Raw genomic sequence first — 115,343 nt, forward strand, 5'->3', positions numbered from 1 at the left:
CCGATGAAGGACAGCACGAAGGAAATTTTAAAGATCGGGATGATCATGGGTAACGTTATATAACGATCGGCCTTGAAGCCATCTGCGCCGTCGATCTTGGCAGCTTCGTAGATATCGGCCGGAATGTTCTGTACGCCAGTGAACTGGATGAGAATATGGTAGCCCAGGTACTGCCACAGGCCTACGACGATAATCGCAAAGATCGCGATCTTCGGCTCGGTCAGCCAGGAGTGGGTCCAGCTCTCCAGCCCGATTGTTTCGAGAATTTGGTTGATCATCCCCCCCATGGAGCCGGGGTTATAGATCGTTTTCCATAGTTGGCCAATAACGACCACGGACAGAATAACAGGCAGAAAATAACTGGAAACCAAAAAATTCGGTTTGCGCACGTAACGGCTAATTAAGATCGACACAAACAGGGCAAGCGGCAATTGAATAAGCATCGAAAATCCCGCAAGCAGGAAGGTGCGTCCGACCGCCGGCCAGAACACCGTGTCGCTCGTCAGCATGTACTTGAAATTATCCAGCCCGACGAACGTCGAGGCTCCGATTCCATTCCAATCCAGCATGGCGCTGTATACGGACACGAGGATCGGTACAAAAACCAAACCGACATATAACAAAACGCAAGGCAGCACGAACGCCGCGATGGTCCACTTGGACACTTTCAATACGTTCAAGGCATCCATCTCCTTCTCACAAAACCTTCGCTAGCCGACACGGGCGGAGGGAGCGGCTATCAAGCTGCCCCTCCATTCCCACATCAACGGCTATGATTACATAAAGCGATTACTTGTTGTTTTCTTCGAAAGCTTTTTGATGTTCTTTGGCGACATCCGCCGCGTCTTTCTTGGATACGAACAGGTTCTGGATGCTTGTCAAGTGAACTTGGGACGTGCCAGGGTTCATCGTGTTGTCAAAGGAGATGTCTCCGCCTTTAACATCCTTAAACAAATCAAGTACTTGAATCGCCATGTTGGAATAACCTGCAGCCGCGAAGTCCTCTTCGATCGTCTGGGCGACGCCTACCGCGCCTTTGACCTTAAACGCTTCGATCGGGTAATTCTGCATGAAGTAGTTCAGGAAGTCCAACGTCACGTCCAGATGTTTGCTGTTCTTGGATACCGCGAATGCGGAGCCCGGAGCCAGCATGAATTCGTCAGGGTTGCCTTTGCCGTTAACCGTAGGGAACTTGAAGACGCCGATGTTGTCGTCCTTGTTCACTTCGGATGTCTCGATGCCGCCCGTAGCCCAGCTGCCCATATAGTACATGGCCGCTTTGCCCGTTTTGAACAGGTTCTCGCCCGCATTATAGTCGAAGGAAGTTGCGCCTTCCTGGAAGGCACCGACTTGAACCAGCGATTGGAACGCGTCTACGGCTTCGGCGAAAGCCGGGTCATTGAACGTTTTATTGCCGTCGGCTACGTCCTGCAGGAAGCCAGGGCCGTTCGTGCGGAGCAGGACGTTCATAAATAGGAACGAACCCGTCCAGGAATCCTTTTCCCCAATTGCAATCGGAGTAATACCGGCTGCTTTTAACGTTTTTGCCGCTTCTACCATTCCCTCAAAAGTCGTCGGCACTTCGACGCCGGCTTGCTTGAACAACGCTTTGTTGTAATAAACAAGGCCGATGTTGTTGCCGTCAGGCAGCGCGTACAGGTTGCCATCGAAAGTGTAGTAGTCCAGAATGCCTTCCTGGAACGTATCCTTGAGGCCGTTTTTCTCCACCATTTCGTTGAGCGGAGCGAACAGGTCCGCTTCCACGAACGGCTGCATCTGGGCGGCCGGGTTCACGATCGTAATGTCCGGCACTTCTTTGGAAGCCGCTTGCGTTTTGAGCTTCAGCTTCTGTTGGTCCGTATTCAAGGAATCCAGCTCGATCTTCACGTTAGGGTGATCCTTCTCGTAATTGGCTACGATCGTACGGATCATCTGGTATTTCGGATCGGATGAGTCAGGGTAGATGTTCTGGAACGTGATCGTCGCTTTTTCTCCGCCTTTATCCCCGCCGTTGCCGCCAGAGGCGCCTTCGTTTGTTCCCGTATTGCCTCCGTTATTGCCTCCGCAAGCGGTAAGACCGACCGCCAGGGCGCCAGCCATTAATACGCTTAATGTTTTGGTTGTTTTGTTAGCCATTTGTGTTTCCCCCTTAATGGTTATGACGTAATTATGCGCCAGGCTGACGGGTCTAACAATAAAGTTAATTAGGAGTTCATGTTTGTTTTTTTAAGGTGGGGGAACATATGGCGACGACGTTACCAGTTACGATGTGGGGTAGCGCGTGATGAGGAGGCACGGGATGGACCGGCTCTTTGGAACAAGTCTGCGGTTTCAATGCCTACGGTGGGCACCGAATAACGCAACTTTCGGAGTATATCCGCTGTTTTTGAAGCCTTCTTTGTCAACTACCATGTTCGAAAGCTTGAAGCTTGAAGCTTGAAGCTTGGAGCATGGAGCTTGGAGTTCGGAGCTCGCATACCGGCGGTACCCAGCTCCTTATCGATTCATCGCCCCTCGTTCACTAATTTAGCGGGAAAACGTCCCACTAAATTTATCGAATGTCACTTCAACAGGACTATAAAGGGAAAAACTCCCGCTAATTTTCAACACATCGCCTATAATGAGGCAAATACATCAAATTAGATGGCACATTTCCCTGTAATTACAAAATCAGTGGTTACTTTTGTGAATTAGAGGGCAGATTTCCTTTTATTGTTCTCCACACACCAACATCCATCCGTCGCAAATGTAACAAAAACAGCCCGGAGCTTATTGCGCTCCGGGCTGCCTTTGTTTGTTACAAGGTATTTAATGAGCCTTACATTCGATGTTCAAGATGTTTGGCCTGTATATAATAGCCACATTCCTCACTTGATTGATATATCCCCACGTCATATTGGGTTGGATCAACAAGATCACAAAAAACTGCCGGCGGCTGGAATCCCCATTTTATTTTGTCGAGCTCTAACGGGAATTTATTACCACCGAATTTGAAACAACTTCGTCGCCAACCGAACTCGCTCCTCGTCCTCCAGCTCCCACGATTCGAGCTCCGACCTCAGTTGTCCCATATTCAGATAACCTTTGGCAATGCCGTTCAGCCTGGCCGCGATCGTCGTGCCCGTCCAGGCTTCCGTGTTCTCCGACGGATATAAAGACTCCAGCTCGCTTACCGCGCTCGGGAACCGCTTCACGTAATACTTCTGATGCCTGTCTTCCGCAAGGTGGAATCCCGCGTACGGCGCAACCTCAGTATCAGGTCTGCCAAGCCCGGCCTTCTCCCTCTGTTCCAGCTCCGCGTCGATCGACGCTTTTTGGCCAACGTCGTGATAGAAGAGCAGCGACTGATATTGCCTCCCCTTATAGCCGTTAATATTTAACGGCGTATGGTTACTCCAAAACGTCCGGATAATATCTTCGAAAGTTATCATCGCCTCGTCAAATAGAAGCTCCACGGTCTCCGTATGATCGCCAAGCGCTCTGTAGGTCGGGTCGAGACGGCTTCCTCCCGCATAACCGACGCGGGTGCGAACGACGCCCGGCAACGCGCCGAACAAAGCTTCCGGACTCCAAAAGCAGCCCATGCCGAAGGTAGCGGTACGCAGCCTCCCGCCATCTCCATGACTCTGCACAGGCAACGTCAACGGCTTGTTGTCCGGCAAGTTATTCTCCATACCTCCCACCTCGCTTGATCCATAAACGATTTTCACACATATCCCATCCAACTCCTCAGCTCCGGCAACAGCCGCTTGGCATCCTCGTAGCCTTGCTCGTACAACGCCCCAAGCTTGGCCGGATCCCGCTCCATGCGGCCGACCGTCAACGTCTCGGATGGACGAATGACGAATGCGACGCCGGAACGCTCTTGCTCAGCGATGTAGGCCAGTGTCTCATTATAGACATCATGCCTGCGCAGCATCGTTTCCACCAGCTCGGGATACTTGCCGTACGCGCGGCGCGCCAGCCAGCCCATACGGTTCGGCGATTTGCGATATGACTCGTTGCGAGTCAATATAAGCACGTTGCGGCTATTGCCGTCCCCCTCGGACTTCCGAAGCGGAATGGGATCCGATAATCCTCCATCCAGCAGCTTCTTGCCGCCGAACTCCACGATTCTGGCGATAAAAGGAAGCGAGCTTGACGCTCGCAGCAACGGCAGCATATCGAAGCCGGGCTCGCCCTTTTCATAATAGACGCTCTCCCCAGTCTCGCAGTCCGTCGTTCCAATGACGTATCGCTCGGCGCTGTTCCGGAAGGCCTCATAATCAAAGGGCACCAGCCGGTTCGGAATCTCGTCGAAAATAAAGTCCATTCCAAACATCTCTCGCTTCTTCAGCAGATTGCCCCAAGAGATATAGCGCGGATCGCTGACGTAATCTACGTTGACCACACGGTTGCGCCCGGCCTGCCTGGACAAGTAGCTCGCGCCCATGCAGGCGTCAGCCGACACTCCGATATTATAAGGAAAGTACACATCATGCTCCATCAAACATTCCAGCACGCCAGCCGTATACACCGCCCGCATACCGCCACCCTCCAGCACGAGTCCGATTGTTTCCGACATAGGAAAACCTCCTCCGGTGATACCAATCTGACCCTAGTATACACCTGCGGAGGCGCAACGGCGAAATAAAGCCTCCGAGTCCGTCTAGCATCACGCGTCTAAGCACACGATAATTGAAGCGAAGAAAGCACCGGCCGGGTTAATAAAGAGAACCCGCTTCACGGATCCCCTCTTTAAGTTCCTCTCATTTAACGATCTGAGCGAGGACACTGCAATGCTATTCCATACCTCTTTCCACGATGATCTCTTTGATCGTTTACGCCAGCATGACAACGATGACAAACTTCATGACAGGGCGTAACTATCTGCTTCCGGGAAATTGATCTACGATAGGGGAGTCACGGCATTGTGACGCATTATTCTTTCGATCGGGAGGAATTTAATCATGGAGTTAAAACAAGTCATCAAGGTGCTTGCTATTGTGGCCATACTGGGGGGCATTGCGCGGATCGGCATGGCGCCGAGCTCCTATATATGGGGGCTCGACAGCATGCCGGAGCTGGTGTTTGGTTTTATCGCATGTATATTTATGGGGATCGGCATCATCGGCGTGTACCTTCACTCCTTGCCGCGGACAGGAATAATAGCACTCCTCTCCGTTCTGATGATCGCGATCGGCAGCATGCTGACCGTTGCCCTTGTCTGGTCGAACATGCTGGGCATTCAGACGGAGGATGACCCCATCATCGCGCCGGTGCTGAGCGCAAATTCCATCATGACTCTTCTGGGACAGATCGTCCTTGGCATCATCATGATTCGTGCGCGAATTTATCCGTTATGGGTAATGGTTTTGTTTATGATCTACCCTTTTATCTACTTCATCCCCGCCGTCTCCAATATGGGATCGGTCGCATGGGGACTCTGCTACATCGTTTTCGGATGGTATATGCTAAACGATCGCAGAGTCAGAGCGTAAGACGCTCAGCCCCCGTTCTTTGTTCCCGTGCGCATCGTCAGCAACGTCTTGAGCTCAAGGCGGTGCGCATAAGCCAGCAGCAGCGTGTTGACCATTCCGAACACGGCGAGATGAAGCTCGGCGAATCCGCTCCGAAGGAGCATCCAGGCCGTCAGCAGCAGCATCCCAAACACGATCTGGGTTCCGTCCGACACGCTGGAAGACGGCTTCCCCCTACGGAGCAGCTTGCCGCCGAGCAAAAGAACAGCCAATAGGACCGCATATGCAAGTGCGGCCGCACCCCCCGTAAGAGCGCTCCACACCCCAAACGTGACGGCAACGGCCTTGCCGCCCCTCCCCCGCAGAAACGGCGAGAACATATGGCCCAGTACGGCAGCCGCGGAGGGAAGCACTAAAGAGTAGCCGTTCACTCCTCCTGCGTGAATGAGCAGCCATATCGGAAAAAAACCTTTGAGAAAGTCGAGCGCAATGCCCCAGATACCAAAGACGGCGCCCGCTGATTTCCACAGGTTAGCGGCCCCGGGATTGCCGTCCCCGACTCTCTTTACGTTATGACCCGCCAGCAAGCCAAGCCAATAGGAGAACATAAAGGACCCGCATAAAAAGCAGAGTATCGTCCAGCAAACGTATGGAAGCACCATCATGACGGCCTCCCCCCCGTCCTATCTCTGGCCGCCTCGGTCTCCCCAGTACCCTTAGTCTCGATGTCCCCGCCATCTCCTCTACTCTTGCCACCTGCCCCATCCCCCCGCTTCCCGCCTACTTGCACCTCCCTGCCTTTCCAGGCGACTCGGCCAAAAAAGGCGACTTGAATGACGGAATAGAGCATAACGAACAGGAAGAACAGCGTGCTGATGCCGTGAATCGCCGGAAGCCATCGCCCGAACATGCCCGTATAACGAACAAAATAATAGATCTGCGCCGTATACAGCACGTACGCGATGCCCAGCGGAATCCCCCATTGCGTCCCTAAGAAAAATGGCGCGGACTCCGACGCCGCCAAACCGATCAGCCATATGGCGACGAGCAGCGTCGTCCAAGGGCTCAGCTTGCTTGTGCTGAGCACGGCGCCCTTGCTAAAGCCTTCCACCTCGCTGCGTATGCCGCCGGGATACATGCGGAAGGAGACCAGACCGTGACCGATATAGTTGTGAATGGCAATGCCAGCTTCCCTGAATCGTGCGCCTAGTCCCAGATCGTCGAGCAGCTCCCCTTTCACGCCTTCATGACCGCCCGCCCTCTCGTAGTCCTCCCTCGTCGCCACGATGCAAGCCCCGTATAAACCTTGGGCGGGATTGCGCCGTTCCATGGGCGAGGTGAAAGCGAACAGCCCCAGCAGATTGGGAATGAGCGAGAGCCGCTCGTAGAAACGTTCTGTCTGATGATATGGCACGACGGATAATACGCCGCCCCTCCTCTCTCTTGCAGCCAGCAAGGAGAATAGCGAATTCGTAGCAAGGCGGACATCGGCATCCAGGAAGATGAGGATGTCGCCTTTTGCAGCTTTGAAGCCGGTCGTCACCGCCCAATTCTTGCCCGTCCAGCCAGAGGGAAGCGGCGGGCTTGCAATGACGTTGACGCCGAAGCTCTCCGCGATGGCCCGCGTACGGTCCTCGGAATGGTCGTCGACGACAATAAGGTCCAGCCCCTCCATGGACTGGACCTGAAGCGAACCGAGCAGGTACGGCAGATTGCTCTCCTCGTTCCTGGCCGGAATAATAACGGACGGCTGTCCATTCATGCGGAACACGCCCCCGTTCTCCCGGGGAACCGTATTCCTGCGGAACAGCAGAAACCCCGCCGCGCAGGACGCGGCAAGGAGACAGACGAGAAAAATCCCTGCCATGCCTTCGCCTCCCTCAGAAGGGTGTAGAGCTATACTCTACATTATATGGCGGTCCTCTCCTCCGATATGAGCATCGCATTAAAATCATTCCAGCGCGCCCGAGCTTGCCACTTCAGCCCGAGCGTGCCGGATTTTACGCCGAAGCCTCTCAGGCTCCCCGCATGATCTTGGAATCTCTCGGCAGCAGCAAGGCCAGCAAACCAAGGAGCGGCAAATAGGAGCAAGCCTTGATAACCTGCTCGACGCCATGAGAATCGATCATGGAGCCCATGACGACTGAGCCGAGTCCCGCCAGTCCGAAGGATACGCCGAAAAATAGACCGGCAATCGTTCCTACATGGCCGGGCAGCATTTCCTGCGCGTATACGATAATGACGGAGAAACCCGACATCAGAATAAGCCCGATTGCAATGCATAGCAGCACGGCGGCCGTTGGCCCCGCGTAAGGCAGCAAGAGCGAAAACGGCGCGGTTCCCAAAATGGAGAACCAAATCACTTTCTGCCGGCCGAACCGGTCGGCCAGAGGTCCGCCGAAGAACGTGCCCGCCATCCCTGCGAATTGAAGAGCGAACAGGCAGATTTGCGCGTTTTTCAGGGAGAGTCCATATTTGTCCATATAGTAGAAGGAATAGTACCCGGTCATGCCGGCGAGATAGACGAATTTCGCGAACAGCATCAGGACGAGCACAGACATGACGTAGATGATAAACGGTTTGCTGAACGTTGCTTTGCCTGCCGTATCTGTTTTTTTCTTCGCGACTGGACGTTCTTGCACATGCTCCCGATACCACTTGCTTACGCGCGTTTGTATGACAATCCCGACAAGAGCAAGCAAGACGAACCAGAGGAAACCGTATTGCCCTTGCGGGCTGATCACATAGGCGACCATAAGCGGCGCGAGCGCCTGACCGGTATTGCCTCCCACCTGGAAGATCGACTGCGCGAAGCCTTTGCTCCTGCCGGCGGCCAAATGCGCGACTCGAGAAGATTCCGGATGCAAAATGGAGGAGCCCACTCCGATAAGGACGGACGCAAGCAACAGATAGAGCAGCGATGGAGCGACGGCGAATCCGATCATGCCCAGCAACGTGAATAACATTCCCAGCGGCAAAAGACTTGGCATCGGCCTCCGATCGGTGTAAGATCCGATTAACGGTTGCAAAATCGACGCCGAGATATTAAGCGCAAAAGCGACCCATCCTATTTCCGCAAAGCTGAGTTGAAGCTTTTGCTGGAATAGGGGGAAAACGGCGGGAACGACGGACTGCATGACATCGTTTAACAGATGCGCGGCGCTTACGCTAAGAAGAATGGTGAAAGCCGTGTTCGTACCGGCTTGGGCGGCTGCCCCTCTTGGTGTCATCGTATATAGACATCCTTTCTGCCAATGATGTTCTAATGCTACAACCAAGCATGTCATGGCGTCGCTCGCGATTATTGCTCCCTTCGAGCACGAATTGCTATAGCCTGACAATGCGTGTTCAAAAAGTACGGTTTTCAGCACCGAGAAGATTGAATGAAAGTAGAAACTGAGGAGCGGAGCGTAGTGGAAGCTACGTGAGCACCGGAAGTTTCGCTTGAATTCAAGATTCGATGTCGAGTAGGCTTCATGGCATACTTCGTGATCAAAAGCGGACTTTTTGAACAACCTCTAACGGGGAGACTGGAGAAAACATGCAAATTCAATTATCGCTGCCGGATATAGAAGTTGTTCAAATCGCGAATGCGTTCGAGAACGTTCCGCATACGCATGACGGACATTATCAACTGACGATTCCCACGCACGGCACCTGTTACTTCACGCATGAGAATAAGCAAATGACGCTCGTGCCGGGAGAAGCGCTTCTTCTCCATGCCGATGACAGACATTGCTTCCATATCGGCGACGACGCCGGAGTCATTGTTGCCATTACGGAAGGCGGACGATTCGACGCCTCTCTTACAGAGGTACGAGGACGCGAAGAGGCTGCATTGCGCCTAAAGGTAGAGCCCGGCCTCGTTAAAGCCCGCTTCCGCAGGTGGCTGGATCTGTCCATGCCCTCCGGGGAGCTGCTGGCCGAACAGCAGTCGGAGACGCTGATCCTGAACGAGTTGCGCGAGCTCATGCAGGGAGGCGCGGAGAAGGGGCTCCTGCCCGATAAGGAGCAGTCCCTTCATTCGTCGGACAAACATATGATGCAGGCTGTGGAATATATGCGGGCTCATTACACGGAGGCGATCAGAATCGACGATGCGGCGGCCATTGCGCTCCAGAGCCGGTTCCACTTCATCCGTTCCTTCAAAGCCGCCACCGGCTATGCGCCTTATCAATTTGTTCTCCATCTTCGCATGGAGGAAGCGCGGCGACTATTGAAGGGGACAGCTCATTCCGTGATGGAAATCAGCTTTATGCTGGGCTTCTCGACGCCAAGCCAGTTTTACCGGGTTTTCGAGAAGTCTACGGGGGCGACCCCGGAGCAGTATCGTCTGCGTCAATAGGTGTGCGCGGGTAGGCAGGCGCTAATGTGCGAGTTCGTCGCGGAGGAAGCTTCAATACGCGAGTTTCGTCGCGTGGAGGCAGGGGCAAATGTGCGAGTTCGCCGCGTAACGGACAGGAAAGACGTTATTGTTCGATTTTTTTACGTTTTTAAAATCTAACGGACATCCATGACCTTATTTGCCCCATCTGTTCAGTATTTTGCTATAACCCAACCTAATAAAGTCTCCTCTGTCCGTTACAATGAGAAGAGCTCACAAAACGTGCAAATAGTGTCGCTGATGTCTGTTAGCATCGTAAGTTATTATCCGAGTTAAATGGTTCGGTTCATAACCATCCATAACACAAAAAGAACCACGGCCCGGGATGGCGTCGTGGTTCATATTATCTCATCTTATCTACACATCTCGGCTACATACTGCCTCCTCATGTTTGCTCCGCATACGCCTTCAGTCCGTCAACGATGGCCCGGGCCATCCGATTCTGCCCTTCTTCGCTCAGGATAGCGGTTTCCTCCGCCACATTGGACAGGTAGCCGGTCTCGATGAGCAGCGAGGGAACCTTGCTCAGCGTGAGTACCTTCAGCTCGTTCAGCCGAATCCCCCGATCCCTGAATCCCATTGCGTCTACGAGTTCTTCATGAATCGCCTCCGCCAGAAGCAGACCATTATCGTAACGATAAAATGTCTCCGAACCAGAGACGCTGCTGTCTTCGTAGGCATTGCCATGAATAGAGACGAAAGCGTCAGCCGGCCAGTCATTGGCCATACCGGCACGGTCCTCAAGCTCCACGAACGTATCGTCCGTACGGGTCATCCGGACTTCGAAGCGCGAATCCTCCAACAGCAGATCATACACACGCTTCGCGATTGCCAGATTGCTGACCTTTTCAAATATTCCGCTGGCTCCCGTGGAACCCGGATCCTTGCCTCCGTGTCCAGCGTCAATCACTATTTTAAACGTATCCTTCGCCGATTCGGAATCGGAATCAATGCCTCCCGAGCTGATTTGCTCGGTCTTATTTTCTTTTCCTCCGAGCGTTCTCGGCATCTCTCCGCCATCTTTCGCAAATTGGGTCATATAGAGAAAGATACCTGCAATAGCAACGAGCAGCATTAGCGAAAGCGTCTTGAATCTGGCCGTTCTTGAATGTCTAGTCGTTCTTTCCATTAAGATGACGCCCTCCCGAATGTAATAGATGATGCCTCTACTACGTTATATCATCCAGAAATCATGGGATCGTCTACAACTTGCAACAAAATTGTCTCTAAAATAAATTCTAACACGAAAAAAGATAGAGCAGATCAATTCGCCAGATTAAATTTTAAAGCGCTTACTGCTGAAGCTTGTTGACGGGGATTCCGTCAGAACGCATCCACCGATCCGACATCATAAACTTGATAAATGCCCAAGCTTCTTGTTTGACCGCGGATGCGGCGTTCATCCCGACCGTCGAATCGACATCTTCGGCGAAGCCCCGCTGGAAGAAGAACAACGGCATACCGTATAAACCGCCTCCGACCTTGGCATTATCCAGCATGTTGGTGAAATATTGCTCACGATTAAAAGTCGCATCCCGCTCGATCAGTGTCTCCAGGTTGACAAGCAAACCCTGCTGCACGTAATGCTCGATCGGCAATAGATCCATTTCCAAAATATCCGGCCCTTTGCCCGCCAGCATCGCCGCATTCGTGGTTTTTACGAATCTCTCCAGATCCTTCTCGAATCTGGAGTCGTTTGTTTGGATATAGTGCAGCTCGATCTCGATATCGGGATGCAGCGCTTCGAACCTGGTTTTCGCTTCCGCGAAGCGGACATCCGGCCAGAAGGACGCGAACACAACCTTCCTCTTTCCTTTGCCGCCCGATGCCTTGCCTTGGCCGCTACCATGAAACGGGCCTCCGTTCCATGCGGCGCCTTCGCCGCCGGCGTAAATTCCGCCTTTCGACGAACCGCTTGCGCCTCCCATGGAATGGCCCGGCGAGCTGCCGCCGCCCGCTCCCCTTCCACTGCAAGCAGCCAATAGGATCACGAGCAACCAGATCAGCGCCACGGCCATGATTCCGATTGTCCCTCTTAAGGTTATCATTGTCGAACACACCCTCTCATTCTGATGTCGTCCGGCTTACGCTTGCACCTCTTAACTGTAGGACAATCTTGTCACCAAAGCTTGCCCGAGATGTCTACAAGTTGTCATGTCGCACTCGGCGGGCAGCAAAAAGAACCACATCATCCCGACTTTCAGAGCGGCGCTCTCGCTCTCGCTCTTATCTCTTAGGTTCGATAAGATGTGGTTGTATGTTTCCTATGGCTGAAGTCGATCACGATTGCACCAATGTTTGATTGTCATGAACGAAAGTCGATCACGATCTGCTGGAAGCTGTTGTCATCCACAGCCTCGGTTTCTTTCGCCGCCGGCTGCAAGGCAGCCGCATCGTCGTAGGGTTTCCGGCCTTGGATGAGCAGGGAGCCCCCATCCGGACTCCATGTCAGCCCATCCGCGACAATGCCTCGGTAAACCGTTGTTTTGTGCAACAGATTGTTCCCTTGCAGCTTCGCTACCTCGACGGTTGCATCAGGGGTTGAGTAGGCAATGAAGGATCGATCCTGCGACAAGGCAAAATTCCCGACCTGGTCCAGCAGCACGGCATAACCGTCATTGCGGAGATCATGGGCGAACAAGGTGCCGTCCGAGCCGGTAAACGCGATCCGGTCCCGATCGATCCAATCTACCGAGCCGTTCTGGTGCATCGTATGCTCATATTGCGGGATAAACGCACCTTCCTCCAGCTTGCCCAGCACAAAGAACTGTGGCTTTCCCTTCTCTTCTTTAATAACGATTGCGCTTTTTCCATCCTCCGACAACCTGACGGAATAATAAAACGCAATCTCGCTTGGCTCCGGCATCCTGTACGTTTTCATGGATCCGCTCTCCATATGGTAAGCTCCGATGCCAAGCTCCCCCTGCTCGGTAAAGGTAAAAAACGAAAAGTATGCGCTGTCGCCAGACCATGTAATGCTTCTCGAGCCCATCCTCAGAACGGAGCGGAGCGAGCTCACCTCCTTCTCCTCCCCGCTTTCGAGAGATACAAGCGTCAACGCGGACTCCTGTCCGGCGTCCTCGCTGTAGGAGTACCCGATGAGGTAACGCCCGTCCGTAGACATGTTTCCGATATCGAGGAGATAACCGTCCAATTCGCGAACGCGCTCAGCCTTCTCGAACGGGGTTTTATACTTGTCGACAATGATGTCGCCCTTGAAGCCCCACGTCACGCGGATCAATTCGTCGTTCCCGATCCATTGGAACAAGCCGGCGTACTTGACATCCCCGTTCGGGAGCCGGTACAGAGCGTCGATCTCGAACGCGTCGCCGCCTATCGCCGCAGGCGTTTCTTCCGTTGCATCCGGTATGATGATCGTTTCTGTTTTAAGCGCTCCCGCGCAGGCGGAAAGCGCAAGCGGCAGCAGGACGGCAAGGAGACATGCCGCTCCAGTTATTCTCCAATTACGTTTCCGCTTCATACAGTCCTCCCCGCTTTCGCGCCGCGCAGCTCCATGGTTACTTTGTTCATTCCATCTTCGCTCATCATCGTAATCGTGCCGCCAAGTTCGTCCATAATCGACTTGGCAATAGCTAGACCGAGACCGACGCTGCCTTGTTCTCTGGCTGCTCTGCCTTCGGCCCCGAAGGGCTGGAACAAGCTTGCCAGCTTCTCCTGCGGGATCGGCTGGCCCGAATTGGCGATCACGATTCTGACGTTTTCTGCCGCTGCCGAGCTTGCCGTTGCTAAGATCTCCGCCCCGGGATCGCTATACTTGATCGCGTTGTCGAGGATGTTGATAAACAGCTGGCGGAGCTTGTCCGGTTGAGCCTCGACGAGCAGCTCATTACCAGTCTCGCAACGGATGGCCTTCTTGTAACGCTGCGCCTTGAAAGACATGGCGTCGCATACATCCCTTAGGAGCGATCCGGCTTCGATCCGCCCGCTGTCCTCCCAGCCTCCCTGCTCCTTCGACGTTTCCAGCAGGGATACGACCATGCCGTGCAGCCGCTGGCTTTCGCCCACGATATGATCCATACCCTTGCGGAAAAACGCGGGATCGCTCTCCCCGTTCTCCCGGATAAGCTCCGCATAGCCCAGAATGGACGTAAGCGGCGTCTTGAGCTCATGGGTGACGTTATCGAAGAAATGTTTGCCCTGCAGATGCAGCTTCTCCAGCCGATCCCGATCCCGTTCGATCTTCCCGATCTGGCTCTTGAGCTGACCGATCATGTCGTTGAAGTTGTCCGCCAGCCGGCCAATCTCGTCGCGCCTGTTTACCTCAAGCCGGACGTCCAGGTTTCCCTGCATGACTTCGGTCGAGGCGCCTTCCAGCTTGGACAGGGGCACCGAAATATGCCGCGACAGCAAATACGAAAACAGGAACGCGGCGCCAAAGATCGCCAGCGCGATGTAATAGACGGCATTTAATATCCGGTCGGATTGCTCATAGAGCAGGTCGAACGGCTTCGAATAACGAAGAATGCCCACTTTTACGCCGTCGATAACGACGGGATAGGAATAATAAACCGCTGCCGTCCCGCCCTCATAGGAAATCGTATAAGCCGTCGCTCCCCGCGTTGCCTGCTTAAGGTCGTCTTCCCCCGCGCCCGAAAACGCGGACTCGTCGGATGCATGGATGAGCTCGCCGTCCACCGTGTAGGCGCTGACCTCGCTCGACATGGCGTACCTCAGATCGCTGATCATTTCCTCCGCGATTTGTCCGAAGTAGATATCGTCATTGCCGAAGTGATTGATCATAAACGCTTGACGCACATAATTGTTGCTTGTTTTTTTGAGCCCGATCAGATCGTCGGTTATAATCTTCTGATTGCTGGTCTGGATGATATTCGTAACCGTCCAGCTGAGGAGCAGAAACGACACCGCGAAGATGAGGAAAAATCCGACGATGAATTTGGTCCTGATGGACCGGAATCCCCCGCGCATGGCTTAATCCGCATCCTTCTCGAATTTGTAGCCAATCCCGAATACCGTCGTAATCAGTTCGCCGACATCAAGCTTCTTGCGCAGCCGCTGGATATGGTTGTCGACGGTTCTCGTTTCTCCAACGTAATCGTAGCCCCAGACCAGCTCCAGCAGCTCTTCCCTCGTAAAGATTCTGCCGCGGTTGCCGCACAGCTTAAGAAGCAGATCGAACTCCTTCGGCGTTAAGTCCACCGTCTCGCCATGCCTCTTTACCAATCGTTCGCCGCGGATAATCTCGATATGATTAAAGCGCAGCGTTTCTCCGCCGGCTTCCTCCTGCGAGGCCTGGCTCGCTTGAGCGAATCGCCGCAAAATGGTGCGGATCCTCGCGATAACCTCGCGAAGGTCGAACGGCTTCGTGATGTAGTCGTCGGCTCCGAACTCCAGACCGAGTATTTTGTCGGTGATGTCGGACTTGGCTGTCACCATCAGGATCGGAATGTTGTGGCTCGCCGTCACCTTCTTGCAGATGTCCAGCCCGCTGCCATCCGGCAGCATCCAGTCGAGAATGAGCAGATCGGGGCGGAATCGCTCTACTTCCCGCATCCCTTCGGCGCTGTTCCCGGCGGTCTGCGCCTCATAGCCCTCTCTCGTCAATCCGTATGCCAGCAGCTCCGCGATTGCCGCTTCGTCTTCAATGATCAGAATCTTTGTTTTCTCCATTGGTCGGCGTTCTCCCGTATGCCCTGCTGCAGCAGGGCGAAAGTTTGCCTCCATCATAGCACGAAGTTGTCATCAAGATGTAACGGGCTTCAATACATCGAAATCCTATAATCAACAAAAAGAAGTGGCTCCCCGTTAATGGTGAGCCACTGACACAGGATGCCGGTTGGCCGCCGCACCCATATTGCCAAGGCCGGGCATGAACATCCTCCCCGTATCCGATTTCGAAGGAAGTATTCTTCAACACGGAGGCTTGCGGATCAGCCGTAATGGCGATGTCCGGGCGTTCATTTTCTGTCGCTACGCCGGCAATAATCGCCTGTACTGTGAATTCATACGCAGCAGGCGGAGTGGCGGAGTGGCGTCTTCCGCCTGCTCTGGCAAATTAAATACGCGATGGATGAGCGTTGCGAACTCTGCTCGTGATATCGCATCGTTCGGGCGCATAATTTCCTGCGCCGTCTCCGGTTAACAGTCCGTGATTCGATACATGGTTGCTTCCGTAATCCCGTTAGTCGTCTTGAATACGGAAGGAACGAAGGAAACGTTATAGGAAACCTGATCAATCACAACTGCCGTGCTGCGGGATGCGTCAACTTTGCCTGCCAAATAGAGACTCCTTGCTACGTATGCGCTGCCAAATTCGGAGAGCGTATAGCTGTTATCGCCGGTCTCCACATAAAGCGAACCGCAGGTGCGGTGCGAGCGCACTGCCGGAGAAGATTGAGACGCTGCAATCAAGTGAGCTGTTCCTGAGCAGAAGAAGCTGTATGCGGCTTATCTCTCCAAGATGCGCGAGGATTCGCTCCCATGCTTCTAAAGTGACTCGAAATTATATACTTTCCTAAGTGCAAAATAAATGAGCGTCAGGGTAAAGTCATGAAGCGCAATTGCTTTTACAATACAAGTATGAATCCCTCATTCCCATTAACGACTAAAAAGGAGACCGGCAAATATGTCGAAAATCAGACTTGGCATTGTAGGCTGCGGCGGTATGGCGGGAAGCCATGCGAAAGGATATTTGGAACTGAGCGACCGCTTGATCATTACGGTAACTTGCGATTTGATCACGGAACGCGCTCAGGCTGCGGCGGATGCGCTTGGAACGGCTCAGGTATTCAAGTGTTATCAGGATTTGGTCGATCATGTCGATGCTGTTCTTATTGCGCTGCCGCATGATCTTCACTTTGAGGTTGGGATGTTTTTCCTGCATGCCGACAAGCACGTACTGATGGAGAAGCCAATGTGCAACACGGAGGAAGAATGTCTGAAACTTACACAAACGGCTGATGAGCTTGGCAAAATACTGATGGTCGCTTATCCGGTACGATTCTGGCCCGTCGTGCTGAAAGTGAAGGAGTTGATCGACTCGAAGGCATACGGCGACTGTTTCCAACTATCCGTATGGACCGAGCAATATACACGTTATGAGGAAGGGCACTGGGCTTTGTCCGCTGACCGCTTGGGCGGCGGGCAGTTTTTCAGCCATGGCTGCCACTATGTAGATCTTCTGTTATGGTTTCTCGGCAATCCGGTGCGAGGCACGCATCTGGGAACCAATTACGGAACTCCTTGGATGGAAAAAGAAGGAACCAGCAGCGTAAGCATCGCCTTTGAAAGCGGCGCCATGGGCTATCACTTCGGCACTTGGGGAGCACGCGGCACACGCCTTGGCTGGAGCCTGCACGCCCATTGCACAGAAGGCATGCTGGAAATCAATTTGCGGGAAGGCAAGCTGTATGCCCATACCGGTCTGAATCCAGAAAAAGCGGATTTGAACAACGATTCGCAAACAAAAGTGTTAATGGAATTTGAATCCGGCAAATTCACACAATTTGAGACAATGCATTTCCTGGATTGCATCGAGACCGGTCAGAAGCCGATCACCGACGGCCTCTCCAGTCTGCAAGGGCTACGCGTCATCTGGAAGCTGTATGAGGCGGAGCACAATGATATCGTTGCCGATTTAAGAGGCCTTGGCCTCGAAGCCATTACTCAATAAAACGATTCCCATATATATGGCGAAACGGAGCAGCAATATGCTGCTCCGCTTCATTATGCTTGCTACGCTTCGTCATGCTTACTCGCCTCGTCACGTTGCCCGATTCGTCATACCACTCCGCTTCGCGGCGCCTGTTGCTCGTCTCGCTGCCGGGCGGCAACCGCTATTCAATCCGCCGAACCTTGGATTGGATAGTTCTGGCGTATTCGGTCGGCGTCATATTCGTCTCGCGTTTGAAGCGCCGGGAGAAATAATGGATGCTGGTGTAGCCGAGTCGTTCCGAAATTTCCGTATACGTATACGACTCCTCGCGTATCATCGTTTTGGCAAGCTCAATCTTCAGGTTTCTGCTATAGGCCTGCACGCTTGCGCCGGTCATTCGACGAAACGCCGTATTCAAATACGTTTTGCTAATCGTAAACCGATGGCATAGCTGATCGATGGATGGATTGTCGGATACATGGCGCCCCAAATAGGCAATAATCGCATTTACAATCGCCCTATCCCTGTTTTCCTTGACCATGGTAATCGGCTTGGCCTGCTGGAGCCGGCTGAGTTTATTATGCCTGCGAATCAGATGGATCAGGAAGCTTTCCAAATACAGGCGAATGAGCTGTTCACAACCGAATTCAGCGTTGGCCCGGCGCTGCAGCAGGCTGCCCTGCCTCGTCCTTCCGACAGGCTCGAAAGCTTCTTGGCACTCTTTGACCAATAGCGAAAGCAGCTCCCGTTCCTTCTCATCCGGCCAAAATATTCGCTGCTCCATAAATGTTTCCATCGCGGGAGAATCGCATTCAAACGACAAGATCATAATATTGGGGGCCGTCCGCCTTGCGGCTCCGCCAACATGATATTCATCGGGGCGATAAAAAACAAGCTCCCCTTGCTCAAGCAGAAAAACCTCCCCATCGATCGCCACCTCCAGCTTGCCTTTGTCGACAAACACCAATTCCCAAAAATGATGTTTTTCGCCGTTGCTGCGGAAATGAGCCGACATCTCCAGATAAAAAAAGGAAATCAGCTTGCGCACCGTCAGTTGATCTTGCAGCTCAAGCTTTTCATAATGCACAACGAACACCTCCCTCCCTAGCAGCCCGGGGCAAGAAGCGGGGTATACGGGACGGCCGCTCCCTGGTGGGTGGAAGCATAGATGCAATCGAGCAGCTCGCGAACAACATACGCCTGCTCAAGCGTAGTGGCGGGCGGCCTACCCGTCAGGACCGCTTGCACAAAATCATCAATCAAACCTTCTTGCGCCATCGGGAACGTTTCGCTGCCTTCCCAGACGGTTTCTTCGATCACTTGATCGGCATGATAACGCTCGAGCACAATGCGTTGCGTGGACGGCAAGATTTGAAACGATAATGTTCCGGTTGTGCCAATCATTTTCCAGATCGAGTCGGCTTGCTTGGCGATAAAGCTTTCTCCCTGCTCGAGCAGCAGCGCCGGCCCGCTGCGGAAAGTAATCATCGCGGAGGTCAGCGATTCCCCATCGCTGTCCTCCGGCACATGATCGACAAGAATATCCGGAATCCCCCAGGTACGCGCAAATACTAGCTCCGGCTCCAACTGCCAATCCAGCACGCCAAGCAAATAATCCAATATATAAGAGCCCAGATTAGCCATATTGCCGCCGCCATTCTCCGCGGATGAAAGCCGCCACTTTGGCGGAAGCTTCTCCGGCCGCGGCCGTACAGGAAACTGCCAGCAGCTGCGAATGATCCGCAGTTCGCCTATCGCTCCGCTTGCCAATACTCCGGCAACGGCCCGGGCTGACCGCTGCAGCCGCAATCTCGATGAGCAGCAGGCTGCAATCAGCGAGCCGCGAGCCCGAATCAGCGTCTGGACATCTGCGGCATTCAAGGCTACCGGTTTTTCCAGCAGCACATGTTTGCCTGCCTGTAACGCACGAAGCGCCAGATTCGTTCTGACCCGTGTCGGGATCGCCAAAATAACGGCATGAACCCGCGCATCCGCAAATAACTGTTCGGCATCGCTGTAGACGGTATCGACTCCATAACGGCTTGCCAATGTCGTAGCCTGCGCTTCATCAGAATCGGCAACCGCAATACACTCAGCGGATGGCAACGAGGACGCTGCCTTCAAATAAACATCGCCCATCACGCCACAACCGACAATCCCTAAACGCAAAGTTTTCATAGATTTGTTCCACCACCTCATTTGATCAGCAAAATCATCATCTTTAATCAGTTCAAATAAATGCCCAAGCTATCCGCTTGAAACCGTCCGCCTGGTTCGGTCGGGTCATCGTGGGTAACAGTCACAAGCAAACGATGATCAAATGCCGCCGGCGTCGTAAAGGTTGCCAAATCGGTGACCCAACTTGCACTCGTGAAGGTCAGCTCCGCAAGCACCGCCGCATTGCTCATATCGGTTATTGTAATTTTGCCTCCCGCCGGGGCCCCGGCAGTTTTGCCTGTTGCCGTTAAAGTGTAGGATGCGCCCGGCTCATAGCCGTTCCATACAAAATTGAGTTGCTGCGGACTGCCGTCTGCGGCGGTTTCCAAAGTCAAATATTGCAAACCGGTGTCCGGCGCCGTATTTTCCAAATAAACCGTTTCTGCGCTGCTGTCGTCGCCTCTCTTCCAATACTTGGGAAGTATATCATCCCAAAGATCCGTTGTTTCGAATCCGCCGTTAGGCAGCTGCGAACGATACAGCTCCGGCAGTCCGCGCACATCGTCCACATTAGCTGTGCCCACCGTATACACCCGAATACGAATGTCATGACCGGCGGCGGCGGGCATGTTGGCAAGCAGCGAATAAGAGGTCCAATCGACGCCGCTTACGGTGCCGGCGCCCAACATCACTGCGGCAGTAGCATCGTACACCTCTACCACAACTGGCTCAATGGCCGAAGCTTTGGCCTTCAAGCTGAATTGGTATGGAGTATTGGGTTCATAATCCGCAAGCTGCTGTTGCAAGCCAATGGCGGTGCTGCCGTCTCCCGTTATGGATATCGACCATTTCCCGCTGGCTGCATCGGATTGCACACGTTTCACACTTCCGGATGTTACCATGCCGTATGGCTCCCAGAACATCGCCTGGTCGGAATGCTGCGTGTCAATCGTTTCAAAACCGGTGTTAAGCAGCTTGTTGCGGCTCCATTGCGCAAGAATGGAGTTCAAATAAACAGAGCATGTATTCTGCTCGCACACCTGACGGGTAATATCTGCAATGGCCGGATCAAACTGGGCATAGTTCGCCCATAAATGATAATGGGTTGTCAGCGTATAATCCTGGGGAGCCGTCGGCAAACGGAAATTATAACCGGAAATAATCGGATCCGTCATGCTTTGGTTCCACATAATGTCGGTAAACGTTCTTGCAAACTTTTTCATATCCTCCATACTGAATACTTGACCGGTCAAATACGCCTGAAGCGGGCCGCTCAAGGTTAATGCGGCATGGGAAATATCTTCGCCGGGGTTGGTGTAGTAATGATAGTTATCCCACGCCCCCATATTATCCCAATATCTCCACAGGTAAGCATCCGTTGACTGCTCCGTATTTAACGGATGAGGCTCCAGCATCGACTTGAACGCTCTGGACATATCGTTGGCGCGGCTTAAATAAAAATCGCGTTCCGCTGCATAAAGCGGCATATTTTCGGTTGCATCGTAGAGCAAATACAACATGCGGGCAAACGCCAAATATTGATTATGAGCCAAAGTGCGGCCCGGGAACCATTCGGTACTAAGCCCGTTCGGAATAATATAGATGCCGACTCCATTGTTTTGCCCGTCAACACCGGATATTTGCCGCCAGTACGGGTCCCATTTGTGAACGATTTGTTCGGCGACATAGGCAATATAATCTTCAGCGTAAGTCAAATAATCGGCATGCAGCGACGGGTCGCGCTTCACCATATCGGCGAAACGAAGCATTGGATTTACAATATTGGCTTCCTGCACCATCTGATCCCATTGCTGTCCGCCCTCCACCTGGCTAATGTAGATTTGGTCGCCCAGGGAACTGCCTGCAGCCGGGGCAAGCTCAAGCCGAATGACATGACCGCCGGATGGCGTCTCGAATACAAGAGGCGTCATCGCGTAACCGTTGCTGTTCGAAAAAGTCGTTTCAGCAAGCACAGTGCTTGATGTATCGTCCACTACGCGAATAACCCCGGTTGCTCCCGGAGAGGCCTTGGCCGTAACCAAAAAGGCGTAGGACTCCTCCGGCGCGTAGTTATAGATGGTTTGCGACACGCTTGCACGCGAAACCCCATCATCGCTCAGCGCATAAATCCAGGCTTGCGCAGAACCGCCGATTGCACCGTTGATGCGATTGGCGCGTTCGACAGGCGTGTCTATCCGCTCCCAGCCTGCCGCTTCGGATGGCGCCACAAGCCTGAGCAGCAAAGTATCGAAATAGGCGATAAAATCAGCCGGCTGAGCATCGTCTACAATCAAGCGCACCTGCAGCTCATGGCCCCATTCATCTGGCGAAATAAAGGACAGATTGCGTTTGGTCCATGAGATATCGCGCAGTGGCATGGAAGCCAGTTCAACCTGATCGGTCAAGTCGTATACCGAAATCCGCCCTTCTCCCAATGTCGAGGCGACCCGGTTATTGACACTGAGTTCATACAAGGTGGACGGAAAATAAGCGACATTTTGCACCAGCATTTTGTCGGCGCTATGATCCCCCTTCACGGCCGCCCCACGCGATCCGGTATGGCGTGTTGACATGGACAGCGGAGCGCCTGTCAAATAGGCATTCGTTGCCGTCGTCCCAACGCCCCGCTTCCAATTGGCCGGGAGCGTCACATCCGCCGGGTCCACCGACTCCATATTTTGATTTTTAAGCAATTGTTCGACGGGAGCGGCAATCCGGATCGCAATATGATCAAACCAGGACGTAAAACCCGTATACGAGCTATTGGTTTGGAAAAGACGAATCCGTACATCCTGCCCCGGCAGCGCAGGGGCAATAAAGGTAAATTTGCGGCTAAGCCAGTCCGTGCTTGTAAACGTAATATCGCCCAGCAGCTCATTGGTCGTCATATTGACGACACGCGCCCGGCCGCCGGCAACGGCGCTTGATACTTTGCCATAAAAGGACATTTCATATTGCACATTGGGTTCGTAATCGATCGACTTCTCCGCTATTTCCCATGAAGACCCGTCGGTTGTAATCGCCAAAGAATAATCGCCTTTGTAGACATGGGCCGGGTTATCCTCCAAATACACATTGGAAGAGTTCGATTGCGCCCAGCGCGTCCAGCCTTCAGGCATTGTGGCGTCCAGCGCTTGAATCCGCTCAAAATCGCCATTGCCGGCCAATTGCTCGCTGCTTGCTTCCATCTCAATGGCATCATAATAGGTTTTGAAGCCGGGCAAGGTATAAGCCGACTGATAAAGCCGAAGACGAACGGTTTCACCCGATGCGGCAGGCGCTGTAAACGTGAGTGAATAATAAGTCCAGTCGGTATCGTTAAAAACATGCGAAGCGATTATTGCGTTCTGCGTTGCATTGTATACGGCCAATCTGCCATATATCGTTCCGGTTCCTCCGGCAATACGCCCTCTCCAGGTTACGGTATAGGTTTCGCCCGGTTCATAAGCGATGTCCTGTTCGGCAACCTCCCAGGAGGAGCCGTCTGTTTCCACAACAAGCGCTTTCTCCCCTTCATAAGCTTCCGATGGCGAAGACGTCAAGTAGATATTGGCGGCTGTCGATGTATGCCAGCGGCTCCAGTGTGCCGGCATTGTGGCGTCATAGCTGTCCACCGTCTCGAATTCGCCGTTGGCTACAAGCGGTTGCCGGGGCAAAGCGGAGGCTTTGACGCTAACCCGGTCAAAATAAGCTTTCCCGCCCGCAGCGCCCTTATTTTCAAAACCAAGCCTGATTTGAATGACGCCGCTTGCCGGAGCTTTGAACTCAAAGACATATTGCTCCATTCCGATATGATGAATGCGTTCAAAGGCGATGACTTGCCCGGTGGTCACATTGTAGGCCTCAATTCGAGCCTGGAATTGTTCATCTGTCAGTCCGGCCAATGCTTCTACGGCATAAGTTGTTCCCGGCGTATAGCCAAGCTCCTGTACAATCCGGTTGTCCGAGCTGCCATCGGTTTCTACGGCTGCAACCGCCGTTCCATCAATGGCAATGTCCGGAACGACGGAGCGATAGCTGCGGGAAGGATCGCCTTCCTGCAGCCAACCATCCGGAACGAGATCGCTGTTGACATCCTGTTCGAAGGAACCGTTTTGCAGCATATTTTCAGCTGATGCATGTCCGCCGACAACGTTAAAATTGCTGTTTTTAATTTGAGAATGGGCGTATGCCGCATTGGGCCAGCCCAACAGGCCGTCATGATCCTGATCCTGGGCAAGCGCAAAAATACGCCCCGATTGATCCACCATTTTATCCAGCCAATCCGTATTTCCGGTAGCCTCATATAAGTTCATATAACCTTCGGACACCTGATATTGTCCCCAGCCAAGCGAGAATGGGCGATCGCTTGCGCCCCTTCCATTATTGTACGATTGATCCGATACAAGAAACGCGTCCAGACTGCTGTCCGTTGCCCCGGCTTTGATAGGTATCAGACAGACGATAAGACAGATTGCCAGCAGCATACCAAGTTGCTTTCTCACAACAACGCCTCCGCTTCAACAAGTCATAAACTCATCTTAGGACTAGCCTTTTACCGCGCCAATCAACATGCCTTTTACAAAATATTTTTGCAAAAACGGATAAACCATAAAAATAGGAAGGGTCGTCACCACAACCGCGGCCATTTTCAGCGTTTCCGGAGGAAGCTGCGACAGCGCAGTCGGATCCAGCGTCCCGAGCTCCTGGCTCACGCTGGGCGTCTGAATCATATTCCGCAGCACAAACTGCACCGGTTGAAGCCTGGTATCGGAAATATACATAAGCCCTTTGAAATAATCGTTCCAGAATGCTACGCCATAGAATAGTCCAAGGGTGGCCAGAATCGGCAGCGATAACGGCAGCACAATTTGCAGCAACGTTCGAATTTCCCCGCAGCCGTCAACACGCGCCGCTTCCTCCAGCTCTGCGGGCAAGTTTTCGAAATAGGTTTTCATCACCAATAAATTGAAGGTGGACAACATCCCGGGCAAAATAAGCGCCCACAGCGTATTGTACAGCTGCAAATGATAGATGACGAGATAGGTAGGAATAAGTCCGCCATTAAACAACATAGTAAATACAATCGCCATCAGAAAAAAATTGCGTCCCAGCACAAAAGCCTTCGAAAGCGGATAAGCAAGCAAGGCGGATACCGCCAGGCTAAGCGCAGTTCCGACAACCGTCACGGTAACGCTGACCAGCAGCGCATTCGGGATGCGCGGGCTGGCGAACAACTCGCGGTAAGCAACAAACGTTACTTCCCGGGGCAGCAAAACAAAGCCGCCGCTGCGCAATACTTCCGTGATCGGCGTCATCGACATAATGACCACATAATATAGCGGAAACAATGCCGCTAACGCACAAAGGGACAATAGGATTATAATGCAAATATCTGCCGCTTTATCCGCGCGGGTGCGTATAGTCGACCCCATCGATAGATTCCCGCTCCTCTCACAGTTGCTCCAACTCCATCACCAAATACCCGAGCCATTGGTCCGTTTCGCTATATAATTGGCGCCCAGCACAAGCGTAAGGCCAATCGCCGATTTAAAGAAGCCGACGGCTGCGGCCACGCTGAAATCAAGTTGTTCTATCCCGCGTCTGTACACCCATGTATCAATGATGTCGCCGGTTTCGTATACACGCGCGTTCAGGAAGATATACACTTGCTCAAATCCGGCGTCCATAATATGGCCAATGCGCAAAATAAGCAAAAGAATAATGACGTTTCGAATACCCGGCAGCGTAATATGCCAGAGTTGGCGCCATCGCCCGGCCCCATCAGCCACCGCCGCCTCATACAATTCGGGGTTGATCGAAGCGATTGCCGCCAAATAAATAATCGACCCGTACCCGGTGCTTTTCCAAACATCCGTTATGATCAAAATGGGACGAAACCAGTCCTTGTCCGTCATCAAATTCAGCGTTCCCCAGCCCATATCACGATACCATGAGCTGATCAACCCCGCTTCCGGAGCGAGGAAAGCAAACACCAATCCATAAATAATGACCCAGGACAAGAAAAAAGGTCCGTACGTAATCGATTGAACCATTTGTTTGAACCAGCGAATACGCACCTCGTTTAATAATAAAGCCAATATAATATCTGGCGTCATCGTAAATAAAATCCGGTATAGGCTGATCACAAGCGTATTGCGCAAAATCACCCAAAAATCCGGAGATTCAAACAAAACAATAAAATTATTAAATCCGACCCAAGCGCTGCCCCATATTCCTTCCATCAAATTATAATCCTGGAAAGCGATCAGCAAGCCGCCCATCGGCAAATAATGAAACAGCAAATAATACAGCAAGCCCGGCACCATCATAAGATAGTACCAGCGGCTGATATACAGCCGCCGGTTCAATCTGCTTCCGGTAATACCGCGTCGGCTTAAGAAGGCCGGCACTTCGCGATTCATTGCATAACCGCCTTTAATGTTTCCGAATATTTGTCGAACAGTTGCTGTCCCTTGTAGGTCGTCAACAGCTCTTCATAGTAGGCCGGCCAATTGTTGCCGGACTTGTCCTCCAGCACCGCTTTGGATTGCAGCTCGCGCTGACGCTTGCGGAATGCTGCAAGATCAAACCCTTCAGGAGCAATATAAGAAACGCCTTCGTTTTCAATTAGCTTGATCGTCTGGAAATAATCTTTAATTTCGCGGTCGCGGTCCGTCATGCGCGGATCAATCACCGTCAATCCAAACTGTTCAGGCGCCTCCACCGGCGTGGAAAACTGCCAAATCGACAGGAAGTTTCCTTTTTGAATAATACCTTTGGTATAAGCGTCGATATCCAGCGTAATTTCATTGCCGGCACGGTTATAATGAACGCCTTCCTGACCGTAATGCGTCAGCACATAACCCTCTTCGCCTGCCAGCCAGTCCAGAATCGCCACCGTCCGTTCAACCTGCTCCGGGTGGCGGTCGGCCGCTTTTTTGGAAAACAGGAATGGATTTCCGGGATTTGGTTTAACCGCTTGATTCATATCCGGGAATAAATTCATCGGCACCCATTCGGCATCTGGAAATAATTGCTTGGTTCTCGCTTGTATGCCGTCCGGGTTGCTGTCATAAGCAAAATTAAGCGTTGTTCCCATGACTACGCCTGCCCGACCCTGAATCGCTTTCTCGATATGCTGAGGCGCTTTGTTCAAATACCAGTCCGGATCGATCAAATCCTCCTCGATTAATTGAACAATATCATCAATTACAAATTGAATTTCCGGATTAACCTGCATATCCTTAAAGACGTTGTTTTCAATATTGCGCGGGAACGGCAAGCCATTGTTCAAATATTCCGGCCACTCCAGCCCAAGCGCCTCGCCGTTTCCAGCAGTCGTAAATCCATAGGTATCCTTTTTGCTGTTTTGATCCGGATCATTATTGCGGAATTGGCGAAGCGCTTCTACGTATTCGTCATAATTCGCAGGCACGCCCAAGCCCAAATTGTCAAGCCAGTCCTTGCGAATGTACAAGGTTCGATAAATATTGCGGTCATAAGGAATCGGGGCGCGCGCAAATTGATCCTGAACCTGATACCGCTCCAACTCCAGCTCCGTAATCCAATATTTAAAGTAGTTTGGCATTTTCTCCGGAGTGACATAAGGAGTCATATCCGCGATCAAGCCGTCAAGAATATATTTATTCCCTCCGTCTCCATTGGCATCGCGAAACATGATCGGTGGATTGGATGCAAGTAGCGTGTTCGTTTTGTTCACATAGTCATTGCCGGTTGCCATATACGTCAGATTCAGATCCACATTAAAGCGGCTTTCAATTTCCTGGATGACAAAATCTTCGGCTTTTGAAGGCAAATTGGCATTGGCAGGCGCTGTTACAAACCAATCGAGGGTTAGCTTCGGAAGCTCTTCTTTGGGTGGTTCGCTTGCAGCGGAAGTTGGCGCCGGGCTCCCGTTTGCCGGACTTTGGCCCGTGTTTCCCTTCTGATCTCCGCCTGAGGAACAAGCTGAAAGCATCATGGAGCACACAAGAATAAATGAGGATAATGACTTCCAGTTCAATGTTTTGCGGTTTCTGACCAATTGGACCCCTCCTGAATAAATGCGTATCGCGGAATATCGCGCTTGCTGCATGCGCTTACATTCCTGTTTCATTTGGCATCTAATGTTTATCCAGCGCTGGTATTGCATCGATGTGTCCCATTATGTCATCCGCAAAATTAATGCACAATTATCATTTGTTGCAACGGCTTATTTCATATGAGTGGAGCGATATTTGCCCGGCGGCATCCCGACAATTTGTTTGAATACCCGCGTGAAGTTTTGTACGGAAGTATATCTCAGCTGTTCTGAAATATCCTTGATATGCATATCCGTATGGGCCAGCCAGTCCTTAGCTTTATCCATGCGAAAATGAAGCAAATAGTCCTTGTAGTTGATGCCAACCACTTCTTTAAACGATCGGCTTAATACAAAGGACGAAATCTTGTAATGATCAGCCAAATGCTGCAACGACAAATCGGTCTGGTAGTTCTGTTCGATATAGGCAAGCACCTGCGGAATAACCGTTTGTGCATGAGACAAACTGTGGCTTTCAATATGCGATCTTACGGTGGCAAATACAGTTGTGGTCATCCAGTTGTAAACATCGTCCAGCGAATGCAACTCGAACAAATAATCAAACACATCATATTCGAACAAATCATTTAATTCATAACCGACACTTTGCAAATACAGATCGATTTCTTCCAGCATAAATGTAAATAGTCCGAGCAAAGCGTCGGCATTTCTTAACGTTTTGGGCATGGTGTCGAGCATGAGTACAAGCTTGTCGCATGCCTCATCATATAAGCCCCTTTTCAAACAATCCACAACTTCATTTTTCCAGTTGATCAGCGTTTGGCTGGAATGTTGGAGTGAAGGCTGCAGATCGGCCGGATCAAGAATCAGCCGCGGTCCTTTAATCCAGCGGTATTGCAGCAACTCAGAGGTCTCGCGGTAAGAATCGAATAACCGCGCGTAGCCGGGACGCGGCGAGCTGATCGCAACAGATACGGTGAAATCAAACATTCTGGTTATTTGATCGCATACAGGCTGTATGTATTTCCGCATCTGTTCAATCGCGCCATCGCTACTGTCCAGACCCACTATCGCGACGATTTGTCCATAACCGGGTGAAGCCAGCTCATTAGCGCCAAATGCGCTGACAGCATCGGCAACCATATTGCGCAAGGCATATTGTTCCAGTCTGCGGTTATACTCCTGCTCTGCTTGCGCCTGGCGAGACAAAGAATCAATGGAGACCGCACAAACCATATAATAAGATCCCTTCAGCTTCAATTGATGCGTATCGACATAGGTCGCCGCCTCTTCCTCGGATACTTCGCCTTGCAGCATCCGTTGCAGCATCCGCTCGTTCAAGTCAAGCTGCTGGTCGGCAAGTCTGGATTGCAGCGCCTGGATCGGGCGATACATTCTCCCGGAGGCAAGGAAGGCAATAATGAGCCAAATTAAAGCAAGGATCCCGGCTATGCCAAACGTAAGCCAGCGAATCGCGCTGACCTGGCGCGCCAATTCTTCCGATGATGTAAGCGCAATGTAATACCATTGATGCAGCGGCGAACGCATAACGGTAACATGATAGGAATGTTCATTCATTTGAATGACGCCCCGTTTGCCCGGGTCCTGCAAGCTGGCCAATAAAGACGAGTGATCCTTTTGCCCGTTCTCCATCATGATTTGCGGAGGAGCAGCCAAAATATCGCCTTGATCGCTTATAATCAGCAGTTGGCGAATGCCCGAGGGGTCGAGCTGATCGGCAAGCCGCTGCAAGCTGTTCATTTTCACATGCAATACCAGGTAACCAAGCGGCGCGCGGCTATTAAGCGGTACCGTCCGTACAAACAGCGATTCAGAAGGGTCGGGCGACTGGCCGGGAGGAATAAAGCTTGCTTGGTCATAATGCTGAAGGGCAAGGTCCAGAACATCGTTTAAAGCATCGGATGGTTCACGTACAATACCGGAACGCGTCGAATACAGGACATCGTATTTATTGTAATACAAGCTCGCTTCCAATTGGATTTGCGAGGCATTTATCGTTTTTTGCAAAACATCCATCATATTTAATGAAGGCTGCAATTGATCGACGGACACCCCGACTTGCAGCGATTTCAGAATATGCGGATCATCGGCGAGCCGCAGGGACGCAGCATCAATGCTTAACATATAACGATTGATTTCCGACTCCAGCTGGCTCAGAACAATTTCCTGATTATGATTAACTTCGCGCTGAATGCCGTTTGTCGTAATGACCGTAAATAAAAAGCCCATAACCAGAACCGGGCATAGGCTAAGTACAATGGAATAAAGGAGAATTTTGCGACGAAATGTCATTTGGCGAATCTGCAGCAGCAGCTTGTTCATGTTGTTCCTCCTACACAACCTATTCCTAGAGCAGTTTAAGGATCAGAATAAAATTCCGGATAATATGAAACGGATCTTTGACCGGCAGTGCCACTACCTTGTTTAATGGCTCTCCGGTTCTGCTGCGGATTTGAATCCATTCCCGAATCTGCGGGTCAGGATTGGGGAACGTGGCAAAAGAATAAGACTCCAGCAATTGATACCACTCCATAAATTTCGCTTCGCCGGTCATCTCATGGAACAGCAGCGAGCTGTAAAGAGCTTCGGAATGCGGCCACCATAACTTGACATCCCATGTATCCACAATGAGTTGTTCATAAGGATCATCCCGCTTCTCCCCACGCGGTTCGCCGCCCTCCCGATCAACAAATCTCAGAAGACCTCCGAATTGATGATCCCAACCCAGCTCCAGCGTCCGCAGGGCGGTCGTGGACAATTTGCGAATAACCCGCTCCTTGTCCCGCTCCTCCCAATGCTCCAGACTGTGCAGTTGAAACCACAATGATTCAAGGCTATGTCCCGGATTGATATGCCGTCCCAGCAATGTTTGCGCTTGTTCGTCCGAATCGGATGTTGTTAATTCGCTGATTGTGCCGTCTTCGCTTGTAAATCCATCCAGAATGGCGCTCAGCAGAGCTTTGACGTCGCCCCCGGCTATGGCGGCATAGTCGGGATCCCACTGCTTGGCTGTTGCCTCAAGCTCCTGCACGGTATTAAGCCGTATCATCTCCAAGCCATGGGCGGCCCAGCTTGCCGGTACAGGGTAAGGCTCCGTCTTGAAATCGCCTGACGCCAGCCTTTGTTTGATCGTCTCATATACCTTTTTGGCCAGTTCAAAGGCTTCCCGGTTTCCAAATATTTCGGCATATTTATTAATGCCCAACACAAGAAAATAATCGGCGTAAATACTGAGATCCTCTTGCCCTTCAAGCGGTTTCCCGTCCCTGGTCAGCGCAAATATGGCATGAAGATTATCCGCAAGCGCCCGGTTTTTTAAATACTGCCAGGTTTGATCGGCGATTTCCCGCAGCCTTTGTGCATCCAGCCTGATAATCCCGGCTTTGGTCAATCCATACAGCTCGCAGACGATCCACAAAAAACGGCCTTGAGACCAGGTATATTTGTTGGTGCTGATCCGCTCCGAAGCATCGTTATTATAACAAGTATAAACGCCGCCAAACTCATCATCAACCGCTTTCTCCCAGAACGGCCAGAAGTTTGTCTCCAATTCATTGACATAAAAAGCGATTAATTTGTTTTTATTCATTCCCAACACTCCCCCATTTAATTGCCTGAATGGACTTTGTACACCCAATTATAAAACCCTGGTTTCAAAATATCAAAACAAAAGTTTTTGGCCTGGCGCGGCTCCGTTATGACGCAAAAAAAGCGCCAACCCTCTCCGGCAGGAGACAGCCTGGCGCTTGAGATGATAATCCCGAAATCCCAATATTCTTACATAAATACAAAAGATATTGGATGGACGCTCCAATCCAATGTCCTCTATATTTTTAATATACAAAGTAATCGAATCTGCCATTTTGCTTTTACCTTTTAGTTAAATTAAAGCGGTTACATTTGTCTGCTGGACGAACGATGTCAATCGCAACCTGAACATTTGGCGAGCAACAACCGCCACACTGCGGGTAGCGTTTACATACAACATGCAAGCAACTATACGAAAGGTGGAAAATAACAATGAAGTTTAGCGCATGGACATCACTGCTTCTGGTTCTATTTCTTTTTGCAGGAAGCATGGCTGTTCCGCCCCCAGTCAAGGCAGAGAGCATCCAAGACAAGCTGTACGTTTTTGACTTGCAAGCATTTATCGATAGTAAAAAAAGCGTCAGTTCGAAGCTTGCCTACGATTATTTAAAGCTGGCCAGCGCGTTGCAGGGGCTCGCGAATCGCGACAAGCCGCAGCTCTATTTTCACTTCGAGTCCAACGGAATTGCACAACAATCCAATTTGGACATCGACAATTTCTGGCTGGAGCAATTAAGCGGACAGGACAAGCTGTTATCTGACTACGACCAAGTCGAGGTAGACGATTTCTTTGACCTGCTTGATCTGTTGCATGATGCCGCAGAAGGTGTTGTGTTGTGGGATGAGGACGTTCCCGCAACCGCCAACGTCGCTTCGACGATCGCCGGCGTCGAAAACTTGCTGCCGATACGTTACGATGACAATCCGGGCAGTGTATACGATGAAGTGGTGACCCAGCGTGACTTGTGGCCGGTAAGCAAGGACCTCGTCGGGATGTTTACCGGTTCGGGCACGATACCAGGCACCGACGGAGCACCATCGACCGGGAGCGCCAAAAACGATGCGTACATCTGGGCGAAAATCAATTACTTGGACGCAGGCCTGACGAATCCGGCGCTGATGGTAAACGCCTTGGACGGCGCTTCGTGGGGCGTGATCGCCAGCAAATTGAGCGCAAAAGTTGTGTCGGCTTACATTCCGAAAACATTGACACCCGGCCAATCGGCCGATATTTCGATTACGATCGAGAACACAGGCTCCTCGCCATGGACGTTGGCGGCCAATGACCGACTGGCATCGACCAGCACCAACCAGTTCGTCTGGAGCAATCTAAATGGCGGCTTCTCCGACAGTATCAACAATCAGCGGGTATTCCTGAGTACGGATGATGAGATCAAACCCGGTGAAACCAAACAGTTCCGGTTCACAATCAAGGCACCGGATACCGCAGGCACTTATACATTCAGCGCCACGATGGTACGTGATGGCGAAGCCATGATGGTCGGCACAGGATTGTCCCGAGACATCGCAGTCGTAGCGAACGAGGCAAGGTCCATCCCTTCTTCGTCCGATGGCGGCCTACTCCCTATCGCCTATAAGCACAGCGAAACGATAACGACTGTACAATCCATTAATCCGATGGCAATCTCACCGGAACCGTACGCCGCCCGGTTGGAGATCGCGGCATTGCCTGTCGCGATGCAACCGGGAACTATGGCCCAGGTAACGGTCGCCTATCGGAATACAGGGAGCGCCGCTTGGACGAAAGCGGCGAACGTCAGGCTGGGCGCTTGGGTGGCTCCCGATCTCAGCGCCACTGTAAATGAATTCGTCTGGAGCAGCCCGAATGGCGAACACGATCCTGCTAACCCGATGGGTCAACGCGTATATTTGGACGACAACGAGCAGGTCGCTCCTGACGAAGTCAAAACATTTACCTTCCATATCATCGCCCCTACACAGTCCGGTACTTACGAGTTCAGCGCCGCGCTGCTCCAAGAAGGCGTGCAATGGATCGGACCGAACAAAGCGACGCGGACGATCTATGTCACAGCCGATGGGCAACTGCCGGCTGGGCCGGCTGAGGAACAGTTAAACTTGCCGCCTGCCGCGACAAACCAGGGCATGAATGCCGACATCGTGTCCGCTTCGCTGCCGGATGCGATCATAGCCGGAGAGACGGCAGAAGTAAGTATTACAGTAATGAACACAGGCGATGAGCCATGGAGCATGAGCGCGCTAGACAAACTCGCATCGCTGTCGACTAATTCGCTGGTATGGAAGCGGTTAAATGGCGGATTTGCGGAGAGCGTGGACAATCAGCGCGTGCTGCTCGATCCGCAGGAGTTGGTTGCGCCGGGGCAATCGAAGATGTTCCGTTTCGCAATCCAAGCACCCGATCAGCCAGGCGTGTACCGCTTTGCTGCACAAATGATCAGGGACGGCGTAACTTGGAGCGGCAACCAGTTGGAACGAACGATTGTCGTCGAACAGCAACTTGCCACCCCTGAACCGACTAACGTGCCGATGGCTGCCACAATCGTGTCCGCCTACGTCCCGCAGGCAATGAAGCTGGGCGAAGAAACGGAGCTGTCTCTCACTTTCGCCAATACAGGCACGAGCAGTTGGACGAAAGCCGACCTGTACCGGTTGGCTGCAGCCACCTCGAATCAGCTGCGCTGGACGAATTACAAAGACGGATTCACGAATGCACCAAACGATCAGCGCATTTATCTCGAGGAAGGGGAAACGGTCGCCCCTGGTCAAACCCGCACATTCCGTTTCTCGTTAAGCTCGCCGCAGACAGCGGGCACCTACGAATTCGCGGCGCGGATGATTCGTGACGGCGACGCGTGGTTCGGCAACTCGTGGATCAGCATGATCACCGTATCGGCAGATGGCACCGTACCGCAGCTTCCGGACGAAGAAGCGATTCCTAGTGAACCGGTTTTCTATTCCGACCTGTTTAATTCGTCGCTGCCGAATGCGGACTATTATATCGCCCGCAAAGCCTTTTTCTTCGATTTGAGCCCGGACGAAACCAGCGTTCCGAACGATGATCCCACTCAGCCGCTCGGAAGCGACTACAGGACGTTTATCGAGCTGCTTCGTTCGCAGAACAGTCGGGCCGGCGCGCAAATTATAACGATCGGCGGCTTCGTGCCTTGGTTTATTAAATATACGACCTATGCAGATCCTAATGCGGCGCTTGATCCCGTTCCGGCCGAATGGGGTTATGCCGACATCATCTCCAAGTATAACGGGCAGATGGATGCCGATGCTTACGGAATGATCGGTCTGACAAACGCTTCTATATTCCGCCAAGTTCCGCTTAACGCCAACCTGAAGCAGAACAACGATAAGGGCGATAACGGTAAAATATACGATAAAAATAAGAAGTACATTATGTTCTACATGAGCGACTTTGATGCTTCGGCCTGGACTTCCGGCGCGCTTCCGGCTTTATGGAACGATCCGAAGCGCGGTGAAATCCCGCTCGCCTGGTCGTTCGTGCCGAACGCGGCCGATCGCGTGCCGCAAGTGTTCAACTATATCTACGAGACGATGAAGCCCAATGATTATTTCGTTGCTAGCGATAACGGTGCAGGCTACTTGAACCCGATGATGCTGGAAGCCCACAATCGCCCGGACGGTTTACCGGATTTCCTCGACGTTTGGGAAGATTATAATGCGAGACTGTTCGATCGTTTCGATCTTGATATTACCGGCTTCCTGATTAGCGGCAATTCTGGCGCCGCCTCGCTGCGCGTCCAGCAATCGTACAGCACGTTCTCGCCGCTGGGCGTGGGCAATAATTCCGGCTTCGATCAGCCGATCGTAAACGGTACGCCTTTTGGCAAAGTAACCGATCTCGGTGTGCAATTTACGGATACGCAAAAAATGGGCGACACGATGGCAAAAATGTTGCAGCGCAACTCGAACTTTTTCAGCTTTCGAACGATTTTGACCAAACCAAGCGTCATCTTCGACGCCGTAGAATACGTGAGGCAGCAATATCCCGACTTGAACTTCGAAGTCGTCGACCCGTATACGTACTACCGGTTCCTGGGCGAGAACGGCGGGGATATGTCCGACACGATTCGCACTTACAATTCGGTAAAAACATCGCAGTCTATCACAATCGACGGCGTCGCCGATCCGGCCGAATGGGCCGATGCGGAAGAAATTACGGTGAGCAAGGAATCTCCCGATGTGAAAGCGTATGGCACCGTCGTACGCGATCCGCGGTCGGTTAGCAAATACCGCATGCGTTGGGACAACGATAATCTATACTTGCTCGAGGAGCGGACCGACGACTCGTTGCACTTTCCCGAGATCGGCAATCGGATGTACGAGTCCGACGCCACGCTGCTGTTCTTTGATCTCAAGCGGGACAAAAACGGATCGGCTTTCCGCGACGGCGATTACGGCATCTTTATGACGGCAAGCGGGCCGGAGCCACATCCGACTCCTCATATGTTCATCCGTGAAGGGCATAACAACGGGGCTGTAGAGAAGCCGTTTACGGACGGCCAGATCGCCTCGCAGCTGCGCAGCGACGGTTATACGATGGAGGCGGCAATTCCGTGGAGTTCGTTGCAAGTAACGCCATTCGCACCCGGCGAGAACCTCAGAGTCGGCATGACGCTGGCGGCGACCGACAATCATGGCTCATTCGCCGACGAAAAATGGGGACAAATCATGTGGGTCGGCGAAGGCGATGGCCAAGAGTATTGGGGCGACATGAAATTCGTCACATCACCCGTATCTATCTTGCAGTCGACAGTCATTAAACTGCCGGCTTCGCTGCAGGCAGGTTCTACGGCTACAGCGGCTGTAGACGGAACTTACAGCGACGCCACGGTAAAACCGGTCACGCAAGGTCTCGTTTTCAGCAGCAGCAAGCCGAACGTAGCCTCTATTGATAGCGTGACAGGTCTGGTTCGCGCCATTGCGCCGGGACAAACGACGATCAAGGCAATAACGGCAGCTTCCGGCGGCATTGAAGCACAGTTTACGCTTCTTGTATACGCTGCACCCGCCGGCAACGGTCCAGGCAATCCGCCGACAACGACACCTGGCGAGGAGAACGGGCCTTCAGCAAATCTATTGCAGCAAATTAGCAGCTCCGAGCTGAGCAAACTAGCCGGAGACGGCGGGAGCATCATGATTCAGTTGGCGGCTCAAGAAAGTGGCGTGCAGTTGCCAATTGATGCGGCAGAATTGCTCAAGGGACAAAGCTTGCAGGTCAAATCCGGTACATCGACAATCACTTTAACCGGCGGTACGCTTCGCGCTCTTGCCTCGTCAATATCGCCGAACGCGTCGGGCGGATCCATGGCGTTGACGTTCGCTCCGCTGACTGACGCGGCATCGCAAGATCGGCTGGAACAGAGCGCCGAACTTACGTCGGCGCAGTTGCGGCAGCGTTCTGCACTGATGGAACTGGGAGCGTCGACCATCGCTGACGATGGCACCGTTACAGCGTCGACCCGATTTGCCGAACCGGTTGTTCTTAAGATCGAACGCACCACTGCTGCTGCAGTCAGCGATAAGCCGGTTTATTTATATAAGATCGACGTCGATGGCAAGCTCACCTATGTGCCGAGCAAGCAGAAGGACGGCTTTTACACAGCAGAAGTCACGGAGCCTGGCTCCTATGCGCTGCTCGAATATAACAAAACATACACGGACGTAACAGACAACCACTGGGCGCATAATGTCATTCGCGACCTGAGCGCCAAACAAATTGTGGAGGGAATCCATGCTGCGCGATTTGATCCGCAAGCAACCGTCACCCGGGGCGAGTTCGCTGCGATGCTCGTTCGAGCGTTGGGGCTCAGTCAGACTCCGGTAGAGGACGAGGGCAGCATTTTCACCGATGTCGCCGCCGACAGCTGGTATGCCCGTTATGTAGCTGCAGCCTTCTCCTTCGGGCTCATCAACGGTACGTCGGCAACCTCTTTCGCTCCTGATGCGGCCATAACCCGTGAACAGATGGTCACGATGTTGATGCGTGCCGTTGAACTGCAGAAGGGCAACTCACTCCCTGTTAGTCCGACTGCTTCGACGTTCAGCGATGCTGCTTCCATCCAGGCATGGGCCATCCAGTCGGTAAATGCAGCAGTTGAACTAGGCATCGTCAAAGGCAGACCTTCGAATCGATTCGAAGCAAACGATTCGGCCACCCGTGCCGAGAGTGCGCAACTCATCTATAACGGGTTATCTTATCTCGATAACAATTGACGGGGTTAAAGAGGTTGTTCAAAAAGTCCGCTTCCCATCACGGAAGTATTCCTAGAAGCTTACTCGACATCGAATCTTGAATGCAGGCGAAACAAAGCGAATGCTTACGAAGTATGTTTCCTCCGGAAACATTGCAGGTGCTCACGTAGTTTCCACTACGCTCCGCTCCTCAGTTTCTACCTGCCTTCAATCTTCTCGGTGCTGAAAACCGAACTTTTTGAACACGCACTTAAATGTAGGACGGAGCATTTATTCGATGCTTTCGAGGTAACTGACGACTATTCTGTAGACGCACCACTTCCATGTGGTGCGTCTTTTCGTATTATCAGGTTAGCCAGTTATTACTGGTTGGCCTTTTTTTATGGTCGGTATACGATGGCGGTAGCCGGGAGAACGTGCGTCTTTTAGGGGTCAGACCCCGTCACAAAAACTGTTCTCCCACTACCCCCAATGACCATGTTTGAGCTGGTAGAGGCAACGACCTCGCATCACAAGCGAAGCTATGGGTTTGGAACCATCGTGGGAGTGCCGGCAATTTTATTAGGGAGGTTGTTATGCAGCCAGTCGTAGGTGTGGATGTAGCGAAAGGATCTAGCGTAGTACAAGCTTTTACAAGGAGGAACGAACCGTACGGGAAGTTGGAGAGCATCTCTCACGGGGATAGCGGATTCGAGCGGCTAGGGGAGCTCTTAGCGGAGTTACAGGCGAGGATGGCAATTGCCCCTGTAGTTATTCTTGAAGCGACAGGACATTATCATCGGGGGCTTGTAGCTTATCTCGAACGTAGTGGATGGACGCATTTCATCGTTAATCCGTTACAGTCTAAGCGTGCGAAAGGAACTCAACTTAGGAAGGTAAAAACAGATGCTGCGGATGCTTGGCATCTAGCCGATATGTACTACCGCGGGGACGTTTTACCGCATCGTACATGGGACGAAACGTTTACAGAGCTGCAGCATGTGACCAGGCAGCATGAGTTTGTGACGGGAATGTTCGTCCAAGCGAAGTTAAACGCGAGAGCATTGCTCGAACAGGTCTTTCCGGCTTATGAGGAGATCTTTTATGCCCTGTTCTCTGTCACGTCGCTAAGCGTGTTGGAGCGTTGTTTAGAGGGCGATGATGGGGATCTTGTTGAAACTATTCAGGCATGCGCTGGAAAATCCCGTTCGAGACGTTGGGTTGATGAGAAAGCAAGACGACTTCGAGAGATCTTGTTAGATTGGAGAGCACAGCCTAGAAGCCAATCTCAGACCGTAGCCTTAAGTGGTATGGTTTCCTTGTTGCTTTCGTTCACGGAGCAATTAAGTGATCTTGAGAAACAGATGAATGAACTCGCATTTGATTTACCTGAGGTAGAACTGGTGAAAAGCATACCTGGGATCGGGGATAAATTAGCTGCAGCAATTGTTGCGGAGGTTGGAGATGTAGGACAATTTGAAGGCGCTAAACAGCTTGTGGCGTATGCGGGATTAGACCCTGGAATCTTTAGTTCCGGGAAATTTACCGCCACAAGTTCACGAATTACTAAGCGGGGTTCAAAGAGACTTCGCCGATCGTTGTATTTAGCTGTGCAATGCGGGATCCGGGGAAGCACCAACAAGAGGATTAGAGAATATTACGACAAGAAAAGAAAAGAGGGCAAGCCATACAAGGTGGTCGTGATCGCTTGCGCCAACAAGCTTCTCCATCACGTGTACGCCATCCTTAGTAAAGAGCAGCCCTACAGAAACTAAAAACCAAATTTACCCATAACCTTCACGCCAATGAAGGTTATTTGTCGTGCCTAGAAATCAGTATACCAATTAAACTGCCCCACTCCAATACTAAATGCTTGACAAGTATTAGCTGGTTTTTGTGCACCTGAAAAGGGCAACCAATAAGAAAAACGCCTGACGGCGTCCTTTTGCGTAGAGCAATCCAATCGGCTTCCTCCATACAGCCACATGAACTGTAAAAGGTACAGTTATTCTCCTAACTGCGCTATGCTGCCGTTTATTTGCCTGCATAAGGTACAGTTAATTTTGCCTCATTTCCCGGTCAAGTGACTGAATCGTGTAAATTAGCTGTATGTTTTACATTAAAAATGCTACTTTCAATGAAATTGGTTTAAATTAGCTGTATGTTTTACATTTTGTCTGGCCTGCGGGGGAGCCGCAATGGATTCAGACTGCGGCTGGCAGTATTCAGCTGTGACACAAAACTTATAAATTCTATATTAATAAAAAGAAGGGCGCCCCGTTTTAACCTGGGGGCACCCCTTCTGATCACGACTCACTCAGTGCATTGGCAACAGCCGAATCGTTCTATACCCGCCGCTAAAACCGGCTTTCGTAACATATTGATATGCCCCCCGTCCGAAGGCGTCCCGATGCGCAAAATGGATATGACCACAGAATAGGCCGACCAGATTGGCATATGGATTATCCATTAACATACGGTAAAAGTCGATTGTCGCAGCACGGGGTTCCTCTATCATCCACTCCGCCATAAGCTTCGCGTCCCAACCCTCGGCCGCCATCATGATCGGCGAACGCCACTCGCGCATGACATCCTCTAGCAAACTAGGGATATAAATGGGTATGTGCATAAACAATAAAGTGGGTAATCCTCTTGCAAGCTGCCTTTCCATGAAGGCTAATTGATCGTCCGTAATCTGGTAGGTGCTGTTGTCGATCGCAACAAGATTGATCCCGTTAACTTCGGCGGACTGATAGGACGGATTGGCGTTGGTAAAACGATCAAATTTGGCATATTGGGAGCTGCGCGCAGCTTCGCTCCAAGGCTCAAACGGGTACTCCCAGTCATGATTGCCGGGCGTATATAGATAAGGCGAACGCAGCGTATGCAATCGCTTGTCCAAGTAATCCAGATTATTGAGCGTCGCCCCGTTTACGATATCACCGGTCAGAACGACCTGATCGACGGCCAGCTCATTCGCGTAATCCAGCGACCTATTAAAGTGGGTGCGGGTCTCAAGCGCATCGAAGCTGTACTGACGAACAGACTCAGCCCATATTTCAATACCTTCCCGATCATCCGTTTCATGCATATGACTATCGGTAATATGAAACAGGACTGTAGGCTTGGCAAGTCGCTCCACTCGAATGAGCGTCTGTTTCTCATTGGCAGTCAGTACGTGCTCGAACTTCATTTAATCGCCTCCTAATCGTTTGATATAATACCTACGAGCGCCAGTCGGCAATTCGTCCCCTTGCATTCGGGCGTATCGCCGTGCACGACTTCCATTTCGAATTCATGGGACCCGTTGATCAAATCCTCTGCGACCGTAAACATCCGATACCAACCGTCGCTCCCGCACCAGACGGGACGATCGCGTTCCGAGATTTTCCATGGACCGTTGTCCAGTCGATATCGCAGCTCGGAAGAAGTGGAGCCAAAGTCAAAACCTAATGTAAGACCGGTACCTGTAAAGGTGAATTTGAGCTTTGCGCCAATCGCCGCTGTTTCCAGCACTTGATCCATCCACTCCAAATGCGGCCAACGTCGAATGACCCATGGTCCTTCCGTTTCTATTCCGTCTAGCGGCAATATAGACGCATTCTCCCAATTGTTCGGATTAAGCGGCGAAGGCAACTGCAACGATTGTTCTGTCCGCTTAACGGGATTGTCCACTCCCGATAGCTCCTTCTCCAGAAATGCGATTACGCTGCGCGCGTAACTCAAGCTGCCCCTCTCCGTCGGATGCAAGCCGTCGGGCAGCCACTCCTCCCAACGCATTCTTCCAAGCCGCACCTCTTCGAGCGCATGAAGCCCCATCCCTACGGACCCTATGCCATAATGCTCCGCCAACGCTTCGAATTCGGCGATGGACGCAGGCGTATCGCCAACGCTCATCTCGCGGTAGAACGATTGGCGGAAGGTATGAACGAGCACGACATCTCTGGAGCGGTCGGAAAGCAGCTTGCGGAATAGCCCTTCTCTTGTGCGCATCCTCTTCTCGCTTGCTTCGTCTTCGTCATTGACCGAATAATCCACGAATACCAGATCGCAATTCCGCTTGATCAAATCCCGCTCGGCGCGGAATACGGCGAGCTCGCTGCCCGTCGCGCCGATTGCCGCATTCTCGACGAACAGCCGAACATGCGGATAATGCTCCTTAAACCACGCAATCACAGGTTCGGGCCAGTTATGGCGAGCCCTTGCATCCGTAATCGAGCCGCCGATGAATCCCAGTCTCAGCGTACCGGATTCAATCGCTTGCCATGTATTTAGAAGCGGCGCTCTATGTTTCCAGATTTGCTGATTCATCACCCGCACCTCTTTCTCCCCACATCAGATTAGTTGAATCTCAAACAAATGGCCGCAGCCGAATAAGGCTGAACATCGAATGCGACAACATGATCCGTAATTTGGATAGATCCGTAATCCGGCAGCCTATGTTCGTTCGTGTCTACGAAATACGCCTCGGCCGCCTGATGGAACAATTCAAACCTGACTGCCGCAAGCTCCCCTTCCGTTTCGTAAACACGGATAATCCACTGTTTTTCATCTTGCTCCTCGGGCATTTTTACCGCAGAAATCGCAACTGTGCCAGACATTAGCTTCAAAAAGCTGGAATCAAGCGGGCGAGTGCCTGCATGTACGGAACCCGGCAACACAGAAAGCGGATGGTTGAAACGATACGACCTTTCAATCCGCTCATAGGCCCGGGCTGCATCCTGCACTGCGACTGCGAAAGAAAATTTGTGATGATTGCCAAGCTCGGGATACGGATCCGGGTAAAAGGAGCTGCGGATTAAGGATAGGGACAACGCATGGTCCACGCCCCGAAAACCGTATTTATTGTTCGTCACCAGCATCACCGACGACTGCTTTTCGTTCTGCGGAACGCCCACCGCAAAGCTGTTTGCCGGTACATCGAATGAAAGCGGCTCGCGCTCAATCACTCCGAACGGCACGTCATATTGATACGATTTCGTATCATAAGCGAGAGGCCAATGAAAATTTAATTGGGGAATGCTTTGATCCGACTTGCCGATCTCTTGCCAATCGCATTCCACCTCATAGTCAAGCTCGGTACAATTGCGGTCAAGCGATACCGTCACCTTGAGCAGCGAACGGCCAAAGGAAAACTCATATTGCAGCGATTGGCGAACATCGCCCCAGGCCCCTCTTTTGATTTTCACTTGCTTATGAATGTTTGTCACGCTCATATAACGCCCTGTCCACCATGCGCTCATCCCTTTATCAGGATCCTCCTGGATGAGTCTAAACACGCCGGTTGGACGCGCCCCGTCTACCAATTGTTCGCCTGTCGATTTGCGAATCATCGAGCGAACCGTTGCATCGACGGGATCAAGGGTTACTTTCAGCCATTCATTTTCAAGCACGTACCCGTCTTCTTCATCTATACGAGGATCGTCCGGCAGGAACGGCTTTAGCCTGTCATCGCCTTCCGACACGGTATAGGTGGCATACCCGCAAGCAGGCACTTTAACGTAGGCAAGCAGGCGCATATAATCATGATTCCAATACCAGTGCAAGCCATTATCCAGTATTTGATGGGGAACTGCCTGGCCGTTGCCGTCTTGCACGACTAACGAACGAATGGGCGTTTTCCAATCCCATAACGTGATTTCCACCACTTCTTCCCGCTCGTATGCGGAGGAGTTGAAAAGATGAACAATCCTTTTGTTGCCGCGACCGCGCTCGACCTGCGAAACTTTGAAGCCCACGGCACCGTATCCGACCCCTGCGCCCTCCGAAACCGAAAATTTATTTTCCGTTCCAACAAGGCTGGATGTATCGATCGTTGCGGCAATCTTCTCCAATGCCAGCTTGCGATTTGTATTGGCAATGGCCATCGTGTTCTGAAATAATCCAAGCGCATGCTCCCGTGTTTCCAGCACCCCTGAGCCTGGCAGAATATCATGGAACTGGTTAAACAACACGTTCCTCCATGCCTTCTCAAAGCTATCTCCCGGATAGCGAGCTTCTTCGGCCACCGCCGCTGCCGCATTAAACAATTCCGCTTCATTAAGCGTCGCCTCGCCAATTCGGTTCGCTGTCTTAATTCGGCTTTGCGAGGTATAGCAGCCGGTAAAAACAAAGTTCTGCTCTCCCTTGAGGACCGGGAGCTGCTCGGCAATCGCCTCCGCTGCGGCAAAATATTCGCGATACGTTCCAAATCGGAGCTTGGGATACACCGGCCAGCTTTGCATGTCCAGCAGTCGTTCCAGGTCGCGTCTCGTCGGGCCGCCGCCGTGGTCGCCAACGCCATAAACGTTTAAATACATTTTTAATCCCGTTTGCAGACAAATTTTCGGCACATACGAACCAAGCAAGGCTTGTATATTGTCATTGTACCAGGTCGGTTCCCGATAGACGATGACGGATTTGCCGGAAGGCGCTTCCCAGCGATACAAGGCAGGCGCTTCATTGCCGCGGCAATGATAGTAGTATTTGACGCCTCCGTTCGCCAAGATTTCCGGAACGTTGACGCTGTGCCCAAATGTATCGGGTTCAAAATCGAGATTGAGACTGTCCGGATCAAGGTCCAATAATTCGGACAAATAACGTTTTGTATAGAGCAGATGACGAGACAGGCTTTCGCCGCTCGGCATGTTTTTGTCCGCTTCCACCCAATGCGACGCCGTGACTTCCCAGCGTCCTTCTTGAACCCGTTTCCGTATTTCCTGCAGCATCTCGGGTGCATATTGTTCGACGATACGATAAATGGAAGCCTGCGATTGCGAGAAGGTAAACTCGGGATATTCGTCCAATAACGTCAGCATCGTCCGAAACGTATCCAGCGTAACCGCCACCGTCTCATCCCAGGACCACATCCAGTTCATATCGATATGCGCGTGGGAGACGCATAAAATATCGTAGCTCTTGGCTTCGGTCGCAAGCGTCTCGAGAAGCTTCTCGGCATGGAGCGCCGTTTGTTTGCCAATAACGCCTTCGTCTGCCAGGTTGTTCTCTACGAAAGCTAATGCCGCATCAATCTGTTCGTCGAATTCTCCTTTGTTGACCTTCGACATTTCATAAGCAAAATACAATTGCGAAACGATCCGTTCGCCCCAATATCCGAGCCGGGTTGTAATTTTTTCTTCCCAATACGTCTTCGGCTCAGTTCCAAGCAACATCCGAAGCCGATTATCGATCGATGACAGCATGATACCAACTCCCCACCCTTTTATTAACTATTCAACGCTTTTACAACCCATTGCCGCTCCTCAGGCATGATACCCTCGAAGTAATGAACAACCGTCTGACCGGGAGCAAGCAAAAACCCATCCTTAAGCGGCCTTACAACCGGTTGACTCGCAGCAGCAGCAGCATCAACATGTGGAGTTGCGCCGCTTATCCGTACCCACAAGGCAACGGTCTCGCCGCTATTCGTGACGGTCATCCTGGTTCCGCCATCCACTTCCACCGTTTCCCATTTGAGCGCAGTCCCCGGCATCGTCAAGAAAGCTTGCAGCGGCGCCGCGTCTTCCTGCTCCCTGACTGCAAACGCATATTCATTGTCCGATAGTACTCGCTGTTCTGCGGCATCGATAACTTGCAGCGTTACAAAGAACGCGCCGCTATCCGGGACGTGGAATTCGATCGATCCGATACCCGTCGTAAGAATCTTGAGATTGTTATGCTCGAACAGGCCGTCGGCCAGCTTGTCGCCAGTACCAGTGAAGGCCCGCCATTCTACATCCCACTGTCCCTGCTCGAAGCCGTCGTTCGTTATGTAAACCGTCGCCCGATAAACTTCGCCCGGCAAATAAGAAATCGCATCGTACTGCAAGGAAACATGCAGATTGCGGTTGGCTTGCGCCACCCAGCTATAAGCCAGCTTCGGGTCGCCGTAATAATCGATCGCGCTGGTGCAGGATAAGTTCGGGTAAGGCTCGTTAAACTGCCACAGCAAACTTCCGCTGCAATAAGGCGCGCGTCTGCGATTCGCTTCGACCGCATAACGAATCCCTTCCGCCTGCAGCCATTGGGATACATCTACCATCTGTTCAAGCGTGTTCAGGCGCGGACCGAACAAACTCTTAAGCTGCTCGTCCATATTCCAGTATTCGTAACCATGGAGCAGCCACTCGACTGAACCCGATTGCTCCGTTTGCAGCTTATCCTCGGGGAGAAATCGTCTTAAGCTCATCATGGAAGCAAAGCCGTCTCCGCCGTATTCGCTGTGAAGAAGCGCGTCGCTGCCATTATACAGCCGATAATGCTCGGTAACGCCCGAATACTTCCAGGGCCCGTGCACATCGTGCATAACGCCTTGTCCGCTCTTCTCCGCATCGAGAAAAAACGTCGGTCCCGTCGGCGAAGTAGGCAGAAAAAGCCGCGATGCATCAAGGTCCGACGCCAGGTCGCGAAGGACGCGAAGGTTGGCCTGTCGATCGGTAAGCGGCATCATTCGCTCACCCAGATGTCCGCCCTCCGTCAATTCGTTGCCGCCGCACCAGATAGCCATAGACGGATGATTGCGCTTCTCCCGGATCGCATGCCGCATCGTCCGCGAGAGGGTATGAAGGAATTCCGGCTTTACCGACGGCTCATTATTAAAGCCCGAGCTCGATTGCATCATTTCCTGCCAGATCAAAATACCCGCTTCGTTGCATAAACGGTAAAACAATTCCTTCTCAATCAACCCGCCGCCCCATACGCGAAGCATATTAACGTTAGCTTGTTTGGCAAGCATGATCAGATGTTTTAGCAGTTCCTCGCGATTGCGGCCATACAATTGATCGACGGGCACCCAGTTCCATCCCTTGATATAGATCGGCGCTCCGTTAACGTCTATCGTGTAAGCCAGCGCATCCGCCGGAGCCCCCGGATTAGCTTGAAAAGCCAATTCGCGGAAACCGACCTGCGCGCTATACGAATCGGAGAGGATATACGAGCCGTTTTTCGCATCGGCTGTCTCCAGCCTGAGTTCCAGCCGATACAAGGGCTGTTCTCCGTAGCCGTTCGGCCACCACAAACGCACATGGGGCACCTCCATCGTAAACCGTACGGATTGCAATCCCGGCACTGCCTCGCCGCCATGGCTGATCGCTCCGACAGATGCCCCCTCCGGATCATGCAGCTCGGCGATTAACCGGTACGGACCGGACTGTCCGCTCTCCAGCACGGCGCTTACGGTCAGTTCGCCTGTTCCATCGGAACCCGGCAATGCCTCAAGCTTAACGTTTTCCAATACGCAGCTTTCCGTGATTTTCAGGCAAACTTCCTTCCATAATCCGATGTGGACCAGCCGCGGACTAAAATCCCACCGATAACCGAATCGGCTCTTTAGATGATCCACCCGATCCGTATAACCAAGCTGCGCCTCGCCGTCCGGGGAACGCTCCAGCACTACGACCAGCGTATTGCTCTCTCCATAACGGAGCGAATCCGACAAGTCGAACTCACCCGGCGTAAACATGCCGGAGTGGCTGCCAAGCTCCTTGCCGTTAAGCAGCACCTTCGCCGTATAATCAACACCCTCCAGCACAAGCGCGATTCGTTTGCCCTGCCAAGCCGACTCCGAGGTAAAGGAATTTCGGTATAGCCAATCCCTCTCATTGACCCATTCGCATGCAGGAGCATTCATTCCGAAATACGGATCCAGCAAATAACCCGCACGGTGCAAATCCCAATGCACGCTGCCAGGCACCTCAGCGGGAATCCAGGGGACAACCCCTCTGAGCTCCGCGTTCACTTCCATGCTGCGTCCAAACGCCCAGAAACCGGGGTACGAGCCTGTCAGCTCCCAATTATTCAACAATACTACTTTCATGACCGTCCGCCGTCCCTTCCCTTTCCGTTAAAAACAAAATGAATAGGAGGGGAATTGCCTCCTATTCACCCGCAGTATTTTATTGGTTGAATTCGCTCATTGACTTCAATCTTTCATTGACGATGTCTCTGCCGCCGTTTTTCTCGAAAGCATCCAACATTTCTTTTGTAATTTTACGCGTTTCTTCTTCCGACTTGGCAAAAACGGCTTTCGACGTCCATTTATCCAATTCGCTCCACATCACGCCCCATTTTTGCTGCTCGACAGGTCCTGCCGGCGTTAATTGAAACTCGAGAGGAAGCGGCTCTCCGATGGATGCCTCCCATATTTCGGTTCCCATTTTCGCTTCTTCGGATCTTGGGTTCGTATCTTCTGCCGGTATTAAAATCGATCGCGTAAGATTATAGGAATCCAATCCCGTTCTTTGCAAGAAGGTATTGTTCTGTACCAACTTTTCTTCCTTGGATTCGGGCGTTTCTTCGTACAATCCCTCGGCATTTTTAATGTAATATTCGCCTTCGACGCCGTATTTCAACATGCGGGTTCCTTCCTTGGAAGCGTTCCAGTTCAGAAGCTCCATAAGCCTTTCGATATTTCTTGGGTCTTTGGCGAATTCAGTCGAGACGACCAGGGAGTTAAATGCTCTGTCGCTCGGGTTGGAATATACGGGAACGATAGATGAGCCAGTCACTTTGAGCGGAGGAGCCGGTACGAACCGCGTTTCCGGACCGTCCGCCTTCAAGGCTTTATTAACCGTATCCATGTCCCAATAAATACGAACCGTATAACCGACGCGGCCGGATGATAATTTCTCCATGTATTGATCGGCTTGCTGGGTAAGCATCTCCTGATCAAGCAGGCCTTCCCGGTACAGCTTGTTCATGAACACCATATATTCTTCGATGTCGGGATTATTGAATTGGAATTGGAGCGATTGATTATCCTCCGAAAATTTGACCCAGCTTTTCGTCCAAGCATTTGCGATGTACTGCCGGAAAACGTCGAACGTGGCAGGTATGATTTTTTTGCCGTTGACATCCGGAATTTGATCTCGGAACGCCTTTAATACTTCATACAGCTCATCCGTCGTAGTCGGCGCGGACATACCCACCTGCTTCAACCAATCCTCCCGGATCACCGGACCGACATCCGCCATTAAAACTCCTTTTTTGGCCGCCAGATTAATAGGAAGCATATACATATTGCCATCCTTGGCTCTGTGCACCGCATCATCGTATGCCTTGTCGTTATTGGCTACCAAATCCGGGTATTTCGCGATCCATTCGTCCCACGAAATGACAAGCCCCGCTTCGCCCATTTTTTTGACGACCTCAATGGCGCCCGGCACATTCTCAAGCTCCAATACATCCGGTATATCTCCGCTGGCAAGCATCAAATTAAGTTTGTCGACCATCTTGTCTGTTTGCCGATCCGCTACCGACTTAATATCCACGTTTTTATTTTCTTTCAGCCATGTGTACATTTCGTTATCATCCTGCAGAATGACATCGCGCGACAAAGAATGATACACGAATTTCAGCGGATCCTCTTTTACCGGTTCTGCCGGCGCACTTGCGCTTGCGCTTGGCGACCCGGAGGTCGATCCCGTATTATTCTCTTTGTTCGAACATGCGGCGATGACGCTGATTAACAGACATGCCATTACGAACAATGTGATGCTCCTTTTCGTCCTTTTCGTCCTTTTCATCCCTTACATCCCCTTCGTATTGTTTAGATAATTCCTCTTCTAGCGCAATGCAATATATAAACACCTTATCCTTTAATAGAGCCTACCAATACCCCTTTTACGAAATACCTCTGCAGAAAAGGATACAGGCAGACAATGGGCAAGATGGTTACAACTAAAGTCGCCATTTTGACGGAATAACTGGTCACCGATTTGACGCTTTGTTGAGAAACGGTAGATAAGCTGCCGGCGATCATCTGAGCGGAGTCATTCTCCCTAATGATCTTCATTAATAAGGTTTGCAGCGGAATCAACTTCGGATCTTGCACATACACCGTTCCCGAGAACCAATCATTCCAATGACCAACGGCAGTAAATAAAGAAATCGTGGCAACGATCGGAAGCGATAAAGGAACAACGATTCTAAAAAAGACGATCAGGTCGTTGGCGCCGTCCATCTTGGCCGACTCTTCCAGACTGGCGGGCAGCTGCTGAAAGAAGGTTCTGAACAAAATAATGTACCAGAGTTGATAGAGCGCGGGTATGATATACACCCACAAGGTGTTTAACAAGTGGAGATCCTTTAACAGCAAGTAAACCGGAATCAATCCGCCATTAAAAAACATCGTGAACAGGATCATGGCATTAACAAACTTTCTGCCTTTCAAATGCTTCTTGGATAATCCGTAGGCCATGATCGCTGTGAGAAATACCGACAAAACCGTCCCGATCACCGTTCGTAAAATTGTCACTTTATACGCATCCATAATTTCCGATCTGGCGAAAATGATGATGTAATTATTCCACGTCGCCTCTCGCGGCCAGAAGTAAATCCCTCCTCGCAAGGAGTCGATGCCGTCATTAAAGCTCAGCATGAGAATCCGCCAAAACGGAAACAGGATAGAGAAGGAGAGCAAACATAAAAACGTATAATTGAACACGGCAAATATTTTTTCGCCCGCATGTTTTTTCATAATACGCCCTCCTCTCCTAATACTTTGACAAGGGCATTGACCAGGAGAAGCATGATTAATCCAACTATGGATTTAAAGAGGCCGACGGCTGCCGCGATCGAATAATTGGCTTGGAAAATGCCAGTCGTCATGACATAGGTATCAATGATTTGGGCCCGGTCCATGACGGCAGGATTTTGCATGACATAGATCTGATCGAAACCGGCATTTAATATGCTGCCCACATTCAAAATGAATAGAATAATAATCGTGCTGCGGATACCGGGGAGCGTAATATGCCAGGTTTGTTTCCAGCGGCTGGCTCCGTCCATGACAGCGGCTTCATAGAGATCAACATCGACTCCGGCCAGCGCTGCCAAATAAATAATGGATCCCCAGCCTATCCCTTTCCATATATCCGATGCGACCACCAGCCCCCAGAAGTAATCCGGGTTGCCGAACCAAAAGACAGGTTCTTTGAGCAGACCGATGTTCATTAAAAAAGTATTGACGATGCCGCCCTGGTCGACCGTTAGCAGCTCATACCAGATCCCGGATACGACGACCCAGGATACGAAGAAGGGCAAATACGTAACCGTCTGCGTAATACGCTTGAACATCTTCTTCCTGACTTCGTTCAATAAAAGAGCAAGAATGATCGGCGCGGGAAAACCGATTAATAATTTCAACAAGCTGATCGCGATCGTATTGATCATAATGGAATTAAAATTAAAATCATGAAAAAAATCGCTAAAGTACTTCAATCCAACCCATTCGCTGTTATATACGCCTGCGACGATATCATAATCCTTGAAGGCGATTAACACTCCATACATAGGCTGGTAACAAAAAATCAGAAACCAGATGACGCCGGGTATAACAAATAAATAAAGATAACGATCATTCCATATTCCCTTGCTCATGCCGTAAACTCCTTTGCCGTAGCTTGTGAAACGCTTTCATGTGTTCAGTTTAGCATCGGGCAAAGCGGAATCAAATTCAGGATCTTGCACAAAAATATAAAAATATTACGATAACAAGCTCTTTGGAATAGCTCTTAATTTTGTTTGTATAAAATACTTCATCTTTTGTACAGAATAATGTATTTATTTCGGAGTGAGTCTGCTTTATACCTGAAATGTAAGCACTTTATTAAAAGTTGAAGGAGATGATAAGTAATGTGGAATTCCAGATTTCTCAAGACTCTTTATTTCATTCTCTGCTTTCTACTCGTAATACCCGTAATCGGAAACAGGGATCGAACAACCTCTGTTCAAGCAGCATCATTAGGCTCGCAGATATACGTCTTGGATCTCGATCATTTTCCCGATCCTCAACGGCGTGTGGACTGGTATGACATCCAAACCTTTGTTGGCACCTTGCAAGGCATCGTGAATCAAAAAGGACCGCGCCTCTACATTCGCAATTACAAGACCTCTCCTGCGCTGCCCTATGTTACGAATACCGATACAGCCAAGATAAACACCTACTGGCTTAATAAGTTTACCCAGCCGGGTCAATGGCTGAGCGAGGTCACCGTAACGCCAATTATCGGATCGGATATTTACACAGCGCTCGATCATCTGGTCTCGACATTTTCAAGTGATATTCAGGGCCTGATCGTATGGGATCCCAAAGTGATGGCGACGGTAAATGTCGCAACCACGATTGCCGGCATTACGGGTTCCCCGATCGTGATGTCCGGAGGCGCTTTATATAATCGGTTGACATCTGCGCACGGGTTAAACGTCCAAACCGGCTGCAATGCGTCTCCCCTGACAGGGCCCTGCAATTTCACGGGGAAATTCTCCGGAGCGAATTCCAAAACGGATGCTTATCTGTGGGCCAAAACGAATTACCTGGATACCGGTTTGTCAAATCCCGGCTTGCTGAGCTACATGGAAGACAGCTTCACAAGTCAGCCGAACAGCTCGAGTGCACTTAATTATGGACTTTCACGAGACTATGTCGTCAAAAACAAAGGATTCGCTTTCGATCTATCCGTATGGTCGGACGAGAAGCCAAACGATGCTCCAGAACAAATCTTGGGTAATGATAGCGCGGTCTTCGACAGCATTCTGCAGTCTTCATACGATCGGTGGGGGATTCAATGGCCGATTGAAATCATTGGATTTTTCCCGTGGTGGGATAAGTATTCCACCTTTCAATCACGCGGGATTCACAGCGAGGTAGACGGCGAATGGAAACTGGCCGAAAAAATTTCCTCTTATAACGGCCACTTATCCAGCATCATGGATACGATCGGTTATTTGAATGCCTCTTTCCATTCTTGGGCGCCTACCGGCAAGCAGCTTGCCAACCCGCCAAAAGCTCCCGCCAAAACGACACTTGCGAATAAAACTTATGTCCTCTTCTATATGGGGGATCACGATGGAGGCACGATCCATCAGACCTTCCCTTATCTATGGGACGATAAGCAACGAGGCACTGTCCCCTTAACATGGGGAATCGTCCCGAATATGATTCAAGATTATCCCGATATCGCTCAATTCATTTATGATACGGCTACTCCTAACGACTATTTTGTAAGCGGTGCATCCGGGGCCGGATATGCCAATCCCGGTTCGCTTCCGGATTTAGACAATTGGCGACAATGGAACGAAGTGATGAATAATCGAGCCGGCTATACAATATCAGGCTTTGCCTTGAACGGAAATGCCGGGACTCTCAGCAGTACAGCGGAGAAGATCTATTCCTACTTCAGCAATGACGGGTTGATCGGTTTGACGGGTCAAGTAGCCGGACCCCTTCCGAACGTGCGAAACGATAATATGGCGGTTTCCGATAATTATGGAATCGCGAATAACGACATTAACGGAACTGCCTCCGCCATTGTAGGCTTGGCGCAAGCTAAATTTACGGGAATCGGCAGCTCGCCGAACTTTCTCGTTCTTCGTTCCGCTTTCGCCACGCCCGCTTTTATTGAAAAGGTTTACGCTAGAATAAAAGCCGATCAACCCGCTTACAATTTCGAAGCCGTCGACCCGTATACGTTCTTCTCGTTAGTCAGGCAAGCGAAGAAACCCGCTGCAGATGACGGGATCGTGCTCTCGGCAAATATGCCGGATCGCATGGTAGCCGGTCAAGACTACGAGGTTTCGGTTATGGTCCGTAACGTCGGCAGCAGCACTTGGGTACCGACAGGCACCAACTCCTTTAAACTGGGAGATTTCACAGGAAACACGTTTGTTTGGAAAAAGCCAGACACTTCGCTCATTGAGGCTTCCGGATCGCTGAGCAGTCAACGCATCTTACTGAATCCGGGAGAGAGCATCCCGCCTCAAGGAACAAAAACATTCCAATTCACGGTCACCGCTCCGGCTTCGGCCGGCATATCCAATTTCCAGGCACAGATGGTGCACGAAGGCGTTGCTTGGATGGGAAGCTTGTATACGCGTCCGATTCAAATTGTCTCCACCAGCGGAGACCAGGCTATCGTAACCTCTGTCACTGCTCCAGCCGAGTTGGTCGAAGGTACGACGGGAACTGTTACCGTGACGGTCAAGAATGTGGGCAGTACAATATGGACCTCGTCGGCCAATTATCGACTGGCGGCGCTGTCCAAAGGCTTGCAGCATAAAAAATGGGTTCCAAACTCCATGATTTGGAGCAATTTTGGATCATCAGGCGGCTTCAGCACCTCCGAATCAAGTCAGCGCGTGTTTCTCGCAGCTTCCGATTCTATTGCCAGCGGGCAAAGCAAAACCTTTACGTTTAGTGTGACGGCGCCCTCCAAACGAGGCAAATACGTGTTTTCGGGACAAATGGTGCATGATGGAGTCAGCTTCTTTGGCACAGCGTTTGAGAAAGAAATCAATATTGTTCCCCCAGGACGGAACGGTAAAAATGCGGTGGTTGTTGACACTACCATTCCATCCTATATGGCGCCTAATAGTACCCGCAGAGTTACGGTCAGTGTCAAAAATACCGGAACGGAAACGTGGACAGCAGCCGGCTTATACCGATTGGCTAACCATTCGTCTAGTCCTGCCAATGAATTCTTATTCAGCAATTTCGAAGATGGAGGGTACAGCAACGCCCCTACAGATCAGAGAGTTTTCTTAAATGGTTCGGAAAGTGTGGCGCCGGAGCAAACCAAGTCGTTCACTTTCGACATCACGGCTCCTTCCACGCCGGGAGCCCATACTTTGTCGCTTGATATGGTCCAGGACGGTGTGGCTTTTTTCAATAACCCGCTTGTCTTTTCGATTTCAGTCGGCAGCGGCGATAACTCAACGGTCGTTAATCACTCGATACCTTCTACCCTTTCGAATGGAGCGATTGCCAGGGTGTCCGTGGAATTCCTGAATAGCGGAAACACGGTATGGTCGAAGGCGGACCAATATGAGCTAATAACGACAAGCAATAACCAATTCAAGATCGCCGATTTCGGTCTGGACGGCGGAAGCGGCACCCTCCCCACGGCACAGAATATATTTATGTCTGACGGCCTGCGAATCGGGCAAGGCGGACGATATCAATTCGAAACGTACGGATTCGATATTCAAGCTCCAGCTTCGGGGACATCCGCGATCCTTGAGATGCAGCTAGCCAAGAACGGCGTTCCATTCGGCAATAAACTGAATATCAATATCGCGCTTAACAGCGGGTATACCGCCCGTGTCGATGTCGGGAGCTCCTCTTCTTATACGGACTCTAAAGGCAATACGTGGTCGGCGGATCAGGCATACGTCTCGGGATCATGGGGATATTCCTCCGGGACGGCTACGGCAACAGCCACAGGCGCGGTTACCGGCGCGGATTATGATAGCGCGTTATTCCAAACGGGCAGAACGGGATCTCCGCTCAGCTACAAATTCGACGTTGCGAACGGAACTTATCGAGTCACCCTGTTATTCGCAGAGTTAACCGCAACCCAATCCGCTCAGCGGTTATTCGGACTTAAGGCTGAAAGTGCAGATATCTTGTCGGGTTTCGATATCTACAAGATGTTCTCCGGCAAGAACAAAGGAAAGGCTTACTCCTTCGAGGTACCGGTAAGTGACGGACAGCTCAATCTGGACTTCTCCGGTCAAACCGGAGCAGCGCTGGTAAACGGCATTCAAGTGACGAGGTTCAAATAACAACAAACCCGATCCCGGACAAATTGTCTGGGGTCGGGTTTGTTATTAAGCATTGGGCGGCGGCATAACCTCGGCGGGGATAACAATCCTGACCAACGTCCCTTGATCAGGCACGCTGGTCATTTCCACGCCAAAGTCGTTTCCATATCGCAGCTGTATTTTCTCATGCACATTCCGAATGCCATAACCGCCCCTCGTCATGTATTGTCCGGGCAGAAGTACCTCCTTCATGCCGATTCCGTCATCCTGAACTTCAAGTATGATGCGGTTTTGTTCCCGATAACCTCTAATCGTAATCGTCGTTGTGCTTTTTTTCGTTTTGGGGCCATGAAGAATCGAATTTTCCACGAAAGGCTGCAAGATGAGTTTAGGCGTGTACGCATCCAGAATATCGTGCTCAATATCGTAGATAACTTCTATTTTCTCTTCCAATCTTATTTTTTGGATATTCATATAAGCTTGTATTTGTTGAACCTCTTCGCCGATCGTGAGATATTCCCGCCCTTTGTTTAAAGATAGTCTGTAGAAGATGGATAAGTTATCCACCATGGAGATGATTTTTTCTTTCTCGTCCTCCAGCACCATCCAGTTGATCGTCGCCAACGTATTGTATAAAAAATGAGGATTGATCTGTGCTTGCAGGGCTTTCATTTCTGCTTCCTTCTGTATGATCTGGCTGGCAGTCAGTTGCTCGATAAGCTCTCTGATTTTACGAATCATTCGGTTGTAGTTTTTAGCGAGCTTGCCTATCTCATCCCTTCCATCGATGGCAACATGCATATCCAGGGACAAGTCATCTACTTGCTCCATATTGCTGGAGAGGATCGAAATTCTTCTGGACAGCCTGCTTCCAATCGAGATCGCAATCAAAATGGAAATCACGATACTAATAATGACAATAAAAATGGTGAACCGCTTTACCGTATTCGCGCTCGACAACAAATTTTCCAAGGGCATTTCTCTAAAATAGATCCAGTTGGAGCTCTTCCCTTTCTTGAAAAATACCAAGTTCTTTGTATCGTTTTTTGTCACAACGAAGTTGCCCGACTCTTTCCCTTCCATTTTGTCCAAATAAGCTTGATCCAGCTTTCGATTCGTCCCGGGCGAAGATTCGAAACTGTTGAATATGACTTCGTCTCTCTCGTCCGCAACGAAAAAATGGTCTCCATTGTTCGGGTCATTGGACATATACTCGCCGAAAACCGTCTCGTATCGAATATACATTTCCAAAATGCCTACGATTTTTTCAAAGTTGAGAATCATCGGTTTTACGATCGCGATCCTCGTTTCAAGAACAGAATCTTCATTTACGGCAGAGTATTTCGGTTTAATATCCTCATTGGTTACGAACCAAATTTTCAACTTGGAAAATTGGATGTAGTCATTTACGCTAAACTGGTCCGTTTTTGCAAAATACTGCTTATACCACCAAGTATCCACAGCATGCTGTACATTCAGTAATTTCCCTCCCGCCTCCGGCAAGGAATCGTTATTCTTAAATATGAAAATGTCCAATATATTATTGGTCGTATCGATTTCCTTAATCTCGTAAGCCTGAGATATCGTATTGAGGAATTCATAGGAAAAATCGGCAGGCGACTTATAATCATGGGATAAAGCAAGTACAATTTCTTTATTATTCGCAATCTGATTCATTAACTCATAATACGTGCTCAGCTTATCCTCGATATTCATTTCGACTTGATCCAGGGTTTGCCCGTAAGAGACGGTTGCCTGATTATAGATATACTTCTCTACGTTCGTGTAAGAAAAAATGCCTGCGGATAATACCGCGAATATAATTAAAGCACCGTAGCTAAGAATCATTTTATTTTTCAAACTAATATTATTCATGCGCCTGCTCACGCCCCGCTAGTCCGGCTTCCCTGAATTCTCTAGGACTAACGCCGAACATGCTCTTAAAAACGGAGCTGAAATACGAAGTGCTGTTAAAACCTGTTTTTTCAGCAATTTCGTAGATTTTTGCATCGGTTTCCGTTAGAAGGGCCTTTGCATGCTTCATCCTGACTTTTATCAAATAATCAATAATGCTTTCTCCGACGTTTTCTTTAAAAATATTGCAAATATAGCTTGGCGTTAAAAATACCGTCTTCGCCAGCTCATCAATCGTAATCTGTTCATCGTACTTCTGCTCAAGCACATTGATAATCGACTGTACGACTATGGAGTGTTTACGCGACCTTTTTTGATGAATATATTTCGATAACGTCGTTAGTGTGTTTACGAGCCATTCTCGAGCATCAGGAATGGTATCGAAACGATAGATCGGTTCGCCCAGGCGTTCCTCACGTCCATAAATGGTTTCGACTTTTTCATCCATGTTATAGATGATCTTATAGATATCGCTCAGTATTCGAAAACAAAAGGCTTTTAATGTATGCTCCCTTGCATCGGATGGAATCGGCAGCAGCTTTAATATCTTGTCAATATCTTTATCGATCTGCTCATATTTCCCGATTCCCACATCTTCGATCAATCGCTCTATCTTATCTTCAAGGCTCACAGGATGATTCATTAGGGGATAAAAATCTTGAAAACAAATGGTATTCCCTTTACCCAGATAAAACTTTTGCCTCGATGCGATTTCCGCCTCCCGGTAAGCTTCGTGCAGCTCGAAGAACTTATTTTTTTTACTGCTGACGCTTATGGTTATCGTTTTATTAAACACATCATGCAAGGATTCCCTTATACGGTCAATCTGCTGAAGCGTCTGATTTTCATCTTGGCAAGTGTCATTGAGAATGAGGATAAATTCGTTTTCTTTGGACATCAGCGTCATGCCATTATCCGAATACGCCTCGAGCAGATAATGATAAAACCTTAAGAACAACAATTGATGGTCTACTTCGGAAAGATGCTGTTCCAGCCCGTTATCGATCTGAATTAATAACAGATTGTAACCGTTTTCCGGAAAAGTAACGGATAAGGCTTCCGCCCTTCTACAGATCGTCTCTTCATTTTCCAAGTATCCATAGATCAGATCCTTTATAAACTTCTCCACAAGAAGCGGTTTGCTCTCCTCGAGCTGTTTCCTCATAAGAAGCGATTCGGACTCCGATTTGCGCTCCGAAACGATTTGCGACCCCAGCTTTTCCAATTTATCTTTTAATTGCCGAATGTTAATCGGCTTTAACATAAAAGAATACGCTTTCAATTCTATGGCCGACCTGGCAAATTCGAACTCATCATAACCAGTGATAATCATGATTTTAAGTTGCGGATTTAGCTCCTGAGCCTGCCTGGACAATTCCAGCCCATTTAAGCCCGACATCATAATATCGGTAATCAAAATATCGACTTGATGAGATTCCATAAGGCTTAGCGCCTCATCGCCATCTTCTGCACTACCGACAAGCTCCATCTGAAGTTCCTTCCATGGAATATGACGGGAAATGCCCTCTCGCTGTATTCTCTCATCATCCGCAATGACAACCTTTAGCATAAGCAATCCCGCCTTATATGTGATGTCTTGCTTTCGTATAGCATTCGATAGTTATGCGTCCCCTATCATACCGCGGAATGTACAAAATGACCATGCAAAATATTGCACGATGTTATAAGTATATATTAATTTCCTACACACTCTTTCAACTATTCTACAAAATCGGCTTTTATTCCGCATAATACCTATACTCGCTATGTATAGCAGGCTTTCTAGCATGTATATTAATACTAAAGATATTCATGCTAGTCAGACAGGGGGTAATAACATTGCTTAAAGTAATTATAGCGGACGATGAACGAATACAAAGGGAAGGCATTGCCAAGCATGTGGATTGGCAGGCCTATGGGATGCAGATCGTTGGTCTTGCAAAAGATGGCGTACACGCGCTGGAACTGATTGAGAAGAACGGTATCGATCTTCTCATTACCGATATCAAGATGCCAAAAATGCATGGATTGGAACTAGCCGAACTGGTCCAGCAATTAAACCCCCAGGTCAAAATTTTGATCATTAGCGGGTATAACGACTTTGAATATGCAAGAGCCGCGATCGAATTGAAAGCGTATGCATTTTTATTAAAGCCGATTTTGTTCGATAAACTAATGCAAGAGCTTGATAAAATACAATCACTGATCTTACAAGAACAACACAAGCAGCACACTCTCGCTTCCTTGAAAGAACAAATTCAGGAAAGCAAACCGTTGCTTGCCGAGAAGCTGTTTCAGCATATCCTGCACGGATTTCTAAGGGATGAGGAAATGATCCACAATCGTATGGACACGCTCTCTTTGCCCTTACCCGAGAATGGCTATGACACCCTGCTGTTGCAAATCGACGCTCCCCCGGATTCTCCTGAGATGGACGCCAAGAAACAACTAACCTATTTGCAATTTCTCGATCGGCTCGCACGTTTCGCTGCCATCGAGCGGCAAGGGCAGGCCTTCCAAACAAAAGAAAATGAATTCGCAATCGTGCTTTATGCCTCAGAGCCTGACGGGCATTCTTCCGTTCCCGATGTGATCCGCGAGGTCAGGGAAAACCTGCTTCTTCCGTACAACGAAATGTTGACGATCAGTATTAGCAATCGGAAGGCCAGGCTCAGTCAATTGCATGAAGCCTACAAGGAATGCGAAGCGGCATCAAGACAAAAATTTTATCTCGGCAAAGGGAAGGATATCTACTACCTTGACAGTATGACCGAGCAAACATTCTCCGCCAATTATGACGTTTTCTACGAACAGTTGATCCAAGCGGTGGAGATTGGCAATGTCAATCAGGTAGAACAGACAATTGAAGAAATATGCAAGGAATTTACCCAAATGTCTTCCGGTTATAAGCCGTTTATTAAAGCTTTTTGCTTTCGAACGATGAGCGATCTGATCCGAATTATCCATGAATCCAATGAAAAAATAGAATCCGTGTTCGGCGAAGAGCATCGGCTATGGGATCGCATCTATTCTTTCGATACGCTTCCGGAAATTCACGAGTGGCTCAAGGAAACGGCCGTCTCCGCTTGCCGGCATCTTCACGCAAAGCGCACAAGGAAAAATACGAACATCATCGAAACCATCATTCAGAATCTCGAAACCCGTTATCACGAGCCCATTACGATCGACGAACTTGCGAAGCGCATCCACCTGACCCCCAACTACATTTCCAATATCTTTAAGGAATACGTTGGGGAGAGCATTATCGACTACCTGACGAAGGTGAGAATGAAACATGCCATTCGATTGCTGACGGACGAATCCGTTCGAATCTATGAGGTCGCAGAACAAACCGGTTATAACAGCACCTCTTATTTCAGCGTTGTCTTTAAGAACATGTACGGGATCAGCCCGAAGGAATATCGGGACCAATCTCTAAAATCGTAAACAAATGGAGCGAGCACAGATGAAAATGCTAAACAACATAAAGCTTCGAAACAAGCTGCTCATCTGTTATGGCAGCTTGATGATCTTTGCTGTCAGTCTGGCCGGTCTGCTAACCTATCAGAAAATCCAATCCTACATTTATAACCAATCGAGCAAATCGTACAGCCAGACCCTTAATCAGGTCGCCATGAATATCGATTACAAGATGAACACGCATCAAGAGCTCCTGAATCCGTATATTACCAATCATAAATTTATCGCCGCTTTAAATACGACCTACTATTCGCCTGCGGATTATACTTATCAATATCTGGATAATCTTCGATCAATCTTCGAGTTGGAGCGCCGTTACCCTTCTATTAAAAATATAATTATCTATAAGAAAAACGATACCATGCCCGATATCGGCACTTACCCGGACAAGCCAAGCATCTCCGACGCGGAGAATACCATCATCGATATTGCCTATGCCGAACAACGCGCATGGTACCAGAAGCATTTCACCAACTTGGACGAAACAGACCTGGCCGGCCTCATCGCATTATCCAACGCCTCGATCTGGACAGTCAACGACAATCGGTCGCTCATCTCGATTATCAAGCCGATCATGTACAACAACGACAAGCTCGTCGGCATTGTCGAGATGCAATTGAGGCTCAAGGATATCTTCCAGGATGGAATGTTCAGCGAACATTCACCCGAAGAACTCTTCTATATGGCGAACGACGATGGGGAGATCCGGTTCCAGAGCAATCCCGAGCTGCCTCCGATAGCCGCTCCGTCCGAAAACCCGATGTTTGACAACGAAAGCGCCGGAAGCTGGCTGGCGGAAGGCGATCGCACCAAAAAGCTGGTGTTGTATCAAACCAACCGTCATTCCGGCTGGAAGTACGTGCTCGAGGTGCCTATGGACAGCCTGATGCTCAGCGCGCAATCCATCCGGAATTTCACGGTTGCGATTCTGATCGGCAGCATTTTGATCAGCATCCTGCTTACGCTTGCGATCTCCCGCGTACTGTCCCGCCGAATATCGCTGCTGGCGAAACATATGGAGAGACAGGAGGACCTGACGCTGGAAATTGGTCCTTCCGTAGACGGACGGGACGAGATCGGGATGCTGATGCGAAATTACAATCGCATGATCAAACGGATACGGGAACTCATCGAAGAGCTGAGAACAAGCCAGCAGTTGCAAAAAGAAACCGAAATCAAGTCGCTGCAAGCCCAAATTAATCCCCATTTCCTGTACAACACTTTAGCGACTATTAATTGGATGGCTGCAGATAACGAAACGAAGAAAATTATTGATATGGTAAACAATTTGGCGACTTTTTATCGGTTGTCTCTGAATTCGGGCAAGGAGTACTTGCGAATCAGCGAAGAAATACGCCATGTGCAAACTTATGTCGAAATTCAGAAGATCAGACTGGAGGATATGATCAACATCACCTTCGACATCGAGGATAAAATCTTAACCTTCCACACCCTTAAGCTGATCCTGCAGCCATTCGTGGAGAATGCCATTTTGCATGGCGCCGAGCATAAGGATGGAACAACCAATATCGCCATCAAAGGCCATCTTTCGCACGAGGAGTCCTGCGTAATCTTCGAGATTATCGATGACGGAATCGGCATGGATCTGCCTTCCCACAACCAATATGTCAGCAATGGCGGCTACGGCATACACAATGTCAACGAAAAGATACAGCTTCAGCACGGACATCAATACGGCGTCCGATTATTCAGCAAGCTGGGAATCGGCACCAGGGTAGTGATTCGAATTCCCGTCCTTGAATGAAAACAAAAAAACGGAACCGAAGGCCCTGCCCCCGATTCCGTTTTTTTGTAGTTGGCTACTTTTTCAGATATTCGTCGATCAGACGGAGCTTCTCGGCCGTAACCTCAGGAGCGCCGATTTTTTCGAAGTGGGCAAGCATTTCTTTCGTAATCTTGCGCGCTTCCTCTTCCGTTTTGGCAAATATGGCCTTGGCCTGCCACTTGTCGATTTCGGGCCACAGATTGCCCCAATGCTTATCCCATTCCGGACCCGTTCCGGCAGGGTTAAACAGATTGTCGTCAACCGTATAACCTTCCGCCCAGATCGTTTCGCCCATCCGGAATTCCTCCGTGCCCGCCTTCACTTCCATCGTCGGAATAACAGGATATTTCAGCAGATTGTAGAATATGAGGCCTTCGCTTGCTTGGAATACGCTGTCGCCTTTGTCAAGCTCGACTTTCACTTCCGGTTTCGCCTCGTACAAACCGTCTGCATTTTTGACATAATATTCGCCATCGACGCCATGGCTCAGGAAGAATGAACCTTCGTTCGTTGCGTTCCAATCCAGGAATTCCATAAAACGCTCCAGGTTGCGCTCATTCTCCGCGAATTTTTTGGAGATAACGATGCCCTCGAACATGCTGTAGGAGGTCGAAGCGTAGATCGGAAGCGGCAGTCCTTCTACGCGGATAGCGGGGCTTGGTACATAACGGTTGTTCGGATCGGATGCCTTCAGCACTCCATTGGCCGTATCCATCGGCACATGCGTCTGGAAGGTGATGCCGACGCGACCCGAGCTGAGCTTGGCTTGATATTGATCCGGCTGCTGCGTCAGGAACTCGCGGTCGAGCAATCCGTTATTGTACAGCTTATTCATGAAGACCATATATTCCTCGATGCCCGGATGGTTGAACCACCAGTGCAGCGTTTGATAATCTTCCGACAGGTCGTACCAGTTCTTGGTCCACGTATACATGAAGTTCTGCCTGCCCATATGATCCAACGTAATCGGAATAATCGGTTTTCCGTCTACATCCGGAATTTGCTCTTTGAATGCCATTAGCACGTTAAACAATTCGTCCGTTGTCTTGGGCGCTTCCATGCCCACTTGCTTGAGCCAATCTTCTTTGACGAAGAAGCCCAGTACCTTCTCCGCAACGTCAGGATGGCTTGCCGAGTTGGATGGGATAATATTCATCTTTCCGTCTTTCTTATTCGCGAATACGGCGGCGTTATACTCAGGATCGCTATATTTTAGAAGGTTCGGATACTTGGCCAGCAGCTCGTCAGTCGGAATAGAAAGCCCCGCATCCGCCCATTTGTTAGCGATCGCGTTACTCAGCTCGTTGGTTGCATAGCGCACCACATCCGGCAGTTCGCCGCCGGCGAGGAGCATGTTCATTTGATCGGGAACTTCGCCATTAGCCAAGGAGAAACGGATATCTATGTTTTTGTTTTCCAACAGCCATTGGTGCATCGGATTATTTTCTTTCGGCAGAACCGTATCCCCGATGAGCAGAATATTGACGACAAGCGGGTCCTCCTTCGCTGCCGGAGTCTCGGCAGAGGACGACGTTCCAGTCGGCGACGGAGACTGACTGGTCCCGTTGTTCCCCTTGCTGCAGGCTATTAGAGAAGCAGCCATTAAACTGAAGACAAGCACGATGGAGAGCAACTTCGATGACTTTCTCACTGTAAAACCACCTTTTCGATTATTTTATATATTATCAAGATTCCTCAGCCTTTCAAAGAACCGATAATAACGCCTTTAACGAAATACTTCTGCAGGAACGGATACACGCACATAATCGGGATGACCACGACCATCAATGTCGCCATCTTGATCGATTGCGCCGTGACCGTTCGTTTCGTGCTGCTGACCAGATCTACCATGCCGAAGGAATTGCCCGGCGTGCCCGATCGATTAAGATCCAGAATCTTCATCAGCAGCGATTGCAGCGGAATGAGATCCTGCTTAGTGACGAAGAGCGTGGCCGTCATATAGTCGTTCCAATGCCCGACCGCAGAGAAAAGTCCCATGGTTGCGAAGATCGGCAGGCTTAACGGAAATACGATTTTCGTATACACGGTCAAGTCGTTGGCCCCGTCGATATGCGCCGATTCCTCCAGCTCCTTCGGCAGCGCCCTGAAAAACGAACGAAAGATGAATACGGAAGAAGCGCCGTATAAGGTAGGAATGACGTAGACCCAGAAGCTGTTGAGCAGATGCAGCGACTTGTACAACAAGTATGTCGGGATCAGACCGCCGCCGAAGAACAGCGTAATGATAATCATGATGTTGATGATCTTCCTGCCCCTCAGCCTGTCCTTGGACAAGCCGTAAGCCATCAAAGAGACAAGAAGAATGGAAAGCGTCGCCCCGATCAGCGTCCTGCCGATGGTAATGGTGTAGGCGTCCATAATATCGCTTCTGGCGAAGATCGCCTTGTAATTATCCAGCGTAAAGGCTCTGGGCCAAAAATGTATCCCCCCCTTGGAGGCATCGTAACCCTCGCTAAAGGACAATGCGGCGATGCGCCAAAACGGGTATATGAACAGAAACGAGAGCGCGGACAGAAACAGATAGTTGATCCATTGAAACACTTTTTCCCCTCTGGAAATAATCATGCCGGTGTCCCTCCTTTTTTAGAAAATGCCTTCTTCTCCTGTCTTCTTGATCAGGAAATTTAGCGTAAACAAGGCGATCATGCCGATCACGGACTTGAACACTCCGACAGCGGTCGCCATCTCGTATTGGGCTCTGAATATCCCCATCTTCATGACGTACGTATCGATGATTTCGGCTTTATCGAGCAGCATCGGGTTTTGCATGACATAGACTTGCTCGAAGCCTGCATCGAGAATTCCCGCCATATTGAGAATAAACAGCAGAATGATCGTTGGACGGATAGCAGGGAGTGTGATATGCCAGATTTGCTTGAAACGGTTGGCGCCGTCGATAACCGCCGATTCGTACAGCTCCGTATTGACGGACATAATGGATGCGAGATAAATGATCGTTCCGAAGCCGATTCCTTTCCAAACGTCTGACGCGACAATCATCCCCCAGATCAAGTCCGGATCGCCAAACCAGAAGATAGGCTCCTTGATCAACCCCAGAAAGACCAGCAGGTTATTGACAACCCCTCCATCCGTGCTAAACAATTCGTACCAGATGCCCGCCACAACGACCCACGAGACAAAAAAGGGCAAGTAGGAAATCGTTTGCGCGATCCGCTTGAACACGATGTTGCGAACCTCGTTTAATAGGATGGCCAGCAAAATCGGCGCCGGAAATCCGAACACGAGCTTTAGCAAGCTGATGGCGATGCTGTTGGTCATTACAACCGAAAAGTTCGGGCTGTTAAAAAACTCCTTGAAGTTGTCCCATCCTACCCACTCGCTGGCAAAAACGCCCTTGATGATGTCATAATCTTTGAAGGCGATGAGAACGCCGTACATAGGCTGGTAACAGAATACGAGAAACCATACGATACCCGGCAGGACGAACAGGTACAGATACCTGTTGCTCCACAGTTCCTTTCCCAATATGCGGGAATTCAAGCGCTTACTTTTTATTGATGACGATTGCATCCATTAGCCTCCTTGCCTCTGTCAGATCTGTCTTGTAGCCTGCAAATAAATTATAAAATGCGGCGTTTAAAATGATAATTCAGTATTCTACACAAAGTGCTAAGTATTCTATTGGAACGCTTACATGAAAAAATCCCCCGGATCCGGCATCCAGGGGATTAGCTTGCGTCAAACGAACGATTTGCTGCCTATTATGTTAGACTGGCTGATCGTTCTCCAAATACGTCAACAGGTTAAAAATCGCTTGAGCGGCCTCAAGAAATCTTTATACGGGTATAAAATGCGTTTGATGTGTTACTGGTTGATTGTGAGCAAAATTGTGTAAACATTCAGCAAGCTTGTCTGTAGACTCGTGTTCCGATTCTATTCTATGATCAAAGCAAAGAATAGAACAAAATAAAGGGGGAAAATCATAATGGAAAATCAGGAACTGCGCATTCGTCTGCTGGAGGGGGAAGTCTGGTGGGGCGGAGATATTACATACGGCAATGAGATGCCGTTTGGACGAGAGACGATTGAGGTCGATCTTACTGTGCGCATTCGCAGCAATCAGGCGGCGCCGCTTCTCGTATCAAACAAAGGACGATATGTGTGGGCCGACAAACCGATTCGTTTCCGGTTCGAGGGCGGCTTGCTGACCGTTTACTGTGAATCAGGAGAGCCGATCTTGCGAGAACTTGGCGGTACTCTCCGCCAGGCATTACGCTCAGCTGCAGCCGAACACTTTCCGCCAACCGGCAAACTGCCGGATAAACGATTTTTCACAGTGCCGCAATATAACTTATGGATCGAGCTGCAATACGAACCGACACAAGAGAAGACGTTGCGTTATGCCGAGGCGGTGCTGGCGAACGGTCTGCCGCCCGGCGTCATCATGATCGATGACAACTGGATGGAAGACTATGGGGTATGGCGGTTTCGTACCGATCGGTTCCCCGATCCCAAAGCGATGACGGACAGACTGCATGAACTCGGTTTTCAAGTTATGCTGTGGACCTGTCCTTTTGTCAGCCCGGACAATGCCGCGAATTTCCGCAGTCTGGAGAACAAAGGTTTCCTGCTCCGCGACGAACGAGGCGAAACTGCGATTCGCCGATGGTGGAACGGCTACAGCGCCGTGCTCGATTGTACAAATTCAAGTGCGGTCGAGTGGTATCAGAGGGAGTTGCAGAAATTGATCGACATGTATGGCATCGACGGATTTAAATTCGATGCAGGCGATCCCGACTATTATCGGGAATCTGACCAAAGCGCAACCCCCATGCATCCGAACGGTCATTGCGAGGCTTGGGCGGCTGTCGGCCTAGGTTATACCTTTAACGAATACCGGGCCTGCTGGAAAATGGGCGGGCAACCGCTCGTCCAGCGTCTGTGCGACCGCCAGCACAGTTGGGATCTTGACGGGCTTGGTTCGTTGATCCCGAACGGACTTGCACAAGGGTTGTCCGGGTATGCCTATATTTGTCCGGATATGATTGGCGGCGGGCAAATCGGCGACGTGGAGAATAATCCGTCTTTCCGCATTGATCAGGAGCTGTTTGTGCGATATGCCCAGTGCTCGGCGCTGTTCCCGATGATGCAATTCTCAACCGCGCCTTGGCGGGTGCTGGATCGGGAGCATCTCGCGCATTGCATCGAAGCGGCCAAGCTGCATGCGGCGCTTGGCGACACATTTCTGGAGCTGGCGAAACACGCGGCGGCTACCGGTGAGCCGATCTTGCGCCATATGGCTTATGTTTTTCCGGAGGTCGGTTTCGAAGGCATTATCGATCAGTTTATGGTCGGCGATACCCTGCTGGCAGCCCCTGTTGTCGAGAAAGGGGCGCGCAGTCGCAAAATCCATTTTCCGGCAGGCGAGTGGCTGGGAGACGACGGGAGCAAGGTGTTTGGACCTTGCGTGCTGGAAGTAAATGCGCCGCTGTCCCGCTTGCCGCATTATCGGCTGATAAACCGGTAATCACTTCATACTTTCGTTTTGTACAATCCGCCAAAAAAGATGGACTAAGAGCTTGTTAGGCGCTTCGTCCATCTCCCCTTGTACTTCTTTCTGCCCCTGCTTACTGCCCGGCCAAGGCCGATGGATGGCCAAACTCCTCTTCCCAGCGCTTGTCCACTTCCACTTGCTTGCGATAGATCACGCCGGACAGCCCTACACTTAGCTCATACAAAGCAATGAGCGGGATAACGACCAATATATCCGAGATAAAATCCGGCGGTGTAATCGTCACTCCAATTACTGCCATCAGAAAGTAAGCCACTCTTCGCATCTTGCGCAATCGGATCGGGTTGACAACACGTATCGCCGTCAAAAACATAATGACAAGCGGCAGCTCAAACAAAAGCGAAATCGGAACAATAATATTGAACATAAACGCAAAGTATTGGGCTATGCCGTAGGTTTCCTGCAGTTCCAGTTGGCCCGCCACCATTCTGGTGAAATGAAATGCCAGCGGGAATACGACAAAATAGGAAAAAGCAAGGCCAAGCAACAACATGATAAATGCCAAAGGCACATATTTAAGCGCCGAACGCTGTTCATTTTGGCGCAACGCCGGTTTCACGAAAGCCCATAATTGATAAATCGTAAAAGGGAACGTCATAATCAGCGCAATAACCAATGCAAATTTCATGTACATGCCTATGCCGTCCCATAAAGAAAACGTATGCAAAGTTATTGCATTGGCGGCATGTAGATCCGTCAGATAGCTGTACGCCGGCTTGGCCAGCACCATTCCAACGGCAAGGCCGATCGTTAACACAATAAGCACATAGATAAGCCGTCTGCGCAGCTCACTCAAATGATCAAATAAAGACATCAGACCGCCTTCGGCTTTGTCATCGCCATCGCCATCGCTGTGATCTTGCGGTATTTCTGCTGCGGTTATAGCCAAGTCCTCCACCTCCCCATGGCGGTTTTCATGTTCAAGAAAAAAGCGGCCCGCCAAATCCGGCAACCGCTTCTTCCCTGCTCGTTATACTGCTGCGTCCGACTTACTTGCGTTTCTCTGCCTCAATTACGCGAGGCTCCTGTTCTGTTACGTCCAGTTCCTCCAACAGCGGCTTCGTACCCGCTTTAAATTCATGAAGCGTTCGGCCAACCGCCCGCCCCAGCTCCGGCAGCTTTTTGGAACCAAAAAGCAGCAGAGCAATCAGCACGATCATCACAATTCCTGTAGGTCCAATCCCCATCATATCGACTCAACTCCCCTTAGTTGATAAATCCTCCCAATTGCAACATTCGTTTAATTACAACCGCAGCCTGTGCGCGGGTAGCCAAATCTTGAGGCACAAATTGCCGATCGGTTTTGCCGGTCATAATACCGGATTCCGTCATCTGTGCTACCGCAACCTGCGCCCATGAGCTGATCGCCGCTTTGTCCTGGTAAGCAGCCAACACGGGCAGCAGCTTCCCTGTTACGGCAATGGACTTGTCTGCAAATGCCAATGCTTTGGCAAGCATCACGGACATTTGCTCCCTGGTAATTGTATCGTTCGGCCGGAACGTTCCGTCTCCGAAGCCGCTGACGATCTGCGCCTTCACCGCTGCGCCGACAGCGCCTGCGAACCAATCGCCTTCAGCGACATCGGCAAATTCGCTGCCAACAACTGCCGAATCTGCTCCCAATCCCAATGCACGAACAATCAGGCTGACAAATTCGGCACGTGTCACATTTCCTTCCGGAACAAAGCCCGTCGGGGTTCGTCCGTTGATGATGTGTTTGGAAGCAAGCAATTCCACATCGGCTTGCGCCCAATGCCCTTGCATGTCGGCAAATGAGCGCTTCGACTGCACAGTCGCGTACAGACCGTTCCCCAGATGAAGAATACGGATCTCTGTTCCTCCAAGCGTGAAGGTGGAAGGAACAAAGGTGAACTCTCCGGTCTGCGAATTGAACCTGACCGCCGTTGCTTGTTCAGCAGGAATGGCGCTTCCCGCCGTCATGATACTTCTACTCACATAAGTGCGTCCAAAGTCGGTGAATGTCCGGCTATCGCCGTCCGCCTCGATTCGTAGCGTGAAGTCCATAATGTCGCCGATCAGCGTCATACCGGCCGCTGCGGCCTGTTCGGCAATCCGTTCTTTGGCTGCACCTGTGATCGTCTCCATAGTAAGGAAAACCGTGGCGTTCTCCAGCTTCCCGCCAAGTTGCTTCAATTGCGCGGTCAATGTCGGGAAGTTGACTGGCAAGGTATAGCTGCCACTCTCCGTCCTGATCTCCATACCCGCATTTCTATATTCATCGGCTGCCGCAACAAGCCATGCAGCCGGAATGCCGACATTGCGAATCGCTGCCGCACCCGATAATTCAAACCTTATCGTTTGCGCATCCTTCGCTTTCCCTTTCAGCATATCAAGCGCTTTCTCCAGCGAGTCCATATGCAGCATGGCGGTCGTTTCCGCTTGACTTCCCGTTTCCTCAGCCTTCTTTACGCTCAGGATTGCCGCATGCTCGGTAAGCAGAACGCCGCTCGCCGTCTCGATCACATCGCTCGGCTTCGGAACAGTTGTTCCCGGCGTCGTCGCAGGATTTTCTTCAATCGGCGCTGCTGCCCGATTTACATTGACCGTAAAGGTCTTGCTCGTCGAACCGTCTTCAGCCGTCGTCACCAGTATTACCGGGTTGTTGCCTGTATGAAGGCTGATCGGACTCGACAAACCGCCGCTATACGGTTGGCCGTTGAGAAGCATCGTCGTCGCCGAATCATATGCAGCCGCAGTTACCCGAATGCTGGAGACGGCATGTCCGACTTCAACCGAATAGGTCAGAATGCCGGGAGCGAACGCAGGCTGCAATACGCCTGCACTGACCGACAATGCGCCCAGCTCCGCAGTCGAAACTTGCTGCCCCTCTGCAATAACAGTAATGTCATTGCTATTGAAGTTCGCCACATACACGCTGTTCCGTCCCGCATTCACCGCGGCGGCAATCGGATTCCTGCCTGCCGCAATCGTGGAAGTCGCCAAACCCGCTCCATCGATCACCGTCACATCGTTGCTGTTATAATTCGCTGCATAAATCTGATTGGTCGCGGTGTTGACCGCCAAGGCATCCGGGCCGATTCCGACCGGTACGGTAGAAAGATTGTGCGTAGCGCCGTCAATGATCGTCACACTGTTGCTTCCGGTGTTGGCTACATAAATCATACCGGTCGCCGGGTTGACTTCCACCGCAGTCGGCGCGATTCCCACATTCAATGTGGAACTGGTCGTTCCGTCCGTCACCGTGACGGTATCGCTGTAGAAGTTGGCTACATACACGTTGCCTGTCAACGGATTGACCGCCAAAGCGTTCGGGCCGGCTCCTGTCGGGATGACAGAGACGCTGTTGCTCGCGCCATCCATGACCGTCAACGTGTCGCCGTCCACATTCGCCGCGTAAATCTTGTTCGCCGCTTCGTTAATCGCCAGAGCGAACGGGCTTTCCCCGACCGGCACCGTTACCGTATTGACACCGGGATCAGCCCCGTCAATAATCGTCACGGTATCGTCGCCCAGATTCGCTACATAAATCTTGTTTGTCGTTGTATTGACCGCTATCGCCACAGGCAGATTGCCCGTCCCGACCTCTGCGGTGCTATTTGTTGCGCCATCGATCACGGTCACGTTATCGCTGTCCGCATTCGCCACATAAATCTGATTCGTCAGCGGATTCACGGCCACCGCATAAGGCGTTGTGCCCGCTGCGATGTTCGCTACAGCGACAACGCCTCCTTCCACCGTATCTTCCAGCACGGTCACGCTGTCACTGTCGGCATTGGCGATATAGACCCGATTCGTCGCCGGATTGACAGCAACGGCATGCGGCCCTCTGCCGGCCGCGATGCTGGAGGCAGAAGCTGCGAACGCCGACGAAGCCGGCCATCCCGCGGCAAGCATCAGCAAGATGAGCATTCCGGTGAAGCCGCGGCGCAACAGAAGTTTTGCTTGAACCTTCATGAATCACCAATCCTTTTCACTCATTTTCTGTGAAGCCGGATTTTATACCCGCACAACTTCCGACGTTACTCTGTCAAATATATTGCCGGTGAACAGCGGCGTATTTACAAGATCGGCAGACGACCACTTAACGCCGGTTGTTACCCCGTGACCGTTCCCCAGCACTACATTTTGGCAGATTACCGCCCTCCTTGCGTCCTCTCCATTCACGTTATCGAGGTTAATCGCGATGGCATCCGCATTTAACAAGTCGATCGTATTTCCGATAATTCGGATGAGGTTGCCCAAGTACGGCCGATTTTGGATAAAAATCCCATTGCTTGGAGTTCGAATGATGTTATTTTGAACAAAAATATCGTCTATTCCATTCACATACATGCTCTTAAAATAATTTCCGGTAATGTAAGCGCTCTTATTTGAGCCGTTCAACGGGTTTAACACGATGTCATTTACATCATTATCATGAATAATCAGCTTGTTGGCGCCTTTCTGTCCAAGCATCTGAATCAATTCGAGATTCCGGTTCGCTTCGATCGCTAACGCTTCTATAGCCGTTGCGGCGATATAAAGCTTCCCGCCATTAAAGTTGTTGCCCGAAATCATGACGGCAGCGTCCGTCAGATCGATCGGATCGTTATGGGCAAAGGTCATGCTATAAAATCTGCCTTGATCCGAGTTGCTGAATTGCTTCAGCGTATTGTCTTTGACGGTAAGATTTTTGCAGAACGGATCGCTTCCCGATTGCAGGAATTTGATGCAGGACGACTGATCCGTATTAAAGTTGATGACATCGTTATTGTTAATCATCAGATTGTTGGCGCTTGCATTGCCGATGAGAATAGCCTGATCGGATTTCGAACGGATGATATTGCCCGCAATCGTACAGCTCATCCCCGGTGTGGTCCATAACACAATGGAGCTTGCATGTACCCTGTTAAACCCGGAACTGTCGCATATATTCCCCGTTACCGTATATTCCGAACGCTCGAATGGATTAACCGCGAGCACAATATCCGATACGATCAATTCTTCTACATCGCGTTGGATCAAAAGGGTTGTATTCCCGGTTACCGTCGCTTTTTTCACATGCTCCATCCAAATGCTCGAAGCCGGATTATTGCATCGCAAGCGGGGATGGTTATGTTCGATCACATTGCCCGATACGGTAATATCCGGTTCGATCTCCGTGAACCGTTCGCCGACAATGGCAATCCGGTTAATGTTGACAAAAGTATTGTTGGCGATAGTGCCTCTCTCCGCAAAACAATAAGCGCCGTCGCCGTATTCATGATTCCATTTGTCCACACCGGAGAAGCTGGCGGCTGCGCCTTCGACATAAAACTCCTCCGGCAAGATGCCGATATCTTGGAAGTGGCAGTCATGAACATGTACGTTCTTGCAATTCCAGGTCCAGACAGCATTCTGGGCAATATTCTCGAATCGGCTTTCCCGGACAAAGACGGTACGGTTCACTTCTGCGAAAAAACCGTCGCCATGAATATTGCGGAACGAACAATTGTCTATCAGGGTGTTGCCGGCATACGATTTGATCGCTGCATAATTGTTGATGATGTTGACCGTTTTGAAACCAAATTGGTCTCCCTTATATCTCCAGTGACTCTGCAAGTTGTCCCGGTTTCCGTCGAAAATTATATTCTGGATCGTGACAGATTCCCCGCCGCACAGGAACAAGTGGAAGAAAACGGCATGATTTCCGCCCTTCTTGATCACCGTGCCGGGCGAGCCGAGAATGTCAATGGATTCAACCAGCAAGGAGGAAGTAATGAGATACGTGCCGCTCGCAAACAGCAAATTGCAACGGTGGATCTGGCAATACGCAAGAGCCTTCTGGATCAAGTCCGTATCGTCGGTGACGCCATCCCCTTTGGTCCCGAACCATTTCACATGCACCGGCCCGTCAAAAATCCGTTTAAACCGGGCGCCGGATGTCGAGACCAGCACGATGCCCGTATTGTCCGGCGTACTTGTATCCGCGGCATCGTAGTAGAATGCACCTTCCATGCCGGAGTCTTTCACATAATACACAAGTTCGGCGGCCGGCTGCGTGTTCGCTCTTAATTCGGCTACGGTTGTTGTCACAACCAACTCCAGATTCATCAGATCTTTCACCTTCGAGCGGTTATCCCCCGGCGCCGCGTAAGCTTTCACAGGCATCCCGGTGATCAGCCCCGATGAAGCGAGCGCTACGCCCGCTATCCCTAGCGAGGCAAGCAATTTCCGCCTGCTAATCTGTCCTTTTTCCTGCTCCTGGTGTTGGGACTCGGCCGATTCCACTTTTTGTTTCTCCATCATGTATTCCCTCCTTGTGAATATTGACTTTGTTACTCCTTGATCGCACCGATGACGACGCCTTTGACAAAATATCTTTGAACAAACGGATACACCACCACAATCGGGATCAGCGAAATAAAAATTTGCGCGGCTTTGACCGTTCGTTCGGAAATATTCACCAAATCCGCCGGATTAAGCGATATTCGCGTAAAGTCCGCCCCAACAATAATGGATTGCAGCAGCGTTGCAAGCGGCCATTTCTCCGATTGCGTCATGTAGATCAAACCGTCGAACCAGGCGTTCCAATGCCCGACCATCGTAAACAGACTCAGCGTGGCAATGGCAGGCAAAGAAATCGGCAGGTAGACGCTCCACATGACTCTCATATAGCCGGCGCCGTCCATGAATGCCGCTTCCTCAAGCTCTTTGGGCAAAGCGCGGTAGAAATTCAACATCAGAATCATGTTCCATACATTAACAAGCCCGGGAAGCAGCAGCGCCCATATCGAATTCATTAGATGAAGCTTCTGAATCAAAATATACCCCGGGATAAGACCGCCACTGAACAGCATGGTGAAAACGAACAACCATACATACACAGTCCGGCCTTTGAATTCTTTCTCCGGTTTCGACAGTGAATAGGCGCTTGCAACCGTAATCGCCATACCGATCACCGTACCCAGCAACGTGCGTTGTACGGTGATCAGGATCGATTTGGCAAAGTTCGAATTGGCCAATGTTTTCAGATAGGCGTCCGTTGTGAAATCGATCGGCCATATGGTGACGATATTGGCGTTCGCCGCTGCGCTGGAGCTAAACGAGACAGCCAATATGTGAACAAGGGGCAGCACACACACCACTGCGATAACCGACAGCAGCACGGCATTAAACCAATAGAATATGCGGTAAGAATTATTTTTGTAATACACTCCAGCGGCCTCCGAATCTAAAAGATGGTGTATCTGGCGTACTTGTAGGCCAAGCGGTAGGAGATGACGATAAGCACAAACCCGATTGCCGATTTAAATAAGCCGACCGCCGTGGCGAAGCTCATCTGACCGCCAAGAATACCCGTGCGATACACGAACGTATCGATAATATCTCCTTTGCCGTATACGAGCGGAGTGATCAAATTATAAATCTGGTCGAAACCTGCGTTCAGCACGTTGCCGAGCGACAAGGTAAATACGACGATAATCATGGGCAGAATCCCCGGCAGCGTAATATGCAAAGTCATCTTTAGCCTGCTCGCCCCGTCCATCTCCGCCGCTTCATAAAGCGACGGATTAATGCCGGACAACGCTGCCAGAAACACGATCGTACCGAATCCAAACTCCTTCCAGATATCCGACAAGACGACCGTAATCCTAAACCATTCGCCGTTAGACAGAAACAGGACGGGGTCGATACCGAAAATACGATGGAGCAATCCGTTTACAACGCCTTTGACTGCCAATATGTCGATCAGCACGCCGGACAGCACGACCCACGAAATAAAGTGCGGCAAGTATACGACCGTCTGCACCGCTTTCTTGAAGAAGCGCTGACGAACTTCATTTAACAGCAGCGCAAACAGGACGGACGCAACTAAACTGAACATCAGCTTGGAAACAGCGATGATAGCCGTATTTCGTATAACCTGTATGCTGTCAGGCCGGTCGAGCAGCAAACGGAAGTTGTCCCAGCCAACCCATGGCGAGTTGACAAAACCGGTCCACGGCTTGTAATCCTGAAAGGCGATAATTAAACCGCCCATCGGCAAGTAGTTGAACAAGATCACCAACAGCAGCGCTGGAAGCAGCAATATGTGCAGCGGCCACGTTCTTCTGAAATTCCAGGGCACCGCTTTCTTGGCTTGTGGATTCATCATTGCCGCCTCACGGATTTACGGACGCATACCATGCGTTGACTTCCTGGAGAATTTGCTCGCCGCCGCCGGCGTTCCAGTCTTCAACGAACTTGTCGAACGCATCGAGAGGCAGTTCGCCAAACACGATTTTGCTAAACGTTTCGCTTTCCAGCTTCGACAAGTAGTCGCCCTTGGTCAGCATCGTAGAGGTCGGCACGCCTTTGTACTGGTTGTATATGGCACGGTCCTTCACTTGATCGAGCAATGCCGCCGCTTCCCAGGTTTCCTTTGGATATGCGCCCGACGCATAAATTTCGGCAGGCGTTATCGGTTCGGCACCCTCGTGAAGCTTGATCATATTATTAAACAGTACATCGGCGTTCACTGGAGGAGGCACGATAAAGTTGCGCCGTACGTCGATGAGACCGCCTTCCACCTTGGAGCCGTCATACACGGGTTTCCCGTCCTGCATCACATAGTCGTACCCTTCAAAAAATCCGTTCTCGAACTCGCTGCCGGAAATGAAGTTCATGCCATCGTACAGCTTGTTCAAATAGGCGAACAAAGCGTCAACATGTTTAAAGTCCTTATTGACAACAACGAAGCTGTTGTCGATGCCGACTCCCCTGAAGCCGATTGTGCCATCCGAGCCGGACGGAACCGGATACGCCCTCATCTCCGCTCCCGGATTAATTTTCGCCACATCCTGGATTGGCCACACGATTTGCCAGTACGGACCGGGCAGAATGCCGGATTGGCCATTGGTTACCAGTGCCGCGGCTTCTCCCCCGCCTTGTGAGAACGCGTCCATGCCGACATAACCTTTCTCCATCCAATCGCGCAGTTTTGCGAGCGCCTGCTTCACTCCGGGTTGCGTCGAGCCGTAAACAAGCTTGCCGTCCGCTCCCTTGATATAGTAGCCGGGCATCGCGCCGTAGGCGCCGAACAGCCAACTCGTATCCGCCATATTCTGATTAAAGCCATTGGCAAAGCCCAAGGAGATGCCAACCGTATCTTTCTTGTTGTTTCCATCAGGATCCCGATTGACGAAGGCGTCCATAACCGCTTCCAAATCTTCGATCGTCTTCGGCGCCTGCAACTCAAGCTTTTTCAGCCAATCTTCCCGAAACCAGAATAACGGCTCATTTTGATGCCTGGACTCGAGGATCGGCAGCGCGTACCGTTTGCCATCCTTCATACCTTTGTACCAGAGCGAAGCATCGCTTAGCGATGACTTGAATTCATCCGAGGCATGCTTGTCAAACGCTTCGCCGATGTCCATCAGCTTTCCGGATTGCGTGAGATCTGCGACCAGTTGTTGATCGTACGTAAACAGCACATCCGGCAGCGCCTCATTGGATGACAGCGACAGACGAATTTTCGCGGAGCACTGATCCTCCTTTGTCATCCACATGTACTTAATGTCGATGCCAAGGTTTTCTTTGGCCCACTTGGTCGCGACATTGTTTTCCTGGTTTTCATCCCCTTTAAATAATTCCGATCCGACCAGGCATCCAACGGTATTAATCGTAACTGGCGGATCGAACTTGCCGTTCGTATTGTTGCCGGGTTCTTTGCTTGGCTGCGCGGTTGCGCTCTCCGTCGGTGCGTTTGTTGGCGAGCTTGCCGGCTCATTGCCGGAGGACGAACACGCCGCCAGCAACGACAGCAGCATGGTCACCACGATTGTCATAATGGTCGATTGTTTCTTGAGCTTCATTGTTCTACCCCTTCCGTGTTGTGGTTGGTACTCCCTTATTCTAGCCCCGGAAATCGGCAGCCCGAAATATAAGATCGAGGAGAAAAATATAACTATTCGATCTGATTTGTCTATTAACCGCTGCGGATAGAACCATGCGAACATCAGATATGCTATGATTACAGCCATAGATCGCTTTTGTTCCGAATCTCTTATTTGCCAGCAGAGGAGACGCCAATCCGATGATGAAGTTTAACTCGTTCCAAAAGCTTGTCTTCTGGATTGTTGCCATGCTTATCCCGATTTTGATCCTGCACAGCTACACAAATCGAGTCAGTATTCGGGTCGTCGAAAACGAAATCCAGAGCGCGACGTTAAACCGACTGAACTTCTTCGCAAGCCAACTCGAAACGACAATCGATCAGTTAGCCTTGAACTCGATTACACTCATGTCCGATCCCGACTTTGCCCTGCTGAAAAATCTCGACATGATGAAGGATTCCGAGCGTGCATCCATGATCAAAAAAACAGATGAAAAACTGCGGCTGCAAATCGTCGCAAGCAACTGGGACCCCAAAATCATGCTTGTATTCCCGCAGAGCGGACTGTCAATTCCTTATGGATCCCCTATCGATTCTGCGTCTGACGACGCCGCTGACGCAACATGGCGTTATCGGCAGAGCGATACAGGGAATCATTATGAGTTCTCCATTTCCATAGCCGATCCGCTCAAAAACATTTATAACTCCGACAAAGGGTTCATCATGACGACGACCTTTTCCAGCACGAATCTCGTCAGAATGCTTGATGAATTCAAGAGCAAAAGCCGGGGAGATCCTTTTCTCTATGAAGCCAACGCCGGTATTATCCCTAACTCTACGTCAGCGGCGCCGCTCGTCGCGGAGCTTGCCCAACTGCTTCGGGGACAGGAACTGGCGAGCAGCGGCAATCAGATCGTTACGTTGCAAGGCAACAGATATTCTTTATTTTACGTCCGGTCCAATAATCTGGGCTGGCAAGTGGTCGACTATATGCCCCTTGAGACCATTATTGCACCGATCCAGGCAAACCAGAAACTCTTCTATTTTTCGGTCGCGATCCTGCTCATCGGCAACATCATTCTGGTCGCTGCTTTATATCGCAACATTCGTTTGCCGCTCAAACAGCTCCTTCGCAGCTTTCAGAAGATGAAAACAGGCGATTATACGACGCGGATCATCACGGATCGTCATACCGAATTCGGTATCGTTCATATCCAGTTCAACCAAATGGCGGAACAAATTCAGGCGTTGATCGAAAATGTATACCAGGAACAGCTGCGCTCGCGCGAATCTCATCTCAAGCAATTACAAGCGCAGATCAATCCCCATTTTCTGTACAACTGCTTGAATTTCGTACATGTCATGAACCAACGCGGGGACAAAGACGCCGTATCCGCCATGATCTTAAACCTCGGCTCTTATTACCGTTATACGACCCGGCTAGAAGAGCAAGCGGCGACACTGGAAGAGGAGTTGAGCCTGATCGAGAACTACTTGACGATTCAGAGCTTGCGCATGCGGCGGTTGCACTATGAGTTGGACGTTCCTGCATCCATGCGAACGACACGCATCCCTCGGCTTACGCTGCAGCCGGTGGTGGAAAATGCCGTCATTCATGGCGTGGACCGGAAACCAGGCCCTTGCGTCATTATGATTACAGGGGTGGAGGAAGAGCGGCATTATGCCATTGTTGTGGAGGACAGCGGCATCGGCATGGACAAGGAGGGGATCTCCGGCATGAACGAGCGGCTGCGGCTGAAGAAGCCACATGCGTCCATGGGACTCGGCGTATGGAATGTTCATCAGAGGTTATCCCATCTGTTCAAGGGAGATTCGGGCTTGACGGTGGTGGCCTCCCCCCTTGGCGGGCTGCGTGTCGTTATCCGGTGGAATAAAGAGAAGGAGGCTTCTGCCCATGCATCAAGTGCTTATCGTGGATGATGAAATGCCGGTCGTTGAAGGTCTCGTTGAAATCGTCGATTGGGAAACGTTGGGCATCGACGCGGTCTTCTCTGCAGCCGATGGATACGAGGCACTTGAACTGCTCGACAAATATGCCATCGATATCGTCATTACGGATATCCGGATGCCCGGCCTTAGCGGCCTGGAGCTGATTCGGCGCATCAAGGAGACCCGAACCAACACGGCATGTATCGTGTTGTCCGGCTACGCAGAATTTGATTATGCCAAACAAGCCGTAGCCAGCCAGGCGGTCGATTATATCGTGAAACCAGTTGATTTCCGGGAACTGGAGGAAGCCGTTCGCAAGGCGGCATCCGTCGTTGATTCCAGACGGATGGAGATCAGTTCCTATACTAAAGCTTCCCAAACGTTAAAGGAAAACCTTGTCTTATTGCGAGAAAAGCTGGCGTCCCATCTGATCCGGGGCATCAAATACACGGACGACACGTTGAAGAACAAGCTTGAAGAGCTTGAACTCCCCTATGCCCTTGGCAGCACTTATAGTTTGTTGCTCGTCAGATTGGAGGAAGAGTTCAGCACAGAAAATATACAGGATCGCTCCTTGTATGAGTATGCCGTAATAAATATCGTCAGCGAGATATTGGGGTCACAATTTACGCTTTGGCATTGCAAGGACGAACATGACTACCTGGTGTTCCTGCTGAGTGCTGGCGGTTCCGCTTCCTTAAATCAAACGCAGATCATCAACCAACTGGGGCCGGAAATTCAGCATTGCGTCCGAACGTATTTGAAGGGCCGAGTGTCCCTTATTCTGAGTGCGGACGACTCCTTTCCGCAGCGAATTTCGGAAACGTACCAGTCACTCGTCTCTACCCTGCTCCAGACGGTCGGCAATGATCGCGATTGCTTTATTTCTCCGGGGCCAGTCCAAGCCGTCGATACCGGTGCTGTGCGCAGCTTGTACGAACCTCCGTCGCTGCTCCATATGCTCGAAGCCGGAAGGTGGGATGACGCTCGAACAAAACTGGCGGGCATCTTCGACGAACTGCAGACGGATTGGAGCCACTCGCAGGAGCACCTGCTTGAGGCGTATTTTATGATTGCACAGTCTTATCTCCATCTTCTGCACAAAAGCGATAAAACGATATCCAACATCGCTCCCAACCATACCTTGACCAGCGCGCTCCATCTCAAGCCGTTTACTTCCGCGCTTGAATTAAATCGTTGGGCGTTCGGCACCTTGACTCTTATTCAAGAGGACAGCGATCTCAAACTGCAGAACGGCCGCACCCAACTGGTCAAGAAGATAAGAGAATATATCGACGACCATTTGTCAGAAGGCATTTCTCTGCAAGCCTTGGCCGAACATATTTACCTGCACCCTTCCTACGCAGCAAAAATTTATCGTCAGGAAACCGGTGAGAGCGTCACAGACTATTTATTTCGGATCAGGATGGAACGGGCCGTGTACCTGTTGAATCATTCCAACGAGAAAGTTCAGGATATCGCAGCCGAACTCGGCTATCAGAACACAGCCTATTTCATCAAAGTGTTCAAAGAGCATTTTCGCTTAACGCCTCATGAGTTTCGGAATAAATAGGACGTACAACAACTTGCACTTAATATGCTTGCCTCAAGAGGGTTCACGCTGCTTCAACTCATTCAAGAACGGAGGAGCAAGTGATTTGGCTTTGCAACCTATTAACAACAGCACCCCATCCATGATCGGTGACCATTACCCGTTCAACTTTTTTCAACCGGGAGATCATTTTCTCCCGCATTGGCACGAAAGACATATGGAAATTATTCTGATGATCGAGGGACAGGCGGAATTTCATATCGGAGGACAAACATACGAAGCCATGTCCGGCGATATGTATTTTATATCCGAAGGCAAAATTCACAGCGGTTATTGGAGCGGGGACACTCCGAATTATTACTCGATTTTGTTTGAACGCCCAGCACTATCGAACAATCTGTCAAACCATCAATCCCGTGCTCCTCTGATTGGAGGAGGACTTGCACCTCCCGATCGTCTGCTTCCCGATGAGCTTCATTACAATGAATTATCAGAAATGATGCTTGATATGATTGATGAGTTTGCGCAAAAAAAGCAAGGTTATGAAATGGTCATCCAATCTTTATTGCACGTCTTGCTTATCCGTCTGACCCGCGCTTACGCGACAGCAAGCGATGAGCCTTTCCTGAGCAGCCATGCTGAGCAACTCAAGCATGTTATGGTTTACGTCTCCCAGCATTACTCGGATAAAATTTCGTTGGAAGAAGTGGCGAAACTTGCTAATATGAGTATTTATCATTTTTGCCGGACATTCAAAAAAGCGGTAGGACTTACGTTTATGGAGTTTCTAAACTCCTATCGTATCAATAGAGCAGCCGAACTAATCATTCAAACAGATTTGCCGATTACCCGTATCGCTGAGCAAGTCGGTTTCGGTACGATCAATTATTTTGACGAAATGTTCAAGAAATGTTGGGGGCAATCCCCTACCCGATTCCGCAAAAATAACAAGAAACAGAAGTCATAACATAAGAAAAACCTTCCAGCTCAACCAGCTGAAAGGTCTCCTTTGTCTAAACCAGCTTATAAGTGACAAACTTTTTCGCGCCAATTGAACTCGTGATCCGATTGTCCACGGCATCCAACGCACCCTGCTGCTCCTCGAGGATATTGGTGATCATCGCCCCCTTGATGGGTACAACGGTGGACAAGACGACATCCGACGTACAAGCCTCCGCATTGTACAGCCGAATGACGGGATGATTGCCTTCCTCCGACCATTTTTGCGCGGATAACATGACGTCGCCCTCCACCTCGACCAGGCTGTCCTTGAGAGGCAGACGGGACTTCGATGCGTTGGGATCCGGCAGCTTGAACAATCCGCCATGCGACGTATCCTGCACCCAGGACCTTCCCTTGTTCCATTTGTCCTCATCGATCGGGAGCAGCTTCGTCCGTAAACTTTGATGATAGAGCTCCGCCTCTTGATAAAGCCGGGTAGCGGATTCCTCCGCGAATGGTCTCAGCGCAAGCTCCAGCGTATGCCGTCCGATGCACTGGGCTTTCGGCTGATAATCCTGCTCCATGTATACGCTCTCTCTCAGGTGAATCGTTTCGACGCTGCGGAGCAGCGTAACGCCGGCCGTGCGTCCCTCGTCCAGCATCTCGTAATCATGCAGGCCTTTGGCGAAAATCGCCGAACCGCCGCTGTTGTACACAGGGGCAAACCACTTCCAGAACGGCTGCGAGTTGGCATCCCGCTCCCATTCTTTCCCGCAGTTCCAGCTTCTCTTTACGACATCAAGTTGTCCGCCCGCAAGTACGTGCAGCGCCTCATCCGCAGACGGGAACAGCATCCGCAGACGATGATCCTTGACTCCGTTGTCTACCTGCACTTGTATGTTCAAGCGCTCGGAAGCCGCGTCGAGCCTCAGCGTCACTTCGAAGACGTTAGGCGCCGTCTCCTCTGACATGCGCTCCTTCGAGGCATCCAGCCCGATGGGCAGCTCCCAGACGAACCGGTAGACAGCTTCTTGATACAGCGCATTGTCGGTTCTGGATACCCACTCGACGGCTCCGTCCCAAATCCGATCGCCTTCGCCGTCTTGAACCCTTTTGAACACGTACAGGTCCCCGCGGTCGCCGGCGTTGTGAAGTTGCCCTTGGTTGCTAAGCCGGCGGCCCGACTGCTTGTGCAACACATGGAACGTACCATTGTCCTTCAGTTCGACTCTAAGATGCTCGTTCTCCAGAATCGACGGCAGCGGACTTGGGGCATCTTGCAGCCTTGACGCCTCTTGATTCGACTGCCGCCGATCCGTGGCATCCTGCAAACCTGCCCCTTCCCGATGCTGGCGCACGCGATACGTCGCATAGCCTAGCGCTGGCATGCGCGGCTGCCATTCGATTTCGCAGCGCTTTACGCCGATAACGCCGGGCAAATTAATGGGACTAATTACTTGCACGCGGCTTGGCGCTTCCGATACCAGCCGATAGGGAATTCGCTGTCCGTTCTCGTCCTCGATGGAGAAAGACTCCACCTTCTCGTCTTCCAGGAAATAAACGGGCGTTCGGATGACCTCCGCGGCTTCCAACTGCGACGTATTGACGACAAGCAACTTTTGATCGTCCCGTTCGTACGTGTTGCCATCAACCTGCCTCGCGATAATCCCGAGCTTCCGGTCGATGATGGCTTCCGTCAGTTGCTTTACGCGACCGAACCGGTCCATCATTTGATCGTGCACGGCGTCTTGGCTGCAGCCGCATATACTGTCATGCGGGTGATTCTCCATGTATAGTTTCCAGACGTAACGGATCGCTTCTTTATCGTAAGGATCAAGGTCCAGCATGGCGCACCATGTCGACAGCGGCTCAAGCCACTTTTCGATGAGATCGTGGCACTCCAAATTCGCCTGCTTAATATAGATGCGGCTAGATAACGTGCCTGCCAGAATATTGTATTCGGGTGCCTCCCGGAGCTCGCCTTGCAGGACGGGATAAGTCCCTTCCGGCTGCTCTCCCATTTCCCGCTGTACGCTCTTTACATAATCCGGCAGCGTGCTATGCAAGACATCAATCTCGTCGCCGTACATGCCGCGCAGCTGATTTAAAACCTCGGGGAGATCCTCCTGCGCCTCCAGATGATCGACTCCGTTCATCATGGGATAATGCGATGTCGGATTGATGTTCTCTTCGCGTTCCCTGATCATATCGAAGACGGCTTGCAACTGATCCGGATTGCTCGGCAAGCGCTGCGCGCTGTTATACCAATAATACAGCTGGAGCGCCGTCACCTCCGAGCCGTCCGGGGACTGCCACCGGAAGAACGGGCCGCCATGCTTGCCGGCATCGTAGGCGCGGCCGAACACGCAGTTGTCGATGCCTATGTCCCGGAACAGCTGCGGCATCTGACCGATCAGCCCGAAGTGATCCGGCAAATAACCGACCTTCATCTCTCCGCCCAGCCTGCGCGATGCACTGATCCCTTCCATCAAACTACGGATGGTAGACTCCGCGCTAGTCAAATACAAGTCGTTCTGTTGATACCAGGGACCGATCAAAATCCGGCCTTCCCGAATCAACCGTTCCAAACGCGGCTTCTGATGCGGACGCAGCGCGTAGTAATCTTCCAGCACGATCGTCTGTCCATCGAGATGGAACGACTTGAATTCGGGATCGCGTTCCAACAGGTCGAGCAGCTTGTCGACCAACTGGACCAAACGATACCGGAATTGTTCGAACGTCATGTACCATTCGCGGTCCCAATGCGTATGCGCGATAAAATGATAGGTTTTCTTCTGTGTCATGCCCCTGTCCTCCATGGTTCGGGAACCCCCGAATTAATGAGTCGTTTCAATTGTAATGATCCCCTTGGGCCCCAAATGCAGGGTCACTCCTTTGCCGTCCGACGCACCAATCTGAATCGGTTCCTTGCGGTTCTCCTCCAAATCCAATACATAGGCTTCTTTGACAGGACGATCGAGCCGCAATGTCGCCGACTGCTCCGATTCCGTCGGGTTGAAGCAGCGGAGGAGCGTTCCGTCGCGCCCTTCCGTCCTCTTCATCGCGGACAGCACAATCGGGCTTTCCGGCGTATCGAGGCTGATAAAAGAGTGAACAAGCGGCATCGTTCCGGCATGCTTGCGCATCTGAACTGCCCGGGCCGGCAGATGATGCTCGGCTGACCTCTGCCATGCTTCTCCGCTTTGCGCGCCATCCCCCGCGTGCGGTATAAGCGCCATCCGATAAACCAGTTCACCTTGGCATTGCGCCTCCGGCGTCTCGAACATCGGACCTGCTCCGCCGCGGATGGTGCGCAGATCCGGAGAGCCTAGATAACCGACGGAACGGACAAGCGTGACGAGAATATCGCCGCCCGGCGTTGCCTCGTATTCGGGAAGTCCGTAAGGAGCAACCGCGAAGCCATACGTTCCGCACGGACTCGTGACTCCCGCCAGACCTTGGTTCGGATGCACGCCGACGGCATCCTCAATCCAGCGGTCGCTGGAGGGCTGCGCAACCTTCGTCGACCGGCGAACCATATCGAAGGCGGATGATGCCCAGGACTGTTCGGCTCCAATGCCGGTCGCAATCCTCACGCGCAGGCGATGATCGCCGACCTGATTGTCGAAGCGCGCCGTCACGCCCACCCAGCGGTCGTGCTTGCCAAGGCTGAGCTCCGTCGTCAGGAGACATTCGCGTCTGGCCGCCGAACGCCGCTTGCGGTCGCTCTCCAGGCCGACAGGCAGCTGCCAGCTTTGCGCGATACGGAGAGTCCCCCTTGCCGGACCGTCCTCCGTCACGGAAATGGAGGCTTGCAGTCCGGCTGTCGAGAATCGCTCATCGAACAATGGCGGCGAGAAGGTATAACCGTCGCCGATATCGCCTCCATCCTCGTACACGAGCACATTGTCGTACTGCCGTCCGCTGATCTTGTCAAGGAGCCGAACGCTTCCGTCCTGGCCGACCTCTACCCGAAGCCAATCATTCTCCAGCACGTGGCCATCAACTAACGTGTTTGCGTCCGGCGAAGCCAGGCGAACAGGCGTCGCGGTAAAGGTCGCGTAGCCGAGTCCCGGCAGCTCCTGCGGGGCAAAGCGTACAGTCGCCTTGCGAACGAACGCCAGACCGACCAGAATCCCCTTCTCCTCCGGCGGTACGGCTGCCTCCAGCAAACCGAGATCCCGTACCCCGTCGTCGGGATGATTGCCGGCAATCAGCTCCCGCCTTATATCCACCCATTGCGAAGGCAGCACGAGGCCTTCGCTGTCGCGGATTTCGAAGAAACGAATATCCGCGTCGGCATCCGGAAGCATCAGCTCCACGGTCACCGTATCCTTGCGGCCGCGCTCCAGCGGGTTAAATACATGGAATACGATTGCTCCGTCCGGCAAGGTCGAAGTGTCGATTCGCGACGCGATATAGCGGAGGGATTCATCCGTCAGCTGCCCCGCGATTTCCTGAGCCCATTCGAATCGGGTCATCATCTGCCGATGCACTTCGTCGCGACTGCAGCCGCATATCGAATCGTGGGGATGATTTTGGAGCAGGTATTTCCAGGACTGCGAAAGCAGTTGACCCGGATAGGCCCCTCCCATGCCCTGCCATAGCGCCGAGAACGGCTCCGCCCATCGTTCCAGTTCATGCTGCACCTTCGCGTTGAACTGCTTGAGCGGCATGCGGGAGGACAGCACGTTCGCCAGCAGGAAGTTGATCGCGCCGTCCGCCGAGCGGTTCGTATCCCTCAGCTCGCCGACGGCCGTATACAGCTCATCGCCGATGCCGTCCGTCTCCGCCTTCGCCGCGGCCAGAAACTGCTCCATCGTGCTGTGAATGAGCTTGTATTCCGGAAAGCGCGGCGCCAGCTTGCTTATGATTTCGCTCAAGTCGTCTTGCGGCTCCATATGGTCCACGCCCACCATGACAAGAACCGACGAAGCTTTTGTCGGAGGCAGCAGATGCCCCTCGAACAGCTCCCGCAGCTGCCGTTCGGCCTTGTCGATATCGCCGTGAAGGCGGAAGACGCTGTTATAGCCGAGCGCGTTCGGGAAGCGGTAAGCAAACAACGTCGTTCCGTCCGCGCCACGCCACTTCAATTCGGTGCCCGACTGCGTGACGACCTCTCCGAGACCGCGCCAGAACACCGTCTCCCCCATGCCGAATCCGGCCAGAATTTGCGGCATTTGCGAGATATGGCCGAACATGTCCGGCAAGTAGCCGAAGCGCTGGCTGCCTCCCATTTCCTCGGCGATCCGAATGCCCAATTGAAAATTTCGAATGAGCGATTCGCCGCTGACGAGCGATTCATCCGGCTGCACATACCAAGGGCCCAGCTTGATCCTGCCTTCCGTTATATAACGCTTCAACCGTTCCCGGTCTTCCGGATGAATCTCCAGATAGTCGTCCAACACGCTGCTTTGCCCGTCGAGATGGAAGCTCGCGTATTCGGGATCCCGCTCCAGAATCGTCAGCAGCTTGCCGACCAGCCGGGTTAAGCGAATACGGAACTCCTGGTAAGGCAGGTACCATTCCCGGTCCCAATGCGTATGCGGGACAATATGTACGTTTATCATCGTTGCTCCTCCGATTGATATTGTTTTTTCATGCTGAAGAACGTATAAGGATCCAGAGGCTCCAGCGAAATCTCCGGCCGCTCCGCCGCAATCGTCTCCAGCAGCTCGACCAGAAACGACGGAGACACGAGAACCGTGCGATAGACGATAAACTGCGGCTCCTCCGTTGCCGCCAGGCTGCCGTAGACGACATCCGCGGCTTCCCGGATCGTTCCATAGGGGCCAATGTTATGAAATAGCTGTTGGAACGGCGTTCCATCCACCTCTCCCGGTCCTTGGTACTCCTGCGTGACGACGCCATCCGGCGAAAACTCGGCGTAAGCCCGCTGGACTTCCTCGTTGATGGGATCATAACCGTTAAGCAGAAAACCCGTTATCGTCAGATCGAACCGCTCGTAGTACCGGCGGTTATGCGCGATCCAGGCCTCCATGCCCGAAGGGAGGCCCGAATGCCTTCTTGGTTCGAGCAGATGCGTCGGATTCAAGTAACCCGCGCCGGAATCGCCTGAGACGAATACATCGCGGTCCGTCCTGGTACTGTAGACGTAATCGAAAACTTGCGGAACCCGCTCCGACAAGTTGGGATTGAAGCCCCAAGCAAGCGGAAGCTCCCCTCTTCGCGAGTCGTCCCACAGGACGCCGACATGAGCGTTCAGCCATGCTGCCGAATCGTAATCCCCCATATAGAACATGACGTAAACCTTTCCCCGCTCCGCCGTCCGCAACGTTGCGGCAGGCCTAGATTGCCCATATCGCTCTTTGAGGGGATAATGGCGGTGGATCGAAGCGTTCGCCATGCCGGACAAGCCGTAAGCGTCCGCGTCCATTATCGCATTGTAGCAAGAGAGCAGCTCCACATGCCGCCACTCCGTCTCGACCGCGCCGCGCTTGCCCGGCCATAGGCTTGATTCCGTATATTTGACGTACCACGGCGTAAAGCCGCCGATCGTGAAGATTCCATTCCCTCCGCTGTTGCGGTATTGGCTCAGCAGGATGGCCTTCATCGTCCGCAGGTCGGTGCCCGGAGGCTGATGGGGATCATCGCCGGGCGTCTCGTCGTCCCACGGGCTGAGATCGAAGAAGAAGGCTTTGCGTGCGATATAATAGTCGTGATTGGTTACCATCGTATTGCTCAAATCGGGATACCATTCTCCGTCCGGGAGCCAGCGATGACCGTCCAGATAATAGGCAAGCAGCGTCGGATCGCATAATCCGGCATCCAGATAATTCTCCTTGGCCCAGAGGTAGGCGTCGCACTTGGCGCTGCCCGAGCTTGGCGTTCCGCTGCCCGGAATCGTGCCGGTTCCGGAGAAGAGCCCGACCAGGCTGCGTTTGACGGGAAGACGGCGCTCCCCCGCAATGAATTCACGGTAGAACGATCCCGGCGACGGATCGTACCGCACCGGCAGCAGCCCCTCGACGCCGCAGATGGTCGCAGCCACGTTGGCGGTGGCCGGCACCTCCTCGTCCCACAGCACAATGCCCGTCAGCCAAGGCTCGAAGGCGTCCAGCAGGGCCTCCCAGCTCTCCAGCTCCAGCCAGTCGGCTTGCGACAGAAACCCGTCCGCGAACCGGTAATGCTCCAGCCAGTATGCATCCGTGTCATCCATGAACGTTATATATAACCGGCAGCGATCCCGGTTCACCAAGCCTTGAATAGCGGAAACGGCTTTGAGCAAGTCATAACGCAGCTTGCTGTTACCGAGACCGGTGAAGGAATGGATATATGCCGAGGCCAGAAAATGGTACATGGCGATCCTCCTCGTTGACTTCTTGCCGTTTGGAAGCGGCTGCCCTTATGGGCACTTCTATTGTAGGATGATCATCCGCAATTAGACATTGATTATCCTACACAAACCTTTCATTATCCTACGACAACGCTTTCAGGCGACTATCGTACACCATTGCCGCGAATGAACATCCGTTCTCTTAGCTTGTGAGATTATTGGTCACGACCTTGTTAGCGGAGCCGCCGTCCGATATTTGGGCGGTTGCATTCGCCCGCACAACGTTGCTTGTAATAATGTAATTGTTCACGCCGGAATGAATGCGAATGCCTTGCCCCAAAATGCCGTTTCCGTTATCGCAAATGGTATTGCCCGTTATATTGGCACCTTTCACGGTGGAATCCGTTAACATAATGCCGTGTCCCCCCGCAGTGCCCCTCCCATTATTATGGAAGCTGCTGCCTGTAATCGTCCAGCGTCCTCCTTTGGCGTAAATGCCCGATCCCCAGGCGTTAAACACCCTGCAGCCGCTCACGATAATATCGTTCAGTCCGGCAGATGTGTTCTCATGCTGAATATTGCTGCCGTTCGGGTAACCGCCGGAAGCTTTGGAACCGCTGGAAGCCACCCAAGTGTTGTTGAAATGAAGCAAGGCGACGCCATTGGATTGAATGTGTACGCCGTGATTGCCGGCGCTGTCAATAAAGCATTCATTAAAGAGGATCTCCCGGTTCTGCGCGCCCGAGAGGGCGGTATTAATCCGCACATTCGTTTCGCAGCCAATGATATCCGATGCCTCGATCGCGATTCCGCCGCAGCTGCCGCCGAGGTGAATGCCGATGCTCCCCGGGCGGTAATCGGTATGAATGCGCGAACCGTTGGTAAACCAAAGGTTCGCCCCCCAGGACTGGTCGGATTTGCCGTAAGCAATCAGTCCGGCATGCGAGCAGAACAGCTGTACATTGGAGACCAGGCAGTTGTCGAAGCTATTGAAAACAATACCATCGTACAGATTATAGCCCGACGCTCCCGGATCATCCGCTTTGAGCCCTTCGATGCAGCTGCGCTGGGCATGCTGGCCGTACAAGGCAGCGCCTGATGTTTTGACCACACCGGATGTAATCGTGAAGTCACGGAAAAAATTGTTGATTGTGCCCGCCCCCGGCGTCGTTCCGCCAAAATAAATGATATTCCCGGCAGCAAACGTGCCCTTAATGACACTGGCGCCGCCAACGCCGCATATGCCTACATTGTGACCGGTAATATTTAACGTGCTGCTGACCGCATAATTGCCTTTGGGCAGGAAAACAACCCCGCCTCCATCGCCTTGGGCAGCATTAATCGCCGCCTGGATGGCAGCTCTGTCATCCGTAGTTCCATCGCCGACCGCACCGTAGTCGATGACATCATAATAGGAATTCACGCTTGTCGCAGCCTCCACGGAATCGGGCCATTGCGATGATTTCAGAGCCATCAGCCCCGCGCTCGCCAGAATGGTTGCACCTGCGGTTTTTAGCAGGGCTCTGCGGCTTACGGCATTGCGGCTGGCCTTGGCAGCACCGGGTTGTTCCGATTCATCCAAATTAAATTCTTTATCGCTCATCTTCGCTCATCTCCATTCAACTCAGATTATTGGCAACCACCTTATGGCTTCCACCCGCATCATGAATGGTAGGAGCCGGGCAAGAGCTTGTATCATTGCCGGTCACAACGTAATAGTCGATGCCTCCGCTTGCAATGTTCACGCCTCTGCCTGCCCCCGATGTTTGGGAGGTTGCAATGACATTTCCCGTAATCGTATAGTTGCACTTCGCCGGCCCCGTACCCGCGACGAGAATGCCGAAATTCACAAAATTAACGATATGATTGTCCGTAATCGAAATTTTGGACAGCTTGGCATTTGCCGCAATACTGATTCCGTTGTCGCCCGCATTGGCAATCTCATTGGAGCTGATCTGATGGCCGCCCACTTCCCCCGTTGTTGTTGTAGGCGCAATTCTAACTCCTATGCCGGCGCCGCCGAGCAGATTGTTCGCCAATACCTTTACGCCGGCAGCGTTCGTAATCTCGATCTGATTGGATGGCGAAGACATAAAGTCATTATTGCTTACCTCAATGTAGCTTCCTCCCGTCAGGTGCACGGCCCTCGGCAGCCCGTCATGGTTGGCAAACGTATTGCGCGTAAAAATAAAACGGCTGCCTGCGGAAACGACAAAGGGGGCGGGCGATCCGACCCATGTGTTCTCAACGCGCACAAAGGTGGCAAGGGTATCGCATGCGAAAGCGGCCGTCGTAGCGGTTTCCATATCGCAATCGGTAAACGTCACCCAAAAAATCGCCTGGCCATTGGTAATATGCACACAGTGATCGAAGCCGTAATTGTTGGCGATGATCAACCGGTAGGCGGCAATACTGTCGCAATTTCCCGAAACCTTGAATCCCGTGCCGCGGGCGGCATCCACGCCGTTCATGCCGATTCTGCCCCCGTAAAACGATACGTCCGCCGCTTTGAGTGCATGGATGCATACGTTGCATCCGGCTACATTTGTATTTTTGAACGTCAGCCCCAGCCCCTTGTGAGGCGAAGCCGCGGCCCCCAATTGAATGCCTGTCTCAAACCCTTCCACATACACGTCGCGGGAGGAGGAATAATAAGCGCTGTAATAGACAATTCCCGTCCCGGATACGGAACCGCCGTTAACGAATCCGCTCCGCTTGACCGCCAGCTTATCGAGCACCGTAGATGTCACGAAGTCGGTATCCTTGCCTATCTGGATGGCGATGGCCGCCGACGAAACAATCCATGTCCCAAAGCTCGGAAAATCCCAGTTCGAGCTGGCTTGCCCCACAAGGCCGCCATTCGACGGCACATACAACGTTCCGGTTGTTTTGTACACGCCGGCAGGAAGATTGACGACACGGCAGGTATCCAGCGCCCTTTGTATCGCAGCCGTATCGTCTGTTACCCCATCCCCCACGGCGCCGAAATCCTTAACATTGCAGCAACAGGATCCCCCTGCCGCCTCCGCATGGGCGGATGAATCCGCTTCGAAATCCCAACTTCCCTGCTTTGCCTCCATTAATCCAAACCCCGCTATTCCGGCAATTCCGGCTATTCCAAGCCCTTTCAGCAATTGCCTACGATTGATTGATCTCTCCTTGCCTAATTGCTCCTCCTGTGTCATCCGTCCTCATTCCTCCTGTCAATTAATGACATGCCTTCTGAAATCAAACCTGCCGCGCACACTCAGGCCATTCCACTTCCCTGCTGCCCGGCGATCCTCCAATTTGGGCCTGGCCGCTACTCGATCAGGCCCGTTCTGTCGATACTCTCGACAAACCAGCGCTGGGTAACCATATAAACAAGCAGCGGAGGTGCAATGATCATAAATGCGCCCGCCATCTTCGTACCTTCCGTAATCGGATTCTGCGCCGTTACCAAGCCCGTCAAGTTAGGGCCGAGCAACACGGTTTCCAGACTGGAGAGGCGGATCGACAATGGCGTAAAGTTGGTGCTGAGAAACATCGACGGCTCGTAATACATGTTCCAATACCAGATAAACGAGAACAGGAACACGACCAGCGCAGCCGGACGCGCCAGCGGCAGCATGATGCGGGCGAACAAGTATAACCCGGACGCCCCGTCCATCTTCGCCGCCTCTTCGAGCGCCTTGGGCAGCGTCGAGAAGAATTGGCGAAAAATAATGATAAACAGCGCGCTGCGCAGCCCCTGCCCGAACAAGGCCGGAATGAGGAATACGAGCGGCGTATTCAACCAACCCAGTTGCCCGTAGATCGTATACAACGGAATAATGATAATCTGCGGCGGGACCAGGAACGTCAGAATAATAAGAAAGAAGGCAAAATTTCGCCCGAAAAATTGCAGTCGCGCCAGCGCATAGCCGGTAATGGCGCATACGGCTACCTGAAAGATCGAGCAGCACAGGGCAATAAAGAGCGTATTGCGAAACGCCTCCGGATATTGCAGGCCATACCATGCCTTTTGCAGGTTGGACCAGTCCAGGCTGCGCGGAATCCACTTGATCGTGGGATCGAGCAGATCCGCCAACGGCTTAATCATCGTCGTTACCATATATAGCAGCGGTTGCAAATACAAGTAGGCGATAAAGGACAACATCATCATAATAATAGCCTTGGCCGCGATCCCGTCATTCAGGTTTTGACCAATCACCAGCCGCTTGGCCTTCTGCGCCCCGCGCCCGAACCAGACACGCTGTATTTGCTGCTTGGCCTGTTGCCACTGGCTTGGCAAGCTTTCCATCATGCCCGCCTCCTTCGCAGCGTCGCACGGTGCAGCAGCCACATGACAACACCCAGCAACGCCAATATAATTACAAAATAAATCCATGCCAAAGCACTCGCGTAGCCGTAACCGGTATCCGGCTTAAACATATTGTCGCGAACTTCCTCCAGCACCGGATTAAGCGGGAAGGTAAACAAATCTACAATCGTGTATATGGCATTTAGACCGATAAATGGCACTGCGCCAGGCAGCGTGATTTTCCAAAAGCTCTCCCAAGGCGTCGCTCCATCAATGCGGACCGCCTCATATACGGAGCGGGAAATCGTCTGGAACCCCGCGATAAAGATCAAAATTTGCACCCCGGAATACCAGAGGATAATAACGACCTTGCCGAGAATATTGATAATCGGCTCCGCCATCTTTGGTCCAATATACTGATTGACCAGAGGTTTGATATTGTACTGGTCGATAAACGGCAGTTCACCCGCGCCCTGGGAGAACAATTCCGTCAGTACCTGGCCCGTAGCAAAGATGACCGGCAAAAAGAAGATCGCCCGGAACAGAAACCGCCCCGGAAACCGCTGGTTAAGCAGCAGCGCCACAAACAGGGCGAAGATTACGATGATCGGAATCATCAGGATAACTTCCTGTACATACGTCAGCAGATTGACCGGAAAGGTATTGTCTACCAAAATGGCGTCATGAAAGTTTCCGAAACCTCTCCACGTATACTTGAATCCATCCGGGGTAAGTATGACTTTGTTAAACGTCAGGTACAGCGACCACCCTAACGGAATGGCCATAAAAACGAAAAAACCGATTGCCCAGGGAGCCATAAACAGGTACCCCAGCCCCTGCTCTTCGAGCACGCGCAACAAGCGCTGGCGGAGGCGGAGCTTGCGTTCATCCTGGCTGCTCGCTGCACTCATGGCCCGCTCCCCCTTCTTACCTCGAATGTTCCGCTGCCGTAATTCACTTCCACTTCCGTCCCATCCTCGTATACGGTGACATATACGCCATCCCGCAGACGCTTATGGTCGGCGATCGTCAAATGCTGGACGGGAGCCAACTGCCGGAACATCTCGAGCTCTTGCTTGATTCGTTCCTCCCACAGGCGATACTCGCTGCTGAACACCCATGTCCCCGTATTGGTCAGGCTGCGCGGCGGATCGTACGTCAACAGGAAGAACGGAACGGCTCCGTATTCGATCGCTTTCAATTGCTCTTCTTTATACATATCCCGCATATTGCCAGGCGGACCGCTATAGGTCATATAGCCGTGCAAGGCGATCGGGTAGAACGGAACCGACTCATCGAGAATGAAATCATAACTGGAGCTGAGCGGCATATTGCCAAAATGGTCGATTCCGGACAAAGTATACGCGTTCGCGCGCCGGACGGACACATTGGCCGACTGCTCCCGCAGCTTGTTGAACAAGCTTGTATAGAGCGCGGCCGTATCTTCCCGCTCGATTATCTCCGAGTTGTTGTAGTCGCGGAATACTCTTCGGCCCATCTCTTCGAAATGGATGCCGTTTACGCCGAGCCCGCTCATCTCCTCCCACCATTGCATCGCCTGACGAACGCCGTAAGAAGGGTTAAGGACAAACCAGTCCCATGCATTATAGTAAACCGTTCCGTCGATGCTGCGGATGCCTTCTTCCCGGGTAAGCGCGCCGGAGCGTGAGCTGTCCATCCATACCAGGTCGGCTTCCAGGCGGAAGGTTTCTACGCCCGACTGCCGCAATTTCGCAGCCAGACCTTGAAGTCCGCTCTTGCCGCCCAGCTTCGGCTCAATGGTAAAATCGGAATTCGTCTTCCGGGTTCCGTCCTCCAGCCAGCCGGCGTACGTGACGCGCATGTTGCCAATGCCGATCTCCTGCAGCCGCGCAACAATCTCTTCGGCTTGCCCGAAAGTGGTCACCGGGACAAAGCTGGTTCCAAACGAGGTCGGACGCGAATCGCCGCCCAGCAACGCGAGTTCCAGCGGCACCTCATGAGCAGGCTGCAGCGGCTCGCCCAGTTGCCCGGTTTCCTGCAAGTAGCCCCTATAGGCATGAGCCATCCCAACGTAACCCGCTTCGGAATCGGACAATAGACGATATTCGACAACCCGGTCTTGCATGACGCGATCCTTCTGAATCATAACAACCGGCGCAGACAGACGGCTCATGCGTTGACCGTACTCTTGGCGGTAAATAAATTCTGGATAGATCGAATGGAAAGTCGAAACTTCTCCCGAAGGCATGCCTTCGATATTGGCCGTCATCTCGCCAGAGGAGATTATGGCGGCGAAAGCTTGATCCCCGTCCTTAAGCCCGAATACCGGATAGCTGATCATTTCGCGCATCGACTCGCTACCCATCCTGTTCGCGGTCTCGAAGCCATAGATCGGCTGCGAATACCGCTTCCCCTCCGCAATCGTCCTGACGCGGTCAAAATAGATCAGACCGCCGGGACCGTCGGGGACGAACAGATAGCCGTCCTTCGACGATTGGGACGCCGCCCCGAAGAAAGGCAGCAGGCTCAGCGACAGAATACGGCGATCCGACGTTTCCGTGATGCCCTCTGCAGGCACTGCCGCGACAAGTCCATGGTCGGTCAGCTTGTATTGCAAGGCAACGCCAAGCCCCAGATTAGCAACGGAATAATTCACTTGCAGAATATCGTTTTCGACGGTGTAAGCCATCTTGAGGTTTTTGTCCGCAGCATTTGTCACCTCGCGTTGCGTCTTCCCGTCCTTCGTATATTCAAGCAAAAACGGCGACTTCAGGTTGGCCAGAAGCAAGCCCTTTACGCTTTCCCCCTCAAGGGCACTCTCGGGCGGGTTACTCCGCCAGCGCTTGCCTGTCGCCATTTCCTCCACGGCGATCTGACTTAGCTCCGGTTGAAGCCACAAGCGGAACCTGGCATTTTCCAGCACAGGCAGAAATCCTTCTCCATCTTGCTGCCCGCGCCCGGGAAGCCCGCCGGCAGCGGGCAGAAGCGCCAGCCTGGCATCCGATTGTTTGGATAACCCGATTTCATCCAGCGTCGGGGACGGTTTGCCGGGAAGGAGCATAAGCATTGCTGCCGCAAGGACCGCAAGAACGACTGCCAGGAGAAGCCACCGGCGCTTGGTCATCCGCAGCCGCTTAACCATACAGCTTCACCTCCCTGATAACTTGGCCGAAGAAGTCGAACAGATTGTACCCAAGGCCGCCCATAATAACTACGAAAATCCAAATGAGGACAATCGTAATGACACTGATAATCGCATTTTTGGCCGTTTCCATAAATTCAAAGTTATGAATGACCTGGGTCATCACGAAAAACATGATGATCACCCAGATGTTTACAATCCGTATCCCCGCATCATAGAGAATGCGCTCCTCCAGCACGATAAAATGCGACAGCAACGTGAGCAGCGGCACCCAGACGACATAAGGGATCATGGCATAGATGCTTGTTTGCAGCACTTCCCGGAAACGTCCTTCGCCATCCTTGACCGTGCTGACCAGATAGTTGGCGATCACCCATGTAAACCAGGGCACGACAAAGCCGATCAATGTCCAGGGCAGGCTGATCCAGCTGCGATCCATCGGATTAAAGACAAATCCCACGCCGTAGACATTAAGCAATCGGGTCCCGATTGCCAATAATGCCAGCAGAGCCAGCACGGCAAAGGATATTCTGCGATCTTTTAACTGGTAGAAGCCGTTGTAAGGATGAAAGAGCAGATACCACGCGGCTTTCAATTCGGATCCGTATCCCGCCAAGCGCGGCGACCATTGGCGCCTTTTTATCCATCGTTTGAGCAACCGCAAACCTCTGACAACGCCCCATAGGCCGACGGCCAAAACGCCCAGTAAATATACAAAATTCGTTTGCAGCCATTTCAACCTGATATTCCAGAAAGCATCGGAATAGCCTGTCGCATCAAAGGAGATGCGATAATTTTCAATAGCTTGCTCATTGTTATTCTCACGATAATACGAATGTCCAAGACCGCGGTACGCGATCGACAAATAGTCATTTTGCTCGATCGCAGCTTGCCAATAAGGTTTGCTCTGCTCATAATCGCCAATTAAATCGTATTTGACCGCCTTCATGACGTTGTCGCCAAATTCGGTTTTCTTGAAAATTTCTACGACGCCCAGATGCGAATCGGCGATCCACAGCTCATCATCGCCGCCGACTGCAATGGAGGACGGCTGGCTGAGCACGCCGAATTGCAGGGCTGTCATCTGGCGGTCGCCAAAGGTAAACAATGGCTGTCCCTCGGATGTGTAGATCGTCGCTTTGCCCTTCTCGGCATCCAGCAAATACATCATGCCGTCTTCATCCACGGCGACATCGGTAATCATGTCCGCATTCGAAAACGTCTTTCCTTTGAGCGTATCGGTTCCGCTGGCGTTCAACCGCTTCACTTGCCCCGAAAATGCCTGGGTTGTTGTATAAATGAAACCCTCGCCATCAAGGGCGAGATTACGTACCTCCAACGGTCGTTTGGCGATTTCCTTGGCCCGTTGCTCCTTGGTCATCCAGCTTCCCTTGAGCCGGTCAAGGAAGGTGACAGGCGTCTTGTTCGCGCCAAAAAAGCCGGTAAATTCGCCATTGCCATCCATGCGAAGAACGCCTTGGTACGATCCCTTTACAACAATATACATAACGCCTCGCACATCGACCACGAGCTTGCTCGGCACGAAGAAATATTGATCCGCGGCCGGTAGCAAGTTGGAATCCGGGCGCACATACTCGCGGATGAACTGGCCTTGCGCATCAAATACGGCAATCCGCTTGTTTCCTGTATCCGCTACATAGATCTTGCCGGCTGTGTCGACAAAGACGCCCTCCGGGGCGCTCAGCTTGCCTTCTCCTTCACCGGTACCGACTACGGCGACCACTTCCCCTTGACGATCCAGGACGACAATCCGGTTATTGCCCGTATCTGCTACAAACACCCGGCCATCCCCGGCTATGTACAGATCGCTTGGCTTTGTAAAACCGGGACCAAACTCGCTTTCTCCTGTAATGTAGCGATGAGGAATATAGATGGGTTGAACATATACCCAAAACTTGAGGTTGTGCTCGTAGTATTCGGTGTCATAAGGAATCATGGCCTGAACCGGTGCAGCTGCCGCCAAGCCTGCAAGCATCCATAAGCCAAGCAACACCATCCGATAAAACCGCAGTCGCCTCGGCTGCTTCCAGAAATGGTGGGTCGGGAACATCCGTTTAAGCCCCCCTTGCATCATAATCGTTTCGCCATGCTCCCTTGGCAGCTGGCTGCGGGAGCCGAAGCACGCTGCTTCGCTCCCGCTTCCCGCTCATCCATTTTCCTGCTACTCGGCGTATCGCCGGCTATTTATCGTCATCGTATTACGCCCATTTTCTTCCAATACTCAGTTGCACGATTGTTGTAATCTTCGATCGCCGGAATAACGGAAGAGATGTCCGTATTATCATTGAAATAGCTCATTACCGCGGACATATAGATGCCATCATGCATGGCCGAGTAATCATAGATCATCGGGCCGTCGGACGTACAACAAGTCGTCGAGCTGATTTGCAGCGCCTCGAAGTTTTTGCCGTCATACACGCTTGCAAGCAATTGATCCAGTTCGGCATTGGCGACCATGGACGGGAAACCGATATTGTCGATGCGCCATTTGTTTGCCTCATACTCGAATTGGAAGCGAATGAACAACCAGGCTGCATCTTTGTTTTTGGACGCGCTCAGCATAGCCAATGGCGATGTGTTGCGCATGTTGGGCTGAGAAACGCTTCCGCGCGGGGCGGGAAGGATATCCCACTCGAAATCAACCATATCGCTCAGTTGTTTGAGCGGCTGGGCAATGCTAAATAACGCTTTGCCTGCCATAAAGTCGCCGCCCTCGCCGTAGCCGGACGCGTTTAATGTCGCAACGTCCATCATCGTTTTATCTACGTTGTACAGATCATGCAGCCACTTCAGGTCTGCCATGACCTCAGGCGTGTGCAGCATGCTTTGGGTGTTGTTCTCGTTCATGAAATTCAAGCCCGAAGCGTGTCCGTTGGCGATCGCAAGCAAATAGGGCATCGAGGTTTTGAATACGCCGTTGAAAGATATGCCATACTCTCCGGCCGCATGGTCGGTAGCCTGGATGGCCATTCGGCGGAAATCCTCGTAAGTCCAATCATTGGACGGCATTTCGATTCCGTGCTTCGCCATCAGATCCTTGTTAATAACGATGGGCCAAGGATCATCTGTCCAAGGGAGGGCCAGTACCTGGTCGTTAATCGCCCAGGTTTCAAGGAAGCCGTCCTTGATGCCCAACGTTTTTACAACCGGATCTTTGTCGATATAGGGCTTCAAGTCCTCCAGATTGCCGCCCTCGTTCCAACTGGCAATACTCGCTACCCAAGCCAAGTCAGGGGGATTGCCGGAAGACTGCAGCGCCGCCAGCGTCGACATCCCTTCGACGTCTGCGCCGCCGGAGGCCAGCATCTCTACGGTAATCCACGGATATTTTTTGGTAAATTCGTCATAGAGCGGCTTAAAGAATTCAGCCGGGGCACCGCCCCAGTTCATAACAGTAAGGGTAACAGGCTCTTTGTTGGCCGTTGGATCGTAGACGGCTTCTTCCGCCCCCTGATCGCCTCCGTCATTGTTATTTTGCTCCTGGCCTGTATTCTCCGGCCCATTTGTGTTTACCGGATCTGTATTGCCGTCCTTACCGTTGTTGGTGCAAGCCATCAGAACAAAACTCAAAACAAATATTACGCTGACAAGCAGTGAAATTCGCTTTTTTAGATGCATGTTCGTTTTCCCCCTAAAAGTGAATTTTTGATTTCGTAATAATTGATTCATTGTGTCCTAGCTCCGGCAGGACGGCCCACCCCCTTTCATGGTCGAACTATTATTTCACCCCGGAATGCAGCATCGTTTCCATGACCCTTTTCTGGAACATAAGAAAGATGATCAGGTTCGGGACAAACATCAGCAGCGATGCTGCAGCCATCAGGCCTTGGCCGGCAACGTTGTTCTGGGCGCCATTGACGAGCGTAGACACATAATAAGCCAAGTTCTTAAGCGCTTCATCCTGGACATAGAGGGTAGATGCTTCTACATCGCCCCATACCCCCTGGAATGTCAGGATCGCGATGGTCGCTACGGCCGGGGCCGCGAGCGGCATGACGATACGGGCGAATATGGTCGCTTCGGACGCGCCGTCAAGCTTGGCCGCCTCGATCAGGTCGTTCGGAATCTGGCCTATGAAGGCCATCATCAGAAACACGGCAACCGGCGATGCCAAGAAGGGCAAAATATGCGCGAAGTACGTATCATTGATCCCCAGTGCGCTAATAATCAAGTACCGGGGAATCGAAACGGTCTCCGCCGCGAACATCAATGAGATGTAAATAAGTGCCATGATGACGCCCTTCATGCCGAATCGCAGCTTGGCAATCGCATACGCCGCCGTGGAGCTGACGGCAATCACGGCAAGGACCGTTGCGGTCACGATAAGGACGCTATTAAACAAATAACGGGTGAACGGCAACGTGTCCCCAGAGGTCGCGAAGAACAGGCGATCAAAGTTCGCCATCGTCGGCTGCTCCACCAGGATGCGCGGCGGGAACAGAAACATCTCGTCGAGCGGCTTGAATGCATGGTTAAAGATATACACAATCGGAATGAGCATGAAGACCGCCAGCCCTGTCAAGCCCACGAACAGCATTACGCCGGAGAAGCCCAGCTTCCGCAAGCGCCTGCGCATACTACTCCTCCTCCTTCGGGGCAAACAGCCTGTAGCATAGCTTCATCACGGCATAGCTGACGATCAGCAGCACGACGCACAATGCGGAAGCGTAGCCGAGCTCAAACCGGATAAACGCATAATCATCAATATGATTAATAAACAAATGTCCGGCATATTGCGGTGTAATAACGGCTCCGGTCAACGCCGTGGAGATCGCGCCCGCCTTCAGCGTCCCCACAATCGTCATGACGGCGCTAAACAGCATCTGCGGCTTCATGGACGGGACCGTAATATAGAACACTTCTTGCAGAGAGCTCTTGATCCCGTCGATCTTGCCCGCTTCATACAGCTCGGGGTTAACCGTCTGCAAGCCTGCGAGCATCGCCAGGAAGCCGACGCTAAAGCTGGTCCACAAGCTGACGATAATCATGATCGTCATCAAATATTTCGGGTCTGCCAGCCATAGCTGCGGCGAATCGATAATGCCGAATCGCAACAGCAGGCTGTTTAGATAACCTACCTTGTCGCCGCTAAATGTGGCCGCCCATACGACGGTCAGCGCAACTCCGCCGGCCAGCGAAGGCGTATAGAAAGCAAGGGTGTAGACATCCCGCATCTTTTTGGGCAGGCGAGTGATCAGCCAAGCGAATGCAAACGACAAGAAATAACCGCCGGGACCGACCAGCAAGGCAAATTTGAAGGTGTTCGGCAAGGCATGCTTCATAAAGATAAAATCCTGAGTCAGCAGTGCCAGGTAATTGTCCAGCCCGATAAACCTCGGCCAGGAAAAACCATTAAAGGACGTTACGCTTAGCAATGCCGCCATGATGACCGGCAGCAGGATAAAGATTGTAAAGCTAATTGCAAAGGGAGCAATAAATAGATACGCCACCCTGTCCCGCCAGGCATTAAGGAACATCCCCCTCAGCCTGCGGACAAAAAGGGGAGGCGACCTGCGGGGCGCCGTATCCGGCGCCGCCGATGTTGTTGTGCCAGATGCTGCAGCCTGGGATCGGTCCATGTTATTCCCCCCCTTTCATAAAAAATGGCGTCTGGTATGGAACGATGCCAAGGTCTGTATCCGCTTGCAATCCAAGGTCCTTCTGTTTGCGCCACATTTCGCGCTGTAAGGAATTGCGCGCTTGCTCCAGCGCCTCAATGAACGGCTCGCCGGACAGCACGACGCTGTTCCAGGCGAAGCCCAGCTCCCGTCCCAGGAAGTAATGTCCCGGCACCAGTGGTATATTTTTGACCCAGCGCGCCTGTTCATGCAAGGCCTCCAGTTCGCTGCCTGACCAGGAAAGGCTTGCCATGGCGTCTACGTTCGCTGTATTCCAGCGATATTCCAGTCCGTACAGCGACTCCATGCTGTTGCCAAACTCGGCTTGCACCTGCTCCGAAGTCCACCAGTCCAGAAAGGCCCAGGACTCCTCGTATTTATCGCTCTTTTTCATAATCATGCCGCTCACCGTGCCTTGCTGCGACCAGCGCGCGACTGTCCCGTCCGCTTGCTTTACACCCGGAATAGGCGCTACTGCCCATTGCCCGATAATATCCGGCGCCGCGACGGACAACTGCACATACGTAGTTAAGTCCCCAAGTCCGATCGGCAGATCGCCGAGGCGGAAGTGCTCGAAGAAGGCCGGGATTTCCAGGGGCAAGCTATGTTTGGTAAACATATCGGTCCATTGCTTAAATGCTTTGACTGACGCCGAGTCGCCTAAATAGCTGCTCATTCCCGTGCCGTCCCAGAATTCGGCCCCATTTTGATAGAAGATGGTAGAAAAGTCGCCTGGGGGATAATAGAACGTCATCCCCTTCTCCAGCAATGTCGGCATAATTCGGAATACATCCTCCCACGTATCGGGCGGCTCGATGCCGAGCTGCTCGAACACGTCGGTCCGGTAGAACATCAGTTGGAAATTTTGCAGCTCCGGCAAGGCATAAGTGCCGCCGTCATATTGATGAGCGCGCATGACGCCGGGATGGAAGCGCGCCAGAACCTCCTCAAAGTTGTCAAATTGCTCTAGATCCGCAATCGCTCCCCGCATCGCATATTCAATTGCCGTCTCGGTCGCAATGCCGAGCGCGACATCCGGCTGATCTCCTGCGGCGTTGCCAAGAATGAGCGCGTTGGGGTTCGGCATTAGATTTACGTTGACCGGTATACCTGTCTGCGGCGTAAATTGCTGATCAATCATTTCCTGCATGATGTCAACGTAGTCCCTGCCCCTGCCGACCCAGACCGTCAGCGCCTTGTCTTTGTTAAGCGACTTGCGGCTGTAATCCATATAGAACGTGCGGAAGAAATTGACCCCCATGTAAGACGCGCGGCTGAGCGCTGTGGATTCCTTCAGCCCGGTATCGGTTCCCGGCGTCTTCAGCACGATGTAATCCAGCATCATCTTCTGCTCCGCCATCTGGGAAATCCATGTCCCGAGGCTGCTCTGAATCCTGGAAAATTCCTTCATCTGATTCGGAATCTCATTGACGTCTTCCAGCATGTCGCGGTATGTGCTAAGGGCGACTTTGAGCGCCGAGGAGACTGGCGTTTGCCGCCCGCTGAGTCCGTCGACGTAAGCGGCTATCGCTTCCGACTTCTCTACGAGCAATTCCAGCTTGGCTTCAATTTCCGGATCATAACGCTTGATTTCCCATGAACGGTTTAAATCCTGATCCGCGCCGGTCGCACTGTAATTCCCCGTTATGAGGCGCATATCCTTATCCAGCAGCGAGAGCTCCTGCAGCATATTTTGCAGAGCATACACAGCCGGCGCTACCGGCGAGGCGTCTGCCGTAATACGCAGCTTGCGTTTGCCTGCTTCGAGATAGAATCGGAAAGGTTCCCCCGATTCCCCTTGCAACGGATGCAACTGGAAACTGCTGTTTGTTTTCTTCTCATAAGCGAGCAGCTCGCTGAACGGCACTTCGCCGTCGATTGTAATCGTGTGGTACGTGCTTGTCGTCTGCATGGATTGCAAATATTTGATCTCCAGCTCATAGAACCCCGACACGGGAACATCCACTTCCCATTCCACCCAATCTCCCGCCTTCTTCCACCGGTCGCCGCCCAGCACATTATAGGCGGTCCTCCCCTTCGGGTCCGGCGAAATATGCGGTTCCGAATAAGAGGAAGTCTGGATGCCCGGATCCGACTTGCGCGTGTATCCTTCCGCTTCCAGCAGGGTATACCAGTCGTCCGCTTCGTTGCCGTCCTGCGTTACGGCCGTACTATTGACAGCTTTGTAAGCGCTATAGGAAATCGGCGGCGTATAGGGCACGATGCCGATAGAAGCGAGGGCAACAGGCTCCCGTTGCCCGACCATCCGCAGCGTATGCGCTCCGGCAGTGAAGTGCCATATCAACGGTTCGGAAGACAGCGTAAAGTCGGCGAGCGGTTCCGTCATGACGGACTGCATTTGCTCCGTAACCGGACGCAGCTCGTTGCCCAGCGCATCCTTTTTGTAAGGGTAAACCGCATCTTTCCAGTTCCGGGGCAAGGTTAGGCGGCCAGCCTCCTCAAACGGATACTCCCCGTCGACTTGCATGCCGCGCACGACGCTTGCAAAGCTGCCCTCTTGTGGCTCGTAGGCAACCTCGATCGTATACAGTCCCTCGACCGGCACCTCTACTTCCCATTCCACCCAACCAGACCCGCCATCCCACAACAACATTTCGGAAGCGCTTGCAATTTCGTCTGTAATCGAGATTGGCGTTCCTTCCCCGACTGCCGTGAAATCGGAAGCTTTAATAATTGTCTCCCGCTGGGTCTGAGCCGCATTCGCCGTGAATTCGGGCAGACTGCCCAGATAAGTAAAGTAATTCGGCGTTTGGTCATCCGATTGGAGAAATGGCATCAGCGTCGTCCTGTCGAGAGTGGGGTAGGACGGCTTGGGCGCGTATGTACGGTAGAGAAAGAAAAACAATAATGCGGCAACAACAGCGGCAATGGCCAGCAATCGCTTATTACGCAGCGCCCTCATGCCCGAATGGCCTCTTGCAGCACCAGATTATGGCCTTGCTCCGCATCAAAGAGATGCACCCGTTCCATCCGAAACCCGACTTCGATGCTATCGCCCACCGTGAGGCCGCTATGCGCTTCGGTACGGACGATAATATTCGCCCTTTCATTGATATCAACGAACAAATAGGTGTCGGCGCCCATCTGCTCCATCATCTCGATCCGGCCTTGGGCCGTGCCAACGAACGGCTGCCCGGCGGCTCCCCCGATGCGAATATGCTCCGGCCGGACGCCTAGAACGACTTGGCGCAGGTTCTGACCCGCCGAGTTCAGCGCCTCTACGTGGCGCGACGGCAACGCCCAGCGTACCCGCTTGGTCTCGAAGCAGACCTCGCCTTCACGGCGGGTAATCGTTCCCGCAATGAAGTTCATCTGCGGGCTGCCGATAAACCCGGCGACGAACAAGTTGCACGGCTGATCGTACATTTGTTGGGGCGGTGCCACCTGCTGAATCTCTCCATCCTTCATAATGACGATGCGCGAGCCCATCGTCATCGCCTCTGTCTGATCATGCGTCACATAGATGGTCGTCGTCTTAAGCTGGCTATGCAGCTTCATAATTTCAGCACGGGTCTGTGCGCGTAATTTGGCGTCCAGATTGGATAGAGGCTCATCCATCAAAAATACTTGCGGCTCGCGGACAATCGCCCTGCCCAGCGCCACGCGCTGCTTCTGCCCGCCGGAAAGCTGTCCCGGGAGCTTTTCCAGCAAATGCGAGATTTCCAACACTTTAGCCGTGCGGTTTACCTTGAGCTCTATCTCGTGCTTCGCCTGCTTCCGCAGCTTAAGGCCCAGGGCAATGTTTTCATACACGGATAAATTCGGGTACAGGGCGTAATTTTGAAACACCATGGAAATGTCTCGATTTTTGGGCGAAACATAATTCACGTAGCGATTCTCTATATACAAATCCCCTTCCGAAATTTCCTCCAGCCCGGCGATCATGCGCAGCATCGTGGACTTTCCGCATCCCGAGGGTCCAACAAGGACGATAAACTCGCCATCCTCTACCTCCAGGTTGAAATCCTTGACCGAAGCCCGCTGCTCCCCCTTGTAATACTTGTAAATATGTCGACAACTCAAGCTGCCCATACCGATCACCCGCCTCCTAACACGAATGAATAAATTCGAGGAAATGCATCAATTGTATTAATGTATTGCATACATTTGATTAAATGCCGTACATCCTCACTAAGCCTTAATTCCCGTCAACGAGAGAATACATTATAATAATTTTACTGTCAATACAAATATGATGCATTATTTAGAGGTATTCCCTCTCATTTGTATGTATTAAATAGACTTTTAGCTTACTGCTGGTAAATAAAAAGCTATACAAATAGGCATTCAAAGGTCTATAATACATTTGTACATTCTATTGTTTGTTTTCTTTTGATTTGTAAGCAAACTTCTCAAATAAATCGGACCCTATATAGAGGTGCAGTCTATGAGCAGAAATAAAACCCCGCTTTACCGAACGATCAGAACCCAAATGCGAGGCTTGATTACCAACCAATCGCTCCGTCCCGGAGATCAGTTGCCTACCGAAACGGAATTGATGCAGCGATTTCAAACAAGCCGGGCTACCGTAACAGCAGCGATTCGCGGGCTGGTGGAAGAAGGACTGGTATACAGGGTGGCCGGCAAAGGAACATTTGTTGTGGACGATAGCTCCCATCCCGTAAATGAGGACCTTCCGTTGGCTGGCGCCGAGCAAGCGCCGGTACGGACAGGGAGCACAAGTCCGGCTAGAACCGGCACTCCCCACAAAGGCCCCATGATGCTGGGCGTCATTATGTTTCCGGGCACAGACCAATTAATGTCCAGGCTGCTAATCAGTATCGAAAGCCGCTCCCGCCAGGAGGGTTATGCCCTGGTATTCCGCACGGCAGCCACGCAGGCCGAGGAGAACGCGGCCATTTACGATCTAATTGGTCTAGGCGTTCAAGGGCTGATCATCTATCCCCTTGACGGTGAAATTTACAATGAGGCGATTTTGGAGCTGAAGCTGCAGCATTTTCCGTTCGTCCTTATCGACCGTTACTTGCCGGGGATTAAAACAAACGCTGTCGACTCGGACAATTACGCGGGCGGGGCGGCGGCGGCGGAATACTTGCTGGATCTGGGGCACGAAAAAATCGGGGTCGTCTCTTCGACTCGCACCAAGACATCCAGCTCCGACGAACGTTTCCAGGGTTATCTGGATGTGATGACCGACCGCAACATCGATGTGTCGCCGCAGCATTGGCTTATCGGCATTGATGACAGCCATGCCGGGCGCAATCATGATAAATCGGTTACCCGCATTTATGAGTGGCTCGCCGCACAACGCGAGCTAACGGCCATATTTACGCTCCAGCCGTTCGACGCCATCTATACGGCTACAGCAGCCGAGCGGTTGGGCTTGCGCATACCTGAGGACATCTCGGTCATCAGCTTTGATAATCCCGGTATACTGGACCTGCACAAGCCCTTCTTTACCCATATAGAGCAGGATTTCGAGCAAATTGGCCAAACAGCCGTTGAGCTGCTCATCCATGCGATCGAAAATGCAAGCCAGACGCAGCAGCTCCATATTCCGGTGCGACTGCTTGAAGGGCGGTCGGCGCGGGCGCTTGCGGTACAAAGAAGCCGCACCTAGCACATGATTGCGCGCGGGTAATTGCGGGCAAGCGGTAATCGGCGCTTGTCCCTGTCGGTTTGTATTTTTTTGTTACAACCTGTGTCCCCCGTTCACGCGAGTCTTTTTTTACATAAGCAACATGGATGAGCCGAACGAGAGATTTGGGCGGTTCGCCTGTTAGGACGGGCTTTTTCGCAGTTTTTTGCAAGCGGATACAAAGTGCGTAGAATTTTTAAACGTGTCTGTAGAATACTTCATTTTTCGTCTCTCGCTCCTCTCTTATACTAGGACGTGTATACAAACCCGCTTAGGGGCATCTTACACCGCCTTTTCGCCCCCTGCTGCGTTGCTTTTCCTTGACGTACCCCCGGTACGCCTTCGAAAAAGCGCCTTGCATGGAACGAAAATTCGGCATAATCTGCTCCCTTCGAGGTTTGCATACACGCCCTAGAGGAGCCTATCCAGCGGCATTCTCAAAACAATCGGCAGGAAGTCCAAAAGAAAGGGAGGAAATTATGGAATTAAAAGTCGTAGCAATCGGTCTCCGCATTCATGGAGAGTACGCGATTCAGGAAATATTGAAAGCCGACAATGTCCAACTGGTCGCCGTCATGGAGACGGAGGAACGCTGGCAGGTGGTTGCGGATCGGTACGGGGTGCCGTTCTACCGGGATTATTTGCGGATGCTGGACGAGGTGGACTGCAATACAGCCATCGTCTGCCTGCCCAACGATCAAAAGACCGATGCCGTCATCGAATGTCTAAAGCGCGGCAAGCATGTCATCTCGGACAAACCCGTCTCGATTACCGAGGAGGAGCTGGAGCTGCTGGAGCGGCAGATTGCGGTCTCGGACGCCGAGTTTTCGGTTCTGCTGACCGAGCGGTTCAATCCGCTGTACGTGAAGGCCAAGGAATTGATCGATCAAGGAGCGATCGGCGATATCGCGGGCTGCATCATGATGCGTCCGCATGAATCGACGGCTCAGCGCGAGGAGCCATGGATGTACGAGAATGCACGCAACGGCGGCCTGATCGTGGATCTGATGATCCACGACATCGACCTGGCCCTGTGGATGAGTCGCGGCGAGGTCCGCGAAGTGACGGCTCGTTCGCTTCATACCCGTTTTTTCGCGGACAAGCCCGATTATATCGATTTCGCCCAGGCGCTGTTCGTCCTGGAGGGAGGCGTCACGGTTCATATCGAGGCGGATTGGCTGACGCCGCGCAATACGTCATGGGATTGCAGAATGTTCGTCGTTGGTACGGACGGCACGATCGAAGTGCTGATCAAGACCGGCGAGGTGATTTTGTGCACGCACGACCGAAATCACCGCAATGTGATGGAGAAGGTGCAAGAGCACGACAGCGTGTGTCTGGACTTCGTTCGCAGAATTCGCGGCGAGCAGCCGCAGGTTCTATCCGCCGCGGACTGCATCGCGTCGGCAAGAGCCGTCTTGCTGGCGCGCAGATCCAGTCATTCGGGTCAATTGGAATCCGTTAGATAAAGCCTTACATTCGATCGTATCGGAGGGTGCTTTATGACAATGAACCGATTGTTTAAGCTGTTCCTAATATTTGCGCTCGCTATAACCGGCTTGACAACCTACCAGTCCAAGCAGGCCGACGCCGCCGCCTACCCGGTCATCTACACGTTCGATCTGCGGCAGATCTCGGGCTCGTTCAACACGGGCGAATCTTACGATATCAAGCTTTTTGTCACCACATTGCAAGGGATTGTCAACCAAAAGGGACCACGGCTGTACGTCTACAATTCCTTCTACGTACAGACCCCGTCCATCACGTCCGTTCAATCGCTGCAGATTGACGAAAAGTGGCTGGAAACCTTTCGCAAGCCGGGACAGTGGCTGAGCGAATATACGGTAAGCCCGATTGCCACGCTCGAAGCGCTGGTCGATACGTTCCGGGCCGACCTGGCCGGGCTTGTCGTCTGGGATCCCAAGGTCCATGCCACGGCCAACGTGGCAACGACCATCGCCGGCATCGAGCGGACGCCGGCCGTCATGGGAGGCGGGCGCCTCTACGCCCGCTTGACCTCCGCGCCGAACGGACTGACCGTCGCGCGCAATCTGGCTGGCCAATTCAGCGGCGCCAATGCCAAGACGGACGCCTATGTGTGGGCAAAGCAGCAATATTTGGATACGGGACTTGCGAATGCAGGCGTGCTTGGCTACATCGAAGACGCGTACGCGATGCTGCCCGCCACTCACTCGCAGGAATACGTATCCGCAAGAGACATACTCGTCATGCGCAAGGGCTTCGTATTCGACCTGAGCCCTTGGGGCGACGAACGGCCTTTCGATGCCCCCAATCAGACGCTTGGCAAGGATCTGGAAACCTTCCTCGCCATCCTTCAGTCGGCGTACGCCTTGCACGGAAACAAAACCATGATCGAGGTTTACGGATTTTTCCCATGGTGGGACAAATATTCGACTTACGGCGGCAAAGGGTCCCATACGGAGTTCGAGGGCGAATGGAAGACGGTCGAGCTGCTCTCCAAGTACAACGCAGCCATTGTCAGCATCCTCGATACGATGGGCGACTCCAATATGTCCGTTCATTGGTGGTCGCCCGTCGCGACGAATTTGAAGCCGGCGAACGAGGCCGGCAGCCGTCCTACTCTCGCCAACAAAACCTATATCCTGTGGGGAATGGGCGATCACGACTCCTCGACCGTTCATTATCAATTCCCTTACGTGTGGAATGCGGACCCTGCCAGGGGCAAGACGCCGATCGCGTGGAATATCGTGCCTGCCACCCGAAACGCCGGGGACATCATGCAATTCCTCTACGATACGGCAACGTCGGGCGACTACCTGGTTGCGGGTGCCGGCGCGGGCGGGTATGCCAATCCGGACTTCATTAAGGATGTTCCCGTCTGGAAAAGTTGGAACGAGCAGCTTTACCGCTCGACGGGCTACACGATGTCCGGCTTCGTCCTGAACGGCAACGCCGGAGTCGTCTCCCCGTCCTCGGAGGAGGTATACCGCTGGTTCTCGAACGACCTGTCCCTGGTCTACAATCCCAATCTCAGCTCGCCCAAGCCGGATGTACGAAGCACGAACATGGTCGTGATGGGCGACAACGTGCCGATTGCCACCAACAACGTCAATGCGCAGGCAGCCCAAATTTACAGCGCGACGGCAGCGTTGACAAGCCCGGGAACGACGCCCAACTTCCTGTACATCAAGCCCGCTTTTACCTCAACCGAATATATCAATGGAGTCATGAAGAAGATCAAGGCCGAACATCCCGAGTACAATTACGAGGCGGTTGATCCGTACACCTATGCTTCGCTGATCAGACAGAAGGTCAAGGGCAATGTAGCTAACGACGCTATTATCCTGGATCTCCAGCTTCCGGATCAAATGATCGCCGGCCAGAAGTATACGGCATCCGTCACCGTCCGCAATGTCGGCAGCGCCGCATGGACGGCCGCCAACAATTTCAGATTAGCCGCAACGACGGACAATGCGCTCGTCTGGAGCGACTTCCCTGACGGCGGTTATTCCTTGGCTGCCGGCAATCAGCGGGTCTTTCTGGCATCGTCGGACAGCGTCGCGCCGCAGCAGACCAAGACGTTCACCTTCCAGGTGCAGGCGCCGACAACGCCCGGCAGTTACCTGTTCGGCACTTCGATGATTCGGGATGGCATAGCCCTGTTCGGAGACAACCGCAAGAAGACGGTTCAGGTCGTCCCGGTTCCGGCCAATGCGGCGCGCATTACGGCCGTCACTGTTCCATCCGTCATGAACGAGGAGCAGGTATCCACGGTTTCCGTCACGGTGAAGAACATCGGCACGAGCACATGGACGGCCGCCAACAACTTTAGACTTTCGGCCATTCCGGACAGCAACCAGGTACTGTGGAGCGCGTTCGGCAGCGGCGGCGGATACAGCAGCGGCGTCAATAATCAGCGCGTTTACCTGAGCGCCTCGGACAGCATCGCCCCCGGCGGGAGCAAGACGTTCAGCTTCTCCATCGCCGCGCCGCGAACGAGAGGCGTCTACAGCTTCGCGATCCAGATGATCAAGGACGGCACCGCTCTCTTCGGCGATACGGGGGTATACGACATCCGCGTCACGCCGGGCGGCGCTTCGGTCAACGATGCGGTTAGCTTCCATGACAATATCCCCGAATACGTGGCGCCAGGCGACGTCGTCCCCGTCTCCGTCAGCTTCAGGAACACGGGAACGAACGACTGGACCCGCGCGGGCAACTACACGCTTAAGAGCGCCAGTACCAATCAATTGACCTGGAGCCGCTTCCCTTACGGCGGCACGAGCGTCGGCGCAAGCAATCAGAGCGTATATATGAGCGCGTCGGAGCGTATTAAGACCGAACAGGCGAAGACCTTCTCCTTCTTCGTGACCGCGCCGAGCACGCCGGGCAACTATACGCTTTCGATGCAGTTAAACAACGGCAGCGCAGGCTTCGGCGCCGCGAAGACCTTCACCATCCGCGTCGCCGATCCAAGGGATGCGAAGTTCGCGGGGTGGGAAGTGCCGACCGTTATGGCGGCCGGCAGCAAGGCCGGCGTGAGCATCGATGTTCAGAATGCCGGCGCGAACGAATGGACGGAGGCGAATATGTACAGGCTTTATGCCGGTCCGACCAATCAATTCGGCTGGAGCGACTTTGTTAGCGGCGGCTACAGCCTGAGCGCGACCAATCAGCGCGCCTTCCTGCCCGGCTCGGAGACGATCGCAACCAACCAGCGCAAGAGCTTTACATTCAGCATCCAGGCACCGGCAACGCCGGGTACCTACACCTTCAGCACAGGCATGATTCAGGACGGAGTAGCGACCTTCGGCACCGTCAAGACCTGGACCATCAACGTGGTCGACGCTTACGAGCAACGAGTGAACGTAGGGTCCTCCACATCCTACAGTGATTCGGGCGGACTCCTTTGGGCGGCGGATCAGCCATACGCGGGCGCCAATACATGGGGGTATACGACGTCCACGACATCCGTCACCGCAACGACGGATACGATATCGGGAACGAGCGACCAGGCGCTGTATCGCACTCAGCGTTTCGGCAGCGGAGGCAACGCGTTCGCTTACAAGTTCAACGTTCCGAACGGCACTTATAAAGTAACGCTCGACTTCGCGGAGATCTACTACAATGCAGGCGATATAAGGATATTCAACGTCGACATCGAAGGGGCGAACATGCTGTCGGGCTACGACAACTATACGGGAGCGCTCGGACACGATAAGGCGCGCAGGTACACCTTCGGCAACATTGCCGTAACGGACGGCGTGCTGGACATCGACTTCAGTGCTCTAGCCGATGCGGCGGCCGTCAACGCCATCGAAGTGGCGCGTACGCGTTAGGCGGCCAATGCCGCCGAGTTCTGGAATAGCGCGCAAACGTTCTGAAGCCCGTCAGGAATTGTCCTGACGGGCTTGTCGAGTTCTATGGGCGTTCGGACGCCAGACGGTGGGCCTTTCCGATTCAAGACCCTATGGTCTCCAGCTGTCAATTAACAAATAAACGCCTGTAAACAACAAAATGACATAGGTGAATATCCGAAAAAACCTCTGATTAACCTTGTTAAATAAAAGTTGACCCAGATACAGACCCACCCCTACAAGAGGTAGAGCCAGACCGCTTGACAGCCAGACGGTTTTACTTGTTCCGGCAAAAATGATTTGGATAAATAAACTCATTAAATAGATAAACAAATAAAAGGCCAGCGTCGTGCCTCTCAGCTTTTCTTTTGAAGTATCTGTTCCCGAAAAATACAGCAAAACGGGCGGTCCGGGCATGCCTATGCTAGCTGTCAGGGAACCTGATAATCCTCCGACCAACAAATCCTTGCCCTTATTTTGATTGATACGAAACTTAAGTATTAATAACATGGTTAATAACAAGATGATGATGCTTATTCCCATTTTCAATTTATTAATGTCTAAAAACAGAAAGGTAACGATTCCCAGTGGTAAACCAATAACACTCCCCGCTATTAACCTCTTTAAAATGCCAAAATCTATATCCTTTTTGATTTTAGTTATTAGGGCCAACGATATAATGAGCGATAAAATCAAATTGATTTGAATCGCTTCCATTGGTTCAAACAAAAGAAGAAGAAATGGAGTGGCTAGAATAGAAAAGCCAAACCCCGTGCTAGTTTGCAATATGGAAGCCATCAAAATAATGATAATAAATAGAAGGATCGACATCTATTTATTGTAACAGTTTGCAATTCCGATTAAAAGAATCGCGTTTATTTATTTGATTTGTAGTCTAGCGGGCTAATTCCGTTATATTTCTTGAACACCTTGGAAAAGTATGTCCGATCCGAATAACCCAGCTTAATGGCGACCATCTCCACCGACTCGCCTTGTTCGAACAATTGCTTGGCAATATCCATCTTGTACCTATGCACATATTCGGTAAAGTTAATGCCTGCAATCTTCTTGAAATAGCGCGAAAAGTAGCTCGGATTCAGATATAAATGGTTGGCCAAGGAAACCGAAGACACGTTCTCGGTCAAATGGGTGCTGATATATTCATTGATTTCGTGCAGCCTAGGCTCCTTCATGGCCCCCCCGCGATCTTGCATGCGGCCCAATTTGCCTACATGCTGCTTCGCCAGCAGGAGCGCCTCCCGAGAAGAAATAATATGAGGCAACAGCGCATGCAGATGTTCCTTATCGTGTTGAATATTCCATTCGTAGTCCAACGACCGCAGCATCTGGGAGAGATGATATACATATAATTGCGGCTTCAGCATGACCGTCCGGGCATAGTGCTCCATTCGCTCCAATACCGCTTCCAACGCGTTCAGATCCTGCTTTTCATTGGCCAGCAGCAGCTCGTCTTTATACCTTTTGAACTCCTGATCGTTGACTGTCCATATAGAAGGAGCATCATCGGACAGGTGAGATATGGCCCATTGTTTGTAATAAAGCGCCTGTTGGGCTTCCATTAATTGTTCATGGGCCGTCTTGATTGCGCCGAGTCCATTGAGCTCGCCGCTAATGATGCCTCTCATCTCGATCTTCAGGTAACTTTTGATTTTCTCACGGAGCTTCTCCAAATAAGTTTCAAATTCCTTACGGATGTTAACGGCCAGGTTTGGCTTATAGTTCAGAATGAATACGAACTTGCCCGCTTGCTCCTGCGGGATAATAAGGACCGGCGCCCAATCGCCAGCCGTCTCTTCCGCAATGTTGTAGAAGGCATAGTGGATCAGGTCCAGATCCTCATAGTGATAATGCTCCAACAGGGAGGCGTAATCTACCGTTCCCGCAGCCAGCATAAAACGCGGCAGCTCCCAGCGCATTCCAACCTTCTGCAATAATTGCGACACCTTCTGTTCGTCGAGCTTGCCGCTGAGCAGACGCCACAATTGTTTTTTGATTTGGTCCTTATGGCGCTCCAGTTCTTCCCTGAAGGATAATTGATCG

Annotated in this window: 71 protein-coding genes (2 of these 71 running past the window's edge); 15 read left to right on the forward strand and 56 right to left on the reverse strand. The window is 51.8% G+C overall.

The window, feature by feature from the left end; genetic code table 11:
- The 4 genes from H7F31_RS32820 to H7F31_RS32835 all read right to left on the reverse strand — a co-directional run.
- Nucleotides 1-680: the 5' portion of a carbohydrate ABC transporter permease gene (locus tag H7F31_RS32820; protein WP_187102276.1), read on the reverse strand. It extends 214 nt beyond the left edge of the window; the window shows 680 of its 894 coding nt (coding positions 1-680); its start codon is at nt 678-680; its stop codon lies off the left edge, out of view.
- 109 nt (nt 681-789) lie between these two features.
- A complete protein-coding gene (locus H7F31_RS32825) occupies nt 790-2,136 on the reverse strand; it encodes an extracellular solute-binding protein (RefSeq protein ID WP_187102277.1) in 1,347 nt (448 codons plus the stop codon).
- Between the two features lie 842 nt (nt 2,137-2,978).
- Nucleotides 2,979-3,710 carry a peptide-methionine (S)-S-oxide reductase MsrA gene (locus H7F31_RS32830; RefSeq protein WP_261800227.1) on the reverse strand — a complete coding sequence of 244 codons (732 nt, stop codon included), beginning with the start codon at nt 3,708-3,710 and terminating at the stop codon, nt 2,979-2,981.
- A complete protein-coding gene (locus tag H7F31_RS32835; RefSeq protein ID WP_187102278.1) occupies nt 3,707-4,564 on the reverse strand; it encodes a patatin-like phospholipase family protein in 858 nt (285 codons plus the stop codon). Before H7F31_RS32835 ends, H7F31_RS32830 begins: the two co-directional genes overlap by 4 nt.
- Nucleotides 4,565-4,949: 385 nt before the next feature.
- Here H7F31_RS32835 and H7F31_RS32840 point away from each other — a divergent pair, with 385 nt between their 5' ends.
- Nucleotides 4,950-5,480 (forward strand): hypothetical protein, encoded by a 531-nt coding sequence (locus H7F31_RS32840; RefSeq protein ID WP_187102279.1) that lies wholly within the window; start codon nt 4,950-4,952, stop codon nt 5,478-5,480.
- 5 nt (nt 5,481-5,485) lie between these two features.
- On the opposite strand, the gene H7F31_RS32845 is transcribed toward H7F31_RS32840, so the two are convergent.
- From H7F31_RS32845 to H7F31_RS32855, 3 genes are all read right to left on the reverse strand, one after another.
- Nucleotides 5,486-6,124: a glycerol-3-phosphate acyltransferase gene (locus H7F31_RS32845; protein WP_261800228.1), complete on the reverse strand. Its 639-nt coding sequence runs from the start codon at nt 6,122-6,124 to the stop codon at nt 5,486-5,488.
- Entirely contained in the window at nt 6,121-7,326 is a 1,206-nt protein-coding gene (locus H7F31_RS32850; protein ID WP_187102280.1) for a glycosyltransferase, read from the reverse strand. The genes H7F31_RS32845 and H7F31_RS32850 overlap by 4 nt, the downstream gene beginning before the upstream one ends.
- Nucleotides 7,327-7,474: 148 nt before the next feature.
- Nucleotides 7,475-8,689 (reverse strand): MFS transporter, encoded by a 1,215-nt coding sequence (locus H7F31_RS32855; RefSeq protein ID WP_187102281.1) that lies wholly within the window; start codon nt 8,687-8,689, stop codon nt 7,475-7,477.
- Nucleotides 8,690-9,000: 311 nt separating this feature from the next.
- Here H7F31_RS32855 and H7F31_RS32860 point away from each other — a divergent pair, with 311 nt between their 5' ends.
- Nucleotides 9,001-9,804: an AraC family transcriptional regulator gene (locus tag H7F31_RS32860; protein ID WP_187102282.1), complete on the forward strand. Its 804-nt coding sequence runs from the start codon at nt 9,001-9,003 to the stop codon at nt 9,802-9,804.
- 424 nt (nt 9,805-10,228) lie between these two features.
- On the opposite strand, the gene H7F31_RS32865 is transcribed toward H7F31_RS32860, so the two are convergent.
- The 6 genes from H7F31_RS32865 to H7F31_RS32890 form a co-directional block, all read right to left on the reverse strand.
- On the reverse strand, nt 10,229-10,972 hold the full coding sequence (locus H7F31_RS32865) for an N-acetylmuramoyl-L-alanine amidase family protein (protein ID WP_187102283.1): 744 nt from the start codon (nt 10,970-10,972) through the stop codon (nt 10,229-10,231).
- 163 nt (nt 10,973-11,135) lie between these two features.
- Nucleotides 11,136-11,891, reverse strand: a complete 756-nt coding sequence (locus H7F31_RS32870; RefSeq protein WP_187102284.1) for a type 2 periplasmic-binding domain-containing protein — start codon at nt 11,889-11,891, stop codon at nt 11,136-11,138.
- Nucleotides 11,892-12,148: 257 nt separating this feature from the next.
- On the reverse strand, nt 12,149-13,324 hold the full coding sequence (locus H7F31_RS32875) for a WD40 repeat domain-containing protein (protein WP_187102285.1): 1,176 nt from the start codon (nt 13,322-13,324) through the stop codon (nt 12,149-12,151).
- Complete coding sequence (locus H7F31_RS32880; RefSeq protein WP_187102286.1) at nt 13,321-14,790, reverse strand: sensor histidine kinase; 1,470 nt, start codon at nt 14,788-14,790, stop codon at nt 13,321-13,323. Before H7F31_RS32880 ends, H7F31_RS32875 begins: the two co-directional genes overlap by 4 nt.
- A gap of 3 nt (nt 14,791-14,793) precedes the next feature.
- The gene (locus H7F31_RS32885; RefSeq protein WP_187102287.1) at nt 14,794-15,492 is read right to left on the reverse strand and encodes a response regulator transcription factor; all 699 of its coding nucleotides are present in this window, start codon (nt 15,490-15,492) and stop codon (nt 14,794-14,796) included.
- 468 nt (nt 15,493-15,960) lie between these two features.
- A complete protein-coding gene (locus tag H7F31_RS32890; RefSeq protein ID WP_187102288.1) occupies nt 15,961-16,233 on the reverse strand; it encodes a hypothetical protein in 273 nt (90 codons plus the stop codon).
- 214 nt (nt 16,234-16,447) lie between these two features.
- Between H7F31_RS32890 and H7F31_RS32895 the strand changes: the two genes are divergently transcribed.
- Nucleotides 16,448-17,494 carry a Gfo/Idh/MocA family protein gene (locus H7F31_RS32895; protein ID WP_187102289.1) on the forward strand — a complete coding sequence of 349 codons (1,047 nt, stop codon included), beginning with the start codon at nt 16,448-16,450 and terminating at the stop codon, nt 17,492-17,494.
- 163 nt (nt 17,495-17,657) lie between these two features.
- On the opposite strand, the gene H7F31_RS32900 is transcribed toward H7F31_RS32895, so the two are convergent.
- From H7F31_RS32900 to H7F31_RS32935, 8 genes are all read right to left on the reverse strand, one after another.
- The gene (locus H7F31_RS32900) at nt 17,658-18,563 is read right to left on the reverse strand and encodes an AraC family transcriptional regulator (protein ID WP_187102290.1); all 906 of its coding nucleotides are present in this window, start codon (nt 18,561-18,563) and stop codon (nt 17,658-17,660) included.
- Nucleotides 18,564-18,580: 17 nt separating this feature from the next.
- Entirely contained in the window at nt 18,581-19,654 is a 1,074-nt protein-coding gene (locus H7F31_RS32905) for a Gfo/Idh/MocA family protein (protein WP_187102291.1), read from the reverse strand.
- Between the two features lie 47 nt (nt 19,655-19,701).
- On the reverse strand, nt 19,702-24,117 hold the full coding sequence (locus H7F31_RS32910) for a carbohydrate binding domain-containing protein (RefSeq protein ID WP_187102292.1): 4,416 nt from the start codon (nt 24,115-24,117) through the stop codon (nt 19,702-19,704).
- A gap of 42 nt (nt 24,118-24,159) precedes the next feature.
- The gene (locus H7F31_RS32915; RefSeq protein ID WP_187102293.1) at nt 24,160-25,047 is read right to left on the reverse strand and encodes a carbohydrate ABC transporter permease; all 888 of its coding nucleotides are present in this window, start codon (nt 25,045-25,047) and stop codon (nt 24,160-24,162) included.
- A 39-nt stretch (nt 25,048-25,086) separates the two neighbouring features.
- On the reverse strand, nt 25,087-26,037 hold the full coding sequence (locus H7F31_RS32920) for an ABC transporter permease (protein WP_187102294.1): 951 nt from the start codon (nt 26,035-26,037) through the stop codon (nt 25,087-25,089).
- Nucleotides 26,034-27,659: a type 2 periplasmic-binding domain-containing protein gene (locus H7F31_RS32925; protein ID WP_187102295.1), complete on the reverse strand. Its 1,626-nt coding sequence runs from the start codon at nt 27,657-27,659 to the stop codon at nt 26,034-26,036. The genes H7F31_RS32920 and H7F31_RS32925 overlap by 4 nt, the downstream gene beginning before the upstream one ends.
- A gap of 168 nt (nt 27,660-27,827) precedes the next feature.
- Nucleotides 27,828-29,999, reverse strand: a complete 2,172-nt coding sequence (locus H7F31_RS32930) for a helix-turn-helix domain-containing protein (protein ID WP_187102296.1) — start codon at nt 29,997-29,999, stop codon at nt 27,828-27,830.
- A 25-nt stretch (nt 30,000-30,024) separates the two neighbouring features.
- On the reverse strand, nt 30,025-31,266 hold the full coding sequence (locus tag H7F31_RS32935) for an AGE family epimerase/isomerase (protein ID WP_187102297.1): 1,242 nt from the start codon (nt 31,264-31,266) through the stop codon (nt 30,025-30,027).
- 431 nt (nt 31,267-31,697) lie between these two features.
- On the opposite strand from H7F31_RS32935, the gene H7F31_RS32940 reads away from it, so the two are divergent.
- Together H7F31_RS32940 and H7F31_RS32945 are read left to right on the forward strand one after the other, a co-directional pair.
- Nucleotides 31,698-37,511: an S-layer homology domain-containing protein gene (locus H7F31_RS32940; protein WP_187102298.1), complete on the forward strand. Its 5,814-nt coding sequence runs from the start codon at nt 31,698-31,700 to the stop codon at nt 37,509-37,511.
- Between the two features lie 554 nt (nt 37,512-38,065).
- Complete coding sequence (locus H7F31_RS32945; protein ID WP_187101894.1) at nt 38,066-39,244, forward strand: IS110 family RNA-guided transposase; 1,179 nt, start codon at nt 38,066-38,068, stop codon at nt 39,242-39,244.
- Between the two features lie 542 nt (nt 39,245-39,786).
- Here the strand turns inward: H7F31_RS32945 and H7F31_RS32950 are convergent.
- From H7F31_RS32950 to H7F31_RS32980, 7 genes are all read right to left on the reverse strand, one after another.
- Nucleotides 39,787-40,662 (reverse strand): metallophosphoesterase family protein, encoded by an 876-nt coding sequence (locus H7F31_RS32950; RefSeq protein WP_187102299.1) that lies wholly within the window; start codon nt 40,660-40,662, stop codon nt 39,787-39,789.
- 11 nt (nt 40,663-40,673) lie between these two features.
- Nucleotides 40,674-41,780 (reverse strand): SGNH/GDSL hydrolase family protein, encoded by a 1,107-nt coding sequence (locus H7F31_RS32955; protein ID WP_187102300.1) that lies wholly within the window; start codon nt 41,778-41,780, stop codon nt 40,674-40,676.
- Nucleotides 41,781-41,809: 29 nt separating this feature from the next.
- Complete coding sequence (locus H7F31_RS32960) at nt 41,810-44,650, reverse strand: alpha-mannosidase (RefSeq protein ID WP_261800229.1); 2,841 nt, start codon at nt 44,648-44,650, stop codon at nt 41,810-41,812.
- Nucleotides 44,651-44,673: 23 nt separating this feature from the next.
- Complete coding sequence (locus H7F31_RS32965) at nt 44,674-47,262, reverse strand: glycoside hydrolase family 2 protein (RefSeq protein WP_187102301.1); 2,589 nt, start codon at nt 47,260-47,262, stop codon at nt 44,674-44,676.
- Nucleotides 47,263-47,341: 79 nt separating this feature from the next.
- Nucleotides 47,342-48,970 carry an extracellular solute-binding protein gene (locus H7F31_RS32970; RefSeq protein ID WP_187102302.1) on the reverse strand — a complete coding sequence of 543 codons (1,629 nt, stop codon included), beginning with the start codon at nt 48,968-48,970 and terminating at the stop codon, nt 47,342-47,344.
- A gap of 65 nt (nt 48,971-49,035) precedes the next feature.
- Complete coding sequence (locus H7F31_RS32975) at nt 49,036-49,923, reverse strand: carbohydrate ABC transporter permease (protein ID WP_187102303.1); 888 nt, start codon at nt 49,921-49,923, stop codon at nt 49,036-49,038.
- Nucleotides 49,920-50,825 carry an ABC transporter permease gene (locus H7F31_RS32980; protein ID WP_187102304.1) on the reverse strand — a complete coding sequence of 302 codons (906 nt, stop codon included), beginning with the start codon at nt 50,823-50,825 and terminating at the stop codon, nt 49,920-49,922. Before H7F31_RS32980 ends, H7F31_RS32975 begins: the two co-directional genes overlap by 4 nt.
- Before the next feature lie 255 nt (nt 50,826-51,080).
- Here H7F31_RS32980 and H7F31_RS32985 point away from each other — a divergent pair, with 255 nt between their 5' ends.
- A complete protein-coding gene (locus tag H7F31_RS32985; protein WP_187102305.1) occupies nt 51,081-55,007 on the forward strand; it encodes a malectin domain-containing carbohydrate-binding protein in 3,927 nt (1,308 codons plus the stop codon).
- A 45-nt stretch (nt 55,008-55,052) separates the two neighbouring features.
- Here the strand turns inward: H7F31_RS32985 and H7F31_RS32990 are convergent, their stop codons facing one another.
- On the reverse strand, nt 55,053-56,861 hold the full coding sequence (locus tag H7F31_RS32990; protein WP_187102306.1) for a sensor histidine kinase: 1,809 nt from the start codon (nt 56,859-56,861) through the stop codon (nt 55,053-55,055).
- On the reverse strand, nt 56,854-58,470 hold the full coding sequence (locus tag H7F31_RS32995) for a response regulator (protein WP_187102307.1): 1,617 nt from the start codon (nt 58,468-58,470) through the stop codon (nt 56,854-56,856). The genes H7F31_RS32990 and H7F31_RS32995 overlap by 8 nt, the downstream gene beginning before the upstream one ends.
- 269 nt (nt 58,471-58,739) lie before the next feature.
- Between H7F31_RS32995 and H7F31_RS33000 the strand changes: the two genes are divergently transcribed.
- Both H7F31_RS33000 and H7F31_RS33005 read left to right on the forward strand, forming a co-directional pair.
- Nucleotides 58,740-60,347 (forward strand): response regulator, encoded by a 1,608-nt coding sequence (locus H7F31_RS33000; protein ID WP_187102308.1) that lies wholly within the window; start codon nt 58,740-58,742, stop codon nt 60,345-60,347.
- A gap of 19 nt (nt 60,348-60,366) precedes the next feature.
- Nucleotides 60,367-62,145 carry a cache domain-containing sensor histidine kinase gene (locus H7F31_RS33005; RefSeq protein WP_187102309.1) on the forward strand — a complete coding sequence of 593 codons (1,779 nt, stop codon included), beginning with the start codon at nt 60,367-60,369 and terminating at the stop codon, nt 62,143-62,145.
- 55 nt (nt 62,146-62,200) lie between these two features.
- Here the strand turns inward: H7F31_RS33005 and H7F31_RS33010 are convergent, their stop codons facing one another.
- From H7F31_RS33010 to H7F31_RS33020, 3 genes are read right to left on the reverse strand one after another with little or no spacing between them, the layout of a single operon-like run.
- Nucleotides 62,201-63,817 carry a type 2 periplasmic-binding domain-containing protein gene (locus tag H7F31_RS33010; RefSeq protein ID WP_187102310.1) on the reverse strand — a complete coding sequence of 539 codons (1,617 nt, stop codon included), beginning with the start codon at nt 63,815-63,817 and terminating at the stop codon, nt 62,201-62,203.
- 44 nt (nt 63,818-63,861) lie between these two features.
- The gene (locus H7F31_RS33015; protein WP_187102311.1) at nt 63,862-64,752 is read right to left on the reverse strand and encodes a carbohydrate ABC transporter permease; all 891 of its coding nucleotides are present in this window, start codon (nt 64,750-64,752) and stop codon (nt 63,862-63,864) included.
- 18 nt (nt 64,753-64,770) lie between these two features.
- On the reverse strand, nt 64,771-65,718 hold the full coding sequence (locus tag H7F31_RS33020; RefSeq protein WP_187102312.1) for an ABC transporter permease: 948 nt from the start codon (nt 65,716-65,718) through the stop codon (nt 64,771-64,773).
- Nucleotides 65,719-66,133: 415 nt separating this feature from the next.
- Between H7F31_RS33020 and H7F31_RS33025 the strand changes: the two genes are divergently transcribed.
- Complete coding sequence (locus H7F31_RS33025) at nt 66,134-67,675, forward strand: glycoside hydrolase family 31 protein (protein WP_187102313.1); 1,542 nt, start codon at nt 66,134-66,136, stop codon at nt 67,673-67,675.
- A gap of 100 nt (nt 67,676-67,775) precedes the next feature.
- Here H7F31_RS33025 and tatC read toward each other — a convergent pair whose 3' ends face one another.
- The 7 genes from tatC to H7F31_RS33060 all read right to left on the reverse strand — a co-directional run bounded on the left by tatC (nt 67,776) and on the right by H7F31_RS33060 (nt 77,517).
- Nucleotides 67,776-68,534, reverse strand: a complete 759-nt coding sequence (gene tatC, locus H7F31_RS33030; protein WP_187105672.1) for a twin-arginine translocase subunit TatC — start codon at nt 68,532-68,534, stop codon at nt 67,776-67,778.
- Nucleotides 68,535-68,709: 175 nt separating this feature from the next.
- Nucleotides 68,710-68,910 carry a twin-arginine translocase TatA/TatE family subunit gene (locus H7F31_RS33035; protein ID WP_187102314.1) on the reverse strand — a complete coding sequence of 67 codons (201 nt, stop codon included), beginning with the start codon at nt 68,908-68,910 and terminating at the stop codon, nt 68,710-68,712.
- 16 nt (nt 68,911-68,926) lie between these two features.
- Nucleotides 68,927-71,656, reverse strand: a complete 2,730-nt coding sequence (locus H7F31_RS33040; protein WP_187102315.1) for an S-layer homology domain-containing protein — start codon at nt 71,654-71,656, stop codon at nt 68,927-68,929.
- 42 nt (nt 71,657-71,698) lie between these two features.
- Nucleotides 71,699-73,969, reverse strand: a complete 2,271-nt coding sequence (locus tag H7F31_RS33045; protein ID WP_187102316.1) for a right-handed parallel beta-helix repeat-containing protein — start codon at nt 73,967-73,969, stop codon at nt 71,699-71,701.
- A 29-nt stretch (nt 73,970-73,998) separates the two neighbouring features.
- Nucleotides 73,999-74,877, reverse strand: a complete 879-nt coding sequence (locus tag H7F31_RS33050) for a carbohydrate ABC transporter permease (protein WP_187102317.1) — start codon at nt 74,875-74,877, stop codon at nt 73,999-74,001.
- A 17-nt stretch (nt 74,878-74,894) separates the two neighbouring features.
- The gene (locus H7F31_RS33055) at nt 74,895-75,818 is read right to left on the reverse strand and encodes an ABC transporter permease (RefSeq protein WP_261800230.1); all 924 of its coding nucleotides are present in this window, start codon (nt 75,816-75,818) and stop codon (nt 74,895-74,897) included.
- A gap of 7 nt (nt 75,819-75,825) precedes the next feature.
- Nucleotides 75,826-77,517, reverse strand: coding sequence for an extracellular solute-binding protein (locus H7F31_RS33060; RefSeq protein ID WP_187102318.1), 1,692 nt, complete (start codon nt 77,515-77,517; stop codon nt 75,826-75,828).
- A gap of 221 nt (nt 77,518-77,738) precedes the next feature.
- Here H7F31_RS33060 and H7F31_RS33065 point away from each other — a divergent pair, with 221 nt between their 5' ends.
- The 3 genes from H7F31_RS33065 to H7F31_RS33075 all read left to right on the forward strand — a co-directional run bounded on the left by H7F31_RS33065 (nt 77,739) and on the right by H7F31_RS33075 (nt 82,006).
- A complete protein-coding gene (locus H7F31_RS33065; protein WP_187102319.1) occupies nt 77,739-79,478 on the forward strand; it encodes a cache domain-containing sensor histidine kinase in 1,740 nt (579 codons plus the stop codon).
- Nucleotides 79,453-81,060: a response regulator gene (locus H7F31_RS33070; RefSeq protein WP_187102320.1), complete on the forward strand. Its 1,608-nt coding sequence runs from the start codon at nt 79,453-79,455 to the stop codon at nt 81,058-81,060. The genes H7F31_RS33065 and H7F31_RS33070 overlap by 26 nt, the downstream gene beginning before the upstream one ends.
- A 121-nt stretch (nt 81,061-81,181) precedes the next feature.
- On the forward strand, nt 81,182-82,006 hold the full coding sequence (locus H7F31_RS33075; RefSeq protein ID WP_261800594.1) for a helix-turn-helix transcriptional regulator: 825 nt from the start codon (nt 81,182-81,184) through the stop codon (nt 82,004-82,006).
- A gap of 46 nt (nt 82,007-82,052) precedes the next feature.
- On the opposite strand, the gene H7F31_RS33080 is transcribed toward H7F31_RS33075, so the two are convergent.
- From H7F31_RS33080 to H7F31_RS33145, 14 genes are all read right to left on the reverse strand, one after another.
- On the reverse strand, nt 82,053-84,785 hold the full coding sequence (locus H7F31_RS33080; RefSeq protein ID WP_187102322.1) for an alpha-mannosidase: 2,733 nt from the start codon (nt 84,783-84,785) through the stop codon (nt 82,053-82,055).
- 33 nt (nt 84,786-84,818) lie between these two features.
- Nucleotides 84,819-87,551: an alpha-mannosidase gene (locus H7F31_RS33085; protein ID WP_187102323.1), complete on the reverse strand. Its 2,733-nt coding sequence runs from the start codon at nt 87,549-87,551 to the stop codon at nt 84,819-84,821.
- Nucleotides 87,548-89,302, reverse strand: coding sequence for a GxGYxYP domain-containing protein (locus H7F31_RS33090; protein WP_187102324.1), 1,755 nt, complete (start codon nt 89,300-89,302; stop codon nt 87,548-87,550). The genes H7F31_RS33085 and H7F31_RS33090 overlap by 4 nt, the downstream gene beginning before the upstream one ends.
- Before the next feature lie 178 nt (nt 89,303-89,480).
- Entirely contained in the window at nt 89,481-90,881 is a 1,401-nt protein-coding gene (locus H7F31_RS33095) for a right-handed parallel beta-helix repeat-containing protein (RefSeq protein ID WP_187102325.1), read from the reverse strand.
- A gap of 16 nt (nt 90,882-90,897) precedes the next feature.
- Entirely contained in the window at nt 90,898-92,463 is a 1,566-nt protein-coding gene (locus tag H7F31_RS33100; protein WP_187102326.1) for a right-handed parallel beta-helix repeat-containing protein, read from the reverse strand.
- Between the two features lie 116 nt (nt 92,464-92,579).
- Nucleotides 92,580-93,560 (reverse strand): carbohydrate ABC transporter permease, encoded by a 981-nt coding sequence (locus H7F31_RS33105; protein WP_187102327.1) that lies wholly within the window; start codon nt 93,558-93,560, stop codon nt 92,580-92,582.
- Nucleotides 93,560-94,471: a carbohydrate ABC transporter permease gene (locus H7F31_RS33110; RefSeq protein WP_187102328.1), complete on the reverse strand. Its 912-nt coding sequence runs from the start codon at nt 94,469-94,471 to the stop codon at nt 93,560-93,562. The genes H7F31_RS33105 and H7F31_RS33110 overlap by 1 nt, the downstream gene beginning before the upstream one ends.
- Nucleotides 94,468-96,684, reverse strand: a complete 2,217-nt coding sequence (locus tag H7F31_RS33115) for a DUF5696 domain-containing protein (protein ID WP_187102329.1) — start codon at nt 96,682-96,684, stop codon at nt 94,468-94,470. The genes H7F31_RS33110 and H7F31_RS33115 overlap by 4 nt, the downstream gene beginning before the upstream one ends.
- Nucleotides 96,677-98,755 carry a YIP1 family protein gene (locus H7F31_RS33120; protein ID WP_187102330.1) on the reverse strand — a complete coding sequence of 693 codons (2,079 nt, stop codon included), beginning with the start codon at nt 98,753-98,755 and terminating at the stop codon, nt 96,677-96,679. Before H7F31_RS33120 ends, H7F31_RS33115 begins: the two co-directional genes overlap by 8 nt.
- Nucleotides 98,756-98,895: 140 nt before the next feature.
- Nucleotides 98,896-100,323 carry an ABC transporter substrate-binding protein gene (locus H7F31_RS33125; protein WP_187102331.1) on the reverse strand — a complete coding sequence of 476 codons (1,428 nt, stop codon included), beginning with the start codon at nt 100,321-100,323 and terminating at the stop codon, nt 98,896-98,898.
- A 100-nt stretch (nt 100,324-100,423) separates the two neighbouring features.
- Nucleotides 100,424-101,281, reverse strand: a complete 858-nt coding sequence (locus tag H7F31_RS33130) for a carbohydrate ABC transporter permease (RefSeq protein WP_187102332.1) — start codon at nt 101,279-101,281, stop codon at nt 100,424-100,426.
- A 1-nt stretch (nt 101,282) separates the two neighbouring features.
- Nucleotides 101,283-102,284: a carbohydrate ABC transporter permease gene (locus H7F31_RS33135; RefSeq protein ID WP_187102333.1), complete on the reverse strand. Its 1,002-nt coding sequence runs from the start codon at nt 102,282-102,284 to the stop codon at nt 101,283-101,285.
- A gap of 1 nt (nt 102,285) precedes the next feature.
- A complete protein-coding gene (locus tag H7F31_RS33140) occupies nt 102,286-105,246 on the reverse strand; it encodes an extracellular solute-binding protein (RefSeq protein ID WP_187102334.1) in 2,961 nt (986 codons plus the stop codon).
- Nucleotides 105,243-106,376, reverse strand: a complete 1,134-nt coding sequence (locus tag H7F31_RS33145; RefSeq protein ID WP_187102335.1) for an ABC transporter ATP-binding protein — start codon at nt 106,374-106,376, stop codon at nt 105,243-105,245. The genes H7F31_RS33140 and H7F31_RS33145 overlap by 4 nt, the downstream gene beginning before the upstream one ends.
- Nucleotides 106,377-106,731: 355 nt before the next feature.
- On the opposite strand from H7F31_RS33145, the gene H7F31_RS33150 reads away from it, so the two are divergent.
- The 3 genes from H7F31_RS33150 to H7F31_RS33160 all read left to right on the forward strand — a co-directional run bounded on the left by H7F31_RS33150 (nt 106,732) and on the right by H7F31_RS33160 (nt 113,264).
- Entirely contained in the window at nt 106,732-107,925 is a 1,194-nt protein-coding gene (locus H7F31_RS33150; protein ID WP_187102336.1) for a GntR family transcriptional regulator, read from the forward strand.
- Nucleotides 107,926-108,422: 497 nt separating this feature from the next.
- The gene (locus tag H7F31_RS33155; RefSeq protein ID WP_187102337.1) at nt 108,423-109,412 is read left to right on the forward strand and encodes a Gfo/Idh/MocA family protein; all 990 of its coding nucleotides are present in this window, start codon (nt 108,423-108,425) and stop codon (nt 109,410-109,412) included.
- Between the two features lie 33 nt (nt 109,413-109,445).
- Nucleotides 109,446-113,264: a malectin domain-containing carbohydrate-binding protein gene (locus H7F31_RS33160; protein WP_187102338.1), complete on the forward strand. Its 3,819-nt coding sequence runs from the start codon at nt 109,446-109,448 to the stop codon at nt 113,262-113,264.
- Nucleotides 113,265-113,393: 129 nt separating this feature from the next.
- On the opposite strand, the gene H7F31_RS33165 is transcribed toward H7F31_RS33160, so the two are convergent.
- On the reverse strand, nt 113,394-114,113 hold the full coding sequence (locus H7F31_RS33165; RefSeq protein WP_187102339.1) for a sulfite exporter TauE/SafE family protein: 720 nt from the start codon (nt 114,111-114,113) through the stop codon (nt 113,394-113,396).
- Nucleotides 114,114-114,157: 44 nt separating this feature from the next.
- Nucleotides 114,158-115,343 carry the 3' portion of a response regulator gene (locus tag H7F31_RS33170; RefSeq protein ID WP_187102340.1) on the reverse strand. The gene runs 392 nt beyond the window's last position, so 1,186 of the gene's 1,578 nt are visible here — the last part of the coding sequence; its start codon lies beyond the right edge, outside the window; it ends in the stop codon at nt 114,158-114,160.

It is taken from the genome of Paenibacillus sp. PAMC21692 (assembly GCF_014303795.1).
In the GTDB taxonomy this organism is placed as follows: domain Bacteria; phylum Bacillota; class Bacilli; order Paenibacillales; family Paenibacillaceae; genus Pristimantibacillus; species Pristimantibacillus agaridevorans.

What these genes read in the sequence shown, in the direction of transcription:
- H7F31_RS33160 (WP_187102338.1), top strand. Translation starts at nt 109,446, where the DNA reads ATGACAATGAACCGATTGTTTAAGCTGTTCCTAATATTTGCGCTCGCT.
- H7F31_RS32985 (WP_187102305.1), top strand. Translation starts at nt 51,081, where the DNA reads ATGTGGAATTCCAGATTTCTCAAGACTCTTTATTTCATTCTCTGCTTT.
- H7F31_RS33130 (WP_187102332.1), bottom strand. Translation starts at nt 101,281, where the DNA reads ATGCGCAGGCGCTTGCGGAAGCTGGGCTTCTCCGGCGTAATGCTGTTC.
- H7F31_RS33095 (WP_187102325.1), bottom strand. Translation starts at nt 90,881, where the DNA reads ATGAGCGATAAAGAATTTAATTTGGATGAATCGGAACAACCCGGTGCT.
- H7F31_RS32865 (WP_187102283.1), bottom strand. Translation starts at nt 10,972, where the DNA reads ATGGAAAGAACGACTAGACATTCAAGAACGGCCAGATTCAAGACGCTT.
- H7F31_RS33115 (WP_187102329.1), bottom strand. Translation starts at nt 96,684, where the DNA reads ATGGTTAAGCGGCTGCGGATGACCAAGCGCCGGTGGCTTCTCCTGGCA.
- H7F31_RS32905 (WP_187102291.1), bottom strand. Translation starts at nt 19,654, where the DNA reads ATGAAAACTTTGCGTTTAGGGATTGTCGGTTGTGGCGTGATGGGCGAT.
- H7F31_RS33155 (WP_187102337.1), top strand. Translation starts at nt 108,423, where the DNA reads ATGGAATTAAAAGTCGTAGCAATCGGTCTCCGCATTCATGGAGAGTAC.
- H7F31_RS32935 (WP_187102297.1), bottom strand. Translation starts at nt 31,266, where the DNA reads ATGAATAAAAACAAATTAATCGCTTTTTATGTCAATGAATTGGAGACA.
- H7F31_RS32995 (WP_187102307.1), bottom strand. Translation starts at nt 58,470, where the DNA reads ATGCTAAAGGTTGTCATTGCGGATGATGAGAGAATACAGCGAGAGGGC.
- H7F31_RS32970 (WP_187102302.1), bottom strand. Translation starts at nt 48,970, where the DNA reads ATGAAAAGGACGAAAAGGACGAAAAGGAGCATCACATTGTTCGTAATG.
- H7F31_RS33025 (WP_187102313.1), top strand. Translation starts at nt 66,134, where the DNA reads ATGGAAAATCAGGAACTGCGCATTCGTCTGCTGGAGGGGGAAGTCTGG.
- H7F31_RS32945 (WP_187101894.1), top strand. Translation starts at nt 38,066, where the DNA reads ATGCAGCCAGTCGTAGGTGTGGATGTAGCGAAAGGATCTAGCGTAGTA.
- H7F31_RS32880 (WP_187102286.1), bottom strand. Translation starts at nt 14,790, where the DNA reads ATGCGCGGGGGATTCCGGTCCATCAGGACCAAATTCATCGTCGGATTT.
- H7F31_RS32940 (WP_187102298.1), top strand. Translation starts at nt 31,698, where the DNA reads ATGAAGTTTAGCGCATGGACATCACTGCTTCTGGTTCTATTTCTTTTT.
- H7F31_RS32850 (WP_187102280.1), bottom strand. Translation starts at nt 7,326, where the DNA reads ATGGCAGGGATTTTTCTCGTCTGTCTCCTTGCCGCGTCCTGCGCGGCG.
- H7F31_RS32835 (WP_187102278.1), bottom strand. Translation starts at nt 4,564, where the DNA reads ATGTCGGAAACAATCGGACTCGTGCTGGAGGGTGGCGGTATGCGGGCG.
- H7F31_RS32825 (WP_187102277.1), bottom strand. Translation starts at nt 2,136, where the DNA reads ATGGCTAACAAAACAACCAAAACATTAAGCGTATTAATGGCTGGCGCC.
- H7F31_RS32950 (WP_187102299.1), bottom strand. Translation starts at nt 40,662, where the DNA reads ATGAAGTTCGAGCACGTACTGACTGCCAATGAGAAACAGACGCTCATT.
- H7F31_RS33135 (WP_187102333.1), bottom strand. Translation starts at nt 102,284, where the DNA reads ATGGACCGATCCCAGGCTGCAGCATCTGGCACAACAACATCGGCGGCG.
- H7F31_RS33090 (WP_187102324.1), bottom strand. Translation starts at nt 89,302, where the DNA reads ATGTACCATTTTCTGGCCTCGGCATATATCCATTCCTTCACCGGTCTC.
- H7F31_RS33110 (WP_187102328.1), bottom strand. Translation starts at nt 94,471, where the DNA reads ATGAGTGCAGCGAGCAGCCAGGATGAACGCAAGCTCCGCCTCCGCCAG.
- H7F31_RS33080 (WP_187102322.1), bottom strand. Translation starts at nt 84,785, where the DNA reads ATGACACAGAAGAAAACCTATCATTTTATCGCGCATACGCATTGGGAC.
- H7F31_RS33070 (WP_187102320.1), top strand. Translation starts at nt 79,453, where the DNA reads ATGCATCAAGTGCTTATCGTGGATGATGAAATGCCGGTCGTTGAAGGT.
- H7F31_RS32885 (WP_187102287.1), bottom strand. Translation starts at nt 15,492, where the DNA reads ATGGAGAAAACAAAGATTCTGATCATTGAAGACGAAGCGGCAATCGCG.
- H7F31_RS33040 (WP_187102315.1), bottom strand. Translation starts at nt 71,656, where the DNA reads ATGAAGGTTCAAGCAAAACTTCTGTTGCGCCGCGGCTTCACCGGAATG.
- H7F31_RS32870 (WP_187102284.1), bottom strand. Translation starts at nt 11,891, where the DNA reads ATGATAACCTTAAGAGGGACAATCGGAATCATGGCCGTGGCGCTGATC.
- H7F31_RS32920 (WP_187102294.1), bottom strand. Translation starts at nt 26,037, where the DNA reads ATGAATCGCGAAGTGCCGGCCTTCTTAAGCCGACGCGGTATTACCGGA.
- H7F31_RS32960 (WP_261800229.1), bottom strand. Translation starts at nt 44,650, where the DNA reads ATGCTGTCATCGATCGATAATCGGCTTCGGATGTTGCTTGGAACTGAG.
- H7F31_RS33035 (WP_187102314.1), bottom strand. Translation starts at nt 68,910, where the DNA reads ATGATGGGGATTGGACCTACAGGAATTGTGATGATCGTGCTGATTGCT.
- H7F31_RS32875 (WP_187102285.1), bottom strand. Translation starts at nt 13,324, where the DNA reads ATGAAGCGGAAACGTAATTGGAGAATAACTGGAGCGGCATGTCTCCTT.
- tatC (WP_187105672.1), bottom strand. Translation starts at nt 68,534, where the DNA reads ATGTCTTTATTTGATCATTTGAGTGAGCTGCGCAGACGGCTTATCTAT.
- H7F31_RS33085 (WP_187102323.1), bottom strand. Translation starts at nt 87,551, where the DNA reads ATGATAAACGTACATATTGTCCCGCATACGCATTGGGACCGGGAATGG.
- H7F31_RS32930 (WP_187102296.1), bottom strand. Translation starts at nt 29,999, where the DNA reads ATGAACAAGCTGCTGCTGCAGATTCGCCAAATGACATTTCGTCGCAAA.
- H7F31_RS32965 (WP_187102301.1), bottom strand. Translation starts at nt 47,262, where the DNA reads ATGAAAGTAGTATTGTTGAATAATTGGGAGCTGACAGGCTCGTACCCC.
- H7F31_RS33020 (WP_187102312.1), bottom strand. Translation starts at nt 65,718, where the DNA reads ATGCAATCGTCATCAATAAAAAGTAAGCGCTTGAATTCCCGCATATTG.
- H7F31_RS32840 (WP_187102279.1), top strand. Translation starts at nt 4,950, where the DNA reads ATGGAGTTAAAACAAGTCATCAAGGTGCTTGCTATTGTGGCCATACTG.
- H7F31_RS33060 (WP_187102318.1), bottom strand. Translation starts at nt 77,517, where the DNA reads ATGAAGCTCAAGAAACAATCGACCATTATGACAATCGTGGTGACCATG.
- H7F31_RS33105 (WP_187102327.1), bottom strand. Translation starts at nt 93,560, where the DNA reads ATGGAAAGCTTGCCAAGCCAGTGGCAACAGGCCAAGCAGCAAATACAG.
- H7F31_RS32975 (WP_187102303.1), bottom strand. Translation starts at nt 49,923, where the DNA reads ATGAAAAAACATGCGGGCGAAAAAATATTTGCCGTGTTCAATTATACG.
- H7F31_RS33045 (WP_187102316.1), bottom strand. Translation starts at nt 73,969, where the DNA reads ATGATGGAGAAACAAAAAGTGGAATCGGCCGAGTCCCAACACCAGGAG.
- H7F31_RS32860 (WP_187102282.1), top strand. Translation starts at nt 9,001, where the DNA reads ATGCAAATTCAATTATCGCTGCCGGATATAGAAGTTGTTCAAATCGCG.
- H7F31_RS33145 (WP_187102335.1), bottom strand. Translation starts at nt 106,376, where the DNA reads ATGGGCAGCTTGAGTTGTCGACATATTTACAAGTATTACAAGGGGGAG.
- H7F31_RS32955 (WP_187102300.1), bottom strand. Translation starts at nt 41,780, where the DNA reads ATGAATCAGCAAATCTGGAAACATAGAGCGCCGCTTCTAAATACATGG.
- H7F31_RS33165 (WP_187102339.1), bottom strand. Translation starts at nt 114,113, where the DNA reads ATGTCGATCCTTCTATTTATTATCATTATTTTGATGGCTTCCATATTG.
- H7F31_RS33125 (WP_187102331.1), bottom strand. Translation starts at nt 100,323, where the DNA reads ATGCATCTAAAAAAGCGAATTTCACTGCTTGTCAGCGTAATATTTGTT.
- H7F31_RS33055 (WP_261800230.1), bottom strand. Translation starts at nt 75,818, where the DNA reads ATGATGAATCCACAAGCCAAGAAAGCGGTGCCCTGGAATTTCAGAAGA.
- H7F31_RS32990 (WP_187102306.1), bottom strand. Translation starts at nt 56,861, where the DNA reads ATGAATAATATTAGTTTGAAAAATAAAATGATTCTTAGCTACGGTGCT.
- H7F31_RS33075 (WP_261800594.1), top strand. Translation starts at nt 81,182, where the DNA reads ATGATCGGTGACCATTACCCGTTCAACTTTTTTCAACCGGGAGATCAT.
- H7F31_RS32915 (WP_187102293.1), bottom strand. Translation starts at nt 25,047, where the DNA reads ATGGGGTCGACTATACGCACCCGCGCGGATAAAGCGGCAGATATTTGC.
- H7F31_RS33120 (WP_187102330.1), bottom strand. Translation starts at nt 98,755, where the DNA reads ATGTTCCCGACCCACCATTTCTGGAAGCAGCCGAGGCGACTGCGGTTT.
- H7F31_RS32855 (WP_187102281.1), bottom strand. Translation starts at nt 8,689, where the DNA reads ATGACACCAAGAGGGGCAGCCGCCCAAGCCGGTACGAACACGGCTTTC.
- H7F31_RS32895 (WP_187102289.1), top strand. Translation starts at nt 16,448, where the DNA reads ATGTCGAAAATCAGACTTGGCATTGTAGGCTGCGGCGGTATGGCGGGA.
- H7F31_RS33100 (WP_187102326.1), bottom strand. Translation starts at nt 92,463, where the DNA reads ATGACACAGGAGGAGCAATTAGGCAAGGAGAGATCAATCAATCGTAGG.
- H7F31_RS33015 (WP_187102311.1), bottom strand. Translation starts at nt 64,752, where the DNA reads ATGATTATTTCCAGAGGGGAAAAAGTGTTTCAATGGATCAACTATCTG.
- H7F31_RS33065 (WP_187102319.1), top strand. Translation starts at nt 77,739, where the DNA reads ATGATGAAGTTTAACTCGTTCCAAAAGCTTGTCTTCTGGATTGTTGCC.
- H7F31_RS32845 (WP_261800228.1), bottom strand. Translation starts at nt 6,124, where the DNA reads ATGATGGTGCTTCCATACGTTTGCTGGACGATACTCTGCTTTTTATGC.
- H7F31_RS33005 (WP_187102309.1), top strand. Translation starts at nt 60,367, where the DNA reads ATGAAAATGCTAAACAACATAAAGCTTCGAAACAAGCTGCTCATCTGT.
- H7F31_RS33140 (WP_187102334.1), bottom strand. Translation starts at nt 105,246, where the DNA reads ATGAGGGCGCTGCGTAATAAGCGATTGCTGGCCATTGCCGCTGTTGTT.
- H7F31_RS33150 (WP_187102336.1), top strand. Translation starts at nt 106,732, where the DNA reads ATGAGCAGAAATAAAACCCCGCTTTACCGAACGATCAGAACCCAAATG.
- H7F31_RS32980 (WP_187102304.1), bottom strand. Translation starts at nt 50,825, where the DNA reads ATGAGCAAGGGAATATGGAATGATCGTTATCTTTATTTATTTGTTATA.